Here is a 115,343-nt window from a genome sequence, read left to right on the forward strand (position 1 = left end):
GAACCCACGTAACGAAGTTATCAAAGTTAGCGGAGGCAGAGTTGAAAAAATCATTCACCGGTTGGAACGTAGCTTCGTACCCCGCGGGCAGGTGAGTGAAAAATAGCACTATTTCCTCTTTCTATTTCCTGAACTCATTAGCGGCGAAGCCACCAATTGCATTGACACCCTGGTCTGTTAAGTGCAATGACAAGTTGAAATCACCGGTCGTGTTATCAAGCAACACACCTCCGACCCAGCGATCCTGAGGCGATGCACATTCCCCATGTCCCTTCGAGAAGGTACGAGTGTCAATGTAGCCAACACCGTGACGTTGCGCAGCTTCCTGCATCCACTTATTGGAGTTAATTTCTCCTTGGGTATCCCAGTAGACCGGGAAGGCGTAACTGATATCCCACTTGTTATCTTGGCCTCGCCCATCACCGATGTGATAGAGGCACTGCCAACCACCAGGGCGATCTTCGGTTATTTCGTGATATCCGACGAACTTGATATTCGCATTCGGCGCATGCTCTTTAACCTTCGCTACGATCGGGTCGATAGCACGCTCAAAATCAGTTTTCTGCGTGGTTGTCCCAAGACGTTCAGCAATTGCCTGGTCCGGGAGATTCTCACCGCTCAGTTTCTGATAATTGTTGTAGACATCGTTATACCCGCCCTGGATGGCTACGTACTTTGTACCTGGATTGAGAGCACCATCAGCAATGGCATGATCAACTTGATCCATCAACTGATTTCCAGGCCGAGGGGTATAGACAGTAGCCGCGGCACACGAGTAGTCGTTAAGGGGTACTCCGAGTTGGGCAGCCATCTCTTTCGGCAGACTTGGCGTTCCCTGCGCACATCCCCGCGGATTAATGTTCGGGTCTGTACTTACCAACCGCTGCAAGAACTGGTTGTCCGGGTTTGAGGAGGCCGCCGAATTCAAAGCCGCGTCCCCTACCTTCGGGTTCGCAAAGATGGAGTCACCAATCGCAACCAAGTTTCCAGGCTGAACATTTTCAGGAGCTTTGCCCGGAATTGCCTGGTCGACATTCAAAGCTGCTTGAAGATCAACCGTCGGCAACTCGCGGCCGTCGCTACTAAAAGGGCCTGCTGAAACTAAACTTCCTGCACCAACCAAAACTGCACATCCCACAACTGGGGCAGCAATCTTAGCAAGAGTACGAGCTTTTTTGCTCATCTATACCGTCCTCGTTACTAACTTCCTAGGCGGGTTCCTGCCGGTGACCAAACCTGACGGTCGCCTGTGAATTCGCTTCGTTTTGAATGATTGTTACACAGCAACAAGAACAAAGCCAACGCTACCCCGCGATAGCACAAAGGCTTCCCACGGGAGCCCCCCACATAAGTATTGACCCTCACCACAAGATGTGCACCAGCAAATTCGCCGGGGGCTGCAGATAAACTACACATCTCCCAAAGGTCTAGAAGCTTTTAGCAGCAAACACGGGGGTGATTCTTATCACACAAGTCAGTTAAGCTTCAACGGCTCAAATCCACTCGAGCGGAAGCCAAACCTACTTATAAAAGTATTATCTTGCCCCCGAGGTCGTCCCAACTGGTCAACGCACTTCTCACACAGTTACCGAAAACTTGAGAGCCACACAGCGAATATTAAAACCCCCAGAGGAGGGCACTGCCAGAGAGCGGATTTGGTGGGCGGTTACACACACTTGTCACCTAGTATGTAACAGTTTTCGCTTTACTACCTATTAACCTTCTGGTTGGATTTCGAACACACATAGCTTTTCCAAAACTTAGCGATTACATCGGAGCAAAGACTCCACCGGAAGGATACAGATGAGCATTTATCAGTCCACGTACCCCACGGATCAGTTTGGCAACCGTTTCGTCCAAAATGACATGGGCAAGTACATCGAAACGCGGCCTGAAGTGTCTAGCGACATCAAAGACCGCAAGGCCTACTTCGTCGGCAGTGGAATCGGTAACCTGATTGCTGCCGGTTACCTGCTTCGCGATGGGCAAATGCCAGGGGAGAACATCACTTTCCTGGAACAGCTCGATGTTGCTGGTGGCTCCTTCGACGGTGCGGGCAATAACCAGGAGGGTTTCATTGCTCGCGGTGGTCGTGAAATGGGCCAGCACTTCGAGTGTTTCTGGGACATCATGAAAGACGTGCCGGCTATTGAGATGCCTGCTCCTCACACCGTGTTGGATGAGTTCAATAAGGTCAACGAAGAAGATCCAAACATTTCCAACTGTCGGATCATTAGCAACCAGGCGCAAACCCGGCTGAAAAACCCCAAGCTGGAGCTGAGCAAGAAAGCTCAATTGCAGATCGTCAAGCTGCTGCTCGCTAAAGAAGAAGACACCTACTACAAGACAATCGAAGACTGGTTCGGGAAAGATTTCCTCGAGTCCAACTTCTACACCTTGTGGCGGTCCATGTTCGCCTTCCAGGACTACCAGTCACTGACAGAAATGAAGCGATACTTCCACCGCTTCTTGCAGTACCTGCCAGGCTTCAGCGACTTCAGCTGCCTCCGGTTCTCGAAGTACAACCAGTTCACCAGCTTCATTGAGCCCCTTCGCAACTTCCTGAAGGAAAAAGGCGTGAAGTTCCAATACGGAACCTGTGTCAAGGACCTCGATATCGACGTCAAAGGAAGCAGTTTCACCGTCACCGGTATTGTCACGAATAAGGAGACAATCCCGACGCGGTCTCAAGACATCGTGATCGTCACCAATGGTTCGCTAACAGAGTCCACTGGCTACGGCGACATGAACACGGTGCCCGAGTTTAAGAAGACCCCGGGGCCGGCATGGAGTCTGTGGAAGAACATTGCCGAGAAGGCGCCAAACTGTGGCCGCCCGGAACGGTTCTGCTCGGACCCAGAATCTACTGTGTGGGAATCGATCAGCTTCAACTTCTACGACGGCTACGACAACCCGTTTACTCAGAAGCTTAAGGAACTTACTCACCGCGATGTCTTTAATGGGCGAGCAGTGACGGCTGGGATCATCACGGCACAGGATTCACCCTGGTTGTGCTCTCTTACCGTTCACCGTCAGCCCCAATTCCCCGGCCAACAGGACGGACTGTGTGTCGCATGGGCATATGGCCTCCATTGGTGGAAGAAGGGCACCGTAACCGGCAAGCCCATGCTGGAATGCACGGGTGAGGAAATTCTCCGCGAGTTCTGCTACCACTTTGGCGTTGTCGACGTGGAGAAAACCATCAAACACACCAAGGTTCGTCTGGCCGTGATGCCGTACATCACGTCTGAGTTTGTCCCGCGTGGTGCGGGAGACCGGCCTGATCCTGTGCCGGCTGGGTCCACCAACCTGGGCTTCACTGGTCAGTTTGTTGAGACGCCGGATGACTGCGTGTTCACCACCGAGGGCTCAGCACGCACAGGCCAAATGGCAGTCTACGGATTGTTGAACCTCAAGCGCGATATCCCGCCGATCTACCCGGTGCAATACGATATCCGCGCCCTGCTCCATTCAGCTTCCGCGATGAACGACGGGAAACTGCCAGGCGAAAAGCTCTTGCGAAAGTTCTTAAAGAACACCTACTACGAGAACATCATTCCGAAAGGCTCCAGCCACTAGTTCAATTAATTCGAAACCCAGTCCGAGTAACACTGCCCGGTCTGGGTTTCAACGTGCTTACTTTTGAACACTTATTTCCCGTAAAATAAACGATTTGATACACATGAGTTAATTTTCTTGATGTATCAGCCATTTTCGGAAGGCATTCTCGGATGAAAATCAGTTCCCTTGCAAAGTCGATCCCAACTTGGATAGCTGGGCTCAGCCTCGTCACCGGCGTTGGAGTGACAACCGCTATGAGCATCACAAGTGCTCGGGCTGATGATCCGGGAAACTATGTCAGTTTCGGCGATTCGTTGGCTGCCAATCCGAACATGATCCAAATTATGGCCGGACATAATCCTGCATTAGCGGGGGTCTTCAAGACCCCGCCAGTTCCTGACGGCTACTGCGCGACTGGGGAAGATAACTTTGCCAACCGGGTAGCACATGACACCGGTTCTTCAGTACATAATTACGCCTGCTCGGGCGCTCCGGGAGCTCTTCCACACCCGTTTAATTTCCAGTCACAGGTAGATCATGCTGAACGAGATCACTCACTAACTAGTGACACACGGCTCGTCACCATTATTTTCGGTATGAACGACACCTATCAGGACCCCGACGTGGCGAAAACACCTGAGCAGCGGGAAGCTACATTTTTGCAGGGAATGTCGTCCCAAATCGCAAGAGTACATTCGCTAGCACCAAACGCGAAGGTCGTAGTAGTCGGTTACCCGGATCTGACGGATGGGCAGAGCAACCTTTGTCCCATTAATTTCGCGGGCAATGTTTCTCGTGTTCACGTCGATGGGCTTGATCAAACCCAAGCCAACGTAAGAGAATCTCAGAGAAAATTAGCTCAGGACAATGAAGCTATATTCTTGGATATGTCTGCCAGCATCAATGCACAAAACAATAACAACAGCTGTGGTACTGGTGAACGGTTAGCAGCTGCAGACATAGATGAACAAGCACATAACTTATGGGGTCATCTCACTGCGGCGGGGAACCAGTACTATGCGGATAGGATAAAAGAGATTCTCTAGCTTTCTCTCGACCGCATATACGAAATTGTCGGGTTACTCTCGTTTCTCGGAGAGTAACCCGACAATTTGTTTGTAAGAACCCACATCTTGTAAGTAGCTTAAGCAGGCCTGTATAGACACCTTTTCCTAGAAAATTCCCTCTCGTTTCTCCGCGCAATCGACATAGACAGAAGCTTCTAGTTCGGCTACCGTCCAGCAAAATTCAGGACCTATCGGTGTGGCCGAAGATAACTGATCAGCCCCACCACGTATCTACAGAACCTATCCGCTTCTAGGGATCCTCACTCACGACTTACCCCAGGCAAGATCACTAGCCCTGGATATCCACTACCACCTTGCCGCGGATGCCATTGCCCGACATGTTCTCGAGCTCATGCGGGATATCGACGTAATTAATTATGCGGCCCACCAATGGTTTCAGCACGCCGTCCTCGCAGAGCTTCGCGAGGTGCGCCAACTGGCCACCGGACGGGTGCATCAGCAGGAACTCGTACCGCACGCCGGCCTTCTCCGCCGCGCGTCGCGTCGATAAGCTAATAGCACCAAAGAGCAGGCGGAGCGCAGGATTCAACTCCTGCTCCCGAGCCAACTGCGGCGTCGGATCCGTTGAGATCCCCACAACGATGCCACCCGGCTTCGTGACCGAGATTGAGCGCTTGAGCTGGGGCCCACCAATCGGATCAAACACCACATCGAGGTCGCTCACGTGTTCCTCGAAACGCTGCGTCCGGTAATCAATGACCTCGTCCGCGCCCAAAGAGCGAACGAAATCCGCATTCTTGCCCGACACCGTCGCAATGACATAGGCGCCCAAATGGTGCGCCATCTGGACAGCCAAGCTGCCCACCCCGCCCGAACCAGCGTGGATGAGAACGCGATCCCCTGGCTTGAGCTCGGCTTTCTCCGTCAGCGCCTGCCACGCCGTCAAGCCGACCAACGGCAGGCTCGCGGCATCGGTGAACGACATCCCCTGAGGCGCCAACGCCACCGTGTCCTCGTGGGTAGCGAAGAACGGCGCGAACGCACCCAACCGATCCGACTGAGCGCGGAAGAACACAAGATCCCCCGGCTTAAAGCGCGTGACCTCGGAGCCGACCTGGCTCACGATGCCAGCACCATCGCTCCCGGGGATCAACGGAAACTCGAAGGACATCAAGGCACGCATCTGCCCATCCAAGATCTTCTGATCAACCGGGTTGAGTGATGCTGCCCGAACGTTAATCACCACGTCATGCGGATCCGGCTGCGGAACCGGCATATTTTTCTGCGTCAGCTGCTTGCCGTAACCAGTGGCGACCCAGACGTCGTGCATGACGTCGGAGTCGGGGGTATTGGGGGCGGGGGTATTAGAGTCGGGAATCTTCGAATTATTAACAGAATCGTTCATTCCTCCACCATAGACACAGAAGCGGCGAGCGCGGTGTGGTAGAGCTGGCGGCAGCAACGCGATAGAACGGGTGACACGTGACTATCCCCACAACACAGATGGCGGGAAACACGATGCCCTGCTACGACGTGTTCCTGGACATCAATGTAAGCAAGTACTCTCGCTTGGCCTACGCGATGGACACTTGGTGGACACCTGATGCCCTCCTTTGTTCAGTGGGGAGGAAGGTAACAGAAAAGAGAAACACCACGAACTGTCCATAAAGTTAACACCAGATCAAGACTGAACACTGCACACTAACACTACACATAACACTCATCATGTGTAGTGTTCATGTGGTATGTATGTGTAGTGTTACGCCAAAATCAGTAGTGGTGGAGCGTGTTAGCGGGGGATGCCTGCGAATTCTTGGAGGGCCTGTTTGCGACACCGCCACGTGACTATTCCCACAACACGAACACACAACATGCACCACCAAAAGTGAGCCAAAACAGATAATCTGAAACCATGTTCTCTGGTTTTTACGGCTCCCCCGTTTCACGCAGGCGATTCCTCACCACAACAGCTGCCGCAGTCCTCGCGGCCGGGACACTCGCCGGCACCACGCTCGTCACCGGAAGCGGCACAGCAGCCGCCGGAGACGCACCGCACCCCAAGACATTCCTCCGCACCGGGCAGCCCGGTGAACAGGGCCTCTTCCACTGGGGCGTCGCCACCTCTGGTTTCCAGGTCGAAGGCGACAATCGCGACAGCAACTGGAGCCGCTACGCCACCGATCCGAAGGATCCCGACGTGGACCCCGTCGGCAATGCTGCAGACTTCCGCCACCGCTACAAGGAAGACATCGCCAACGCAGCGTCGCTCGGTGTTAACACGTTCCGGTTCGGCGTCGAGTGGGCGCGCATCGAGCCGCACCCCGGGCAGTTCGACCAAAAAGAAATCGCGTACTACGACGACGTCGTCAAGGAAATCCGGTCCCATGGCATGGTGCCCATGATCACCATGATGCACTACGTCTACCCCGGGTGGGTCGAAGATAACGGCGGCATTACCAGCGACTATGCCGCGGAGCACTTCCAGGAATACGCCAACTTCATCACGGACCGGTGGGGTGGCAATGACACCATGTGGATCACGCTCAACGAGCCGTTCGTGTTCTTCGGGCACGACGTCGAGATCGGCATTGCGCAGGCCACTGACCTGCCGAAATACCTTGACACCATCGTCCGGCTAAACAAGATCGGGCACGACGCGGCACACAAGGCCGATCCGAAGGCCCAGACAGGCACGAACTACGCATTCCTGCCGACTATCGCCCCCGTGCAGCGCGAAATCCTGCAGAAACGCGTCGAGCCCGACGTCGACTTTGTCGGGATCGACTTCTACTACAGCGTGTCCGCCTCGAACCTCAGCGCGATTAACGCCGCATTCGGGGACTTCGCCAAGGTCACCCCGGAACCCGAGGGCATTTACTACGCGCTCCACCAGTACCACGAACTGTTCCCGACGAAACCGCTGTACATCGTGGAAAACGGTATGCCCACCGACAACGGCGCACCACGGCCCGACGGGTACGAACGCGGGGACTACCTGCACGACACCGTGTACTGGCTCCAGCGCGCCAAGGCCGACGGCATCCCGCTCATCGGATACAACCACTGGTCGCTCGTCGACAATTACGAGTGGGGCGATTACAGCTCGCGGTTCGGGCTGTGGACCATCAACATCAAGGACGATCCCACGCTGAAGCGCACGCCGACGCCGGCCATCGATACGTACCGGGACATCATCGCCAACGACGGAGTTCGGCCCGACGCGAAGCTCAACCACGGGCCGTCCGTGTGCTCCTTCGACGCGCTCCCCTCGTCATGCACCAAGCCTGCCGACCCGAATGGGCCGCGGGAACCGCTACTAGCTAAATAACCGCCGGCCAGGTGTTGACCCTGGCTGCGTCGGCTTGTGCCGCGCTGCCTGGCCATCTCGAACTGAGTCGCACCGGCCGAGCCTCCCATCCTCCCTGTTTCCTGAAAGCGACAAACTCCCATGTCACTCACGCATGCCCTTGCGACCAGTGTCGCAGGCGTATTCGCCGCAGCGGTGATCGCTGCATCGCCAGCACCAGCGTTCGCTGGTGACGCGCAGACCACAACGCCAGAACCGTCCCACTACCTGGGCAGCGCGCCCACCGTCGAAAAGTTCGACTGGGGGAACGACCCCACCTGTGTACCTGCGCCCGAGAACCCCAACCCCGTCGTCCTCGTCCCGGGAACGTGGGCCGGAGCGCACGATATGGCCCCGCTGGGAACGTACCTGCACGACCGCGGTTACTGCGTCTACTCCCTCACCTACGGCATAGATAACAGCTCGATCAGCGGAAAAGCCATGAAAATTAAGGGCGCGATCACTTCGCACCCCGCCGGTGGGCTGGGAGACATGTACGCCTCCACCGACCAGCTACACGACTTCGTGCACAATGTCGCGACCAATACCGACGCGGGAGCGGCCGCCGGGAAAGTCGATGTTGTCGCCCACTCACAAGGTGGGGCTATAACCCGCATGATGCTTAACGAATACGGGGCCGAGGAGGTCTCGCACGTCGTCACCCTGTCCGGGACCAACCACGGAACGACGGAACTCGGTGTTTCTGCTCTCCAGCCGAACCGCGACCCGCTGCTGAGCACCGCGGGCAACAACATTCTGGGTACAGCTCCGTTGCAGCAAGTGACCGACTCTGATGTCGTTGCGCACCTGAACAGCATTCCGGACACCGAGCCCGGGGTCGATTACACAGTTATTGCCACCGAAACGGACATCGCGTCCACCCCGCCAAAAGCCGGGTATCTCACCGCCGGACCCGGGGCGACCGTGCAGAACGTCATGATCCAAGACGTCTGCCACGTCGGCCTCTACTACAGCCACGACGACATGCGGGACAAAGCCCCAAGCCACGAACTTGTCGATCACGCGCTCTCTGGGCGCGCCGTGCAGTGCACGTCATAGAGACTTCACCATGTCGTTAGCGTTGGTTAGCGTCAGCCGCGGGTAACGCTCCCGCAGGGCTTTCACCGCTGCGACATGGTCTTTTTCATCCCGTACCTTGGTGATATGCGCGATATCGTCGGCGGTGAGGTCAGGTTTGAAGTCTGGGTCGGTGCCCCCAGCTGGCGCCAGAAAATCCGCTAATGCGTAGCAGACAAGGCACGCCGAGCTCAGATACACGCACCACGCGGTAACGGACGTCCAGCTATCAGCGTCCGACAAAATTACGCAATTCATGAGGAAAATAAAAAAGATGAAAAAGAAATCCGACGTGCGGTGCCTCATGAAAATATCCTCTCTGGCCGGCAGCACAGGTGCAACACCACACTAAACATGGGTGTCCCACCCAAATTAGCTATCAATAGCTAGAAAAGATCGCGTCACCGGAAAGATCGGCATCTGAAAAGGACGAACCTACGACTTCACCGTTTTCTTCGCAGGCGATTTCTTCGACGTCTTCTTAGAAGCCTTAGAGGTGGACTTCCGGCCCGACTTCTTCGTCGACTTCCTCGTGCCTTTCTTCGAGGACTTCTTCTTCGCACCGCCATTAGCCGCTTCCTTGGCGCGACGCTCCGACAATAACTCACATGCCCGAGCATCCGTCATGGCCTCCGGAGTATCACCACGGCGCAAGCTCGCGTTGGTCTCACCATCCGTCACATAGGGGCCAAAACGCCCCTCCTTGACGGTCATTGGCTTGCCCGACACGTCATTGTCGCCCAGCTGCTTCAGCGGAGGCTTCGCCGCAGCACGCCCACGGCGCTTCGGCTCGGCGTAAATGCGACGCGCCTCGTCGAGAGTAATAGTGAAAATCTGCTCCTCATTAGCCAATGAACGCGAATCCGTCCCCTTCTTCAGGTACGGACCATACCGGCCATTCTGAGCCGTAATAACCTCACCGTCCGACGGATCCACACCGACTTCGCGGGGCAAACTCATCAGCTTCAAAGCCTCATCCAACGTCACCGTCGAGGGCTCCATGCCGCTAAACAACGACGCCGTCTTCGGCTTCAGCATCTCCGTGACCAGCTCGTTGACGCGCTTCTCGCGTTTCTTCGCCGCCGTTTTCGTCTCACGGTTCAGCGGCTTCTTGCCCTCCGCCTTGCGGGCCTCATCATCGGCATCCCACTCGGCGTCGACGGTCTCCAAGGCTTTTGCCTCAGCCTTCTCGCGCTCATCGTCACGAACAAGCTCCGTGACGTACGGGCCATAACGCCCCTCTTTCGCCACAACCATCCGGCCGTTGGCGGGGTTCTCTCCCAGCTCACGGCCCGTCGGTGGCGTCGCCAAGAGTTTCTCCGCCAAGGCAAGGTCCAGCTCATCCGGGGTCACCGTGTCGGGCAAGTTCGCGCGTTGAGGCTCGTCGCTGCCCGCGGGCGTGCGCTCCAGGTACGGCCCGTAGCGGCCGACGCGCACGACAATCGGGTTGCCGTCCTCGTCGTCGAACATGTGAAGCGAGTTCACCGCGCGGGCATCGATGGTCTCCAGGTTGCCGCCGACAAGGTGCTTCAAGCCACCCAGGCGGGCGATCGTCTCCGCCTTCGCGCTCGACGCACCGTCGTCACCATAATAAAAGCCCTCTAACCAGTGCGAACGATCCTCGGAACCGTTCGCGATGGAGTCCAGCACATCCTCCATCGACGAGGTGAAATCGTAATCAATCAGCGAACCGAAGTTCTGCTCAAGGAGCCCGACGACAGCGAACGCCACCCACGACGGCACCAACGCATTGCCGCGCGAATACACATAGCCGCGATCCTGGATTGTCTTAATAATCGACGCATACGTCGACGGGCGGCCAATGCCCAAGTCCTCCATCTTCTTCACCAAGCTCGCCTCAGTGTAGCGAGCCGGCGGAGTGGTCGAGTGGCCATCAGCCTCAATATCGGTCGCGGTCAGGCCCTGGCCCTCGGTCAGAACCGGCAACCGCTTCTCCGCGTCGTCGGCAACATTGCGGCCATCGGCAGTGCGGGAGACCTCCACGTAGGCCTTCAAAAAGCCGGGGAAGGTAATGGTGCGGCCCGTCGCCGTGAAGACACAATCGCGGCCATCCGTAGACTCGCCCGCCACGAACACCTTCATCGACGTGCCTTTCGCGTCGGCCATTTGCGACGCGACCGTCCGCTGCCAAATCAGCTCATAGAGCTTGAATTCCTCCGCGTCCAGCTGGCCACCCAACTGGCCCGGAGTGGCAAACGACTCGCCGGCAGGGCGGATAGCCTCGTGCGCCTCCTGCGAGTTCTTGACCTTACGGGAATACTGACGCGGGGCACTTGCCACGTACTTCGCGCCGTACAGCTCCCTAGCCTGCGCACGAGCAGCATTAATGCCCGACTCCGACAATGTCGTCGAGTCCGTACGCATATACGTAATGTGGCCGTTCTCATACAACCGCTGCGCGATGCGCATTGTCCGCTCAGAGGTGTAATGCAGCTTGCGGCCGGCCTCCTGCTGGAGCGTCGACGTCATAAACGGAGGATACGGGCGACGCGTGTATGGCTTCTCCTCGACGGACCGCACCGACATCGCCGCACCGGACAGCTGGTCAGCCAGGTCCTTGGCGGCTTTTTCGTCGAGAGCGACGGCCTTCGACTTCAGCTGGCCGTCGTCGTTAAAGTCCCGGCCCTGGGCGACGCGCTGACCATCGATTTCCGCCAGCCGAGCGGGGAAGGAGCGCGGCTCACCCGACGCGGTGTCGGCGCCCGCAGTGGAGGAACCCGGCGTACTAGCGTCGGCACCCGAACGAAGAGCAAACGTACCCGTCAAATCCCAATAATCGGCGGAGGTAAACGCGATACGATCCCGCTCACGCTCCACAATGACGCGCGTAGCCACCGACTGCACGCGGCCGGCGGACAGGCGCGGCATGACCTTCTTCCACAACACCGGCGAGATCTCGTACCCATACAACCGGTCCAGCACACGGCGAGTTTCCTGAGCATTGACCAGATTCTGATCCAGCTCACGGGTATGCTTTGCCGCTTCCAGAATCGCCGGCTTCGTGATCTCATGGAACACCATGCGGCGCACCGGCACCTTGGGCTTCAACACCTGCAGAAGGTGCCACGCAATAGCCTCGCCCTCGCGGTCGGGGTCTGTGGCCAGGTACAGCTCATCAACCTGCTTCAGCTTGGCTTTGAGGTCCGCGACTTTTTTCTTTTTGTCCTGGTTAACCACATAAAGGGGAGCGAAATCGTTCTCGACGTCGACACCCAACCGCGCCCACGGTTTCTTCTTATACTTCGCGGGCACATCGGCTGCACCCCTCGGCAGGTCGCGGATATGGCCCACGGAGGCCTCCACGATGTAATCCGAACCAAGGTACGGCTGTATCTTTCGAGCCTTCGTCGCCGACTCCACAATGACCAGCCGTTTCACACCGTCTCCTTCGGCGCTACCAGATGCTGCCACGTTGGGTTCTCGCCTTCCCTTCACACAAGCCCATCACAATGCTCCGAACCAAAGCTAGGCCACATACTCACCATGAGCTGACCACGATCGCAACTGGGCGTTTCCGTGCCACCTTAGACCATGCACTATAGACAAACGCAAAATTACATATGCAAACCACGTAAAGGGGGTAAAAAAGCCCTTCCACCGATGACAACCAGTGGAAGGGCTGATTTTTATAGTCGACATCGCACGCCATCAGTCATGGCAGTGATCCGGTGAGGACTTACTAGTGAGTTCTTAGAGAGCGCGAACGTGCTGAGCCTGAGGGCCCTTAGCACCTTCACCAATCTCGAACTCGACCTTCTGATTTTCCTCCAAGGTGCGGAAGCCGCTTCCCTGGATCTCCGTGTAGTGGACGAAGACGTCCTGCGAGCCGTCTTCCGGAGCGATGAAGCCGAAGCCCTTCTCCGCGTTGAACCACTTCACAGTTCCCTGTGCCATACCTTGTACCCAATTTCTATCGTGCAGCAAAACGACAACCAAACTCAACGATTATCGTCGAAGACCAAGCGTACTCGATCTATTTCAATGCAGCCACGTGTGGCTAGCCGGGGTCATACTTGCCGACGAAATAGGCAGGTCAGTGGGTAAGCGTTCTGTTCATTGGTGACGCATCTGCCCGCAACCCCTCCCCATTGACCATTATTTTTACTATGCTCATAGGCGCTTAATGTAGCCATACTGAGTAATTGGCGCTGAGTACGTTGGCCTGGCGCTGTTTGGCTCGATTTCAAATGGCTTGGCTCTCTCCCCATCCACCCGAAAGCTCCCCTATGACAACACACCGCAGCCCGTACGCACGCTTTAACCAGCGACGGTCCACGCACCGGAAACCTGGTTTTCCTGGTTTTTCCGGCTTTTCCGGCAGCGTCCCTTCCAAAACAATCGCCGCCACTGTCATGGCCGCGACGCTCATTCTTTCCGCACCTGGCCTTGCGCACGCTGGCCCGTACCCGCACCCCACGCCGCAGGATTCTGCAACCGCGCCGACTGTGCCGTCGGATGGAGCGTCGGATACGGCGAAGCCCGAGGACAATCCCGCAGCTCAAAAGCTGAAGTGGGGGCCGTGCCCGCCCGGCAGCATGACAGTTGAGCGAGCACAATGCGCCACCATTACCGTCCCCAAGGACTACGCCTATCCCGACGTCGGAAATATTGAGCTCACCATGAGCAAGATCCCGGCCAAGGGGACCAAGAAGGGCACGATCGCGGGGAATATCGGCGGGCCTGGGCTTGACGCGCTCGCGATGTTCACTGACAAGGCACCGCAAAACAAGAGTGCCGAGCATATTCAGATGCCTACCGACGTGCTCGAGCATTACGACCTGGTTGCCGTCGAACCACGAGGGCTGACTTTTGGTACGCCACTCGAATGTGACGAAGGGCTACTGGAATCACTCGTTCCCGGCGGGAGCAATCTGTACCGGGCATGTCAGCGTACGCAGCCCGGGTATGTCGATACCATCACCACTGAAAGCACGGCGCGTGACCTGGAGGAAGCGCGGAAAGCCCTGGGCGAAGACAAGCTCAATCTTTACGGGGTGTCCTACGGGGGCCTTCTCATGGCGACCTACGCCACACTGTTCCCCGAGCACACCAACAAAATGGTGCTCGATTCCAGCATGTCGCCTAATGACGCGTGGTTCGGGCTCGGTGGGAGCCGCATCAAAATCCGAAAAGAAGCGATGAACGCTTTCTTCGATTGGATTGCTCAGAATGACGATAAATATCACTTAGGAAAGACGCCTCGCGAAGTGTACAAATCTTTCACTCGGGTGATTAAAGCGACATATAACGTGACTCCTCCGCTGACGCCGCCGCCAGCTAACCGCGACGACGTCAGCGCCGTGCCCGACGACTACGCCGACAGTGCCGTCAAACTGTTGAGTGCCGTCGACTATGTCTACTGGAGATCACACACATTCACTGAGTCTTTTGACCTTCTGAAGCGCTTCGGCGCTCAGCAAGCACTTTCTCCGCTGGGTGAAGCTCTCTATTCCCAGCAATCGTGGCCCGATACCGCGGCTGCAATTGCAGAAAGCGCTTCCTCAGACCCCATCAGGCCGCTCGATGAAATCTTGGTGGAGAAGGAAAAGGAGCGAACACCTGAGCTGGCCAAGTTAGAGGAAATGGCCAAGAAGAAGGCAGAAGAGGCAGATAACTCGGATTCAGATGAAAGTGATGCTGAGGATGAGATGCTAAAGAACATCTTTATGCAGCAAATCCAAATGGGGTTGGTGAACCAAACCATTATGTGCAATGAAAATGCCAACCCTCCGGCTCGGAGCGAATATATTCCTTCGCTGATTAACCAGTACACGGGTGGAGATCAATTCGTTGCCGTCGACCAAATGATCGCCAGCGGACAAGAATGCGACGGGTGGCCCCATAACAAACCGATCATGAAGGTCAATGGGGATAAATTGGCCGTCAAGCCGCTCAACCTGGGCTACGACAAGGACACGGCGGTGACACCTCACGGCGCTCCCGAGATGCGTGACGCCATGGGCGGCACTTTGCACACCTTCAAGGGCTACAGCCACGGTGTTCTTGGCGGCAACGCGGCCGACGCGGCGGACATCGTATCCGAGTATTTCAAAGACTAGAATTCAGCCTTTAGCCCTAGGCATTGTCTTTGGATTAGTTGGTCGACAAATTACTCTGCGGGTGGTTTCTTCTCGGTGACACAATTGGCACACTCTAACAGTTTCGGCGATGAACTCCTGGAGAGTATCCGGGCGACGTTCCCTCGCTCCGAGATCCTGCACACCGAGACGCTTCCAGCGCGTAAGGGGCGGCACGGGGAGTGGCCGTCGTGGCTACCCCTGGATTTCCACGATCACCTTGTTGACCAGGGCATTGCGCGGCCGTGGGTCCACCAGGTGCGTGTCGCTAATGCTCTGTGGGAGGGGCATGACACGGTGGTGGCCACGGGGACCTCGTCGGGAAAGTCTCTGGGCTACCAGATGCCGATTCTGACCACTCTTGCTGAGGAAAAGAACGCGACTGCCCTGTATTTGACGCCCACGAAGGCGCTTGCGAATGATCAGCTGGCTCATGTGGCGGGGATGACGCGCGAGGTTGGTTCGCTCCGCGGTGTCAGTATCGGTGGGTATGACGGCGATACTCCGCCAGAGGCCCGGCGCGCTATTCGCGATAGTGTGCAGTGGGTTTTCACTAATCCGGATATGATGCAACTGTCGGTGCTGGGTGCTCACGCTCGATGGGGGCGTTTGTTGCGCAACCTGCGGTACATCGTTGTGGATGAGTGCCATGCGTATCGCGGGATGTTTGGTGCCCATGTTTCTCTTTTTTTGCGACGTCTTGACCGCCTGGCCAGGGCGTATGGCGCTTCTCCGGTGTTTGTGATGGCTAGCGCGACGGCGTCGCGGCCGGCGGTTCATGCGTCTCGGCTGTGTGGTCATGATGCTGATGATTTCGTGGAGGTCACTGACGACGCTTCTCCCGCCGGAGAGCGGACGGTGGTGTTGTGGGAGCCGAGTTTCCTCCCCGACATGGAGGGCGAACATGGAGCACCCGTGCGCAAACCCGCGACCCAAGAGGCTGCGGATGTGATGGCGAATCTTGTTGCGCAAGGTGCTCGGACCTTGACGTTTGTGCGGTCGCGTCGGTCGGCTGAGACAGTCGCTGCCCGCGCGTCGGAGGCCCTTGGGCGGTTGGGACGCCCTGAGGATGCCGCGAGGATTGCGGCTTATCGTGCTGGTTATCTTGCGGAGGACCGCCGGAAGCTGGAGCACGATTTGGACAATGGAAAGCTGCTGGGGGTTGCGACCACCAATGCGTTGGAGCTCGGGGTGGACATTGGTGGCTTGGATTCTGTTGTGGCCTGCGGTTATCCGGGGACGATTGCGTCGTTTTGGCAACAGGCGGGCCGCGCTGGGCGTCGCGGGCAAGGGTCGCTGGTCACACTAATTGCTCGCGATGAGCCGATGGATACGTATCTTGTTCATCATCCGGAGGTTTTGTTGGGGTCGCCGGTGGAGCAAACGGTGTTTAACCCGCACAACCCGTATGTGATGGTGCCTCATTTGTATTGCGCTGCGGTGGAACGCCCGCTGACCGATGAGGAAATTGACCAGTGGGGTGCCTGGTCGAGTGCCGAGTATTTACGCGACGCTGGCCTGTTGCGCCGGCGACAACGCGGTTGGTTTGCGGTAGAGAGGCCAATTGAGGCAATGGGCGCACCGGATGATGCTGAGAACCGTGGAGTTGAGGCAGCTGGGTTGGGTGCGCTTCTTCCTCCCGATATTTCCCCGGTTAACGCGCATTCGGTGGTGAGTATTCGCGGCGACGATGGCGGTGACGTCGCCATTGTGGAGGGCGACACCGGCCGGCTGGTGGGCATGATCGATCAGGGCCGTGCCATGAGCCAGACGCACACCGGCGCTGTGTACCTACACCAGGGCGATAGTTATGTCGTCGATGATCTCAGTGTGGACGATGGCCTGGCTCTGGTTCACCGCGAGGCTCCCGCGTGGACAACCTGGGCTCGGGAGAACACCGACATTAGCGTCCTTTCTACTCTTTCTTCCCACGAGTTGGGCGATGGCGTGTGGTTGGCCTTTGTGGAGGTTGAGGTCACTCACCAGGTTGTCGACTACATGCGACGGATGCCCAGTGGTGAGGTCCTCGACGTCGTATCCCTTGATCTGCCGGAACAAACACTGACGACGACGGCCGTCGCGTACACGGTGGAGCCCTCCACCCTTCGCCGGTGGGGTGTGGAGGAACGGGACTGGCCGGGCTCGCTGCATGCGGCTGAGCACGCCGCCATCGGAATGTTGCCTTTGATCGCGACGTGCGACCGGTGGGACATCGGCGGCGTGTCCACTGCGCTGCACCAAGACACAGGCTTGCCGACGGTGTTCGTGTACGACGGCTACCCGGGCGGAGCGGGTTTCGCCGAGTGCGGGTACCGACGCTTCCACGAGTGGATTACAGCAACAGCGGAGGCTGTCGCCCATTGCGAATGTGAAAATGGGTGTCCTTCCTGCGTTCAGTCGCCCAAATGTGGGAATGGGAATGAGCCGTTGGATAAGGCCGGCGCTGTGCGGGTGCTCCGAGGATTGGAGTCGCTGGGGCGTGAGGCTCTGGAGGCCTGAGCCCCTGTAGCCATGAGCGTGCGAGCGCCAGCCTGCGAGCGTCCTATTTATGCAGGCCCGGCGCGTGCGCTCGCGGTGGCCGTGAATGGTGAGTGTGGTCCCGATACCTCGACGGACACGATAACGTCTTCGTCCTCAAACGTGCATGAGCGCAGCGAGGCGCTATTTTCCGTGGCAACCTGCTGGGCCAACGCACACGCCGTGGACGACTCTGGCGGTGTGCTCGTCACAGTTGAGAACTCCCGTGTTGTACTCGCCGATGAGAACTCTGGCGACGCGTTCACCGTGGACGACATTGGTGCCGCATTTTCCAGGCCAGGATCCGGCACCGCGTTTCCCGGATCCGCGTTTATAGGCGCCGTGGTGGCAATGACGTGGTCACCATCGGCAATAGTTTCTTGTAGTGCGTACGCCGCCGCGAGTGCGGACAAATCCGCTGCCCTATCCGCTTTTCGGGAGTCAACTACTTTAGACCCAACGGCGACCAGCGTCCCGAAAACACCGATGATTACTGTGCACACCACCGCTCCCACCACGGTCATCGACCCCCGGCACCAGAATTCACTTCCGCCCACGTTACGTTCCCCCTCCATTTTGTGCCTGTCGTTAAGGCGCTAGCTATTCGCACCCACGTATCCCGTGCGCCCACTGATCGTGATCAGTCGGACTTAACCGGATTAGCCGGCGTCACCAGAGCTTCCGATGTTCTCTTCGTTCACGGCCACCGACGTCGACTCCGCATCTTTCAGTGGGTTCTTCACTGTGACCGTTACTTTCACGAAGCCGGGCTGACCTCCCGCGCCTGGTGTCGTCGCCACCGTCATGGTCGAGTTTTTCACTGCGCTAGCCAGGTGTTGTTCGACTTCAGAGCGGTTTTCTCCTCGTGCGATGGCTCGCGCCGCATTTGCCGACGCCTCCGTTGCCGCCACCTGATTCGCCACGGCCATGACCCCCACGATGACCATTCCCACGACGACGAGCACCATGGAGATCGCGAACGCAGCTTCGATAGTGACGCTTCCCCTCGCCCACCACGACGCCGTGGCGTCGGGTTGAGGAGCGTCGGAATCAGCGTCGTTGTTCTCCACGGGGCACGGGCCAGGAGAGACCGGCATGGTGTCGTCGGTTAACCGTGAACTTATCGATGCCCGGTTCACTTCTTTTTGCTGTTCAGAGCATCTTCGATAATTCCCTTGAGTGCATTTTCTACCTCGCCACCTGAGACGATGACGTAGAGCAGCCCGGCAAAGGCGGCCGCAGCCACGCACACCAAGGCGTATTCCAAGGTGGCCATGCCACGCTCGTTAAACAGCGCCGCGCGGGCTCGATCCCACCACCTCATGGGCGAGGGCTCGGACGTGTTCTTGTTATCCGAGATAGAAATGTCATCCGAAGGAGAATCGACGGATCGTGAGGAGAGCTGAACGTCAGTGGCCTCTGATGTGTGCTGCTCAGCAATCTGGTTGGTGGATACTGCGTGGGTAGGTACTGCACAAGTCATGATGAGTCCTTTCGAAAAGATGGCGGATGACAGGCCACACACCAACAGTGAGGCCTAAAACGCCAGGTCAATGGATATGGAGAAATAAAACTTGATTGAGAAATAACCTCGAAAAATAAAAAAGAGGCACATAGACCGAATGGAATGCTGCGGTGGACCGCGGCCACCCATCGGCCTCTGGATCGTGATGGTTACCGTCGTCATGACAACCCCGATAACAGTCCGATAGCAATAGGAACTAACCCCACCGCTATAAAGGCCGGAAGGAAACAGAAGCTCAACGGCAGCGCCACATACACGCTGGCTTTCTCGGCCTCCGCTACCGCCTGGTCCGTCGCCCGATGCCGCATATGCATCGACAACGCCCCGATATCGGCCGCTAACTGGGCACCCGAGCGTGCACTCCGACGCGCACGTCGAGCAAAATCTCCTAACACCTCGTTCTCGGCGCACAATGCCCACGCGATGTCGGAATCCACCCCCATCGCCAACCGGTTCGCCGTGCCCTTCCAGACGTCAACAAATTGGGACCCACCACTATCGGCAACCGCTCCCACCGCTGCGCCTACCGGAAGGCCACACGACAAACACGCTTTCACCAGATCCAAATCGGCGGCCGCGTTCAACATGGCCCCCGCACGCCCCACGCTCCCGACGTTCTTCTTCGCCGTAGTCACACCGCCACCGCCTTCGCCATCAGCGCGCGGGACCACTCCAGCCCCACGACCTCTAGAACAACCCCGACCAGGAGCAACAGCCCACCGAGCTGCGTCGTCAATAAAAAATGAATGGAGCCCGCACCCATGGACTGGCCCATTGCCACTCCGACGAGGGGCAGAAACATCAGCACGCGGGTCGACGCTCGTGGGCCCGCCAGCGATGCCTCGGTGCGCTCCTGGTGATGGAGCTTCGCCTGGAGATCTGCCGCCGTGGCCTGCATGACCTCCGCTAAAGGCACGCCAGTGCGGTGCGACACCAACCATGCTCGGGCGATCGCCTGCCGCCCGACTTGCTCGGGCTCGCTGGACCACGTGCTCAGAGGAGCGCAAGGAGCGCCCAACCAGGCACAATGGTTCACCATCGTTCGAAGCTCGCGCGCGACCTGGCCTTCCATGTCGTCAGCCCCGTCCATTTCGTCGGCAACGTGACGAACCGCCACCAAGGGGCTTGCACCGGCCAGTAGTTCACTCGCGATCATGCTGCTGGCCTGCGCCCACTGAGCTATTACTTGGCGTTGATTAATGCGAACCTGCTTATCGCTGCGGGCTCGTTGAGCCTCCACCACCGCGATCACACACGACAGCGGCACACCGACCGGGATCATCGCGCACCACCTCGCACGACGCGCTCCCACAATGGCCATGCATCGGTGCGGCCACCATCCGCCGTCCACACCATCACCACTCCGGACGATGAAATGCCTGGATACAGCGGTTGTTCGTCGTTCCCCTTCCCGTCGGTTAAGGACGAATTCATCCCGACCGACGGCACTACTCCCACACTCGCGAGGCGACGCGACGAGGCCCGCTCAACGTGGACAACGACCCGAATCGCAGCACGGAATTGAGTCCTCACCGACTCCGGAGACATCCCCGCCATTGCGCCCAGGGCCTCGCAGCGCGCCGGGATTTCCTCCGGTCCGTTCGCGTGAATAGTTCCGCAGCCGCCGTCGTGACCAGTGTTTAAGGCCGCAAAAAGCTCCTGGATCTCGGCGCCACGGATCTCGCCCACCACGATCCGATCCGGCCTCATCCGCAACGTCTGCTTGACCACATTGCGTAACGTGATCTCCCCCTGGCCTTCCACATTGGGCGATGTCGTCGTCAACGCGACAACATGCGGATGCCGGGGATGCAGCTCACGAGTGTCCTCCACGCACACGATCCGCTCGTCCGGCGACACCTCCGCAAGCAGGGCGGACAGCAGCGTCGTCTTGCCCGCGCCCGTCCCACCAGAGACCACAAACGCCTGACGGCTGCGCACCAACGAGCGCAACTCGTCAGCCATTTCGGGCGGCACGCTGCCACTGCGAACAAGATCATCAAGGCTGGTCGACGCCGTCCCCAGCACGCGCAACGACAAACACGGGTACTCGACGACAGGCGGTAGCACAGCGTGAACACGAACACTCCCGCCGGCAGAGTCGCGTCGATAAAAACCGTCCGCATATGGCGACGCGTCATCCAAGCGATGCCCACATGCAGCAGCTAACCGAACGGCTGTCGCCCGCACGTGGTCGTCGTCGCGGAAGGGAGAATCCACCCGACACAAACCGGCTGGGCCATCAACCCACACTTCCGAAGCCCCATTGACCAGCACGTCAGTCACATCCGGCAGATCCAGCAGCGGCTCCACGGGTCCGGCACCGTGGATCTCTTCACGAATCCGACGAACTTCTTGCACGACGCCCGACATCCCGATGCCGGGATATTCCGCCCGTACCGCTGCGGCAATTGCCGACGTGGACGTATCGCCATTGCCCTGCGCAAGCCTCATGCGGATTCGGTCGCTCACTGCCCCCGCTTGCGCCGGGCCCCCTGCCTGCGCCTGGGTTACTGCCGGCGCCGAAGCGTCGTCGGTATGGGCGGTCGAATTATCAGTGCCCGAATGACACGCCTGCACAAAACTCCGAACCCTGCTCATGCTGCTAGCTCCCCCCATGCTCGCGGCACGGCTCTGAGCACTGCTCATGGCGCACTCGTCGACCGGCAACGATGGCATGCTGTTCTTTATGTAGCCGTCCGCGATCTCACGTAACCCGGACACCATGCGCGCGAAACTCGACCGCCCACACAGCCGAAGGCCCGATTCCTCGATTTCCTTCGCGATCTTTTTCTCGGACGTGAACTCAGCCACCACCGGCATCGACGTCACGGATTCAACGTCTTTGGCCCCAACCGACGAGACCGCCTCATGCTTCACCACAGCCACCGGGTCCGCACCGCCCTGGCGCGCCGCCCTCGACCACCGCACCGCACCGCCTAAACCACGCAATGTCGCAGGAACGACTACAAAAACGCAATCGCAGCCAGTGAAGCCCGATGCCTCCCACCACATCGCCCCCGACACATCAACCACCACCGATAAGCCCTCACGAGCGAGCGAACCGGCCACCCGCTGCACCAATGCCCCTCGCTGATTCCACTCCACGGCCGTCGGAGTACCGCGCCCCACCGACAACACACCCACGCCCTCTGGGGTCGCGGGGATATTCGCCGCCACCGCACGCCCGTCAACCCCACCGTTTTCCCACCCTCGCACGCTCACGTCACCCCACCTCATGCCCGGCTCACTTTCCACGCCGAGGAGGACATCGTCCGCGCCGGACACACAATTCGCGTCCACCACCACAGACCCACGCCCTGATCGAGCCCATGACAACGCCAGACCGGCCGCAACAGTGCTCCCACCTGCGCCACCGACAGCAGAAACGACCGCTATGCAACCGCCCGATACAGCACCTCGGGAGCATCGCGTCGACAATGCTTCCACCAAGTCGCCCGACCGTGCAGGCAACACCATGACGTCCTCGGCACCCACCTGGACCCCGCGCTCCCAAGGCGGAGTGCCCGCGCACACCACGAACATGCCGCGCCGGGGAGGGAGCGATAATAACGACACCTCGTCCAGGCCCCCGCAATCGGCCACCACGGCGTCGGCACTGCGCCACCGGGACGCCAACGCTGCATCCATCAGACCGTCGATAAGCGAAAATCCCAGAACAGCCGCACATTGTTCGACTTCTGATAACAAGTGGGGGTCCGCCACCAGGGACACAATTTCTTTCGAGGACATGGCGCCATCGTGGCAAAAACCGGCGGCAGATCGTGCCGAAAAAGTGGCGGCACATCGGCCTCATTGTGGATAAAAAAAGTTATCCACAGGTTTCAGGCGCACACAACAGAGCACCGGTTCAACTTGGAACAGTGGCCTTTAGGGATGCCGAGCAACCGCCTACAGATATAGAGCGACGGCCCGCATCAGGGGGGATCGATGCGGGCCGTCTTACCCGGCTCGGGGGGATGGCCGGGGCGGGCCACGCTCCTCACCCTTCAAGGGAGGGGGCCCTGCGCCAACAATTTTGGCACATCAAAGGCGCAGAATGCAACACCCTTTCTAAATACCCCCGCTCTGATGCGGAAAATCGCGCTCACCACTGACAATGCCCCCGTTTACCCTCCACCCGGACATGAAGAAAACAATGGCCACCCCTGTCTGGAAATTCGTCCCCACAGCCGTCGAATTAAACAATGCCCGTTTCCTCAGTCACTATTGCCGTAATCCACCCCCGTTAGAGCTATTAAATCTCTTAACAAGCCCAACAATGTACAAACTTTTCTGTCCAGGATTTCTTAATACGGCCTCAATCGCTATTTTCCCTAGCGCATGGCACAATTAGGTGAGAAAGTTTTGATTTCCCCATGTTTTAATGCGCAGGAGGATGCCCGTGAGCTCCACGAACAAAAATGGCTTGTACACCGATAGCTCAAACTCGGTTTTCCCCGAGGTAGGTAGCATCCCTCTCCGCGATGCGGATACTCACGCAGCAGGTCAAGGCAGCATTAATCGCCTGGTCAAGGACGCGTCCGGCCAGATCACTACCCTCGTTCGCACCGAGATTGAGCTCGCCAAAGCGGAGCTCACCCAGTCGGTGAAGAAGGGCGCCATTGGTGGAGCGATGTTCGCCGTGGCCGGCATTATCGCTTTCTTCAGCGCGTTCTTCCTCTTCTTCACCCTGGCAGAAGTGCTTGACATCTGGCTCTACCGCTGGGCAGCATTCGCCATCGTCTTCGCCGGAATGCTCCTACTCGCAGGCATTTTCGCGCTCATCGGGCTCAAGCAGGTCAAGCAGGTGAAGAAGCCAGAAGCGACCATCGATTCCTTCGGCAAAATCCCCGAGGTCGTCCCTAGCGGTTCATCCAAGACCGCGAGCTCGAAGAACGTCGAAACTGCTGAAGGTCTCTACAGCTAAACGCTAGAAACACTCAGCACCGACGTGGGTTCAGCCACGTCGACACCACACCACCGACGATGCCCCGCTGCATCGTCGGTTTTTTGGTTCCGTCTACCGTCGAACCTCATGATTTGGTAAACCTGGTGTGTGCCTCAACGCCCGACGAACCCCTCCGCCATTGAACTCGATGGCCCGTGGACCCATCACCTGTACCACAGCCGGGGAGTTCGCATTCACTGCGCGGACAGCGGGAGCCCCGACGCCCCCTTAGTGCTGCTGGTTCACGGTTTCGCCGGCGGATGGTTCGACTGGCAATCCGTCCTCCCCTTGCTCGCGGAGGATCACCACGCCGTCGCCATAGATCTCCGCGGCTACGGCCTCTCCGACAAACCCCCTCACGGCTACGACCTGGGCACAACGGCGCTAGACATCGCCGGACTCGTGCTCGCGCTGGGGCATACGTCGGCAACTGTGGTGGCCCACGGAGAGAGCGTGCCCGCAGCAGTGATCGCTGGCCTGACCGAGCCGCAGCGCATTAAGCGCGTCGTGGCCCTCAATCCCTCGCATCCGCGCCAAAACGTCGACGTCGTTACCCGCCACCCGATCCGGCACCGCGACCGGATCAAGGTCGGCATGGCCACTCGTTTCCCGCGGCTGGGTGAACGCTGGCTGAAAGCCGATCACAGCTTGTTCCTTGAGCAGATCGTCGCCCATCTAGCTGGCTCCGCGTTCCGGTACTCCGACAGTTTCGACGAATATCTTGCGATTCGACGCTTCGCCATGGGCGTTGAGCGCGTCGCCTATTACGCGTGCCTGCGCCACCGAAAGGCCGCGGTGGCGACAATGCCCCGCGGAACAGCGCAAACCGTGCTGGCCGATTGGTCCGGCTGGAATGAACTTGAGTGCTCGACACCCCCGGCTGTGCGCGTCCTCCACGGTGCCGAGGACCCTTTGATCACGGCGTCGAAGACGGCTCGCGAGACTATTGCCGACGCCGACCACGTCACCGTCGTTCCCAGCGCGGGGCATTATGTCCACATGGAGGCGCCCCACGCGGTACGCGATGCTGTGGCGGCCGTGGAGGAAGCGTAGCCTACTTAGCCACGCACGACTTCGTGTCCACCGCGGACCGCAAGTTCTGGACGTTCTCCACCGATCCCAGCGATTCCATGATCTCGTGGTTGGTCAGCGCGTATCCGGTGTCTTGGTCGTCCACCCCGGCACCGAAGATAAGCCCGAGGACTTCACCGTCGCCATCGACAACGGGCCCACCGGAGTTACCCTCGCGGACCAATCCGCGCAGCGTATAGGCCTCGCGCTGGACGCGGTCGGTAGAATAAATATTCGGCCCGTCAATGGTCAAGCGGTCACGGACGCGCGCGTTTTCCACATCGAACGGCCCGCCCAAGGGGTACCCGAGCACTGCCGCATCGGACCCCGTCGTCGCGGGCACATCATCCAACTCCAGCGGGCTTAAGCCCAGGTCCACGGCGTGCAGCACCGCGATGTCCTTGTCGGGGTTGAAATACGTGACAGTGGCAACATCCTCACCGTTAACTGTCCGCAGCTTGACCTCATTGGATCCGGCAACGACGTGGGCGTTGGTCACCACAGTGTCGGGGGCGATCACAAAACCGCTGCCTTCCAGCATCTTTCGGCACTGCTGTGCCGTCGATAAGACCTGAACAACCGAGGGCCGAATCTCGTTCAAACGCTGAGTGGACAAAACGGAATCCGCCGGCGCGGGAACATCCTTATTCGGCAGTTCACCGAACGGATCGGTCAGCGTCGGCATGCCGTTCTGGTTGAGGAACATGCCAACCCGGCTGCCCCAGTTGTTCACCTGCTGCGGGGCCAGGGAGTCCACCGCCCCCAACACCTTCGAGTTGCGGAGGGCTTTGGAGAAGTCGCCCGTGGACACTGAGACCACGGGCACGGCGATCATCCACACGACGACGATCGCAGTAAAGACTTGAACAACAGCACCAACGGCTGCATCGGCCTTATACACCGCACGGGTGCGGATCATGTTGCGCAGGGCGATGCCGATGGAGGACCCTATGGCGTACCCAATGATGACGGCGAGAACCGCGATGCCTAGGGCGAAGAGGAATCGGGTGTTGTTGTCGTCGGTCTGGGCCATCGCGTACGGGGCAGCCCACATGCCGACCATGCCGCCGATGAGAACGCCTATGACGGCGGCGATGGAGGATACGCCGCCTTGTCTCCATCCGGAATGCATAGCCGATAGTGCGATGAGCACAATGACGATGTCCACAATGGTGGATCCGCTCATTCAGTGTCTCTCAGTTCTTGTGGTTGGGGTTATCAGGTTGGTGGAGGGTGTTTCTCCGCCACCGAGTCACCGGTTCATTGTTCGCCGACCGAGCAAGCGTCTCTGCAAGATCGTACACAGGTGAAGCGTTCCATGGTTTCTCCCAACCCGCTTCGCGGAGAAGCCCATCCACTAACCCGCCGGTAAAACCCCAAAGTAGAAGGTCTCCTATCCAGAAGGCGGGTCCGGTCCACCCTTGCCTGCCGACGGTTATTCGTGTCGACGGGTCCGCCAGGTGTTCCAGAGGTATGGCGACGACGTCGGCCACTTCGGCGGGGCTGGCGGGGTAGACGTGGGTGGGGTTGTTCCAGTACGCCAACACCGGCGAGACGACGTTTCCCGTGCGGGGGATGAGGATCGGGTGAAGGACCGCCAGCGGCGACATCGTGTCGGGGCGGACAGCTGTCTCCTCCTGCGCTTCTCGTACGGCGGTGTCGATGGGCGTGGCGTCCTCGGGGTCTTTCCGCCCACCAGGGAACGCCATTTGGCCCGAGTGCGACCGCAACGTGGGCGCGCGGTGGGTCAGGAGCAGCCGGGCGTCCTCGGGGTAGGGCGTGCCGGGTGTGGGCTCGTATGCGGGGTCGCCGGCCAGGAGCATAAGCACTGCGGACGGGCGGGTTGCGTCGTTAAGCTGTGGCCTCCGCCGGGATAAGTCAGAGAGTTGACGACGAATACCACCATCGCGGGCGCGCTGCGTGATCGCGCGAAGCCACGGCGGAACCGCGTCGGGCAGCGACGGCTGAGTGGGCTCTGAGAACGACATGGGGAACCCTGTTTTCACGTGTGACCTCCTACACTTCGCAACGCCTCTGATCAGGATACGGCCTGGCGGTCGCGCTCGGTGGGAGTTTCCGGGCTATCCGATCGGCCGCGAGCCCGCTAGCTGAGCGCTGCGGTGACCGCCGACTCTAATTCGCTGGTGCTGGTAAATGTTTGTGGGTACACCTTGGCCACTTCCCCATTCGGTGTGAGAACCGCCGTGATAGGGATAACCGACGGCAACTTCAACGCCCGGGCAACGTCGCCACCCGAGTCCTGGAAGCTGGCCAAGTGGTCCACGTGTAAGTCGGAGAGCACGCCGACGCCAGCGTCACCATTTTTATCGGCGTGCACGCCGACGACGTTCCACTCCGGATGGGACTGGGCCACTTTGTCAACGATCGGAAGTTCCTTCTTACACGGCTGACACCAGAAGGCCCACAGGTTGATGACGGTGGGCTTGCCCGCAAGGTTGCGGCTTAATGGTTGGGCACCGGCCTCGCTTGCGGAGTTACCCAAGCAGGGCAGTGTCACCGACCCCAGAGGCGAATTGGCGTCGTCCGAGCCCTCCGAACTCCCCGAGTCTTCCGAGTTCCCCGAGCCTTCCGCGCTGGTCGCCGCGGTGTCGGAGCCCTCAGTGGGGCATGCCGGTCGGCCGGTGGTGGGGTTGGAGGCGGGGGAATCTGCCCCTTCCGAACTATCGTTGCTACCAGAGCCCTGACCAGCGGGATTATCCGATATCGCCGCACCCGAATGTGCATCATTGTGGCTGGATGTCGAGCGCAGCATGAGAGGAACCGCGCAGATCACCAAACCCGTGAGCACAGCGATGATCAGGATGGTCCAGCGTTGTTGTCGTCCCATCAGTGGCCCCCTAGCGCGAGATCGAGGATACGGTCACGCTCTGGGCCTTTGACCAGCTTCTCAGCCTCGTCGGGATTCGTCGGCCCCCACACACCAAAACCGCGGCAGTCCTTCGCCAAGAAGCACGCACCGCACGCGGCCTTCCGAGAGTGGCACACACGTCGGCCATGAATAATGACTTCGTGGGAGAACGGTGTCCACCGTTTCTTCTCAATTAACTGGGCGACGTCCTGCTCGACTTTTTTCGGGTCCTTCGCGTCCGTCAATCCGAACCGACGCATCAGGCGGCCCATATGAGTGTCCACCGTGATCCCCGGCTTTCCGAACGCATTCCCCAGGACAGTGTTCGCCGTCTTGCGCCCCACCCCCGGCAGCGAAACCAAGTCCGCCATCGTGTCCGGGACGGCACCGTCGAAACGAGCGACGAGTTCATGTCCCAGCGAAACCAAATTCCGCGCTTTGTTGTGGTAAAACCCCGTCGAGCGGATGTATTCTTCGACTTCCTCGACGCTGGCGTTGTCCAGATCCTCCGGGCCGGGGAACCGCTGAAACAACGCCGGCGTCACCGTATTCACCCGACGATCCGTGCACTGAGCAGACAAAATCGTGGCGACGACCATCTGATATGGATTATCAAAGTTGAGTTCCGCTTTAGCGTCCGGATACGCGCGGTGCAGCGCGCGGGAGATCCTCCGCGCACGACGGACCTTGGCAAGCGGAGTCTCGGTAGTGGCCATGCCAACACCATAGCGGGCGCCCCGGACATAACGTCGGTATGGTAGACCACATGGCCGGTTTATTTGCCCTCCTCGCACCATTCATTCTTATGGGATTCGCCATTGGCATGGAACGCTACGAACTCTTCGCGAAGAACGCCGGGAGGAAGAAGGCGTCGAGTCCCGGCGTCGAGGCGCACTAGGTACTAGAGAAGCACCCGCCCCGGCAGCCCGAGCCCGCGTCACGTCGTCAAGCGGAGAGTTCTTACCGCAATTCGCTGGTTCCGTCGACAAAAAATAGTGTGTTCTTCGCCACTATGGAAGCTACGATAACGTAGGATACGTTATCAACGGGAGTTTACTTCTGAAAACGTGACCAACCGCACAAGCAGCGGTTTTGTCAATTCATCCCTGAAATTGGGCATTTTTTACGAACTTTCCGCCTTTTTATTGATTATTCCTCTCTATAAAACTCCCGCGTGAGGCTATTCCTAAATCGGACAAAGCTCTCACTTTTGGCGTGCCACGTAGTAATGTGAGGTGCGATACAGCGACGGGTGCGGTATTTAGTATCTAACACAGACGGCCGCGCACCGTGGCACTCGACCCTACTGCGAGAAGTGGAGACTACGTTGAGCGACGTCACCGAGATCCTCTCCCGTGCCGGCATTTTCCAAGGCGTTGACCCAGTTGCCGTCCGGAACCTCATCCATGATCTTGAGACGGTGCGATTCCCGCGAGGCACCACCATTTTCGACGAGGGTGAGCCCGGCGACCGCCTCTATATCATTACCGAGGGCAAAGTGAAGCTGGCCCGCCACGCAGCCGATGGTCGTGAAAACCTTCTGACCATCATGGGCCCCTCGGACATGTTCGGCGAGCTGTCCATCTTCGACCCGAACCCGCGCACATCGTCGGCTATCTGTGTCACTGAAGTGTCCGCCGCCACGATGAACTCGGAGAAACTCCACCAGTGGATTAATGACCACCCGGCCATCTCTGAGCAGCTGCTTCGGGTGCTCGCGCGTCGCCTGCGTCGTACCAATAATTCTCTGGCGGACCTTATTTTTACTGACGTTCCCGGGCGCGTCGCGAAGGCGCTCCTCCAGTTAGCCAACCGCTTCGGCGTCCAGGACAACGGGAACTGGCGTGTTCACCACGACCTCACTCAAGAGGAAATCGCGCAGCTTGTTGGTGCATCGCGCGAGACTGTCAACAAAGCGCTCGCCGAATTTGCTCACCGTGGCTGGATCCGGCTCGAGGGCAAGACCGTCGTTATTTGCGACAGTGAACGCCTGGCACGTCGCGCGCGGTAATTAGGAAGCCACACCGACGCACGGACGTTCGGCGGGTGATAGCCACGACGTCGGCGACGAAGCCGGTAGACGGAAAACTGCGGGGAAGCTACACCTGGAGCTCGCGTGGAACCCGAAAAGTGTGGGGGAATATGCGCCCAAAAATAAAAGTGCGGGGGCATATGGCCAATTTTCGGCCATTTTTCGCCCATATTCCCCCGCAGTTTTCCGGCATGCGGACACACTTTTGTCATAAAACCCACAAACGCGCAGAACTTAAACAAACGCAAAGCAGCCCGAGACTCCCCGGGCTGCTTATTTCTATTGAGCGTGGCTTTTCTCGAGCGCTACCGCACCCGAGCGCTACTCCTCTTCAGCGCTTAAGTACCGCAGCGCCACCCGCGTCGACTGCTCAGCAGCCCCACGCAACACCGGGTCCACGTCTGTGTAAATCTCATCGACCAACTGATCCACCGAAGCATCATCCCCCAGCTTCTTGCGGGCCTCACGGATCTGGTCCAGGCGGTGGTGGCGTCGATCAAGATATTTCTTGGCAAACGGCTCCAAATCCGGGTGATCCGGCCCATGCGCCGGCAACAAAGGAACACCAGCGCCCCGCTTCTTCAGCATCTCCAACGTCGTCAAGTATTGACCCAAATCACCATCGGTTTCGGAGATCATGGTCGTGTGCTTGCCGGCGATGGTATCGCCCGTCAAAATCGCCTCAGGCTTCGTATCGCCCGAACCATCGTCGGCCCGAGCAGCGTCGGCACTCGGGTAAAGGAAGAAACACACCGAGTCCGCAGTGTGGCCAGGAGTGGCGACGACCTTCACGGCCGGAGTGACGCCCTCGACGGTGATCACTTCCCCGTCCTCAAGCGGATCCCCCATCTTGCAGAAACGCTTATCGACAGAGCGGACGGGCGCCCCCGTAATCTGCGATAAGCGGTTAGCCCCATCAGCATGATCTGGATGCCGGTGAGTCAAAAGAATCATCGCGATTTCCGACGCATGATGGTTAAGAACATTCAGGTGGCCTTCATCCTGAGGGCCCGGATCCACAACGATCGACCGCGGATCACCATCAGCTCTAATGACCCAACTATTGGTGCCCTCTAGCGAGCCATAGCTGGGATTGGGACATAAAACAACGCCCGCGTTGGGGGTAACGGGACGCAACTGGCTATACGCAGGATGCTCCATGCATGTCAGTGTACGTCCTCGCGCGGTCTGTCAAAATCTCATCGGGTTAGAGACGACCGAAAAAATGCCGAAACGGGGGCAATTCCGGGCATGACTTAGCACACGTTCGGCAGACCCCCGGGGTACGACGGGCTTTTGTCCCGGAATTACCCGCCTGTGCTACTCGGCGCTTGTGTTAGGCCGCGTCTGTGTTACGTCGCGCGATGACCTCAACCTCGACGGGCGCATCCAGGGGCAAGTCCGAAACCCCCACCGCCGAGCGCGCGTGGGCCGTACCGAAAACGTCGCCGAAAAGATCCGACGCACCATTGATTACCCCGGGTTGGCCACCGAATCCGGGTGCCGACGCCACAAACCCCGTGACTTTCACAATCGACACTGAGTCAATGTCAACGAGGGAATTAATCGCGGCCAATGCGTTGAGTGCTGCCTGGCGGGCGTAGCTGGTCGCGTCCTCCGCGGAGACGCCTGCGCCAACTTTGCCCGTCGCCGGGAGTTCGCCGTTCTTGAAGGGGAGTTGACCCGATACGTAAATCATGTCCCCTGAGATCACGGCCGGTGCGTAGGAGGCGACCGGTGCTGCCACCTCCGGGAGCTCGATCCCGAGGTCAGCGAGATTCTTCCGGGGGCTCGGAGTGGACTGTCCGCTGGTCGTCATAAAACTAGTCTTCCTTCGGGCGCTTCATGTAGGCAATGTGCTGCTCGCCTGTGGGGCCGGGCATGACTGCCACAAGCTCCCAACCGTCGGCCCCCCATGTGTCCAAAATCTGCTTCGTCGCGTGCGTCAACAGCGGAACTGTTGAATATTCCCAGGTTGTCATGAACCTAGCCTAACAAGAACAGCTACACCCGGCTCATTCAGCTGCGCTGGGCTTAATCACCATCGCCGGCTCAATCACCCGTGCAGATGGGGTGGCCTGTTATGACCGGCCGGCATACCCCGCATAAAAGTCCGCCCAGCTTTCCACTTCGGGGTGCTCCCGCAACAATGCCCGACGCTGCCGCTCGGTCATGCCACCCCACACGCCGAACTCCACGCGGTTATCCAAGGCGTCGGCACGGCACTGCAAAACGACGGGGCAATGTCTGCAAATCGCTGCGGCTTGTCGCTGCTTCGACCCCTTGACAAACAACTCCTCAGGATCAATGTCACGGCACTTGGCGTGAGTGATCCACTGGCCACGCTCCGTGAACGACGACGGATCCGTAAGCGAATCCACCTTCTGCTGGATTCGTCCGTCCTTGGTTGTGGCCAACGATGTATCAGCCGGTCGGGTCAGCGATGCAGTCATTGTGCACTCCTCTCCGTGGTCACGTTTGCATGGTCGCGAAGCCGTGAGCGTCACCCTGGTATTCCGAGATACCGTGTTTTCGTGGATATTCACCCTGCTTAGCTGACTGTAAGTCTATTCACACGCCAAACAAACTGTCGACTACATCACATTTCGGGGGTAGTCGCACTAACTACTTAACGGAAGAGTAGGTTTTTATCCATCTGTGTTTTCCCAGAGCAGGTGCCCATAATCGGTGAGACTCACTTCACAAGGCCAATCACTGGGTAGGGTGTAAGCGTGAACCGACGATCTGATGCTCCGGCACCTAGCCTGATCCTTTGCGGCGCCATACTCCTCGCCACCGTGCTGGTGGCGCTCAGCGCGCTGCCCGTCGCCCTGGCAGCCGGAGCCACGATCAACCGTGGCCACAACGCCATGGACTCCAATTACCACGACATCGCCAGCGCCAAGTTTCCGCAGGTCTCCTCCATGACCGACCGGGACGGCAACCCCCTGGCCACGTTCTACACACAGCGCAGAGAAGAAGTTGCGTCGGATCAGATCTCGGAACCGATGAAGAAAGCGATCGTCGCCATCGAGGACCGACGGTTCTACGAGCACCACGGCGTTGACCTGCGCGGAACTGCCCGAGCGGTCGTCGCCAACATCACACACGGGGGCGTCGCCCAGGGCGCGTCCACCCTGGACCAGCAGTACGTCAAGAACTACCTCATGCTGGTCAAGGCCAAGACCGACGACGAACGAGCTGCTGCCAACGAGGACACCGTCGCGCGCAAGCTTCGCGAGATGAAACTCGCGTCCGACCTGGATAAAAACCTCTCCAAGGACGAGATTCTGACCAGGTATTTGAACCTCGTGGAGTTCGGCAACGGGGCTTACGGCGTGCAGACCGCGGCGCAGACGTATTTCCACGTCGACGCCAAAGACCTCACGGTGCCGCAGGCCGCGCTGCTGGCCGGGATGGTTCAATCCACGTCGGCCTATAACCCGTTCACCCACCCCGACGCCGCGCTGCAGCGCCGCAACACGGTCATTAACGCCATGACCAGCACGGGGGCGCTTCCCACTGCCGACGCCGACGCCGCGAAGAACTCGCCGTTGGGTGTCGTCGATAAGCCCGAAGCCCCCACCAACGGATGTATCGGGGCCGACGACGCCGGGTTCTTCTGCGATTACGCGCTGCACTACCTGGACTCGCACGGGATCTCGAAGGACGACTTCATTTCGGGCGGCTACACGCTGACCACCACGCTCGATCCGAACGCGTTGAATTCCGTCAATGCCTCGCTTGAACAATATGCCCCTGCCACAACCCCCGGGGTTGCCGGAGCGATGAACCTCATCAAACCCGACGGCCACGAAGTGCTCGCCATGGGTGCTTCACGGCACTATGGGCTCGACGCCAGCAATTCACAATCCGTCTTGCCATTAGCATCGCACCCCGTCGGCAATGGGGCTGGCTCCATTTTCAAAGTGTTCGCTGCAGCCGCGGGGCTGGAAAAGGGGATGGGGATCGACACGGTGATGGACGTGCCGTCGCGAATCGAGGTATCCGACATGGGCCACGGTGGCGCGCCGGGGTGCCCCGCCGACAAATACTGCGTGGAAAACGTCGGCGCGTACCCGTCGAAAATGGCGCTCAAGCAGGCGCTTGCCGAGTCGCCGAACACGCCATTTATCGACCTCGAAAAGCGACTTGGTGTGGGCACCGTTGTTGATACCGCCGTCAAAATGGGGCTACGCAGCTTGGCTGACAAACCCAGTTCCGACAACGGTGATAACGGCGACAACAAGGACGAGAAATCCCAAGCCGACACGATTAAAGAGACCAACCAAGGCTCGTTCGTGCTCGGCCCGGTCGCCGTCGATCCCCTCGAACTGAGCAATGTGGCGGCAACCATCGCCAACGGCGGAACGTGGTGCGAGCCCAACCCCGTCCTGAAGGTGACCGATCACGACGGCAAAGATGTCCCCGTCACGCCGCCGAAGTGCGAACAAGCCATCCCCACCGACGTTGCAAACGCACTGGCCAACGGCCTATCTGACGACGTCAGCACCGGCACGGCCCGCGAAGCCGCCGAGCTGACCGGGTGGGATGGCACCCTGGCCTCAAAGACCGGTACCACGGAAACCAACCAATCCGCCGCATTCATGGGGCTCACCAGCGGACTTGCCGGAGCCGTATACATCTTCAACGACGGCAGCACCAGCTCACCGCTCTGCACCGGCCCCCTGCGCCAATGCCCCGATGGCAACCTCTTCGGTGGTAAGGAACCCGCTGATATCTACCTCAGCGCGGCCAAACCTCTTATCGACGCCTACGGCGGGCACACACTTCCGCCCATGAACCCCTCCTACCAGGCAGGAACCAACCCCGAGGCGATCGGATACTCACGCGCGGTGCTCCCCCAACCCACTAATTCCGGTTCGACGGGAGGCACCGGCGGAGGTGCCACCGGTGGTGGTGACAGTACCGGCGGCGGGGGCGGAGTACCCGCTCCAGCGCCCGCACCCGCACTGCCCGACATCCCCGGCATGATTAACGACTTCCTGCACACCTATGTCCCACCCCAGCTGCAGGGATTCCTCCCGTAGCGACGGAGCCGGCACGTGGAGAAGTGGCCGGCGCGTGGAGCCACCGGCCGTAGCGAGCTACCCCTGAAGCCGCGCGCGAACAGCCGTCGATAAGCGTTTACCGTCGGCAGTGCCCTTGGCCTCTGCGGTGGCAGCCTTCATTATCTGACCCATCGCCTTCATGGAAACCTCGCCGCCGTCGACTTCATGTTGCTTGATTACCCGGTCTACCAGCGCATTCAGTTCCTCATCCGAGAGCTGCTTCGGCTGGTAGCGCTCCAGAACAGAAATCTCAGCGCGCTCAGAGTCCGCGAGTTCATCGCGACCCGCCTTCGCATACACATCAGCGGATTCGTGCCGCTTCTTAATTTCACGAGCAATCACGCGGAGAATGTCCTGGTCCGACGCCTCATGCGCCTTCCCCGACGTTTCTTCCTCCTGGATCGCGGCCAACAACATACGCAATGTGCTGGTCGTTTCCTTGTCGCGGTTCTTCATCGACTGCTTGAGATCCTCGCGGATCATTGCTTTCATACCCATGCCCTTGAGGATAGCGCCCCTCCGGACACTGACCAGCCGAATCGGAAAAGCGTCCCGCCACCTTTACCATGGGCGTGTGAGTATTTTTCCCCGGTCCATTGGCAAGAAAATTGCGGCCACCGCGGGTGCTGCAGGTGCTGCAGGGGCCGCTGCTGCGCTGCTCGGCGCTAGCCGGTTCCGCCTCGCCGTCACAACCATCCCCATGCTGGAGAAAGGCACTTTTCGGGGGCGTCGTAACGAATTCCGCATTCTGCACATCTCGGACCTCCACATGCTGCCCCACCAGCAGCTCAAGCAGCTGTGGGTCAGTGAGCTCGCCGAGCTGGAGCCGGACCTGGTTGTCAATACCGGGGATAACCTGGGCGATCCTAAAGCCGTGCCTGCCGTCGTTCAGACACTTTCCCCTCTCTTGACGACGCCGGGCCTGTTCTGTTTTGGCACCAACGATTATTGGGCACCGACGGCTCCCAACCCGCTGCGCTACCTCACGGGCAAAAAGCAGAAGCACAGTGACCAGGGCATGCCGTGGAAGAATCTGCGTGCGGTGTTCAAGGAGCACGGGTGGGAAGATTGCACACACCAGCGGCATGATTTCGCCGTCGACGGGTTCCGACTGGCGGTTGCTGGGGTCGACGATCCGCACGGGGATTTGGATGACTACTCGCTGATCGCTGGGGAGCCGAATAAGGACGCAGACCTGTCCATCGGGTTGACGCATTCGCCCGAGCCGCGGGTGCTGGATGCCTTCGCCAAGGATGGGTATCAGCTGATCCTGGCTGGCCACACGCATGGTGGGCAGTTGTGCCTGCCGGGTGGGAAGCCCATCGTGACGAACTCTGGGATCGACCGCGAGCATGCCTCCGGCGTTTCCGAGTGGAAGGACTCCATTCTCAACGTTTCGCCCGGCCTGGGAACGTCCAAGTTTGCACCGGTGCGAACATTCTGCCCACCGACCGCACAGCTGCTGTGCATCGTCGAAAAGGGTGGCGGTGGAGCCGACGACCTCCCCGAGCCCACTGTCGACGAGATCGAAGTGGGAGACGGCTTCATCGAGCGAGAAATTGTGGTTAAGGGACTGTAGGCAGCGCGCCTGCGTAGTGATTTGGCAGTACGAAAGAGCGTGCGCTAGCCTTAGTCGAGTTGCATCGGGGTATGGCGCAGCTTGGTAGCGCGCTTCGTTCGGGACGAAGAGGCCGTGGGTTCAAATCCCGCTACCCCGACAAATAAATGACCTCCGCCACTTTCATTAAGAAAGCAGCGGAGGTTTTGCTGTATGCGGTGGGGGTTCTGGCCGGGCTTGCCGCGTGCGAGGGTTACCGCGTCAACTATTCAGCAGCGTCCTTAGTCAGCATGACGTCATAGTTCCGGACAACCGAGTTCATCGAACCGTGCGGTGGCCTCTTCGCCTCTTCTTCCTTGCTGGATTCGCGCTCACGCCAGCCGTGGTCTTCACGGAACTTGCGGGAATTGCGCCATCCCAGGAAAGCTTCCTGATCGCGCCACCGAGTGATCACGATCCAGCGGTCGTCGGCAGGTTCCGTCGGCTTGCACAGCTCGAAGCCTTCGAATCCATCGAACGTGTCCAAGGACTGCATGTTCTGGGAAAAGCGGGAAACAACTTCGTCCGCGCGATCTGACGTAATGGTCAGCTGGTTGGTAACTACGATGCTCATGAACTCATATTAAGCATTGGCTGGCTCATAAATAAAGCGACAGAGCGTCGCAAGCCAATATATCCAGCCTAACTTACCCCTTAAATAACAGGTGAGACTGTCGCAAAAACGAAACGGGTAGAGAAAGCGCTGGTCAGAGGGGTAAAACTCGCGTGTGCTTAGCCCATCAATAAACCACGACGCCCCCACGTCCGTCGTCGGCGACGAGGTAGAGATAGGCCACCGAGCACAACAAGGTCACATGCCAGAAAAAGACATCCCAGCAACGGAAGAAGAACCGAAGCTACGAATAAAACTCCATCAGTACGTCGATGGGTGACGTTTTGCACCTACGGTTTAGCTAGTCAGATTTCTTTTTCCATAGGTAATACCCTTGAACACACACCACGAATACAAGCGAGAAAACCGCAATAATTTCTCCCATCGTTTCGTGCCCTGTTCTCATCGAGATGATGATAGCTAGGAAAAGCAGGCCCGTGACGTATCCAATTTTGTTCATTGCAACCCTAGAGAACGATAGGAAATAGGAAGATGAAAACGATTGTAAACGTTAAATAACTCCGTTTACGTTAACTAGATGTGAATAATCAGAAAGCCACATAAACAGCGAGCAATATAACTATCACGAGAGCACGAGCAAATAAGCGAATTGCGACCGGAGGCCTTCGTCGGGAATTCTCGACGCCCGTCTACACGCCAATCCACGTTTTCTCCACAAACCTCCCCGCCGTCGCCAAGTTTGAGTAATTTAGATCACATGAATACTCGCACTGCAGCCCTCCTCGTCAAACGTGTCCTCCGCTCACCGCGCCTCTTCGCCGCCGCCATGAGCGCGTATCCACCTCTTTTTGCTGCAGGAGTGAGGATCCGGGACATCCCCGACGATTGGTCGTCGGCACACCTCGTACTCAAGGTCAACCGGCTCAACAGCAATGCGCACGGGGCAGCATTCGGCGGATCGCTGTTCTCCATGACCGACGCCATGTTCGGCATGCTCGTGATGCAGCGCCTCGGGCGGGAGAATGAAGCCTGGACACGCACCGGCACGTTCCAATACATTAACCCCGGCCGCAATAACGCCCACGCCACCATCCAGGTCACGGACGCCATGGTCGAGCAAATCAAACACGAAATCACCTCCGACGGCTTCTGCAACATCCCGTACACCACGGTTATTACTAACGACGACGGCTCTACCGTCGGTATTGGCCAGCAAGAACTCCACTGCCGGCTGCGCAAGAGTAAAGAAGCACAACGCTCACACCGCGAGCAGGAACGTGGAGGTTCGTCCCCTCGTGTGGTCAACCGGCGCATTGAGCCTCACGAAGCCCGCGGAATCACACTTCTTTCATTAGCGACGGCGGTCGCGTGGCGTGCTTTCGGCCCGGCGTCCTCCTCCGCCAAGGATCACGACGCCGACGCATCACACAACGCCGGCACGTTAACCACTCTCCTCAGCGCTGCCCGACGAATCCCCGACCCGGAAGACCGCGCGCGGTTCGTCGTCAAGAAAGTACTAGAGGAAAACGCACTCACGCCCCAGGACATACAAGAGATGGGAATTCCATCACGCCTCATTCCCAAGGAATAGAACCGCGACCACTGGTGTATCCGGGCCCGACCACCGCGACCACTATGGCCACCGCAAACCTATGCGTGGCCACGCCCCAACACCGTTAACCGCTCTGCACCTGCGTCGTTACACTGGAAACTATGAGTAGCGCACATTATCCGAACGTGTACCGAGCTGCAGATGACCGCTACGAACCCGAGGCGCACTCCCCCATGCCCTACAACCGCTGCGGGGATAGCGGCCTGAAACTTCCCGCGATCACACTGGGATTGTGGCACAACTTTGGTGGGGATCGCCCGCTGGAAACGCAACGCGCAATCCTCCGCCGTGCGTTCGATCGTGGCGTCACCCACTTCGACCTGGCCAACAACTACGGGCCACCACCCGGATCCGCGGAATCCAACTTCGGCCGCATTTTCGCCCAGGATTTCCGCCCATACCGCGAAGAAATGGTGATTAGCTCCAAGGCCGGCTGGTATATGAATAGCAGCCCATACGGCTTTGGCGGCAGCAGAAAGTACCTGGTAGGAAGCCTGGATGCGTCGTTGAAGCGGATGGGTTTGGACTATGTCGACATCTTCTACCACCACCGCCCAGACCCCGACACGCCTCTGGAAGAGACAATGAGCGCGCTCGACCACATCGCACGATCAGGGCGCGCGCTCTACGTAGGCATCAGCTCATACTCGCCCGAACTCACGCGGCAAGCACAGAGCATCGCCCGCGACCTGGGAACACCGCTCACCATCATGCAGCCCAGCTATTCCATGTTTAACCGGTGGATCGAAGGCCCCGACGGCCCCACCGACCCATCCGTATCCCCCGCCGCGAAGACATCGCTGCTGAAAACATGCGCAGAGAACGGCATGGGAGTTATCGCGTTCTCTGTCCTTGCCCAAGGCCTGCTGACCAGCAAATACCTCAACGGTATCCCGGAAAACTCATGCCTGGGCAACCACAAGATGAACTCCACATTCCTCAACGACGACACCCTCGAGGGCATCCGTGCCCTCAACGCCATCGCCGAAGAACGTGGCCAATCGCTGGCACAAATGGCGATCGCCTGGGCACTTCGACGGCCAGAGGTGACATCGGCACTGATCGGGGCAAGCTCGGTCGAGCAACTCGACGACAGCCTCGGCGCGCTAGACAACCTGTCATTTACCGACGAGGAGCTGCGCACGATTGACCGCTACGCAGTGGACCGCAATATCAACCAGTGGCAAGTAGCGACGGACTCCCGTGACTAACTCCGAGCACGACACGAACGGCCGCAATGAGAGCGGCCACCCCCTCACCCGGCGCGAACGCATCATCAGGTGGGCGACCGGGTACCACAGTCTCGAATGGTGGAACGAAGCTAAAGAACGACCCTCTATGTCGATGGTTCCGCTAACCATCACGGCTGTGATGGTGGGATTGGGCACGGGGATCATTGCTTCCCTCTTCCGCGTATGCCTCGAACACGCGGAAGCGTGGAGGACCACAGTGTTCGAGTGGTCACAAGATCATGGGGTTATCGGCGTGATCGTTGCCATTGTTGCACCGGCAGTATTGGCCATGGTGGGAGCAGCGATGGTTCGCCACCTGGAACCGGTGGCGGAGGGATCCGGTATTCCCCGCGTTGAAGCCATCGTGAAGGGCAACGCTAATCCCACCCACATGCGCCTGTTGCCCATCAAGTTCATCGGGGGGCTGATGTCCATCGGAGGAGGCCTGGCACTCGGGCGCGAAGGCCCATCAGTGCACCTTGGTGCGTCGGTGGCTACGATCCTGGGCCGGACCTATCGCAACAACCGTGCCGACCTGCGCTTACTGATCGCCGCCGGAGCGGCCTCCGGACTCACCACGGCGTTTTCCGCACCCCTGGCCGGTGCCGTGTTTGTGCTTGAAGAATTGGTCAAGCGCTTCGAGGCGAGAATGACGGTAGCGGTTCTCTCGGCCTCCGGGGCGGCGTATTCCATGGCACATATTATCGTCGGGGATGACCACGTGTTCCCGCTACCCGAGCCAGCCCCGCCGACGCTGGATAACGGACCTTTTTTCCTGATCGTGGGACTAGTCGCTGGATTCGCTGGGCTGCTGTATAACCGCACACTCATGCGGACTCTGGCAGTGGTCGATGCATCAACATTCCCTGTGGAACTTCGCGCGGGCATGATCGGAGCGGCCATCGGTATCGTCGGTTATCTCGGCCCCAATCTGGTGGGTGGCGGAGATTCATTGACAATGGATGCTCTGATGGGGCGAGGCACTGTCATGGTCCTCCTCGGTCTCCTGGTTTTGCGTTTCATCATGGCGATCGGTTCTTATGTCGCACTCACACCGGGCGGTTTGTTTGCCCCCATGCTTGTGTTGGGCGCTGAGCTCGGGCTGATCGTTGGACTCGTGTGCCACGCACTGTTCCCGCAGGTTGCGCCGGATCCGTCGGCCATGGCGATTGTCGGCATGGCGGCATTATTTGCCGCGAGTGTGGGGGCGCCGGTGACCGGGCTTGTTCTGACTACCGAGATGACAGGTGCCGTTGTGCTCCTTCCGCCACTTTTAGGAGCGTGCGCAGTTGCGATGTTCATCGCCGTGATCTTTAAATGCCGTCCTATTTACGACGCTTTGGGTCTGCGGTCGGCACGGAACGTCGCAAAGAATGCCGCAGCCATTGAGAAACGGACGAATCAAGCAATGCAGGCAGAACGACGTCGGCCATAGTGCTTGAGCTGTACATAGCGGAACAGCCGACGCACCCCAATGGCCCGACGCACTACTTAAGCCGCGCCGTGATGTAAGCGCTCGTGCCCACTGTGATCCTTCGCTTCCAACTGGAATGTCGTGTGTTTAATGGCCACCGGAAAATGCTGAGCCGTGCAATCTTCCAGGGTATGAAGGATCCGATGATGCTCGGCCACGGAAAGACCACTATCCACTGCCACATGGGCAGTGAGAGCTACCACACCCGTGCTGATCGTGTTGATGTGGAGGTCATGGCAATCCTTAACGCCATTGACGCCGCAAATATGTTCGCGAACATCATCGAGGTCGATTTCGTCGGGGGTGGCCTCCATCAGAATTCGGATCGCTGTGCGGAGGAGCGTGAATGCGCGCGGAACCATCAGCGCAACGATAAACAGGGACGCGATCGAGTCAGCGCGCACCCACCCCGTCGCTAAACCGATAATCGCGGCAAGAATGACAGCCAGCGAGCCCAAAGCGTCGTTAACCACCTCAAGAAATGCGGCGCGCATATTGAGCGAGCTCTCGCGCCCACCTGCCAGAATGATAATCGACGCAGCGTTAGCCACCAGGCCAATAGCTCCGATGATAAGCATGGGCACGGGTTCGACATCGGGTTGGTTAATGAGGTGAGATATTCCCTCCACCGCGACAATTCCGCAGATAATAATCAGCATGCCTGCTTGCAGTGCGGCTGCAAGTACCTCCGCTCGCGACCATCCCCACGTGAAACGGTTATTGCGTGGCCGCTGCGACAGATGCACGGCGATCAGGGCGATAACCAGGCCCGACGAATCAACCAACATATGGCCAGCGTCGGCTGCGAGGGCCAGCGAACCGGAGATCCACGCACCGATGAGCTCTGCGATCAGGATTGTTGCCGTGACCGCGAGGGCAGCAATTAATCGACCTCGTGATGAAGCTCCATGATCGTGAGAGTGGCCGTGGCTATGTCCGTACCCATCTCCGTGCCCGTGATCGTGATGGTGTGCCTCCCCGTGGTCGTGTCCGAGGGACATGTTGTGAGCCATGATCGTCTCCAAAGAAGTATTCGGGCACCAGAAGGAGTTTTCAAGCAATAGTGAGCGTCATGACATGACAGCCGTCATCGGCCATAGTGCTCGCCACCGTCACGCTCTCCGCCACGGGTGTTTCGCCACGCAACTTTGTTTTCAATAGTGCCGTCGTCGTTTTCAATAATTCTGACCCTAACACCCGTCCACCCGATACGACAAGGCTTTTTCCTAAAATAATCTCAGCTCACACCCCCACATCATCACCATAACGACATCGCAGAATTTTCATTAAGCAACCGCAGTCACCCATTCACACATCAGCCCACCCCGACATTCCCCACTACAAGACCAATCGTCGCAGCGTGGAATTCTGGACTGCAACTGATACCCTGGAAAACTGTTTATTATATGTTTATGTCCACTTAAACCGCAGGTGTTGATGCTTCGTGGAGCTTATCGCGATCCCCTTATTCGTGGTGCTCGCCCTCATCCTGGTTCCCCTGTTTGTTCGATTACTCGACCGCAACGCAGGGTGGCCCCTAGCCCTTATTTTCATCGCGTCCGCTATCCCGCTCCTCCGGAAGTTGCCTGACATCATCGACGGCAATCCCTGGACTTGGAAGGTCACGTGGATTGAGGACTTCCTCCCCAATGGCGCTGATGTGATCTTCTCACTCCGCGCTGACGCCTTATCCACATTCTTTGCGCTGCTTGCCTTAGGTATTGGCGCAGCCGTGTTCATTTATTCAACACGGTATTTACACGGTGGCCGCGGATCCATGAGCTTCTACCTGCTCATGACAGCCTTCATGGCAGCCGTCGTCACTCTTGTTCTTGCCGACGACGTTATCCTGATGTTCATCTCGTGGGAGCTCGTGTCACTGGCGTCGTTCTTCCTGATCGCGAGGTCAGGCCCCGGCGGCGAGCTGGGATCAATGCGCACGATCATTCTGACGTTCTTCGGTGGGCTTACGCTTCTAACCAGTTTGGGCATTAGCGCTGGTGTGACGGGCACGACCAGCCTGTCGGGGATTATTCATTCGCCAGAATGGGCGCATCACCCCACGTTGCTATCTGTCATTGCCGTGTTGATTGCGACGTCGGCATGCACGAAGTCGGCGCAGTTCCCCTTCCACTTCTGGCTCCCCGAAGCGATGGCGGCAGATACTCCGGTGTCCGCATTCCTCCACGCAGCAGCCGTCGTAAAAGCGGGTATTTACCTGCTCTTACGTTTCTCCGCTCTCTTCCATGACGACGCATGGTGGCGCGGTCTGCTCATTATCGTTGGTATGTTCACCGCGATTATGGCGGCACTGTTTGCCCTCCAGAAGAATGATCTGAAGAAACTGACCGCGTACTCAACGGTGTCTCAGCTGGGCTGGATTGTGTGCACCATTGGTATTGGCACACCGCTCGCCATGGCGGCGGCGGTGGTGCACACGCTGGCGCACGCCCTGTTCAAGTCCAGCTTGTTCATGCTGATCGGCGTAGTGGACCACCAAACCGGGACGCGCGATATTCGTCGCCTCGGACCCATCTGGCGGAAAATGCCCTGGACATTCAGCATGGCTGTAATTGCAGCAACCTCAATGGCCGCAGTGCCGCCACTATTCGGCTTCATCTCTAAAGAAGGAATGTTGGACGCCATGGCAGAGGGCGAACTGGCCACGCCCGCTACCGCACTACTGCTCATCTGCGCGACGGTGGGCGCAATTTTGACGTTCGCATACTCCTACCGTTACGTCTTCGGCGGTTTCGTCGACGGCACACGTGATGTCAGCGACGTCCACGAAGCACCACTGTCCCTGTGGTTACCCGCAGCAATCCCCGGTTTCCTATCTTTACCACTGGGTTTTGTTCCCGGTTTCATGAATTCCTTCGTGGACGCCGCAGCAGATTCTGCGTTGAGCACGCACCACGCGACGCATACTCATCTCGCGCTGTTCCACGGCATCAACGTGCCACTTATGATCAGCCTCATTGTCATCGTCGTCGGTGTCACATGTGTTGTCTTCCGTAAGGCCATTGCGCGGGTGCTCGTCGGTAAGGAACTATCCCCCTTCACGGGAGCACACGTGCTCCAAGGTGTCATCACCGGTGGTTCTCGCTGGGGCAAGCTGGCCGGTTCCATGGCGGATTCCGTCTCACCGACGCGCCACCTGGCCCTCCCGTTCTTAGCGGTTATCACCCTCGCGGGTTCCGTGGGCGTCGGGGCGCTATTTAATGGTGGCGCCATCGATGGCGTCGATATGGGTTCCCGGGTGGGCGGAATTGACCGTCCGCTGGATTACGTTGCCCTGGTCACGGTCATTATTGGTGTGGCCACTGCGGTTCTGTCGCGACGTCGCTTGTCGGCAGTCATTGCGGTCAGCGCTGCCGGTGTCGGCGTTACCCTGCAGATTCTTACCCTAGGCAGCCCGGATGTGGCGCTCACCCAGATTTTGGTTGAGCTTCTCACCACCGTGGTCCTCATGCTGGTTATCCGGCTGCAACCGCGTGATTTCGAGGCCCGATCCGCACGTCGCGATCGCTGGGCCGGAACGATCGCGGTTCTCATGGGATTGACGACGACGGTCGGCGTGATCGCGCTGGTCGGCTACCACGGAAAGCCGTTGATTTCGCAGTGGTACCTCACCAATGGGCCCACGATTTCGCACGGTAATAACGTCGTGAACACAATCCTGGTGGAGTTCCGTGCTTTCGATACCATGGGCGAGCTTTCTGTGCTCGGTATGTGTGGTGTGGCGATCGCCGCGGTGGTGCTCTCCGTGCCGCGTGTGCGCGACGACATCCGTGGATCCTTGGCCGCTATCCCGCGCCCGGAGCTGAACTCGTTACCGATGAGGTGGATGGCGAAACTTCTCATCCCCGTCCTCATTCTGATCAGCGCGGCCGTGTTCTGGCGCGGACACAACCACCCCGGCGGCGGGTTCATCGCGGCCCTGATCGGTGGTGGCGCGCTGATGTTCTACTACCTGTCCCGTCCGGCAGATAAGGCGCCGACCAACAACCGGCTCCCCTACATCCTTGTGGGGTCAGGTATTTCGTTAGCAGTCCTTGCAGGTCTCGCCGGTTACCTCGGGCATGCCTCTGGTGAAGAAGGCGGGCACGGCTCCCGCGGTTCCTTCCTCCAACCGCTCAATGCCCATGTTGGTGGCGAACTTTTGACGACGGCCCAAATCTTCGACGCCGGCGTCTACCTAGCCGTCCTTGGTTTAGTGGCCATCGCACTCTTGCAATTGGGTGGGCCAATCCGCCCCGGCGCGGAAGCGCCGCTAGGGCCTGTGCGCTCGCACGGTGGGTTCTCTCCCCTCGGCTCTAATGAGCCAGATTATGCACCGTCTACTCAGGGCACTGATCGCGATACCGTGTCTGAATCGGCGTCCGATAGTGGTGGCGATACGTCCGGCCGGAAACCCGTCGACACCGTGGAGGTGGAAGAATGATTATCGCAATAACGATTGGTGTGCTGACCGCCGGCGGTGTGTTCCTGGTTCTACAACGGGGAATGGTCCGGTTGATACTCGGAATGACGCTCATTGGCCACGCCACCAACTTGACGCTCCTGGCTGCCGGCATTGGAGCGTGGCGGGCGGAGCCCATTATGAGTGGCACGAACCCGCACGATGCAGCCGATCCGTTGCCGCAGGCTTTCGTGCTGACGGCAATTGTTATTTCGATGGCCACCACCGCATTCATGCTGGCCTTGGCCGCATTAGGTCGCTCCGATGACACGTTGAGCGACCCGGTCAAGGAGTTCCCCGATTTGTTTGCAGCATTTAAGGACTCGGTGTGGAGCACGGAGGAAAAGTCCGTGCCCGCTAAGGAGAAGGTGGCACAGGACCAGGCAAAGGATTCGCAGGAGGAGCACCATACTCCTACCGACGACGCCTACGTTTTGCCCGATCACCTCACCAACGAGGTGACAGCGCTACAGACGATGGGCCGCAGTGCGCGTCGAATTTCGACCGACTCGAACCAGTATCGACGCCGCCAAGAGCGCGAGGAGGGCATCGAATAAATGGGAACATCCACCATTGCGGCGCTGCTGCCGCTCTTCCTTGCCGGGCCGTTGGCGGCCGCGGCTCTTGCCGCCATGTCGCCGTGGAAAGTACTGCGCATTGCTTTGGCTTTCGTCGTGCCCATCGTTGGTTTCGCTGCAGGCCTAAGCCTCATGATCTACCACTGGAACCACCCCGCCATCGCCGAAAACGTCGGCGGTTACGCTGCTGGTATCGCGATTCCGTTCGCATCAGATTCGTTCTCGTCGTTAATGATCACGATGACCTCGATCGTGTGTCTGGTCTCTGTGTGGTTTGCGACGGCTGTCGGAGAAATGAATGCGCGGTTCTATCCTGCTCTGGTGTGCATGCTGATGGGGGGCGTGTACGGGGCGATGAGCACCGCGGATTTGTTCAACCTGTTCGTGTGCATTGAGGTCATGCTTCTGCCATCGTACGCGTTGCTTGCGATGACGGGTACGTTGCAGCGTCTCCGTTCTGGCCGTTTGTTTGTGCTGGTGAACTTGATTACGTCGGCGGTGCTGGTTGTTGGTGTCACGCTCACCTACGCGACAGCGGGGACGTCGAACCTGCCCGCACTGGCCAGTGCGGCCCGGGGCAATGGGCCAGTGGTGGTGACCGGTGGTCTGATTCTTCTGGCGCTGGCTATTAAAGCTGGTCTGTTCCCTGTTCACACGTGGTTGCCGCGCACCTATCCGAACACGTCGCCGGCCGTCATGGCTTTGTTCTCTGGCCTGCACACCAAGGTGGCGTTCTACGCGATTTTCCGTATTTATGCTGTCATGTTTGGCCTGGATGACCGCTGGTCGTGGCTCATTCTGGTGATTTGTGTGGCAGCCATGCTTGTTGGGTCATGGGCAGGCTTGGGTGAACGTACAATGCGTTCAGTTTTGGCCTACCAGATGGTCAACGGTATGCCATTTATGCTGGTGGGACTTGCCTTTGTGGACCATGATCCCCGTCGGATGCTGGCAGCGGGAGTGTTTTACGCGGTTCACCATATGACGGTGATTGCGTCGCTGACGCTATCCATCGGCTCGATTGAGGAAACGTACGGAACTGGCCGTTTGCAGCGCCTGTCCGGCTTGATGCGTCGTGACCCGTTGGTCGCGGCCGTGTTCGTCGCCGGGGCTTTGTCAATCGTCGGTTTGCCCCCATTTTCCGGTGTGATCGGTAAATTAGGTGTTGTTATGGCTGTGGCCAGTGACTATTCGGTGAAGTCGTGGATCGTGTTGGCGGCCATCGTCATCGCCGGTATGGGTGCGCTGCTCTCTATGCTCCGGCTGTGGCGCGAAGTGTTCTGGGGCAAACCCATGAACCCGCAGTATGTTGACCGCCAACTGGCTGTTCCGGTGCGGTTCATTTTGCCGTCCGCGGTGATGGCCCTGATGTCGGCTGGGTTACTGCTAGGCGCTGGCCCGGCGATTTCAGCGACAAACCACGCAGCGGATTCGCTGCTCAACGTGAAGGCCTACCAGAGTGCCGTTCTTGGCGACGACGCCGTAGGCGTTGCGAACACCGGTGGTGCTGGTTTGACCGGTGATTCTCATGATCCGGCCGACGTCCCCGATGACATGATTGTTCATCACGATGATGGGGACGCTCACGCAGCCGATGAGGGCACCAACCACGCTGCTCAGGCTGACCATCACACCGATTCACATAACCGTCAGGCGTCGGCAAGCGTCGCGGGTCCCACAGGAGGACAAGAATGAAAGTACTTCGTCTCACTCTGCATGTCCTACGGTACGGTACCTGGCTCGTTGAACAAGTGTTACTAGCAACGTGGTCCATCATTGTGGATGCCAACAAGCGTCGTTCAGAGATTGATCCGATCATTGTGGCATACCCGTTGCGTGTACAAACTGACCGCGAGGTCGGCCTGTTTACGACGTCGATCACCATGACACCGGGAACATTATCGTTGGGGCTTCTTGAAGTGGGGGATGCCCTGCCCCAGGATGTTTCCGATTATCCGGGCCCTCATGAACCGATGCCGGCAGAAGATGCTCCAGATGGGCGAATTCTTCTGGTGCACGCTGCGTTTGGTAGCGACCCGGAGGCCATTATGCAGGAGCTAGCAGAAATGGAACAGCGGCTTGCCCCACAAGTCTGTCGGCGTACACACCCCCGGTGTGCTAATGGCTACACCAGTAAGTTGTATTACTCAGATGACGCCCCAAATGGCGGCCCTGGACCGCAGTCCTTCACTAAACCCGGAGGGCCGAGCATTCCCCCTGGTTATGCCGGAGGAGATACGGATGCCACCGGATTCTCTGTTGAGTCCATTGTTCGGGAATCGGCCAGGTCTTCACGCAGGGATGCTCCGCAGAAGGAGAGGTAACTATGACATTCGTCTTAATTCTTGTGAGCGCGATAATCACTGCTGCTTTGTTAGCGGCGTTATTCCTGATGGCACGATGTGATGATCTGTCACGCACGGTGTTATCTGATGTTATTTTCTTCGGAGCTGTCGGACTATTCCTGGTGTATTCGCTGGGAAACCGAACAACTATCACGTATGAGGTTGCGGTCTTCGCCGGGGTCCTGAGCGTTCTGAGTTCAGTTGCCAACTCACGCATGATGGTGGGGGGCCAGCGATGATTATCAATATCATTATTTCTGTATTGATCTTGATTGCCGCCATAGCATTTCTTGACGAAGTCATCGAAATGTGGCGAGCTCCCGATGCTCTCACGCGCGTCAACCTCACAGGTCCAGCCACAGGCGTGGGAGTTCCCCTCTTAATTATTGCGAACATGATTCGTTCTATTGCCGACGGCGACGAATGGTACGTCGTGCTAGTGAAATCCGTCATTGCAATCGTCGCGTGCCTGATGGTGGCCTCAGTGGGATCCTTCGTGATGGGACGTTCCGTCCACGCCGAGCAAATCAGGCGTGGACAAAGCGCCACCATGGGCAAAGGAGCAGGCTACACGGGCAAAGCCAAAACAACGACGGGAACTCCTCTGGACGGCCAAGCCGGCGCAGACACAGACTAAGCCGGGGGTTACGCACTAGGCGGAAGGCTAAGCTCGGAACCTAGGGCGTCGAAGGTGGTCTTGTTTCTTTTTGATAACATCCCCCAACAAAAGGGGGATATTTCTCCACTAAAAGTTTCGATTATATTTCGGTTACTGAAGTATCTAAGAACCATTGCTACCGTTGGCCTCGACACGGAAACCACTTTCGACCCAGGTGGTCAGCCCCTCAAGGGCACCATCACCAACCCCAGAGAAAGGACTATCCATGCCAGCCAACGTCACGTCCGATTCCATCGATCGCGACAACACAATCCGCAGCACCCGACCACACGTCGGGCGTATTGCCGCCGGAGCCGCCGCCATTGTGACCGGTGCCAGCCTCATGGGTGCAACTGCTGCCCAGGCGGAAGAAGCACCCGCACCAGCTCCAGCTCCCGCTCCGGAAGATGCAGCCCAGGCTGTTCACCACGTCGTATTCAATACCCCCGAAGTCGACTGCCAGGTCACTGAGAATCCAGATTCCATCGCATGCGGAAGCAACACACCTGCCGCGCAAAGCCAGAACTCACAGCAAGCTGGTGATGGAGCTGTCTGTGGACCTGACCTCAACGCTGATCGCCCCGCCTTCGAGACCAAACAGGGCGACCCTAACTCCGTGAAGCTATCGTGCACCCACCAAGGGTTCGCGGGAGACACCACCGTACTCGACGGAAGCAGTCCGCAAACTGTCGGTCACTACACTTTCTCCTTCGAGACGGATGGCACCATCCACATCACTGCTGACGGCGGTAACAAGGTTGTCGACATAACCCCGGCAGGAACTTTCGACGCTGCCTAAATAAAGCGCCAACTCTGTGCATAAGGCGGCACTGTGATTGGTGCGCGTCTGACGCAACAATAACAGTGGGCCAACAGTGGGCCGATTCCGCCGAGGCCATGTCCCTAGGCCGAGACGGCCGGGTTCAATCAGCAAACGAAGACAAGGAGGACCAAATCCCCGCCACCACGGCGGGGATTTGGTGTTATATGGATACCAAACGGGTTTTAGGGAATTGATGAAGCGTCGCCACAGTGGGGCGGGTTGGTGTTCGTCGGTCGCTTTCTCCAGGGGTGTTAGACCAGCAGAAATGTAGGACTGTCGCGGTGGTGTTTCTCCGAGGCTCTCAGATTGTGCTATGGCCTTACGGTGGGTATCAGTCCAATCAATCATTGTCTTCACCATCCTCTCCGTTCATACGATCGCTTTCAGTGCAATCATGGTGCGACTGATAAAACTTGTCTATCAGCTCTCGTTCGGTTTGACCCGCTAAGGAACTGTCGTAGAGATCGCCCAGCTCGATATCAGCTGCTTTCCTCGTTTCATGTGTTGATTTTCATTGTTCGCGTTTTCTACTGCCCAGGTGAATCGTTTCCACCACTCAGCTCGGTTATCGCTAAGCCATTTTTGCCATAGTGTGAGGAATACGGCCACAAGGCCGCCGGCGGCGATGAACAGTTGCACGAGCCGAAACCACGCTCCTGCATCCATGCTGTTTACCACCCGCCTACTCGTTGATTGTCATTGACAAAAGGTAGTGACGAGATTTTACGGCGATGGTCCCCAATGCGGCGGTAGTCACTGTGCGACCACAGACGTTTGACGATGTGAGACGAGGGTGCGCCGATACCGCGGTAGCGTGCACCTCACCGTTTTCCTGGTGAATAATTATCGACTCTCGGTTGATCTAAAGTTCTCTCGGACATATTCGGAAGATATGACTGCAACTACCCACTGCATTGAGGAGAATAATGAAGTCACAAATTATTACTCTCGTGTTAATTATCGTATATGCGTCTACTGCTACACTTTCTCTGCCCTCGTCCCTTCGGAATTTAGGAGACCAAGCGTCAATAAAATAATTTATGTTTTGCTGCTCTTCTCAGCTTCAATGGCTAGCGGTATTATCGCTAATAAAGTAGCTCATGATTCACGGTAAAATTTATTTATGTGACCGGTGTAGTAGTTGTCCGCGGACATAGCTCTCGGCATATGTGAAGCGCTGATGCTTGTCTTTGGTTAAGGAGATTCTTTCAATGGGAGAAGATTCAGAGAAGATTGCCGAGTTGGAGCAGAGGATCGAGCATCTATCTATCCAAGTCGAACGCCTCATTGACCTGCACAACCCTTTCCCATCGCCGTTGACACCGTTTCGAAAAAGAGCCATGTTAAATGCCCTCACTTTCGAACAAGAGACATTAGCTATCAAACTCTTAGGAGCGGTAAGCGCTTTCAACAAAGGTGAAAAGGTTGACATCAATCAGGGTTTACTGCCATTTCCTCACGAAACCGTTGCGCTTTTTAACGACTATGCAGACGGGGGAACAATCGACGCCAATCAAGTAAAGAACATGATAAAAACGTTCATTCCAGGTGGCGATGCTTCCGTCCACGACCTGCTCGAGGCGTGGGAGGCAGGTCAGAATAGAATTCGACCCAACAACGACGAACACCACTGATCGACTAGATAACCATCACATTAATCATGCCTACAATGGGCACCGTTCCGACGTGCCGTGGGCTGTGATCCTAGGCGTTTACTCTATCTTCTACTCTTTCCAAGGCCCTGTCTTGAACCAACACTGTCGACGTAGAGAGACGTTTAGGCCGATGCGAGCTTGATACTAATCAGCGCATTCAGCGAAACACCTTGTGTTTGATTTGCAATAGCGAATTAATGATGCTTGTTCGCTGAGCGTGGGCTCCCTGGCGTGAAGCTCGGAAAGTAGAGCTATTTTTCCTCGGTCTTTTCTTTGCCGCTTTGGAAAAAGGCTTTAAAGCCTTTTTCTTGAAGCTCAGGATTCTCACGCATTCTTATCCTGAGACCGAGAATCCTCCCGATAACGGCTCCTGATAAAACAATTATGGAAATGGCATATAAAGGCATGGCCTGCTCCTTAACTATCGTGAATTTTTATCAATACAGGCTTACTGCTCATTCCCGCGAGACCGTTTCTCCAAGGGTACACAGAAAGGTCGCAGTACCCACATCTGTCAAACATAAGTGAAAACACCACTAACCAGCACAGAAGCTATTAAGTAATAACAAACGGTTGACGGGGAAAAGTTTTAGTCATTAATCCAAGACCCTGGCCACAAGAAAGACCCCACACCGCCCCGGCATCTTAACCCTTTGCTCCGCGTGGAACTCTCTGTAAATAAGCTCGGATCATAGGACTATTGGCGCTCGGCCTGACCCTTGTCCTTCTGGAACAATATTTTTAGACCTTTTCCTTGAAGCTCGGGGTTGTCTCTCATTCGTTTGATGAGACCAAGGGCGTACCCGATACTTCCTCCTGCTAAGACCACGATGAAGACGACGAATAGTGGCATATCCCGCTCCTTAATCTCTCGTGAGGGCTTCAATGGCAGGGCTTGCTACCCACGTCCAAAAGAAGGTTTCTCCGACGGCAGCTAATTCCGCTATGACCAAGTGAACGGCAGCGATAGATAAAACGTCCGCCCAAAACAGCTCATGTACGGTGCCAACCGTGGGGATTACATAGGAACACACGTTTTCTTTCGATGCACTACGGAACAGAAGCATGAGGCAGTCTTCGCCCATAATGCCCTTCCCACTCATGGGAGACGCCGGACTGAACGTCAGCTTCGAGCCAATGCGCAATCTATCGAAGTCGTAAGCACTCGGACACTACCCAGTTTAAGGATAGGTTTACTTAGCTGGCATTAGTTAGAAGGGATTCTTCACTTATACAGGGGGTAATTTGGGGCGCTAATTTGTCTGATATCGGACTATTTCCGCAGAGTAATGCTTTTAGAGTGGCATCCCCTCGAGTTCTTCGACTCTAGAAAATGGCTAAAATACTTATCACGGCCAAGAGAGTGAGCCATACGAAGGGTAGCTGCACGCCGACCGAACACAGCCTCTGTCGGCGCTCATTTTTAAGGGCAACAACTGAGGCCTGAGGGGCCCCAACGTTCTCCCTACCCGGTGTAGCGGAGGACAATCTTCGTCTGAAAGCCCCTGTAGGTCCGGAGTAACCAAATATTCTTTGGGTGCGAAAGCCGGATATCAGGGATCCGGGAGTGCTGCGGGATCAATCCAGTTAGATACGTTCTTGATAGCAGTCTCATCGCAGTCAAGATCCGCCAATTCCTCTTGTTAGTCTTACTTTACGAGGGGTTCATGGTGCGCACACCGATTTCGCAGGCGATAGACCTCATCAAACTCCGTCTTAAAATCTTCCAGCGGCGGGCTGACTGCGGTATCAACCCCGTTACGCAGAAGCACCTTCACGTGGATGGTATCCGCTTAAAAGGTTGTGGTGGGCTGAGTGTTCCAGACATAGAACGCTTCGGGATCACGATGGTGAGCATATGTGCGGGTACTTGGGTGGGAAGACCACTGCTCAAGATCGTTGAAGGTCACGCATTTCATCGGGCTACAGTTTTTGACGAAAGCCCCGGAGCGATCCCTGAACCTGAAAACGGTCACATCGCCGGGGTTACCTTTTTGCTGTATAAACCATGCGGGTATGTGCGAAAATATCTCCGGGTTAAGAGTCAAAATCCGGCGCGGATTTTTACACGGAACAGTTCGAAAATGATGTACATTGAAGGCATTGTGATACCCCGTCGAGGTAAAATAATTCTGGAGCTTTCACGGTAGGCGGTGATCCGATTTATGTTGGGCGAAACACTTCTTTTCACAACTCATTTCCTCGCCCGAGAGTCTGATCTAGAACGATTTCATAAACAGTATTTAAAAAGGATCGATAAGGCTCGAGAGATTACAGAGATACTCTATGTAACTGACGAAATCACACACGGAGGTGATGAAGTAATTCGGGAAGTCATGATGCAAGATTTCCGTAGGGATATGCGAGACTTCGGCACTTACCCATTTGACGAATCTGAATGGGGTTTGTATAGCCTTTCATGTGTAGCTAAAGACGTTGACGAGCCCGCCAGTGAAGGGTCTAACATGTCTAGGCTATGGTATGACCTAGCTTTGGGCGAAGAGACGGTCCCTAGGGAATTTACCAGTTACGTAAGCGGCGTTAATGTGTCGAGCGATGGCCGGGGGTTCCCTCTAGGATCGGTTTCTCCCGAGTAACGATCCGGAAACTCGGCGAAGAACACCAAAGAAAAATGCTGAAATGGTGACTGCATACACAACCGCAACTGCCTGATAATCCACTCACCATGGCCAGGCAGTGCAATTTTGGTTGGGTGAGTTGTTGGATGAGTCGGCCTTTCTTCTTTGCTCAATTGCACGATCTTACTGGTGAATTCATATTTTGCTCTCTGGGGTTAAACCGACATAAGAGTGCGATGCCCCCAATAATTTGCTTCAGTCGCCTATTTCTTCTCAGAAGGCTTTATCGAGAAAGCAGATGTAGCGCCTATCAAGGCTCCAGTCGCTGCCCATAGGAGGCAACTCTTAAGAGTGAAGTCGATATCCTCTGTATCACTCTGTGTCGCTCTATAGGTCAGCGTGATGTTGAATTCAGCGCGCAGCCAACAAAGGATTACACCAATGAGGGCGAATGCCACAATAATTAGAACTCTTTTCCCTGCTGTGGTCAGTGTCTGTTTAATGGTGTACTCCTAGTGTCAAGATTTTATAACTGACAGGAGCACTTTTGCCGAAGACGCCAATAAGCCCGCTACTAAAGCATTGCCGTCTTTGCCTGCTTCGGATTATGAGAGTTTTTACGTCTCTTTCGATCCACCGCGAGATTGAAGGGAACCGCGACGATGGCCCCGACTGTAACTCCTAAGAGGAGGACTCGGCTCCTATAGCTTTCCTCTATGTCAGCGGCGATGACAATAATATAGACGACCAGCAAGCTTCCGAGGATCAGGCGGGCTTGAATTGCGTACTGAACCTTGGGAGACAGTATTTCGTGACTCCTGTCGCTGTCTGAGTTACTAGGACTCTTCTGCAGTTTACTATCCAGACTGTTTTATCCCACTAACCAAGCTCGACATGCGTCTTACGTTTTTCTTCCTAAAAGGATGCAAGTAGCCGGTCAGACGATAGTAACCGATCCGGCGAATCCCCTCTCTAGCTCGGAATATGTCACTGATAACGAGGCCCCGGTGGAATAATTCCTGAATTTAGCCTTCAATACTGAAACGGGGTTTGCAATAACGCGGCATCACGATTCTCCCCATAACAAAAATCAGCCCGAGCCACCAACGTGGCGAGCTGGCTGATCATAATGAAGTCAGAATAACCCAAAATATCCCCAGCGTAGAGGCTAATAACCGGCCCGCACGCTGGGGATCATTGCGGAGGTAGAGGGATTTGAACCCCCGGTCCGTGTTAGGGACGCTCGCTTTCAAGGCGAGTGCATTCGGCCGCTCTGCCATACCTCCAAGGGTTTACATATGTGCTGTACGTCAACTCCCCCACCATCGAAAACGTCGAGGAACGACATGACATGGGGGTGCTCTCAGCACAACGTGACTATGTTAGCCCATCCATACCGGCAACACCAAGCTCGGGAGAAGCTCCTTCCCAGTGTGGTACATGACGGGATAACTTGCTCAGATTGAGCAGGCGCGAACTCTCTGTTGCACCTACTTGCCACACTGAGCAGGCGCGAACTCTTTCTGATGCGCTTTCACCACAGCAGCGAGGTCATTCAGAGCAGATTGTCCTGTCTCATACGTTCCGTCCGACGGGTGAGCTGCTAAAGCAACAGCTATCCGTCCCGTCGGACCGTCGAAAAACCCAATCTGCCTGACCAAATAGGCACCATCTTCATCTGGCCCCCATCCACCTTTAAAGTGAGCGCCAGGAATAGTGCCCAGCCCCCAACGCTGGTCGGGGTTAATCTGCCCCATTTGTTCGATGACAAATTCCGCGCCCGACACGCAGGGAAGGTTCGCTGCAAACAAAGCAGAGTCCTCCACGGCCCATTGTGTCTGCCCAAACCCTGAATAGTGCGGACGGATCGCGTCGATCTGCACCTTTGTGTTGGGGTTACCACCGTCAGCTAAAACTTGGTGGACGGCTTGTCCGGAAGCCTCTCCGCCACCCAAGGATCGCCATAAAGCGTCGGCGGCGTCGTTATCGGAAGCACGAATGGCATCCTGAACGTTCGCCTGGATGTCGTCGGAATTGTTATTGCGGAGGGCAGCGATAGCCAGCGGGACCTTGATGGATGACCACGCGGGGTAGGGATCGACGTGCCCGAAACGTCGGACCTGCTTGCCATCGGAGACGGCCAACTCCGCCATTCCCCCGTATTTCTTAATGACCTGGTCAACGGCTTCTTGCATGGGTGCGTCGGCTTTACCGGATAACTCCGGGGTGCCTGCCTCCGTATTTTCGATGGATGGGTGCGGGCCGGGCACACTGGGCGGCAACGTATCGGCATTCTCTGGCACCGATGATGGTGTGGAATCGGCTCGGTCCGGGTTACCGATTGTGCAGGATGAGAGCATCACTCCCGACGCGACCAGCCCGGCGACACACATGCGAAACCGGCGACGACGGTGCGAGCGTGACGCAGCCCTTCCAGGTAAGTTGCCCATCATTGAATGTAAACCCTTTCGTCGTCCGGACCCTCACAGGTGACAAAACCACCATTATCGCGGCAGTTCATGGCGATATTCCGCCCACTAACTGGGCTTTTCACGTCCACCGTCATGTTTGTGTTCAGCGTTTTGACGTATTGCTGGGCGAAAACCCTCCGCGTTGCCACCGCAAACGCTGCGGGCGTGCTGTCGGACCCGGTGTACGCCAGGTTAAACTGCCCGGCCTCGTCATCCTGGATGGCGGCCGCGTTGGCGGGGATAGCATCGTCGGGGAGCGGAGCTGTTGTCGGCCGGTTCTTGATGGTGGACAGCCGCACCTCCTGATCGCCTTTCGGTTCGCCATCGCCCTGTTGGTGTGTGGAACCGCCTTGTTTGTTCCCATCGCCGCCGCCGGTTTCATCGCCGTTCTGGTCATCCGCGGTATTCGACGCCGTGTGGTGGCTATTCGAGGCCCCGGGGGTCCCTAAAACGCCTGATTGCCATGCGGCGAACGTTCCGCCGAATAGCGCGCAGGCAACAACACCCACACCGATGGAGGCTGCAGCAACTGAGTGCCGACGCCGTTTCGACGGGCCCACCGGGACGGACGATTTGGCTGGTCTCGAGCCAGAAGGCCGACGAGAGACGTGGGAATCGGAGGTGTCGGGTTTCTTCGATGCCGCGGGTTTTGTCGGGCTGGGTTTTGCCGGTGTCACCGGTTTTGTCGGGCTGGGTGGGGTTGGTGTCCGTTTATCCGGTTCAGTTGTGGAGGCCGGGGTCGTCGGAGGTTTCTTCGACGAAGTCGGGCTTGTTGTCGATTTCTTCGACGACGCCGAGCGGGCCCGCTCCGGGATGTAGCGCTGCGGTGCCCCTGATTCCTCAGGAGACAGTGTGCGGGGAGTGTGCGGAGCGGACTTGTCCTGCGCCTTGTGTCTGCCACGAGCGTCCGAGTCCTTTTTGCCACGCGTCGTCGTGGTGGACGACGTGCCGGGAGACGTACTGGGAGCCTCGGCGCCCTGCTTGCCGCGGGCCAGAAGTTCCGCGACGGTGACCTGTCTACCACCGCGTGACGTGCTCTGATGCGAGGAATACCGTCGGCTATTTTTCTTCGATTCGCCCTGGTCAGCGTCGTTCTGTGACGCGAAATCCGCCTGCTCGATGTGGTTGGTGAACCACCGTTGGTTAGATTCGTCACGAGCAGAACGTGCGTGCTTATTCGCATGTCTGCCCATGAGTCACCTGTGCCCTACGCGGTCGTCACCTTTCCGGAAAGCTTTATTATGCGCAATCTATAGCAATTTATACAATGCAGACGCGCATTAGCATTCCAAACAAGCCTATACCCAGGCGAATCGAGCATCCCAATACAGGCGCTCCAAGCGCGTGCTCTTAGCGCGAGCTTTAAACGCGTCCAGCCCTCGGCATCGCCACCATCGATAATGGCGAGGTTTTAGGAGATAATGACGATCGCATTATTGCCACCGTCACACCGCACCAACTGGCCATTATCAACGCAATCCATGTCATACATGCGGTGAGTTGTTGGGCTATACACATCCTTTAGCGAGGCATTCAATTCGCCCGTCGAAAGATAATTCCGTACGAATGCATCCCGAACATTCTTTGCAAAAGGCGCCGTTGTTCGCCCACCCATCACATACACATTGTTTAAATTCCCGGCTGGTTCATCGTTTTCCGCCGAATTATTTGCGGGAGAGACTCCCGACGGCAAATCGGGGTATTGAGGGCGTCCCGACGAACCGTCCATTCCATTACTCGTATCTCCGCCCGACGTTTGGCCGCCGTTACTATTGCTGTCGTTCTGACCCGCGGTGGTGTTTTGTCCTTGGTTGCCGGGAGGTTGAGCATTGCCATTATTCCGTCCCGCGTCGCGCGATTGGGCAGAGCTGGCCTCATTATTCGACGTATTGAACCAACCCTGTTCACGCCCGAAGAAGAACAGACCCACCACGGCCACGAGCGCGACCACCGCGGTGATAAGCGTTAAAACTTTTCCGAGCGGAAATCCCGATGTCCCCGAACCCGCTCCGACCGGCGCGGAACCGGCGCGAGATCCATACGCAGCATTACCGGCGTACTGTTGTTGGTCGTACTGTTGGCCTTGCCCGTATTGCGTCGAATATTGATTCGGCTGCTGGAACTGACCCTGTTGCGACGTGCCATACCCCTGCGCGTAGCCCTGCCCATATCCTTGGGCGCCATTCTGGGCCTGACCATAGCTCTGCCCATATTGCCCTTGCTGAGCAGCAGACGCCCCCGGAGGGGATGGCTGAAACTCCGTCGTTTCGGTCAGGTCGTAGTTCGCATCCTTGGCTGCTGCATTGCCACTACCCGACTGTTGGGAGTTGCCATTTGGTTCGTAACCGTATTTCGGCGGGACGCCTCCGTTGGAGCTCTCCCCCGCATCACCCCACGCGTCGCCACTCCCATCTGACGAGTGCGAATACCCGAAACCGTCCGAATCAGACGTCGAATTATCGTTATTCCAGTTATCCGAGGAGCGAGGCATGGGCTTTCCTTCTGTTCATCGCTGTACCGGTTGCCGGAAGCAACACAGCTAGCTCTTAGCACGACTTACCTATAGCGTATCGAAATATACGCCTGCGCACGACGAACCCACGCCTCTACACTCGACGTCATGAAGGCAATTATTCAACAAGACACCACGGACCCCACCTCGTTGGCGTGGACCGACACCGACGACCCCACGCCTAGACCGGGCGAAGCGCTCGTCCGAATCCACGCCGCCGGTGTCAACCGCGGCGATGTTCTCCAAGCCGCCGGGCATTACCCACCGCCGCCCGGCACGTCGGACATCATTGGGCTGGAAGCTGCGGGAACGATCGAAGCGTTCGGGCCTCCCGTGGAGTCGTCACATGAATCAGGCTCGACGTCGGCAGGCGAAAAATCCGGCACGCAACCTGTCAAACAGTGGAGCGTCGGCGATCAATGTGGAATGCTCCTGGCTGGCGGCGGATATGCGGAGCGTGTCGCGGTGCCTGTGACCCAACTCTTTCCCGTGCCGCGCGGATGGTCACTCACCGACACGGCGGGGGTGATTGAGGTTGCCGCAACGGTGTGGTCGAACCTGGGCATGGTCGCTGACATGCAGAAAGACCAGACCGTGCTGATCCACGGCGGGTCGGGCGGCATCGGCACGTTCGCCATTCAGCTGGCTCACGCGATGGGGCTGACCGTCGCCACCACCGCAGGCAACGCCGACAACCTGGAGCTTTGCCGTTCGCTGGGCGCGGATATCCTCATCAATTACAGAGACGACGACTTCGTCGTGGTGATGAAAGAGCACGGTGGCGCCGACATCATCCTGGATATCATGGGCGCGAAATACCTGGACAGCAACGTGAAAGCGTTGGGTGAGAAAGGCCACCTTGTCATCATCGGTATGCAGGGCGGCGTCAAGGGCGAGCTGAACATCGGCCGGCTGCTATCCAAGAGAGGGTCGATCACAGCGACGAATGTGCGTGGCCGCTCCCTCGACGACAAAGCCGCCGTCGTGGCGGACACGATCAAACACGTCTGGCCTCTTTTGGAGGATGGAACCATATCCGCGCAGGTCACGAAAACACTTCCTATTGCCGACGCGGCCGAGGCTCACCGGCTACTGAAATCCCGTGAGGTCACCGGGAAAATCGTGTTGACCGTGGAATAGGGCCCGACGGTTGGGTGTGGGACCCGGCCAGCCCTGATCAGCGGAGAACCGAGACCGATCTCAACAGATGGTCGACGTCGTGGGCGGTGTTGTACGGCGCCAGCCCAACCGTCAAGGCCCCACCGGACTCCGTGACACCCATAGCGTCGAAGAGCGAATCACTGTCCGCCACGCCCACGATCACTCCGTTATCGGCCAGGCGCGCCTGGGCTGCCTCCGCCGACATCCCGGGGATGATGAAACTGATGCGCGGCACGCGTTCAACATGCGAGGACTCGTCGTCAAAACCGATGACGTAGACGCCCAAATCCTTCAACCCGTAGACCAAATGCGCTGCTAGAGCCGCGAGATAGGTGTCGATCTTCGGCATGGTGGACTGCAACCGTCGGCGCCGCGTGCCCGTCGCGGAATCGTCGAGACCCGCCCAGTGATCAACCAGCGCCGCCAAGGACCCGCACAGTGCCGCCTGCGGAGGATCCCACTCCACCAGGCCGGCACCGGCATGACGGCCATGCCCCTGAACAGCAGAAACACCCAGCGAAGACGAGGAGACAGACAAGGAAGAACTCCATCCCCGACGCCGCGGCGGACGCAGACGATCAAACATTGCCTCATCGCGGAACACCAGTGCGCCGAGCTCAGGCCCGCCCAGCGGAGCCAAATCCAGGGCCACCACGTCGGCACCCCACGACTGAATCTCCACATGCCGATAGGGCAGCACATCGGTGGCGTCGACAATGGTCCACGCTCGCGGCGAAATGCGGTGCACCGAGCTAGAAATAGCCTCCACATCAGTGACCGCACCCACCAACGCATGGGCGGCGGGCAGGGCCACAATCGCCGTCGACGGCGATACCAGCGACGTAAACTGCCAGGCAGGAAGCGCACCCGATGCGAGATCGGCCTCCGCCCACTTCACCGTCGCCCCATACAAATGAGCGGACCGCACCCACGGATCGATGGCCGAATCCGCGTTGCTGCGGGCCAGTACAACCTCGGTACCGATGCCGACGCGGTGGCTCAGGCAGTCCGCCAAGTTACGGAGCAGCGCCGCGCGGGAGGGGCCCAGGACCACCTGGTTGGCCCGGGCACCGACCAGGTCGGCAACAGCCCGGCGCGCCGAGGCCACATAGGAATCGCCAATCGGCGCACCCGACTTCTGACTTTGAGAATGGCTACCCGACGTTGCCTCAACGGCCGTGCGCAAGTGGGCGTTCCTGAACGAATACGTCGCCGCTGTGTTTACTCGCTCCGGAATCTGCGCCTGTTCCTGCGCGTTTAAGTACACCCAGCCCTCGCCTAACCAAACATAGAGTCCACGCGCGTGGGCGACGTCGAACATGGCACACCTTTCCTTAGACGAACTGGGGACACGGTTCATGCAGGCCTCTACCGCTATTCGCTTGTCATTGCGACGCGTCATGATCACTGACCCACCGCACACAATAACGGTTTAGTAGCTCCAGGGTAATCTACCCGTCGCTGCTGACACGATGAACATCAGCAAGGCACGCCACTGGGATTAATAACTGCTTGTCCCATCACACAGGTAGGGTACGGATTATGGCTGACATAGAACCAACTGAGGGCACGGCCGCGAACAACGCCGGCGCGGGTTCCGATGAAGCCGGGGGAATTGCGCTTCACCGAGCCCCTCAGGCCGACATCGATCGGATGATTAAAGAGCCCACCAGCTCTATACCGCCGTCGCAATCGCAGACCCTCCGAGCAGCATGGATGGACCTTGTTCGGGGCTTCCAGTCGTACGAGCTGTGGTTGTCGCTGGGGATGCAAGACATCAAACAGCGCTACCGTCGCTCAGTCCTTGGCCCACTGTGGATCACGATCGCGACTGGTGTCATGGCCTTAGCGCTCGGATTGCTCTATTCATTGCTGTTCAACATTCCGCTGCATGATTTCCTCCCGCACGTGACCGTCGGGCTCATCATCTGGGGTTTTATCTCCGGATGCGTGATCGAGGGGGCGCAAACATTCATCGCGAATGAGGGGTTAATTAAGCAGCTACCAGCGTCGTTATCGGTTCACGTCTACCGGTTAGTGTGGCGACAGTTCCTCTTTTTGCTGCACAACCTCGTGATCTATGTTCTGCTGATGATCATTTTCCCGCGTCCGCTGGGGTGGGATTGGTTCCTCTCCATCCCCGCGCTGGCGCTGATCGTCATTAATGGTGTGTGGGTTGGCATGTTCTTCGGGATTATCTCGACCCGCTTCCGTGATATTGCGCCACTTCTCGAATCGCTCATTCAGCTGGCGTTTTATGTCACGCCGATCGTGTGGACGATGCAAACATTGCGCGATCGTGGCGGTGCCGCCGGTGAGCGCGCCCGCATTGCCGAGCTCAACCCCCTCATGCACTACCTCGAAATCGTCCGCGGCCCGCTCACCGGTGTTCCGGTCATGTGGTACAGCTGGGTGATCGTCGGTCTGTGTACCGTCGTTGGCCTGCTCATCACGACGATTGCGATGCGGCAATGGCGTGGCCGCGTGAGCTACTGGGTGTAAACGCGATGTCCGATACACACATAGCCGCCTCCGCGGTACAGGCGGTTGGTCCCGCCACGGTTACCTCCGCGGTACACACAACGGATCATGGGGACAGGAGAAGCCACAATCATGGTCAGTATTGATACCTACAATGCGTGCGTCGATTTCCCCATTTTCGACGCCAAATCACGCTCGCTGAAGAAAGCGTTCCTCGGAGCTGCCGGCGGAGCCATCGGCCGGAACGCCGACAACGTCGTCGTTGTGGAAGCGCTAAAAAACGTCAACCTCCACCTTCAGGACGGCGACCGCGTGGGGCTCGTCGGCCATAATGGTGCTGGTAAGTCCACACTGCTGCGCTTGCTGTCGGGGATCTACGAACCCACCCGCGGGTCTGCGGAGGTTCGCGGGCGCGTGGCCCCGGTGTTTGACCTGGGCGTCGGCATGGACCCCGAGATCTCCGGCTACGAAAACATCATTATTCGCGGCCTTTTCCTGGGGCAGACGCGCAAGAAAATGCAGGCCAAGATGGATGAGATCGCCGAGTTCACCGAGCTAGGCGACTACCTCGACATGCCGCTGCGCACCTATTCCACCGGTATGCGCGTGCGCCTCGCACTCGGGGTCGTGACGTCCATCGAACCAGAAATTCTTCTTCTCGACGAGGGCATCGGCGCTGTTGACGCCGCGTTCATGGCGAAAGCACGTGACCGGCTCCGCGACATGGTGGAACGCTCCGGGATTTTGGTGTTCGCCTCCCACTCGGACGAATTCCTGGCGCAATTGTGTACATCCGCGTTGTGGGTGGACCATGGGGAAATACGCCAGGCTGGGCAGGTGGACGATATCGTCGAACAATACGAAGGGCCCGAAGCCGCTGAACAGGTGCGTCACGTGATGCGCGATATGGCCATTGAACACGCGCAGAAGAACGGTAGCGTGCCGGTGTCTAACGTGAAGACCTCCGAGCAGAGCCCGTCGTCGGAAACTGCCCTATAACGCGTTCCTTATAACCCGTTATCCGGCGCCCAATTCCGCAGGCTTTTAGCGGGTTATTTCGCAGGTTATTGTGCAGCCTGTCCTTGCCCACGCGGGCATGTGCGATACTAACCGCATGCCTCTTTCTTCGTCGGACCGCATTGCCGCTGTCATCGTGACGCATAAACGCCGTGACCTGCTGGCTAACTCGCTGCACATTGTCGCAAGCCAAACCCTGGCACCGGAGTGGGTTGTCGTGGTGGATAACGGCAATGAGCCCGAAGTCAAAGACCTCGTAGAGAGCGTCTGCGCCGACAGCCCGACCTCGCCGACGCCCGTCTACCTCCCCTCGCGGCACAACCTCGGCGGAGCCGGTGGTTTCGCCTACGGATTCTTGACTGCACTCGCCCTCGGTGCCGACGCTATCTTCTGCGCCGACGACGACGGCCGGCCGGAAAACACCGAGGTTCTGGCCACATTAATGCGTGTTGCGGAACAGCACGGGCTTGAGGAAGTCAGCCCCGTGGTTGCCGGGATTGAGAACCCCGACCAGCTGGCGTTTCCAGTTCGCCTACCCGGCACCGTCGAATGGAAACGGAAGCGGAGCGAGCTGGAAGGTACCGAGAACGGCACATTCATCCCCGGCATCGCATCGCTGTTTAACGGAGCGTTGTTCAGCGCGAATGCCGTCGACCAGCTGGGAGTACCCGACCTTCGCCTGTTTATCCGTGGCGACGAGGTTGAATACAACCGTCGGCTCAACCGGTCCGGCCTCCCTTATGGGACGACCCTGGAGGCCGCCTACCTGCACCCAACAGGGGCGGACGAGTTCAAACCCATTTTCTTCGGGAAAATGCACACGCAGTATCCCGATAACGAGAACAAGCGGTATTTCACGTACCGCAACCGTGGTTATCTGATGAACCAGCCCGGCATGAGGAAACTTATACCCCAGGAATATGCGCGTTTCGCCTGGTTCTTCCTTATCCAGCGGAAAGATCCCAAAGGTTTTGCCTCCTGGTTGAAGCTTCACCGCCAGGGGCGTCATGAGCGCTTCACTCGCCCTTAGCGCAGAGGGCGGGGGTGCATAGCCCCCTCTTCATTCTTTAAGCATTGTCTGACCTATCTTGTCCGAGTACATTAACCATGCACGGACAGAAAAGGAACGTCATGCTTATTGCGAATCTCCTGCTTGCTCTCCGAGAAGGCTTTGAGGCAACCCTTATAGTGGGAATCCTTTTCGCCTAACTTAAAAAAGCTGGCCGGCAAGATGTCTACCCCAAACTATGGCTAGGTATCGGTCTTGCAGCCCTGGTACCCCTATCATTCGGCGCCATCCTGACGTGGGGACCGAAAACACTCACCTTCCAGGCACAAGAGATCATCGGCGGAGGCCTCTCCCTTGTCGCGGTAGCTCTGGTCACCTGGATGATTTTTTGGATGGGGAAGAACTCCCGCCAGATGAAAGGTGAACTCGAGGGCTCCATGGCGAGAACCCTCGGCGAACACGAATCCGGCTGGGGCGTCGTATGGATCGCCGTCCTCGCCGTCGGCCGCGAAGGCATGGAAACCGCGCTGTTCATCTGGGCCACCGTGAGGTCGTCGATCGAAAACAACGTGGCGGCCACCACGACGGGCGTCGTGCTCGGGCTGATTATCGCCATCATTCTCGGGTGGGCAGTGTACAAAGGTGCAGCTCGCATCAACATGCGTATGTTCTTCGCAGTCACCGGCATTTTCCTCATTTTCGTCGCCGCTGGTATTTGCTCCTACGGCATCGGAGACCTCCAAGAAGCCGGGGTCATTCCGGGCGTCATGAACCACGCATGGAATATTTCCCACCTCCTGCCCGAAAACACGTCCCCGCTGTACTGGATTTATGTGGTGGGGCAAGCGATGTTCCAAATCAACGTGCAGCCCACCGTCGCGCAAGTTATTGCCTGGTGGGTGTACCTGGTGCCTGTCCTCGTGCTGTTCATCCTGCAGATCAGGGGCAAGGTTTTCGCTCCTTCAGCGCCTTCAACCTCTTCAGCCTCAGCGCGGTCTGCAGCACCTGCCACCGACAAATAGCCCTGTTCCCTCACCGTTCACTGTTCCCCCGTTCCCCGAGAGAAAGCCATCATGACATCTCACTCGCGCTCCCCACGCATCATCGCCGCGACCATCGCATCCGTCGCCACCGCTCTCACGCTCGGCGCGTGCACGGATAATCCCCAGAACTCGTCCAGCGATGACAACACCAAAGCCGACCAGACCATCCAGGTCACCATCACCGACGATTCGTGCGAACTGTCCACGTCGGAAGTCCCGTCGGGCGTCGTCAAGTTTGAAATCACTAATAACGGCACAAAGCCCAACGAGCTCGAGATTCTGGCCGAAAACAAACTCCAGATTGAATCAGAGCAAGAAAACATTGGCCCCGGAACCACAGCAAACCTGACGACCGCGTTGAAGCAGGGGTCGTACCACACGGCGTGCAAGCCGAACATGGTTGGCGATTTTGTCGGGCTCAAGGATTTCACGGTCACCAAGGGCAAAGAAGTCACACTCACTGACGACGAAAAAGAGGCTGAGGACCGGGCGATCACGAACTACACCGCGTATGTGAAGGACCAGGTCGGGCAGCTGCTCACCGGGACGCAGGCGTTTACCGAGGCCTACACCAGCGGGGATACCGAGAAGGCCAAGCAACTGTTCCCGCTCGCCCGCGCGAATTATGAGCGCATCGAGCCCACCGCGGAGTCCTTCGGTATCAAGGAAGCGGGCGACCTCGACACCGCGCTCGATGCCCGCATCCAGGACCTCGCCGCGGACGCTGGCAAAGATGTCACCGATAAAGACGTACTCAAGAAGTGGACCGGCTGGCACCGCATCGAGGCTGACCTGTGGGGCGGGGATGACTTCCACTTCGCCAATGACGAGGACCGGAAGAAGGCCGCTGACCAGCTCAATGAGGACACGAAGAAGCTGTATGACCTTGTCTACGGCAACCTTGAGGGAACCGACGGCAAGTTCAAACTGGACCTTTCCGACGTCGTTGACGGCGCATCCAGCTTGATGGAGGAAGTGGCCACCTCGAAGATCGTCGGGGAAGAGGACACGTTCTCGCACACCGACCTCTACGACTTCAAAGCGAATGTTGAGGGTGCCACGGTTGCCTACGGCAACGTCGCTGACCTGGTGAAGAAGAAGGACGCGGACCTGGACAAGAAGATCACCCGCGCGTTCGACAAGGTCAATAAGCTTATCGACGACCAGAAGACCGGCGAGGTTACTGGCCTGGGCGACGAATTCGATGGCGACCCGACATACAAGCCGTATGACGAGATCGCCACCGTTCAAAAGGACGCGGGCGAGGCGCCTAAGGAGTCGGATTACACTGACACACAGCGCGACTTCTCTGACGCGATCAAAGGTTTGTCTGAGCCATTGTCGCAGGTTGCGGGCACGATTCTGCACTAGCAGACGAGCGGGCGCGCCTGAGCGGGTGCCGCTCAGCGGGCGCATGTGAACGGGCGCGCATACCCCTGACAAGGGTTATAGGCACGTGATGAGGAGGAAATGGTGTCACCCCACAAGGACAACCCTGAGCGTGGTTCGAAACCGAACCGTGGTGGTCGCGAGGAATCGGGCCGCGATGTCGCCGGACAAGGCCGCGGTGACGTCGGGCCTGATAGTCCAGCGCATGAGCCGGCAGGTTCGACGGACGCATCAAGCGGCACGTCGAGCACGTCTGGCACCGAGGAACAGGGCCGTACGCGGGGTATTTCACGACGCCAACTCTTCACTACCGCCGGGTTTGCTGGCCTCGCCGGAATCGCCGGCGCGGGCATCGGCGGGTTAGCCGTCCATGCTGCGGAAAACAAGGACAAATCCGACCCAACCTCGCTCGTCTACCCGTTCCGCGGCGAGCACCAGCAGGGAATAACAACTCCTGCGCAAGACAACATGTACACCGCCGCGTTCGACATCACGACGGACGACGTCGACGACCTCAAGGACATGCTGACCTCGTGGACGTCGGCGTCGGAGCAAATGTGCGCAGGGGAGCTGATTGGTGGCGAGCCGAACGCCAACCCTAAGGCCGTCCCGAGGGACACTGGCGAGGCGTGGAATTACCCCGTCGGCGGTTTGACCATTACTTTTGGCTTCGGGAAGGGGCTTTTTGTCGACGACGACGGTAAGGATCGCTTTGGTCTGAAGGCGAAGATGCCGGATGTCATCAAGGAGGGGATGCCCAAGTTTGCCAATGAGGCGCTGCGTTCTGAGCAGAGCGATGGCGATCTTTTGGTGCAGGTGTGCTCCAATGATGCGCAGGTGTGCGTGCATGCGATCCGGAATCTGACGCGGATCGGTTTCGGCACTGTGCGGCTGCGGTGGGGGCAAATCGGGTACGGGCGGACGTCGTCGACCAGTACTGATCAGGACACTCCCCGGAACTTGTTTGGGTTTAAAGACGGCACTCAGAACATCAAGAGCGACGAAACCGATGCGCTGGATAAAGACGTGTGGGTGACGGATGGGTGGATGGCCGGCGGCAGTTACTTCGTCGCCCGGAAGATCCATATGTATCTCGAGGTGTGGGATCGCGTGATTTTGGAGGAGCAGGAGGATGTGATCGGGCGTGATAAGCGCTACGGTGCTCCCCTGTCTGTTGAGGACCCCTCCGATGATCACGAGTTTGACGACGTTGATTACACTGCCCGGCGCGGCGGGAAGCTGGCTGTACCAGCGGATTCTCATGTGGCTGTCGTTGCCCCGGAACACAACAAAGGCCATCGGATGCTTCGGCGTGGATACAACTACACCGATGGGAATGATTCCTTGGGCAGGTTGAACGCCGGATTGTTCTTTATTGCGTATTCGAAGGATCCGCGCAAGGGGTTCTATCCGATCTTGAAGAAAATGACGGAAAAGGACGCCATGACTGAGTACCTTCAGCACCAGGCGTCTGCTTTATTCGCTGTCCCTGGTGGGATTAGGGAGGGCGATTCGATGGTTGGCCAGCGACTATTTGAATAGACCGCGCCCGAGGAAACCCCAGGGGAACAACGCCAGGGGTTATGACTTCACTAACCGGGCGATGGCTTGTGATGCCTCGTGGAGTTTCTGTTCAGCTTCATCGCCACCGGCTTGGGCGGCATTGAGTACACAGTGATTGAGGTGGTCGTCGAGTAACCCCAGGCCAACCGCTTGCAGTGCCTTCGTGAGCGCGCTGATCTGCGTCAGGATGTCCACACAGTATTTCTCATCCTCGATCATTTTTGTGATCCCGCGCGCTTGCCCCTCAATTCGCTTCATCCGGTGAAGGTACCGCTCTTTTTCCGAGATATAGCCGTGGGGGGCGTGGGCCTCGTGGCACGCGTGGCATAGTTGCTGCTCAGCCGCGCTATCCATGGTTGATGAGGTTGTCATTTCGCCCGCTCCTCCTCGACAGTGTGTGCAGTGGCATTCCTATCAGTCTTATCAGCGTGAGTGCCGACGTTCCTATTAACGCTGGTGAACCTGCGCAACCGGAGGCTATTGCCCACGACAAACACGCTCGAGAACGCCATGGCCGCTCCCGCAATCATGGGGTTGAGAAGCCCCAGCGCTGCCACCGGAATAGCGGCGACGTTGTAGGCGAAGGCCCAGAACAAGTTGGTCTTAATGGTCGCGAGCGTCGCCCGGGAGAGGCGCACCGCATCAACGGCGCTGGTGAGGTCTCCGCGAACGAGTGTGATGTCGGCGGCTTCGATAGCGACGTCCGTACCGGTGCCCATAGCCAGACCAAGGTCTGCTTGAGCTAACGCCGGTGCATCGTTGACGCCATCGCCCACCATGGCCACGGTTTTCCCTTGGTCCTGAAGACCGCGGATGACCTGCACTTTGTCGGCGGGAAAAACGTCGGCTTTGACGTCGTCTATTCCTACTTCTTTGGCGATACGCTGGGCAACGACCTTGTTGTCGCCAGTCAGCAAGACGGGGTTGAGGCCGAGTCCTTTCAGCTGGCTTATTGCCGTGGCACTGGTGGGTTTCACAGTGTCTGCGACAACCAGAATCCCGCGTGCTTCACCGTCCCACGCAATGGCGACGGCGGTTTTCCCAGCGTGTTCAGCATCGTTCTTCGCGCGTCGGAGTTCATCGTCCAAAGGGACTCCGGCTTCATTGAGCAGGGATTCTTTACCGACGAGCACGTCGCGGCCGTCCACGACTGCCCGCACGCCACGGCCTTCCTTGTTCTGGAAGTCGGTGACCTCGTGGGCCTCGAGTCCCTTCGACTTCGCCGCCTGTGCGATAGCTTGTGCGATGGGGTGCTCGGATGAGTCTTCCACTGCGCCGGCGATGGCCAGGACTTCATCGTCGGATGAGGTGCTACCAGCATGAACACTGGTCAGCGCCATTGTTCCTGTGGTGACTGTGCCTGTTTTATCCAGCACAACAGTGTCAATGTTCCGGGTGGATTCCAGGACCTCCGGCCCCTTGATCAGTACACCCATCTGCGCACCGCGACCGGTACCAACCAGCAACGCTGTCGGCGTCGCCAGTCCCAAGGCGCAGGGGCACGCCACAACGAGGATCGCGACTGCGGCTGTCATGGAGGCAGCGAATCCGTGCCCCAATACGAGCCAGACGATGAGTGTGAGCAGGGCGATGCTAATCACAGTGGGGACGAAAACACCGGAGATACGGTCCGCTAAGCGCTGGACCTGGGCTTTCCCGGTTTGCGCGTCCTCGACCATGCGCGCCATCTGCGCCAACTGGGTATCGGACCCAACTCGGGTTGCACGAACTACGAGCCGCCCGCTGGTGTTCACCGTCGCACCAGTGACGTGGTCGCCAGAGCCAACTTCCGCGGGGACGGACTCTCCGGTGAGCATGGACTCGTCGATAGCCGAGGAGCCACTTACGATGTCGCCATCCGTCGCGATCTTTTCACCGGGCCGGACCACGAACATGTCTCCAACCTGGAGCTGTTCGACGGGAATCCGTTTTTCTTGGCCGTCGTCAAGAAGCGTGACTTCCTTGGCGCCCATATTAAGTAGCGCCCGAAGGGCAGCCCCGGACTCTCGCTTCGACTTCTTCTCGAAATAGCGTCCTGCCAGTATAAATAGCGTGACACCGGAGGCGACCTCTAAGTAGATATTGGCCGACGCGTCGGTATGCGAGGCCATCATGGTGAAGGTGTGCTTCAGTCCTGGTTCGCCGGCTTTGCCGAAGAACAGGGCGTACAACGACCACGCGAATGCCACCAGCGTGCCCATCGAAATGAGCGTATCCATGGTGGTCGCGCCGTGTTTAAGGTTCGTCCAGGCCGCTTTGTGGAAGGGAAGTGCTCCCCACACGATGACAGGCGCTGCCAACGTTAGGGACAGCCACTGCCAGTTTCGGAACTGCAGGGCAGGGATCATGGCCATAGCGATAACAGGGATCGCCAGCCATGCGGACACAATCAGGCGCTGCCGGAAGTTCGCCGTCTCTCGTTCAATCGGGCTTTCGCTCTGTGCAGATCCAGCGGCCCCGCTGCGTGGCGCGCGATCATCGTCGGCAGTGGAATCGTCGATGCTCTCATGAGCAGGCGTGGCGGGTTGGTCGAGCGCCGCTGTGTAGCCAGCTTTTTCCACTGTCTGGATAAGGTCATCAGCGGTCACGGTCGGTGGTGCTGTGACCTTGGCTTTTTCGGTCGCCAAGTTAACAGTGGCCTGCACTCCGTCGAGCTTGTTGAGCTTGCGTTCCACGCGGTTTGCGCACGATGCACAGGTCATTCCACCGATATCGAGTTCGATGACCGAACCCTCGGGTATGGTCACACCGTCGATGGCACCTTGTGATGTGGTGTCAGGACTTGTCGTCACTGATTGTGGCACTTCTCTCGCTTCCCTTTAGTGTGGCGGGTCAGTTTTTACAGGCGCGTGCCCGAGTAACCCGCTTCCTCCACTGCTTCAAGAACTTTCATGTCTTTAATGTCGTCATCCGAGCTGACGGTCAACATGCCAGTCTCAGCACTGACCTCATCGACGTGGACGCCAGGAATTTCGCTGACTTCGTCACGAACAGCGCGTTCGCAGTGGCTGCAGGACATGCCCGAAATCTTGTACTTACGTGTGGTCATCACGATCTCCTCGATATTGCTGTTATTGACCGACGTCCACGCGGGCACGTGGGCGATCACATACCCTCCTGGGGTATCCGATAGGTTCAACGCTATACCCCCCATGGGTATTCCGCAACGGCCGAGCTTTTACCGATTAACTCGCGACGGCCCTCGTCGTCGCGCGGGCCCCTCCCTCGTCGTACCGGCAACGCGTGTCCTGGGTTTCTGCAACAATGGGCCACACACCGTCCATAACCCAATCACCGAGGAGGACGAGCAGAATTATGACTATCGAATATTCACACACCGCACGCATCCCCTTCCCCCGTCGCGACGTCGTTAAGTATTACGAATCAGCTGGTGGCGCAGCACGTTTGTGCCCTGACTTTTCGACGACGCTCACGTCGGGCCCAAGCAAGGGGCTCGCGGAGGGCTCTGAAACTGAATTAGAAATGGGTTTGCCCTGGTTAGATGGCTTAGCGCCGGTCTCGACGACGGTGAAGTGGAAAGCGCGCCACACCGCGTACACGCCAGGCGAGTCGTTTACGGACACGATGGTGCAGGGGCCTCTGGATTCGTGGGAGCACACCCACACGTTTTCGGACGACACGTTTTCCGATTCCGGTGGTGGGTCCTCGCTTGTTCAGGATCAGGTGACCGCGGAGCTTCCGGGTAAGACGTCGGTTCTGGGTAAGAATTGGCTGGTCAAGCGGAAGATCGATAAGGAACTGGAGCGGACATTTGAATTCCGCACGCGCCAGATTGTGGCTGATCTGACTTTCCAGCAGCAGTTGCGTGACGCGGCCGAGAAGGGTGGGGGCGCTAACAAAGATGGGGCCATCGACCCGACTACCGCCCAGACATTTGTCATCGCGGGCGAAACAGGCCTGGTAGGGCAGGCAATTTCGGCGCTCCTCCGCTCGCTTGGTCACAATGTTGTCGCGTTGACGCGCAGTTCGCGCACCTCGCGGGTCCCCGGCGTGACATATAAGCGGTGGGATCCCAGCAAGGGTTCGCTTGATCCCTCCCTCCTGAAGGGTGCGTCGGCTGTGATCAATCTGGCCGGGACGTCGATCATGGGGCGCTTTACTGACGACCACAAGAAGTCGATCCTTGATTCGCGTATCGACGCCACTACAACTCTTGTCGACGCGATGAAAGAGGCCGCATCGGATGGCGGCCCAACAACGCTTATTAACGCGTCTGCCAGCGGATATTATGGTGCCGACGCGGGTACGGTCACGGAGGATTCGCCCGCCGGGGATGACTTCCTCGCCGACGTCTGCCAGCGCTGGGAAAGCGCCGCACTGAAGGCCGAAGAGGCTGGTATTCGTGTGGTTCTCGTCCGCACTGGCCTGGTGCTATCCGCCCGCGGAGGACTTCTGGGCGCGCAACTCCCGCTGTACCTCATGGGTGGAGGCGGTCCGCTGAACGGTGGTGAGATGTGGCAACCGTGGATTGGTATTGATGACCTTGCGCAGATCTACATTTGGTCCGCCTTTAACCCCGAGGTGTCGGGACCGATTAATGCGGCTGCTCCCAATGCTGTGAAGCAAAAGGAATTCGCATCCACGCTGGCGAAAGTTCTTCACCGCCCGTCCGTTATTCCGACTCCGCGTGTGGGGCCAGATGCGCTGATGGGTAAGGAGGGCGCAGATCAGCTCGCTCTCTCGTCGGTCAAGATGGAGCCCGAGGCGTTGGAGAAGAACGGGTACACGTTCCGCTTCACTGATTTAGAGGAGGCATTGCGCCACACGCTGGGGAAATGAGGTAAAGCCCGCTAGCCAGCCCCTTGAGCGGCCCCCTAGTTGGTTTTGAAAATGACCCACCGCTGGACAACGAAGTTCACGGCGGTGGCCACTCCCTGACCAATGACATACCCGACGGTACCGGCGATAAACGCGCTGGCCCCGGCGTTAAGCAAGAGGTGGTTCACCGACACCGCTAGCCCCCACTGCACGGCGAACATCAGTGCGTAAAGAGACATCGTTTGTAGGAACTTCTTTGCCGACGGTTCCGCCTCGAAAGTCCAGCGTCGGTTGATGATGTAGGCCGTGATGGTGCCGAAGATGAAGCCAATGGCCTTTGCCAGCGGGTATGACTGCCCAAACGCATGCTGAATGATCATGGTCAGGCCGTAGTCCACGACAGCGGAGATTCCGCCTGCGATCACGAATTTATAGAGGTGAGTGAGGACGCTCGCTCCCTGCGGAGCCGGTGCGTCGACGCCTGCGGTTCCGGGGGTGGCGGTGCCGGCTGATGCTGGGGCATCTGTGGCTGTGGCACCGCTCTCCGTCGCCGCATCAACGTCGTCCATCGCGGCACTCTCGGCAGCTAATGCCCCCGATAGGTTAGGTGTCAGCAGTTCCGGCTCGGCGTGATCATCGGTTGGGTGGTCAGGCTTGGTTTCACTCACGCCCTGGGAGCTTACTCTTCAACGCGCTTCGCGGTCCTCCCCCGGCTCGTGTCCGTTGCCCGCCGACTCGTCGCCGTCATAGTTAGGCCGGCCTGTTATACCTAATCCGCCTTCCGATACCTAGTCCGCGCGGATGATCGCGCGGCACAATTCAAGCCGTTCTAGCGAGGACAATCGCTTATCCCCCGTGAGCCCTATATGCTCAAAGGCCTGCAAAGTTTCGCTGGCCAGATGGTCAATTTCAGGAAGCTTCAGTTCCGACCCGTCGTCGGCTACCCAGCCGATCGCTTCCATCATCGTTTCAATAATGTCCGCTCGCAGAGGACCTTCAACCAGGGCAGCTTGGGCCATGATTTCAGCAACCGCCGCATCGCGGCCGGCCGGGTCTTTTTCTTTAGGGAGACATCGGCATAGCGCCAGCGTGTCCGCATCCACATTCGTTTCTCGGCCTAAGTCCAAGGCCTGGAGCAGCGGAATGAAGTCAAAGATGCCACTTCGTTCGATGGCCGAGCGGATGATGGGTTTCGTCGCGTGCAAAATGTGCTGCGTCGTCGCCGCACCCGTTAGCTCTGCATTGATGCTGTCTAAATCAGCGTGCTCGTCTCCACCGACACACAACGCGTCGGGAGTCCCGTGGTCGCGTAAATAGCACTCGGCAACGTCGATATGAAAGTGCAGGTCATCGGGGGCATCGGCGTTCTTATCGACGCTCCCCTCGCCGGCGTTAACATCCTCACTGCTCCCCTCGCCGGCGTTTGCGTCCCCGGTGCTCGCTTCGCCGGCGTTCGTGCCTCCAGTATTCGCATCCGTATCCGAGCGTTGGCGGCGGGTCACATCGAGCGTGTCGCCGGGGGCGTTGAGCAGCTCATACAGCGACTGGTCACCAACGACGGACTCGCGTTCTCCCTCTACCCCGTCGCCCCCATGAACTGTCCATTCTGCGTCACCATCACACCCGAAGCACGTGTCCAGCACGGTGAAGAAATCTGCGACGTGGAGAGCGTCGTTAATCCCGATAATTCGGTACTGAGGGCCATCGCCACCGCTTTGGTGAACGGAGAGCACCAGGCTGGCGGCTTCCCGCGCGACAGGTTCATTCCCATCGAGGACGGGTTCGCGTTGGCTCTGAGAAAAATGGCTACCGTCACCGCCGCGCGCGCGACTGGCATAGTCGCTCAGTTCGATGACGTTGTCATCGTCGCGGGCGGTGTTTGTGCTCATAAAACCCAGGGTAGACACAAATCCCGGGGCTGGTGCGCCAATTGTTCCCTACTTTGGGTTCGTCGGGCCGCCTGCTAGCCTTCAGTTGTGCGCGTGACCAGGGGAATCGGCTGTGGCTCCTTGCTGCCAAAGTGCTGCAAATAATCGGTGGCTTTGGCCCGGCGCTGGGCATCGATGCCGTTCCAGGTGTCCACTAACCTCCGAATTCCCTCCGCCCAGGCCCAGCACTCTTTGGCCAGCGGGTTGTCGACGCCGAGCGCGTCCGCGGCATCATAAGCAGGTTCCACGTCTGCGACGTCGGGGTACGTTTGCCCCTTCAAGGTGCTCTTGCCGTCCGCTTTCCGCCGCGCATTTTCGTCCTTCAACGCCTCTTTATACGAGGTCACTGCTTCCTTGATCGCGGCGACGGTGTCATCAACATTGACGACGCTCCACGTCGCACTCCCCTTATCGGAGATCGCGCTTCCTTCGTCATCGGCTTCAATGGCGGCGAGTGCTTTTTCCCCGCTATCGGTCGCCACAACAGGGTGCCCGTCGATAAGCATGGGAAGAACGGATTGATCGAGTTTAGCTCCCGCCCAGGACAAATTATTCGTTTGACCAGGCTGGATGCTTGTTTTCCCCGTGCCGACGATCCACGCACCGACGAACTGCCCTGTTTTGGCTAGCGGGTCGGTGTCGATATGCCACACTGCGGTGGGCCCTTCACCGGCAACCACTGCGATGACGGGGTAGTTGCCGTCGGATTCAGCAGACGTCATGTGGTCCTCTTTCTTGGCTCTGTGTGCGTTACATACCGCGAGCCGTTGTGTGTCGCGAGTTATCGTCCGTACCACTCTATGACGTTGGCCGCTCGAGCACGGATTTCAGAGAGCGAAAATACTGCAGGTCGTTTTCTGTCAAAGCCCCCTGCGACGGAGAAACCCTTTGCGACGACGAAACCCCAGTCATCGGCGCTCTCCGTATGGTGGAGGGTCAACGGCTGGGGTTGATGCTGTTGATAATACAGCTCCTCGGACAGGCACTGTCAACCCCTGGATACCACTCGGAATCGTCGATACCCTCGAGCACAAAGACGTTGCAAAGTCAGCGTTGTTATGTCACAACAAAGCAAGACAACAAAGGAGTTAGCATGACCAACGTTATCGTTCTAGGCGCCAGCGGCCAGATCGCCCGCCACGCCATCCCCATGATCGCGGACCAGGCCGACCACGGGGATAGCCTCACACTGTTTGCCCGCAACGCTTCCAAAGTCGATGCTCCCGACGGGGCCCGCGCCGTCGAAGGTGATGTGCTCGACGCGGACGCTCTTGGTGCAGCGCTCGAGGGCCAGGACATTGTTTATGCCAACCTTGCAGGAAACCTCGACGAGCAGGCACGCGCACTTGTCGATGCCATGAAAACGGCCGGGGTCGCGCGTCTGATTTTCGTCGACGCGCTCGGAATTTACGATGAGCTGCCCGAGAAATTCAACACCTGGAACCGGGACGCCATCGGCGACGAGGCCCTGACCATTTACCGCCGTGCAGCGGACATTATTGAGGCCTCGGACCTGGACTACACGATCGTTCGCCCAGCGTGGCTGACTAATAAGGAGGAGACCGATTACGAGCTCACCCAGCGTGATGAGCAGTTCAAGGGAACCGAGGTGTCGCGCAAGGCCGTCGCTGCGTTCATCGCGTCCGTCGTCGCTGACCCAACCCAACACTCGCGCGCCAACGTCGGAATCGACAAGCCGGGTACCGACGGCGACAAGCCTGCCTGGTACTGAGAACCCCTGGTTGCGGATTCCGCCCGTCCTTATCATGGGTGGCGTAAGTCACTACCGACTCATTTCAAGAAAAGAAATTTCAAGGAAGGAACCTGTAATGCAGACTGACGTTAAGTTTTCCAGCGGAAACCAAACCATCGCGGGCACATTGTTCATTCCCGACGAGGCGCAGGGTGCAAGCCCCGCGATTGTCATTAGCCACCCATTCGGCAGTGTCCGCCAACAATCGCCGATCAATTACGCAACACGGCTGACCAAGGAAGGCTTCGTCACATTAACGTTCGACGCCGCCTACCAGGGAGAAAGCACCGGCGAACCTCGCCAGCTCGAAGACCCCTTCATTCGGGTTGAAAACATCAAGGACGCAGTTAGTTATCTGGCGACGCGTGAGGAGGTCGACGCCGATCGGATCGGTGCTCTCGGCATTTGCGCCTCCGGCGGGTTCGTACCGTTCGCGGCGTCCAGTGATATCCGGATCAAGGCGGTCGCCACTGTCAGCGGTGCCGATCTAGGTGACGTGTACAGGTCCCAGACCGAGACGCTGCCGAAACTCCTCAAAGCCTCAGCACAGGCTCGCACCGATCGTGCAGCGGGTAAGGACGTCGAAGCACAGCCGATGATCCCGATGACACAGGATCAGGCAAACGAGTACCCCGATCGTTCGATGTACAAGGAAGCCTACGACTATTACCGCACGGACCGTGCCAAAGATGACCGAGCACCGAATACCGTCGATCCGACGAGCTTCGACCGCATCGCCGTATTCGACGCCTACGGTTTCATCGATCAGATCTCGCCACGTCCATTGCTCATGATTGCCGGAAGTGACGCGGACACGCTGCCGTATTCGCAGAACTCGATTGAGAAGGCGCAAGAACCAAAGGAATTGTTCATTATCGACGGCGCGTCACACGTCGACCTCTACGACAAGCCCGAATACGTCGATCCGGCTGTCGCCAAGATGAGCTCCTTCTTTCATGAGAACCTCGCGACAAACTGATTATTTAACGAACTGATTCCTCAAGGCGAACTGACCCGCGACCTGTAAAGGAGCAAGCACGAGCAAAGACATCAACATCAAGACTCCCAACGGTTATGGCACAACACTCTCTGCAGTTATCAATTTCCCTCCAGAGTTCGATGCCTCACAGACCTATCCCGCCATCGTCGTTTCCCACCCCGGTGGTGGCGTGAAGGAGCAAACCGCAGGACTCTACGCCAAAAAAGTCGCCGAATACGAATTTGTCACCGTCGTCTACGATGCGTCCTTCCAGGGCGCCAGTTCTGGTTAACCCCGTCAGCTGGAGAATCCACATATCAGGACCGAGGATGTTAGCGCTGTGGTCGACTATCTCACCACTCTGGACTACGTCGATAACGAACGAATAGGTGCCATGGGAATTTGCGCCGGGGTTGGTTATACCGCCAACGCCGCGATCAATGACCCTCGAATCAAGGCCGTGGGCACCGTGAGCCTGATTAATATCGGTCAGATGTTCCGCAACGGGTGGGACGGATCAGTTACCGATGCCGAGGCGGCACCGATTCTCGAGCAGGCAGCACAGGCGCGGACCACTGATGCCGCTGGTCAGGATAATGGGTTCCCCCTGGCACCGATGAACGAGGACGATGCCCCCAATGAGGAGCTACGCCAGGCGTGGGAGTACTACCACACCCCCGCTGCGAGCATCCCAACGCTCGAGGTTGGATGACTACCCGTAGTCTGTCGCAGATCATCACATACGACGCCTTCCACAAGGCCGAGACTTATCTCGCTCAACCGCTGTTGATCGTTGCCGGGAGCGAAGCTGGGTCGAAGTGGATGAGCGATGATCTCTACGAACGAGCTGCCAGTACAGACAAATCCTTTCACGTAGTTGAAGGTGCGAATCACATGGATCTTTACGATGGCGAGAAAGAGGTGGCTGAGGCCGTCGATAATCTCGGGTCCTTCTTCAGCGACAAGCTCTAAGCCCCCAGGCTATAAGACCCCGGAGGGAATAGCACCGCAACCAGCGGAAACTTAGGCTAGCGCCTTCAACCTGGCGTCGAGGTTGGCGGTGCGCTTATCCTCGTTGAAGCTCAACGCAAAGCAGACAATACCGACAAGGATTCCGTACACCGTCCACGGTCGCGACTCAGTGATGTGCGCGCGGATGAACGCCAGTGCTTTTCTCCTGATGAAGCGGGAGAAATAAAACGATCCCACGAAGTAGCCCACCACGGCGCTGATAGCGAGACCCAATCGTGCCCATCCCCACGGGCTTGGGGCTCTATTTTCATCAATTTTCGACGGTGTGGCCTGCGGTAACTCGCTTTCCGACGGCGAAGTTCCCGCCCCCTCGGCGGCTTCCAGCCCAGGGTCCTCAGACACGGCGGCCTCAGGAGAATTATTATCCGTGTCTGCCGAGTCTTCCGACGACTCTGTCGTCATCCATATCACCGCGAACGCGGATCCTAGTATCCCTACCTTCGTAGCCACCCGGCGCGGCTTCGATTCAATACCACCTGAGGCGTACCAACCTCCGATCAGGGAAGATACCAATACTCGTTGGGCAAAGCCGGGCGCACCCCGTTTGTCCGGAGGCAGTGAGTCGATACGGTCTTTCGCTTCGCTGAGACGTCGTGTGGCTCCGTGGGGAAACTGATCTCTCCTGCTTAGGTGCATGGCCCCCAGACTAACAAGGCTTTACTCACTGCCTCCTTGTTTTTCTGCAACGGAATAAAGCTGCACAGTCAACCGATCGCCGACTAGCGCTGAGACCTGCCGTGCCACCGCACTAGGGTTCGCCACCTCTAAGCACACTAAAGCGTCCGTAATAACGTCGTGCAGATCCCTCGCCATCTATGCAGCAGATGATGCAAAGACCGCTTGCGTCCGGGACGCACGAATAAATTCGAGCACCACGATAGCTTCTACCTTTCAGGGTTCATCAACAGGAAGAACCTGTTCCAGAAGATCCTGTAGAGCATTTAATGCTTTTTCGCCCGTGAGTCCCCTTAGTTGTTCGACTGGATGATGTTCGAGGCGTCGGCCCATACGGTCTCCGGCTTCTTGGGCTGCCGCGGCAAGTAAATCCTCGTGGCCGCCGAAAAAGTGCCGTACTGACCCAATATTTAGGTCTGCTTCTGCCGCCACTTTTCTTTCGTACCGAGCCAACACCCGGGATGCCTCTTCCCTCGGCAGACCCCGCCTGTGTCCGTTTCCACGATGCAGTTTGGAAAGAAGGGTGTGGGGGCAAATGAACAACAACCAAACTTCCGGCGAACCTTCCGCAAATTCTGCAGCAGCATAGCTAGCGACCACCGTCACTACGCATACCACCTGTTTTCATAGTGGGTATGAAAATACGTATTCGTTCCAATCACAACCGGAGGATCACCCCTCTGATTGCTCCCCCACTTATTGTCACCACCCTCATTACCGGGTCCGCAGTTGCCATCTCCGCAACCCCAACCACCGCAGGTTCGGCTGTCCCATCTTCTAGCGCTCCAAGCCCTGGCGCGACAAACCAAACCCGTTATAACGGCATGTTCGACCTCGGCAAGGCGACTCAAGATCCTAGCGTCGGCGGATTATCCGGACTGACCTCTCTTGCTGATGGTTCCTATCTAGCCATCTCAGATGACAAAGGCGATCATGGCCCCACCCGCGCATACCGATTGAACATCGATAACAGTGGCCGGGCACAAGTCATCGGCCGGGTGGTTTTCACCAACCCAGATGGAAGTGCGTACAACCCTAAGGAATTCGACGCCGAAGAGATCCGCCAATTGCCCAATGGGCACCTGTTGTGGACGACAGAGGGTGGGTCACAAGGTGCAGAGAATCGTTCCCCCCTTATCATCGAATCCGATAGAACCGGACGTGAGATTCGCCGTATTCATCCTCCGCAGTACCACGTCCCCAGCCCTGAAGATGCGCCGGACACTAAAGAAGCTAAAGGCATAAGCCCCAATAAGGGGCCAGAAGGGATGACCATTTCTCCTGATGGAGAAACCATTTACACGATCAACGAAAACTCTCTGGCGCAGGATGGACCAAGCAATACTCCCCAGTCGGGATCCAAAACGCGACTAACCGTCTACAACACTGCGACAGGGAAGCCCAGCGCGGAATATGTGGTTGACGTAGATCCCACGTATGCCCCCGAAGCCGACCGCGGATATGCTTCCCTAGCTACGTCCCCGGATGGAAACCTTTACGCCCTACAACGCGGATATATCCCCAAACAAGGAAACCGCGCAGAGATCTACCGATTAGATGTAAAAGGAGCTACCAACGTTCTCGGCCGGGAACGCCTCAACGGTACCGAAGTAGCAATCAAGCGCGAGAAGGTCTTCGATTTCGTTGATTCGAAACTCGGTAATAGTGCACATCCGGGTGCCAGAGGCGTTCCGGAGTCTCCCGAAAACGTGGAAGGCATGACCTTCGCAGCCCCGCCAGCCGGAGCCCCGGCTACCAATTCCCTGTCCACTGGCTCCCGTTCCAACGGCCGAGGCACTGGAGTATCTAAAACGCCAGTGGGGGACAATCGTGTTTACCTCATCTCGGACAATAACTTCAGCGATTCGCAACGCACGGTAGTCCATTCCCTGGACATCGCTCCTCGCTAGTGGCCCGCCACCAGCGGATACTCAAAGGCACCTCGCGGTAATACTTTTTGACGGGTTCGAGTTGCTTGATGCGTTCGGCCCTATAGAGCTCTTCAGCGCAATCCCCGATGTAAAAATTCAACTGGTAGCTCAGCGAACTGGCGCCGTCCGAAGCGCTCAAGGCGTTGAAGTGATTGCAGAATTAGAGTACGGCGAGCTTAACGATCCCGATATCATCTTGGTCCCCGGAGGTATGGGAACACGGACGTTGGCTCGCGACAAATCGTTCTTGTCTTGGCTAACAGATATCGGAACCCGATCAGAGATAGTGGCATCAGTTTGCACGGAATCAGCACTGTTGGCCGCGGCTAGTCTCCTCGAAAGCCATCGAGCGACGAGCAACAAACTAGCTTTTGAATGGGCGTCCTCATTTGGCAACGATGTTTCTTGGGAGTATCAAGCGCGGTGGATCCACGACGGTTGTCGATGGACATCCTCGGGCGTTGCAGCCGGCATGGACATGGCCGCCGCGCTGATTGGACACCTGTTTGGGCAAGAGATTCAAACGGAAGTAACCAAGCGCGTTGAATACCAACCACAGACCGATAGCACTATCGATCCTTTTGCACGCTTCCAGGGCCCACGCTAAGCAACCGCTACGCGATTCGACCAGAGCGATGACGACCGAAAAGACCCCAGCGCAGCGTCGATAATGAAATCCCGGTCACAGCAACGCTGAAATTTCAGCGTCACCCCGTACACTAGAGGGCATGTTCGGACGAAAATCAGCGGCTGACAAAGCTGCGGCCGCTACCTATGAAGCTGCGGAACGCACCACAGTCCCGCTGGACGTGCCCATGACGCGGATGATGGCCGAAGAGCTACCGATCCTGGATAGTTCGTCCCGGCAACGGGTCAATGACCTGCTCAGGGAATATGATGGGCCGCTCATTACCAGCGTGGACATGTTGCCCGAAGAGATACGCGACATCATGAACCTCTACTAAACCCGCCTTTACCCGTCTTTCCAGTGTCGGCTCCCATCAAGTCGATACTCGCCTATCACTGCGACAGGCGTAAAACTATGGCGTAGAACTATACGGGTGGTAGCGCGGGAAGCTTTGTGGCCGCTCACGGCTCCAGCCGAGATCGCCACAGAGGCTCCCACGCTCGTGTGATCGCGCACAACCAATCTGACGTACCAAGGAGAAAGAGTTAGAAGTGAGCTCAACCACGACAGATCAACTACCGCTAGAGCACCGTCGTCTCACAGGGTGGGGGCGCACTCAGCCGGCTTCGAGTGAAGTCCTGTCCACGCCCGACCTGGACCTGATTGCCCGCGCAGTGCGGGAGGTTGCCGAGCAAAACGAGGACAAGCCCGACTACCTCAAGCGTGGCGTGATCGCCCGTGGTCTGGGCCGTTCCTACGGCGACCCGGCCCAGAACAGCGGTGGTCTTGTCGTCGACATGGCTGCGCTCAATGAAATCCACTCCATTGACCCGGACACGGCTATTGCCGACGTCGACGGTGGCGTCACCCTCGACCAACTCATGAAAGCCGCACTCCCCTACGGGCTGTGGGTTCCGGTGCTTCCCGGCACCCGGCAGGTCACCATCGGTGGAGCTATCGGCCCCGATATTCACGGCAAGAACCACCACTCCGCCGGTTCCTTCGGTAACCACGTCGCTTCCATGGAGCTTCTGGTTGCCGACGGCCGCATCCTGCACCTCGAGCCAGAGGGCAGCGCCGATGACCCCGATGGCGAACTCTTCTGGGCAACCGTCGGCGGCATGGGCCTCACCGGCATCATTGTGCGCGCACGCATCGCGATGACTCGTACCGAAACGGCCTACTTCATTGCCGACGGCGACATGACCGCGTCGCTGGACGAAACCATCGAATTCCACTCCGACGGTTCGGAGAAGAACTACACCTACTCATCGGCATGGTTCGACGCTATTTCTCCCGAACCGAAACTGGGCCGTGCCGCCATCTCCCGCGGATCCCTGGCCACTCTGGACCAGTTGAAGGAATACGCCCCCAAGCTGGCGAAAAAGCCGTTAAAGTTCAACGCACCCCAGCTGATGACCGTCCCGGACATCTTCCCGAACTTCACCATGAACAAGCTGACCATGATGTCCATCGGTGAGCTGTGGTGGCTGAAGTCCGGAACGTACCGCAACAAGGTGCAGAACCTGACGCAGTTCTACCAGCCGCTCGACCTCATCGGCGAGTGGAACCGCGGGTACGGCTCCAAGGGCTTCCTGCAGTACCAGTTCGTGGTCCCGCGCGAAGCTGTCGAACCTTTCAAAGAGATTGTCCGCGACATTCAGCGCTCCGGGCACTACTCCGCCCTCAACGTCTTCAAACTGTTCGGTGAAGGCAACCGCGCACCTCTCTCCTACCCGATGCCCGGCTGGAACGTCTGCGTCGACTTCCCCATCAAGCCCGGCCTCGGCGACTTCCTGGATGACTTGGACAAACGAGTCATGGAATTCGGTGGGCGCCTCTACCTAGCGAAGGAATCTCGCACCTCGGCCGAAAACTTCCACAAGATGTACCCCAAGATGGACAGCTGGCTGAAGACCCGCAACACCATCGACCCCAGCGGCGTGTTCGCCTCGGACATGTCCCGCCGTCTGGAACTGCACTAATCCGATCTGGTCAGTCCACACTCACTGCACGAATTGCATTACTCCGCCGGGTCCGGTGACGGGCTCGGCACACAGAAAGGGTCCTTTCTTTATGCTTAACGCCGTTGGGCACGCACAATCCATCCTTCTCCTCGGGGGAACGTCGGACATGGGCCTCGCCATCGTCGAGGAATTCCTCTCCCGAGGCTCCGCCACCGTCACCCTCGCAGCCAGGAAAAACAGCAAAGATCTCCCCGCCGCGATTGACCGAATGAAGAAAGCAGGGGCGTCCGAGGTACGCACCATCGACTTCGATGCTCTCGACACCGAGTCACACAAGGCCGTCATCGACGAGGCCTTCAGCCACGGCGATATCGACCTCGCCATCGTCGCATTCGGCATTTTGGGCGACCAAGAAGAATTGTGGCAGAACCAAGAAAAAGCGGTTCAAGCTGCAGAGATCAACTACACGGGCTCAGTGTCCGTCGGAGTTCTGCTCGGCCAAGCCATGAAGAAGCAGGGCCACGGGCAGATCGTGGCAATCTCCTCCGTCGCCGGTGAGGTCGTCCGACGCTCCAACTTCGTGTACGGCTCCACCAAGGCCGGGTTCGACGGCTTCTACCGCCAGCTGGGCGAGGCGCTGCGTGACAGTGGCGTCCGCGTCCTCGTTGTTCGCCCAGGCCAGGTGCGCACACAGATGACCGAAGGCCTTGACGACGCACCGCTGACCGTCAATAAAGAAGACGTTGCGGCCGCCGTCGCGAAAGCTGTCGACGACAACAAGTCCGTGATCTGGGTCCACCCGCTGTTCCGCTACGTCATGATGGCCCTGGCTCACATTCCTGCCGGTATCCTGCGGAAACTGCCTATCTAAGGGAAACTGGCGACGCAGGTCCCGGCGCGAACAACCGCGATCGGGCGTCAGAGCGATCACTTTGAGTTGGCGTCGTTAATGGCCTTCCCGATTTTCTTCAGCAACTTCGGGTAGTCCTTCGGCGCAGTGCAGACCTCGATAAGCACCAGCCGATCCTGGTTGTCCTGCGCCTTCTCAAAGGCGTCATTGAGCTCTGTGCGCGTGGTGGCCTTCAGCGTCACGACCTTGTCGTCGGTGCCGCCGAGAGCCTGGGGAATCACCCGCCAATCCCACGCCGTGATGTCGTTGTACTCGGCGTCCTCGCCGTGAATCGAGCGCTCCACCGCGTAGCCGTCGTTATTCACCACAATGACGACGCCGTTAACGCCTTCCCGCATCCAGGTGCCGAGCTCCTGGACTGTCAGCTGCGCGGAGCCGTCGCCAATAACAAGCACCGGACGACGCCCCGGGCAGGCGAGACCAGCGCCCATCGCGGCGGGAAGCGTGTATCCGATGGACCCCCATAGCGGCTGGCCAATGAAGGTCGTGTCCGCTGGGAAACGCATCTTCGCCAGGCCGAAGAAACTGGTGCCCTGATCAGCCACAACGATGTTTCCCTCGGTGAGCACCCCGGCCAAAGTCGGCCACACATCGTCCTGGACCAAGGGCCCATCAGCATCCGCCACCCAGTGGTGCGGCTCCGGTTCCGGGACCGCCCCCGGCGCGCGATCTGCAAATGACGGGGCGAGCTCGGCGAGTGCGTCCAGCGCATCAGCGATGTTCAGCGGCGCGAAGGTTTTATCGCCCACCTTCGCGTAATTAGTGGCGATATCCACACAGCGTGCCGGGTCGATCTTCTGGCTGAAGCTGGCCGTCGTCGTATCGGTAAAACGAACACCGGCCATGACCAGGCGATCCGCCCCCTCCACAGCTTTGCGAACGTCGGGCTCGGAAGCCGCGCCCGCATACACGCCCAAGAAGAACGGGTCTTCCTCGTTAACGAGCGTTTTGCCCCACATCAAGGTGGCATGAGGAATACCGCCGCTGAGCAGCCGGTTCAGGTTTTCTGTCGCACCCATCCGGTGAACCAGGAGATCCGCCAACACCGTCACATCGCGGCCCTCCAAGAATTCAGAGGCAGCCGCACGGAACTCCGCTAGAGCGCGGTCGGAGGTGTAGGAGCGGGCGCCACCCAGAGGAGACGAGGGCGGCTCAACCTCGACGCGGGCGACGTCGGTAGGCACCACAATGTATCCGGGCCGCCGATGCGTCTGCACCGCGCGGAGTACACGATCCACTTCGTCCACCGCATCCGCGGGAGTTAGATCGGCAACGGCGCAGGTTACCTCACTAGCCATGCGTCGGAAATGAGAAAAGTCACCATCACCGAGGCTGTGGTGCAGCAGACGTCGGGACGCCTGCGCATCCTTCGACGGGGCGCCGACAATGTGGACCACCGGCACGTTCTCCGAGAACGAACCGGCGATCGCGTTGATAGCCGAGAGCTCACCCACCCCGAATGTTGTGACGACGGCACCGATGCCGTTCATGCGCGCGTACCCGTCGGCCGCGTAGCCCGCGTTCAGCTCATTGGCGTTGCCGACCCAGTGCAACGCATCATGCCCCGTAATGTGATCCAGGAACTCCAGGTTGAAATCACCCGGGACCCCAAAAACATCCTTAATGTGCAGTTCAGCTAGGCGATCTGCAATGTAATCAGCAACCGTGTACATAGTTCTCCTTCGCATGGCTCGGTGGAGCCAGCATCGTATGGCGAGGGATTCATCACGTGTGCTCGGCATGGCGGGTTGGCCACGTGGACACGTGACGACATCGATGCCGCTGGGTTCGCGGCACCCCACCCATACTGTCAGGAAAACGTATTAAGTAGGTTGCGGGGAGGTAAAAAATGTCGGTGAATTACTTATGCTCACCGGAATCGAGCTCACCCTGTGGCGCATCCCCCGCATCCAAGGAACGGTCGCCAGCCTGCCCACCATGCATCTGGGCCCGAATCTCCTCCAACCGAGCCGACGCCTTGATATCACGACCAGCGGTTTCGATCTCCGCCATGCGGGTATCCACCGAACTCTCCGTGAGCTCCTGCTTGCCGAGTGCATCCGCATAACGCCGCTCAATCTTGTCACGCACCGAATCGAGGCTCGGAACAGAGTCATCCTTCGCGCTCAGCGCATTCATCGACTCTGCAGCCTTTGCCGATTCTTCCTGCATCTTCGTCTGATTGACCTGCGCCCTAAGCTGATCAATCTGCCCCAACTGCTCCTTGAGGTGGGCCTCGGACTTCTTCACCTGGGCCTTCGCCTGCTCCGCGGCCTGAGCATTACTCTGATGAAGCTGCTTCGTCTCCTCAATTTGCTGTTCGACGCTGACCAGCTGCGACGCGACCACCTCAGCCGTGCTATTCCACTCGCTCGCCTGCTGGGCATCCCCCTCCTGCGACGCTTTGTCCGCAAGTTGCACTGCTTTCTGCGCCTGAGACTGGAGGCTCTCCTGATCCTTAATCAGCCGGTTGAGTTTCATCTCAATCTGCCGCTGATTCCCCAGAACAGACGACGCTTGCTCCACAACAGTCCGGTGCTGTTTCTTCGCCGCCTCCGTGGCCTGCTGGATCTGCACCATCGGGTCTGCTTTCTCATCAATGGTGCTATCAAACTTAGCCATCGCGTATTTCCACCCTTTTGAAAAGGGATTAGCCATCACAATCTCCTTAGCATCTGTCAGCATCCGTCGAACCTACTGTGCGGTTCACGCGCGCTCTGCGGTTCAGGCGTACAGTGCACTGTGAACACCATTGATCGCAATCGTAAGCAATCCTGAAGCACGTGTCCGTGTCAGATGGCGAGTCCACCACACAATCCATACCGACATTACCCATCCCGGCTGAACCTCAATAGGTTTCAGACGATGCGACGTCGGTAGGACCGGCATCTCCCCCGCGGCCGTGCCACAGAAAGAATGGAGAACTCATGGACGTTCTGAACAGCATCCTCGCACTTGCCGAGCATCTTCTGGCTATTTCCGGCAACCCTGGGCCCGTCATTCCCGACGGCACCACGGTCAAGTAAGTAACGACGTTTCACGTGGCTCCTCCATTGCGAGTCTGCCGTCGCAAGTCTGCTGTGGCGGGTTAGTCTGCGACGGGAGTAGCACCGTGACGTGCGAAAACGCGCCCCAACGATACATCAACGGTTGGGGCGCGTCGTGCTATGTGCATGTTATGTGGCTAGCCGTACGTTTACGTCGCTACTCCCCCGATAGCGGTGATGAGGCTACTCCTCCGACTCTTTAGCCTCTTGCTCCGCAATCTGCTTCCGCACCTCATCCATGTCCAGGTTCTTCGTCTGCTCAATGACGTCTTTAACCTGACCAGCAGAATGCACGCCAGCATGACGGTAGACCAGAACGTTGTCCCTAAACACCATGAGCGTCGGGATGGACTGGATGCCCAGCGAGCCCGCGATCTCCTGGTTGGATTCCGTGTCGACCTTGCCAAACGTCACATCGGGGAACTGCTCGGAAACTTCCTCGAAAATCGGGCCAAACATGCGGCACGGGCCACACCATTCAGCCCAAAAGTCCAGCGCAACAACGCCATTAGAGACGGTGTCGGTGAAATTGTCCTTCGTCACAGTAACTGTAGCCATAAATTCCTTTCACTTAGTTTTAAAAAGACGACGCGCCTGGCCACTTTAACTAGGCCACTTTAAGGGACCGACGACCACGGTCATCACGCCGTCTACCTGCACAATATGAGACAGGGGCCTTTAGGCGGCCCATCATAGACCAGACAGTCTACAACTGCAGCGGGGATGTGTGACCTCACATGCGGATGTGGATATAGCGGATACAGAAATGACGAAACCGAGGACGGCTATTCATTCAGTTCTAAGTAGATGCTCTCCAATGACTTACTTTCCTTAGTGAGGGCTTCAATTTTGACCCCATTGCGGACCGCGACTTCCGCGATCGTCGCTGTATCGAGACCACTAATAGAAAGGGTATGTCCGGAGACACCATCAATATGCCCACCATTGTTGAGCATGGCTCGCTGGGCGGACTCGATATCCCCTCGGACTGTTAAAAGAACACTATTCGTCATCCGTAACTGGTCAAGTGGCTTTTGAACTATCGTTCGCCCATTTTTAATCATGACCACATAGTCCGAAAACTGCTGAACCTCATTCAGCAAGTGCGACGAAATCAAAGCCGTTCCGCCGGAACTAATATATTCCTTCAGCTTGTTCTGAAATGCGATCGAGCCATCTGCGTCCACCCCATTGTGCGGCTCGTCCAAAATCACGATCTCAGGATCGTTAAGAAATGCCACCGCAAGGCAGACACGTTGCCTCATACCCAGGGACACTTTCACAAGCTTACGGTTACGAGCATGAGCGAGACCGTATTCGTCGAGAATGTCGATGGCTTTGTTCTTAGTATCTGAAATGCCCTTCAACTGCATTTGACTGCGAAGGAAAGTAAGTATCGATACCCGTGTATCTATCCATTCGGGATCAAGAAGATAGCCAATCGATGCCCGGCAATGATCGACCCCGACTGCACTCTTATAGGAGTCGGCACGTTCCAGGTCGATCGTGACCTCACCGGAATCGGCATGCGTGAGCCCCGCAATAATCTTCATTATTGTCGACTTACCCGACCCATTTGGCCCCAACAACCCCGTAACCTTGCCCCTAGGCACGTCGAACGTCATATTCTCCAAAATCGGGACCCGTTTACCGAACGACTTATTAATCTGGTCAACGGAAATTGCCGACGAACTCATGCCTCATACCTCCACAAACGTGCTGCACCACACGCAACGGCCACGACACACCACAACCCGACTTCAAGCAGGCCTTCCAACGACGTCGCATTAGCTTGCGTTAGTTTGTCCACAGCGAACGGAAAGCTGTGATGGAGCAGGAGATCACCCTGGTTATGACCCATCGCCATCAAAATGGCCCCCGCCATCGGGAGAATGAGCATGATAATAATGATCAACGTGAATGACAGGGTTACGTTTCGAGCTAGATGAGAGATCCCACCAGCGACCAGTCCAATAGCCACCATGCATACTGCCCATGAGATGCCGAGAATCAATTCCCTCGCGACAGAATCAGTGGTGACACTAAAACTGGTTAGGGCAGATAAAACAAGTAAAAGGACAACAAAGATTAAGGCGAACACTAGCCAAAAGGCCAGAGAAATAATAACGCAGGTGACGAGGCTAGCGAGATAAGCGTTGAAACGGGAAGGAATGGAAAGGAGGGTGTAGTTCACCGATCCCTTTGTATAGCTACCAGCAATATAGAGGGATAACGCGAACGCAATGAAGAAAAACGTTACCACCGAGATATTAGCTAAGCCACCTGAGAAACCGATTGCCCCGTTATTGCGACGCGACATACCTACGGCTAATCCGACTGTGGGGATGACCATCACAACCAGCGAGACCTTCAGCAAAGAGGTGTGTATGAACGTCGTCAATTCGGACTTAATACCGTTGACTACAAAACCGGTTTTACTATGTGGCTCACTCGGTCCCATGTGCCCCCTCTTTCTCTACATGTTTTTTCTTTTCTATTCCCCGACCCCAGATACACATTAACGCAAAAAATCCAACGAGCGGCATGAGAAAGTCCCGAAAACCATGCAAGCCGACCGTAAACACAACGAAGATGACTGCAGCTACATAGGGAATCAGGATGAAAAGCCCAGTCCAGTCGGGAAGATACCTGGGTAGTAAATACTGAAGTGCGATGCACGTTACCCCTATGACGGCGAATATAAGACCGCCCACTCACTTCTCCCCTCTGCCCTCTGCGTGTCTCGTCGAGGTGCGCTATGCGATGTATTTAGTATGGCTCAATAGGTGATCTTTACCTTAACATTAGGGAGATTCGATGGTCGCGTCGGTTTTATGAACAGAAGCGATCATGATGGGTATACCTTCCCCACCGAACCGTCGGACCAGCTAAAAAGCCTCCCCCACAACCGCTACGGGGCCACAGGTGACGAACGAGCACCCCCTGAAGTACCCCTAAACATGTGCAATATAGAAATTGTCACTAGTGCAAATTAACAACAATAACTAAAGTCTCGTTCCACACGGGGCTATTGTGCGCCCCGCGCGATAGCCCCTGGAGCACACACTCGCCTGTGAGGCACCAGCTAGCATCGACCAACCATCGTGGCCATCGACACGACAGTACCCCACAAGGAGATACCCCCATGATGAAGAATTACACCATCACCGGCATGAGCTCCAACGAAGGAGCCGCCACCATCAAAAACGCGGTATCTCAGGCACGCGGAGTACAAAACGTCACTATTTTCGACGACGGACACATGACCGTCGAAGGTGAAGACTTCGGCGATGCCGACATCAACGATGCCGTCACGGAAGCTGGATACGCGCTCGAACCCAAGTAGGCCTCGACATTTCGGCGCGACGCCGCCGATAGCGAAGGGGTCGTATAAAGGGCCCGGCACGACTTACGCGATGCGGCTTACCCGGCGATGACCAACCCGAGCCATGCCGCGAAAACCGCCACCACCAGCGTTGATAATGCATATATAGCGCCACGGCGAGCGCTACCTTGAGTGACAGCCTCGACAGACGCCGTGGAGAACGTGGTGTATCCGCCCATCATCCCGGTGCCTAGGAAGCCCAACAGCGCTCCCCCGGACAGGCCGGCCACACAGAGGCCGAGGACAAACGAACCGGTCACGTTGATCACAAACGTGGCCCAGGGAAATTCCGCTGGCCACCGCGCGCGGATCCACGCGTCCACCGCATACCGCAGGCACGCACCAAGACCACCGCCGAGGGCCACAAGCACTATCATCGTTGCGCCACCTCACTACGGCCGACGCGTTCCCACCACGCCCCGGCAAACGCCGCGATCGCGCCGCAGATAACGCTGAATAACGCGTAGTACACCGCGAAACTCATGCCCATCAGGGACCCTGTCCCCTGCACGCCGCCAGCTCCGACACCCGGGAACCATCGGGCAACGTCCACGGCGAGCGTCGAATATGTGGTTAAACCGCCACAGAAACCGGTCCCCAGCAGAAGTTTCGCGTTTACACGGCCCAGGCGAGCAAACCGGGCGCCCAAGAAGCCGAGCACCGCCGACCCCACCACGTTCACCGCGAACACCCACCACATCGTGGGCACCACGGGGCTCGACGTCGACACATCACGCACTAACGTTCCCACGGCACCACCAACAAACACCAGCGCGGCCGAACCGGCAAAGCGCTTCGGCACTACAGGCCTTCTCACACGAGACACGACACGCCTACCTTTCCCGAAGCCCCATCACAGAATTTTCGCCACTCGCCAGCGTCATGCGGTCCAACTGCGCCAGCACTTCGTCGATAATGAACGGATCCGCACCCGGCTCGAAACGCGCGGACATAACCTCGACCTGGGCGGCCTCAATCGCCTCTAGACGAACAGCCGTCACCTTCCGACGCACCTCGCGCAGACGACGCACCGCATCCTCATAATTCTCCGGCTCATCGTCCTTCGGAACGCCCGTCATGTCGCGGAAACGGCGCGCGATAGCCTGGATAGCCTCCGGCGGGAGATCCTCGCCCTTCGACTGCAGCACATCCATCGCCGCATTATGCGCACGGCGCAACAGACGATCCATCGTGGCGTCGGCAATCGCATCATTGCCCTCATTGACATTCAGCTTCTGCATGATCCACGGCAACGTCAACCCGGGGACAACCATCGTGCAGAAGAGCACGGTGATCGCGATCAGCGGCATTTCGTTATACACATTGATATAGCCCGCGGGGACCGACAACACCAGGGCCAGCGTAACCAAACCGCGCATCCCCGACCACGTCAACACCAGCACTTCCTGCAGCCGCAGCGGGGACACGTTCTTCTTCTTACCGTGCTTGTTCAGCAAATACTGGTCGTACATCCAGACGAAACGCACCGCGAAGAGGACACCGGAAATGACCAAACCCCAGACAATACCTTCGCCGATACGCGTCGAGGTCTGCTCCACCGCGTTACGCACCGACAAACCGATCAGGCCGAATGCTAGGCCCGTTACCAGCAGCTCTGCGGTCTCCCAGAAGGCCGACCCCGTCAGGCGGTCCTCCGCCGCCGTCGCCGACACACGCGACGTCATCTCCACGGCGGCAACGACCACCGCGATCACTCCCGACGCGTGAATTTCCTCCGCGGCGATATACACTGCGAACGGAACGACCCAGCTCAGGGCGTTGACCGTGTTGGATCCTGCGGTGTACTCCAAAGCCCGGCCGGCAACGTGGCCGATCAGCCAGCCCAGGACAATCGACGCCAACGCGGTGTAGACAAACCGCAACAGCGCCGGGCCGACGTGGATCGAGTCGTCGTTATACAGCGAATTGATCGCCAACTGGAAGGCCACCAGCGCGACGGCGTCGTTAAACAGGCCTTCGGTCTGCAGTGTGCCGATCACGCGCCGCGGAATTCCCGCTGGCTCCGCCACGGCCTCCACGGCCACCGGGTCCGACGGGGCTACCGCCGCGCCCAAAGCGATCGCGCCCGCCACGGACAAACCGGGAATGAGCACCATCGACGTACCTGCCACCGCCAGGATCGTCACCACGACCAACAGCACGGATAACGACAAGAGCGTCCGCCACTGGGAGCGAATCAGCGGCCACGACAAACGCCGTGCCATTGCCCAAATCAACGGCGGGAGGAATAACGGGAGAATGAGATCGGGCGGTAATGAAATATCGGGAATCGCCGGGAACACCATCGTGGCCGTCGTTAACAGAGTTAACAACACGGGCCACGGGAGGTTGGTTCGCTCGCCGATGGACACGACGATGACCGTCGCAAACATCAGACCCACAATCACAATGAGGGTCTCCATGCCCGCCACCTTTCATTACTGCCTACATGCTGCCCCGGCCGATCCCGCGTGTACGGGTGCTTAACCTCTACGTGTACCGCGTACTGCAGGGTCCGGGGCCAGCTCACCAATTGCCGAATGAGCACCAGGGGCACCTCACACGCGGGTATGAAACAGATGAGCATCCGCGTGGGCGCATCATTCAGCGATCGGGAACTACTACTCGCTATCCAAAATAGAGGAAAATGTCGGCCCGGCGCGATTTCGCGACACTGCAGGTCCCGCACTGGCCCGTGTGCGAGCACCGAAAGCGGCCCGGAAAACCGCCTGTGAGCGGTATTCTCCTGACCTTACGAGAAGTTGTCGGTGGCCAGGTTAGCGAACCTCGAGTACTTCAATTGCTCAGCAATCGGGATGGTGCCCACTGGTCCCCCGCGGTGTTTAGCCAAAATAATGTCTGCTTCTCCCTCGCGGGCGTTATCCAACGCACCCGGCTGAGAGTCCGGCCGGTACAGCAACATCACCATGTCCGCATCCTGCTCGAGGGACCCCGATTCACGCAGGTCCGCCAGCTGCGGCTTCTTGTCGGTGCGGGACTCTGGACCACGGTTGAGCTGCGAAATAGCGATCAGCGGAACTTCCACTTCCTTCGCCAACAACTTCAGCTGACGGGAAAACTCCGAGACTTCCTGCTGGCGCGACTCTACCTTGCGGCCCGACGTCATCAGCTGCAGATAGTCCACAACGATCAGCCCGAGGCCGTGCTTCTGTTTGATCTGGCGGGCTTTGGTCCGGATTTCCATCATCGTCAGGTTGGGAGAATCGTCGATAAAAATAGGCGCTTTCTCCAGCTTCCCCATCGTTTGAGCCAGCCGGGTCCACTCGGACTCGTCCATTTTACCGCTGCGCATGTTGGTGAGTTTCACCTCGGCCTCGGCCGATAGCAGCCTCAGAACGATCTCCATTTTGGACATCTCGAGGCTAAAAAGTGCCGACGGTGTGTCATTTTCTACCGACGCCGACCGCATGAAATCCATCGCCAAGGTGGACTTCCCCACGCCCGGACGAGCGGCAATGATAACCATCTGGCCGGGGTGAAGGCCGTTAATCGTTTTGTCGAGGTCAAGGAAGCCCGTTGGCACACCACTCGCTGCCCCACCGTGCATTTCGTACTCGTTGAGAAGATCATTGACCTCCTCAAACGTGTCGGCCAACTCGACATAATCCGTGCTAGCGTCACGACGTCCGACCCCGAACACCTGGGACTGGGCGTAATCGACCACCTTGTCCACGTCCTGGCCATCGATGCCGTTGTATCCCAACTTGGCGATCTCCGTCCCCACCGAGACAAGCCCACGGAGCACCGCTTTTTCGGCAACAATCCGCGCATAGTAACTCGCGTTGGCCGCCGTCGGCACTTTAGTCATAAGGGTGTGGATATATGGTGCACCACCCACACGCTCCAGGTCGCCGTCCCTGTTAAGGCGGTTGCTCACCAGCACCGGGTCGATCTGCAACTGGGCATCTGCGGACTCGCTATACAGATCGAGGATGCCGTTAAAAATGGTCTGATGGCGCGGGTCATAGAAGTCATCCGCGCGGAGAATCTCTACAACATCCGTAATGGCGTCCTGGGACTGCAGCATACCGCCCAAAACAGCCTGCTCAGCCTCAATATCTTGGGGGGACTTCCGGCCGAATTCCTCATAATCCCGTGGATCGGGGCCGCCGGAAGGCCCAAACGACTCATCCTCATAGTCCCCGCCCGAACCGAAACCAGACTCATACGAGTCGTACGAATTATCAAAAGAAGACGCTGATACCGCTGAACGTGATGCCATGGGAATACCCTATCGTCTGCCGCCGACATAAACACTGAACACAATCTGCTGGTGCCCGCCAGATCTCACCGGATCTCACCGGAAGGGGTTGCTCAGAGTGACTCTTTACTGCTTTTCATAAAGCCCCGACGGCTAGGATGCAAATCTCAATACCTGCTTTCCGACGAAGTTATCCACAGGTTTCGCGGACCGCCTGTGGATAAAATGTGGAGAATTCATCGTTTCCCACGTCGGCCTGTGGAATTTACTGTGGACAAGTTTTTATCGCGACCTGCAGAAATGAGCGTTTGTGCAGGTCAGCCCTGTGAAATTTTGATTTGACGAATCTCACAGTACCGGTGGAAAACCGCTTCTACGCTGGGCCTTTTTATCGTGAACTGGGGAAATATCCGAGCAAATTGGGGTAAAAAGCCGGTTGTCAAGCACCTAACCTGTGCGTGTTATCCCCAGCCCCATCCACGACATCCGACAACATCTCTATCACCATTAACAGAAGGTAAACGACGAAGCTCTTGCGTGAATGATGTTCTTCGCCCGGCCGGTCCCCGCATACGAAAAACGGGCCCGGCATATCTGCCAGACCCGTCGTTATTTCACGCAGGGCGTGGTGTCGAAACACACCCAGCGTGGAGTGAAGAACACGGCACGGTGTCGAGTCGCGCCTTATGTATCACAGAACGGCCACAAAAGCGTGGCACATCCCTTATCAAGCCCCAACAACCACTGAGTTACCCGTCTTATACGGCAGCAGCCCGCGGCTGGGGCTTACACGCTGTTGTCGACCGGGGGTGTCGAGTCCCCGGAAGGAATTCAAAAAGTGTAAAACCAGAAACTACTGGGATACGACCTCGAAGTTAATGGTGCCGTGGATATCCTCGTGGAGCTTAACGTCCACCGAGTACTTACCCGTCGACTTCACAAAACCCTTGGTCATGTCAATGCTGTGCTTATCCAGCTCCGGACCACCAGCAGCTACGACGGCTTGAGCAACGTCGTTAGGCTTAACAGACCCGAACAGCTTGCCATTGTTGGCAGTGCGGACGGCGACAGAAACGCCTTCCAGGTTTGCCAACTGCTCTTTGACCTCGCGAGCGCGATCGGCGTCGCGAATAGCGCGCGCTTCCTGCGCACGCTTCAAATCCTGAACCTGCTTCTCGGCGCCACGAGTAGCGGGGACCGCGTACCCGCGCGGGAGCAGGTAGTTTCTTCCATAGCCGGCCTTGACCTCGACGATGTCACCAGGAACACCGAGATTGTCAATGGCGGCGGTGAGGATCAGCTTCATGATCCCTAGCCTTTCTTACGTTGATTAGTTAGAAGGGTGGCTCATCATCTGCCCCACCAAACCCTTGGCTGGAGCCCTGGCTGGGAGCGGAATTCCACGGATCCTGATCCGCGCCCGAGTTCCCTCCGGAACCGCCGAAGCCCTGGTTGCCTTGAGACTGCTGGCCGCGATTGGAGTTAAAGCCTCCGCCTCGGTTTCCACCGAAGCCACCGCCGCCTTGGTTGAATCCGTTGCCTCCGCCACTCGTCTTTTCGACGTTTGCCGTGGCGTACTTCAACGACGGGCCGACCTCGTCGACCTCGATTTCAAACACGCGACGCTGTTCGCCGTCCCGAGTCTCAAAACTCCGTTGGCGCAAGCGGCCATTGACGATCACGCGCATGCCTTTTTTTAACGATTCGGCAGCGTTCTCGGCGGCCTGGCGCCACACATTGCAGGTGAGGAACATCGCATCCCCATCAACCCACTGGTTGGTTTGGGAATCGTATCGGCGTGGCGTCGATGCCACACGGAAATTAGCCACAGGAGCACCCGACGGGGTGTAACGAAGCTCTGGGTCAGCAACAAGATTGCCGACAACCGTGATAGGTGTCTCTCCTTGTGCCATCATGAATCCTCTCTCTGCAGGACAACCGGTTTGATGGTCAGATAAAACCTGACACTGGCGTTTCTACCAGTGTGCCTTTTTAGGCGTCGGTCCGCAGAACTTTCGTACGCAACACCGAATCATTCAGGTTGAGCAGACGGTCGACTTCCAGCACAGTTGCGGACTCACAGGTGAAGTCCACGACAACGTAGATGCCTTCCTCTTTCTTCTGAATGGGATAGGCCAAACGGCGCTTGCCCCAAATATCAACCTTGTCAACGTTGCCCTTCTCTTTGCGGACAACATCGAGATACTTATCCAGGGACGGGGCTACAGTGCGCTCATCCTGCGCGGGATCGAGAATGATCATGATTTCGTAGTGACGCACGGACCTCATCACCTCCTATGGTCTAGTCGTATTTCGGCCGCGCCATCGTTAGCGCGACAGGAGGGTTCGTTGCGTCAAGCAACCCCACGAGACTACCAAACCGCTGGCCAGAGGCAAAATCCGGAACCTCACGAAAACCCCACATGACAACACGCCAGTTGGCTCGGTGGTGAGCAACCCGGTTAATTGATGAGCGTCGCCCAAAAGACAGCGACGGTCACCGGCACAACAGTGATGAAGAAAACGGCGATGCCAAACAGCGTCCACGTCACCTTGGCCGGCTTCTTGTACATGAAACTGGCAAACGAGGCCGTGAATAAGAAGAACCCGATAAAAACGCTGATAATCGTTAACGTTACTTGCGGAGTCATGCTGTAATTCCTACGTTCGATCGCGTGCCGACGACACCCGCCCGGCTAGTTACTACGTCGCTAGTCACCGCCCGGCTACTCATTTCCGACGCCGGACCGCGCCGCGACGCTACCGTCCCCGGATCCTTTTCCTGCTGCCCAGGGACCTCTGCCTGGAGCATCGTGCGTGGAGCGTCGGGACGTGTCCCGCGCATCTGCTGGATCACCAGCACAAGAATGGCCACAACCAGCGCATCCCGCGCGATCACGAAGGAGTTAAACAGCCAGTCTGGAGCGCCCTTGTTATCCGCCCCCGTGAACCACCACATGCGCACGAACCAGTAAATAGCTTCCACCCACATCCAGGCGAACACCAGGCGCCAGCGGGGGAGAGACAACGCGACGAGGGGCACCAGCCATAGCGAGTATTGCGGGCTCCACACCTTGCTGGTCAGAACGAATGCGGCGACGATCAGCAACGAGAGTTCCCACACTGCAGGCTCACGTCTGACCTTCAGCCCGAGAATCAAGATTCCGACACAACACAGTCCGAACAGCACAAACGAAATGATTGACTGCGCCTTCACCGGAACAGTGGTGGAGTAACTAAAGCCAGTCAGCCATGAAAGCACGCTGTAGATCGTCGAATCTTCAGCTGCTCGCTTCCCATTCCGGGTGAAGAATTCCGCCCATCCAGCAGGGGAGGCGATCATGATCGGGATATTCACCACGAGCCAGGTGACCACAGCCGAAACCACCGTGTTGATGAATTCCGTGCGCTCCCGCCAACGGTGGCGGATGACCAGCACGAGGAAAGCACCTAAGATATACGCGGGCCAGAGCTTTGCGGCCGCTCCCAGGCCGATGAGAATCCCAGCTCCTGCGTACTTCTTCCTGGTCCAGAGGAAAATGGCACCCATCGCGCACACTGTCGCTAGAGAGTCGAAATTGGTGAAGATGTGCACACCCACGATGGGGCTGGCCGCAACCAGAATGATGTCCCACACGCGGTGACCGGCCAACTGATAGGTGAACCACAGTGTCCCGATCCATGCAATCGCAAGGAACACCGCGTTCACGCCGAAATAGAAACCGACGCGGGGCACCGACCATCCAATGAGGTCCGCAAACCAGTGCAAGGGGGCCGCTAACTGGGCGCATAACCACTGGTAGAGCCCGGTGAGAACCGGGTACTCCATATGGCGGGTGCCACCATCACCGGCCCAGGAGTAGACATACGGAAAGTGCCCATCCTTCAGGCCTTCAATGCTGTACAGCGGAATGGAATCCGCGTAACACCCGGAGATGTACTGACGGTTCGCGGTCCAATTCACCCCGTCACCGTCGCCACGAAGACAATTCGCCTTCGAGAGCCAACCCAGGGACATCATGCCCAGGGCCAGGCCGATCAGGACGCGGAGGGGAGTGGCCCACACTGCTCGCCCGACGAGACCGTGGCTTGCAATGGGTCCCCCAAGGAAATGAGTCCACCGTTGCGCTGCGGGCTCCGTCAGGCTCGGCTGAACCCTCAACACGTCGGTGTCCTGCTGTTCTTTTCCTTTAACTGCACCCAACGCCACTATGTCCTTCTTCACTCAGTACGGCGGACTCGTCGATTAACTACGGAGCCGGCTCATCGTTGTTACCCAAATCCGGAACGGGAACTTCCACACCGGGGAGAATTTCCTGGGTCCGCGTCGGGATGTTCAGGCCGCCATTGTCGGGCGCTTGTGGCATCGGGGCGGGAGTCTCCTGCGTCTCCGGCGCATACTGCTGCTGTGGCTGCGGCGCCTGTGTCTGGGGTGCACGAGTACGCTGCGGCTGCTGCTGTTGAACCGTCGTCGTTTGGGTATAGGTCTTCTTCGACCCGCCCGAGTTAGTATTCGACTGCTTGGAACCCGACGAGTTCGAATCACCAAAGGCCATGTAATCATCGCCCTGCAAGGCGCTATCCATGGTTTGCTTCCAAATATCGGCTGGGAGTCCGGAACCATACATCGGGCGGCCAGAGTAGAAGATGGGCTGGCCGTCGTTCGTACCTACCCAGACCACCGTCGCTAATTGCGGGGTTGCACCAACAAACCAGGCGTCCTTGTTATTGCCGGTATCGCCCAACTGAGCCGTACCGGACTTCGCCGCTGAGGTCCGGCCACCAGCCAGACCGTGGTTGCGCGAATACGACGCAATCGGCTCCATCGCCGAAATGACGTTATTAGCGACATCTTTATCAATGCGCTGGTCACCCTCGACATTCGACCGATCCAGCAGCACCTTGCCTGACGACGTTTCCACCTTCTGAACAAAGTGCGTCTGGTGGTACATGCCGTTGTCTGCCAGCGTAGACAGGCCCGTCGCCATATCAATCGGGCGGGTTAAGTACTGGCCCAAGATGACGCCGTCGTACACCTGCCCATCCTTTTCCTGCAAGGTCTTTTCACCATTGACCTCGGTGGGGATACCCAGGCGGTGTGCCATATCGGCCGTGTCCTTCGCGCCATGCTTCAAATCATGCTGCATACGCACGAAGCTCGTGTTCAGCGACATCTTCAGCGCCGTCGCCAAGCTACAGGAACCACAGGATTCGCCTTCAGAGTTCTGAATAGTCAGGTTGTTGATGGTCACTGGGGCAGAGGAGTATACGCGGGAGAGCGACATTCCCTGCTCCAGGCCCGCGGCCAAACCGAAGATCTTGAACGTCGATCCGGTCTGGAGGCCGGTATTCGCGAAATCCCAACCATTCGGATCATCGCCACCGTAATAACCCTTCACCGCACCATTGCGGGGATCAACCGAGACCACGGCAGTGCGGTAATCATCCGGGTAGCCCTGCATACGGTTCTTCACCGTGTCCGTCACGGACTTCTGAACCTTGGGGTCAATCGTCGTCGTGATCTTGAGACCCTGAGTGTTGACGTCCTGCTCACTAATGCCGGATGCCTCAAGCTCAGACATGACCTGCGATTTAATCAGACCATTCGTACCCTCAACTTCAGAGCCCGTATCGATCGTGTTCGGATCAATGACTTCCGGGTATGCGGCATGGGCGCGCTCCTCCCCGTTAATAGCACCCATGTCGGCCATACCGTCCATAACGTAGTTCCATCGCTCTTCAGCGGCCTGGCGGTTAGTCCAGGGATCCAACTCCGACGGACGCTGGATGGATGCAGCCAACACAGCGCCTTCCTCCGGCGTGAGGTCCTTGACGTCCTTGTTGAAATACGCCTTCGACGCCGCAGCAATGCCATACGCGTTACGTCCAAAATAAATAGTGTTCAGATACGCGCCGAGGATTTCATCCTTGGACCACTCGCGGGCCATCTTCGCGGAAATAACGAGCTCCTTAGCCTTACGTGTGTAGGAGTGCTCGTTACCTACCAGGGCGTTCTTCACATACTGCTGGGTGATGGTGGAACCACCACCAGAGGATTCCTTACCCGTCACAAGACCAAGCGCAGCGCGTCCGAAACCTTTAACAGAGAAGCCAGGGTTGGAATAGAAGGAGCGGTCCTCCGCAGCTAACACGGCTTGTCGCACAGGTTGAGGGATCTCCGAGAGATCAACGTCCGTGCGGTTACCGTCGGGCGGCACGATGCGCGCCAACTGGGTAGAAGAATCCGACGCGTAAATGGTCGCAATCTGATTAGTCTGAAGCTCTTGAGGCTCCGGGACCTTCGTCACCGCGTAGGCGGAAAAGAATGCCACAACAGGCGCAAGAATGAGAACAAGGAGGATTACACCTGTCCATAGCAGCACCTTTTTCCAGGTAGACATCTTGGCCTGCCTTTGTGGTTGTTTGTTACTCACTATTCCTATTTCTCCTCTACGCGAGGTTTGGACGTACCACTTCCTACACGGACAAGCATCTCACGAAGCAGTACGTTCCACCGGCAATGCACGCATACCTCCACGATGTGGGCGGTAATGTCGCCATAGGTTTCCGCCAGGGCCTCAACTTCTCGACGACTACGCGCGGTCCCTGCTATTTTCCCCAAGTTGTCGCCGAATATCCAGATGACATTTTTTAACGTCCTTTTTCCACACAGCGGACACGGACGATCTTGTGGTTCACCATGAAAATCAGCGGCATCAATCAGCCGACGTGACGACTGCCGCAATTCCTCCGAAGAGATGTCTCCCCGGCGGTATTCAGCCAGCAACCGTTGACGATCAAGCTGATGATTCCTCGTCTCTGTCCAGCTCACCCCGGTCACTATAGGCACAATAGCCTCACGTGTATAGCCCAGCACACCGTCGGCACGCATAACCTTTCGCTGCACTCAAGCAGCTTTAGCGCGGGTGAGAATCACCATATAATAGGAGGAGTCCATTTCTGACTAACGCACCTGGTGACAATGACCTCAACTGACAAGTCCATCAATAAAAATTCAGGCGACGCCTCTCCCGTCCCCGCCACTTCTGACCACGCCACCACACAGCCCTCGAAACAGTTTTCTCAAGACACTCCTATCGAAGACATTGCAGCACGGCTCCGGCCACTCCTCAATAGGCTCGTCTTAATTTATTACCGTCAGTCGGTTCATACCGCCCTTACCGCTAGCCAAATTTCCATACTGTCCGTGCTGGAACAGCACGGTTCTATGCGGATTAGCGACATCGCCAAATTCGAGTCCATCCGCATGCCCACCGCATCGAACGCGATTCACCGCCTCGAGTTCGACGGCCTTGTTGTTCGGGAGCGAGATAAACACGACCGCCGCGGAGTGACCGTCGCCCTGACGGACCACGGTAGGGAAGAGCTCGAACGAGTCAATGCACAACGAAACCTTGAGTTCGCGCGGTTCATTGCTCAATACACTGAAGATGGCAAAGAGCTCGCACTCGAACTGACCGACGTCCTCGAGCGCATCCTTAATGATCACGAGGGTGGCCCCGACGACGAACACCCAGCACACGACTAACCCCTTCCGACAAACGGAGCACCACCGTGACTAACGAATCCCCGGTTCGCATCCTCATTTCCCGACGCCCACATCCCACCGAATCCAGTGCCGAGGAATTCGCCGCATGGTTTGCCCGTACCTCGCCGGCCGTCATTCGGACAATCACCGTCCTGCCATCCATATGGCCATCGGGCGCACCCGACGAGCTAGGGGAGGACTACCAACGCTGGATTCGCAAGGAAACGAAGAAGTGCGAACGCGCTGCTCTTGAGGCGCTCAAAGAGGCACGGGTTCCCGACGATTCCCTGGATGCCACCCCCTTCGAGTTCGTCACCGCTGCCTCCGAAACCGACGCTCTCAGCGCGGCTGCCACCGGTTTCAATGCGACGATTGTTCTGCTTGGATCCCACGCTTCTGCGGCCGAGGGCCGATTTGTTGCCGGGTCCACCGCGGATGCCCTGCTTCACTGCGCACCCGTATCCCTGGGTCTCGCCCCGCGTGGCCTGCGGACATCCAAAAAAGGCGTCACTCGCGTCAACTGTGCTTACGCCGATACTGAACAATCACAGGAAGCGTTGCGGAAAGCGTGCGACTATGCACACCGATGGGATGTTCCCCTCCGCCTTGTGGCATTCACGCCGCACGGTCCGTCGATGTATCCCACCGAAACCCCGTACAAGCACGCCAAAGAGGTCACCCGGCAGTGGCGGGACCAGGCCCAGAGCATCCTTGAGCGTGGACAGGAACGCGCCCTCGCGCGCTTTGACGATCTTCGCGTCGATCTCGCCATCGGATCCGGCGAGGACTGGGAAAATTCCATCGCCGACCTAGATTGGAAGAAAGGGGACCTCCTCGTCGTGGGCAGTTCCACGCTGGGCGTCTTCGGGCATACGTTCCTTGGTTCGTCGACAAACCAGATTGTGCGGAATTCGCCCGTCCCCACTGTTATTGTTCCCGTCTAAATCAACATTTTCGCTGTAGAGGAGGTTCGAGTGGATAGCCACGGGAAATCTCATTCTCACCGCTCCGATGACCCCGACCAGCACGTCACCGTCGATAAAGCAGACTCCACGCCATCCAAACCATCCCAGCTGGATTACGAACTCGACCCATTACTGCGCCTAGAGCAACACACGCGGTCCACCCACCAGGCCATCGTGTATGTCATCGTGGTGCCGCTGATTACGCTGCTCGCGGCCGGAATCATCCTGTTCATTTCGCACAACCAAGGTGGCCCGGATTGCGACGCGGGGGAGTCGGCATGGATATGTTCGCGTACCTACGAAATCCTCTTCCCCGTGGTACCGGGGGCGATCGCCCTCATCGGCGCACTCGGGGGAGTGTGGACCACCTATATCAAGTGGGCCCGGTATGACCGCTGGCGCCCATGGCTCGCCATTTGTTGGGTGCTTATCCCCTTCGCACTCGGGTGGATCACCAGCACCGGGTGGATGGCAATTGCCGGGCTTGATTACCGGTAGGCGCGCCGGGCGCAACTCGCGCTGGTTAGTCCTTCTGAATATCCGGGTGACCCACAGTACCGATCCGACTGAACGGCAGAATACGGGCATCCACCCGGCCAATAATGTTCTTCTCAGGCACTGTGCCCTGGTACTGATCCTCCATATGGTAGCGAGAATCTGCAGAATTCGTGCGGTTATCGCCCATCAACCACACATTCCCATCGGGCACAGTGATCGGGCCAAAGTACCCGCCACCGCACGCTTCTGAGCCATGCTCAGTATCGACCTCCCGCTGCGGGGGCTGCAGAGTGTACGACGAATCGATCGTCTTCCCATTCACCTTGATGCCGTCGTCTCCGGGTTTGCACTCAACAGTTTGCCCACCCGTCGCGATGACCCGCTTCACGACGTCATTCTCCGGGGGAGTAGCCAGCCCAATATACGACGCACCAGTACGCAACACCTTGCTGAAGCCGCTGCTCTCATCCGACGTGCTCTCACCGAATTCCCCTTCGTCCCAAGACTCGGGGCCTCGGAACACGACGACGTCGCCCGGCTTGGGAGAACTGAAATCGTAGGCGAGTTTATTGACGAAAACGCGGTCGTTATTGCAGCCCGTACACCCATTGAGCGTCGGCTCCATGGACTCCGAGGGAATAACGTAGACGCGCCCGATAAAAACCTGGAACAGCACCGCCACGAGGAGCGCGCAGAGGATAATGATCGGGATTTCGATATACCAGGGGCGTTCCTTCTTCACTGTGGCCGCGGCAGGGGCTGACCCCGACGACCCCGAGGCGGATTTTTTTGATTTTCCAAACATGCTGTTTTCCGTTCCGGGTCGGGCCTAGATCACCACGTTGACCATACGGCCAGGGACAACGATCACTTTCTTAATCTCATGATCGCCCACGTGCTCTTTCACCTTGGCATCATCAAGTGCCGCAGCTTCAATATCTTCGCGCGAGGCATCCGTCGCTACATTAATACGGCTGCGGACTTTCCCCTGCACCTGAACAGGAATCTCGACGGTGTCGTCGACAAGCCACTTCTCCTCGAACGTCGGGAAGGGGCCGTGAGCCAAGGACTCAGTGTGACCCAGCCGCGACCACAGCTCTTCCGCGATATGCGGGGCAAGCGGGGCAACGAGCAGCACAGCTGGTTCGACGATCTCGCGGGGAGCGCCGCCCGCATACGTTTTCGTCACATAGTTGACGTACTCAATGAGTTTCGCCACCGCAGTGTTATCCATCAGCTGGGCGTAATCCTCGCGGACTGCGACAATCGTGCGGTGCAGGGCGCGGCGATCGTCATCGGTGGGGGTCGCATCCGTGACGACGAGGTCACCGGTGGATTCATCGACCACCAGTCGCCACAGACGCTGCAAGAAGCGCTGCGAACCAACGACGTCCTTCGTCGCCCAGGGGCGAGACGTATCCAGCGGACCCATCGACATTTCGTAAATGCGCAGCGTATCGGCACCATAGTTGTCGCAAATGTCCTCAGGGGAGACGGCATTCTTCAGGGATTTGCCCATCTTTCCGTACTCCTGGTGAACCTGGATTTCGCCGTGCTCATTGGTCTGAACACCATCCATGTTCCGCCCGTCGCTGGGAACCCACCAGAAGGAACCGTCGCGCTCCACAACCTCCGCGGCGGGGATGTACACGCCGCGGTCGTCGGTGTACGCGAAAGCCTGGATGTAGCCCTGGTTGAAGAGGCGATGGTACGGCTCGCAGGAGGACACGTAGCCGAGGTCGAACAGCACCTTGTGCCAGAACCGGGAGTAGAGCAGGTGCAGCACCGCGTGCTCGACACCGCCGACATACAGGTCCACGCCGCCGGATTTCTTCTGATCCGTGGGGCCCATCCAGTACTTTTCATTCTCGGGGTCGCAGAGCGCGTCCTGATTCGTGGGATCCACATAGCGGAGCTCGTACCAGGAACTTCCCGCCCATTGCGGCATCACGTTCGTATCGCGTCGGTACTTCTTGGGGCCATCGCCCAAATCCAGCTCCACATTGACCCAGTCCTTGGCCTTGGCCAGCGGCGGGTGTGGTTCCGATTCCGCGTCATCGGGATCGAAGGATACCGGCCGGTAGTCGTCCACATCCGGGAGCACAACGGGCAACATGGACTCCGGGAGCGGGTGAGCGACGTCGTTCTCGTCGTACACAACGGGGAAGGGCTCGCCCCAGTACCGCTGGCGAGCGAAGAGCCAATCACGCAGCTTGTACTGGATTTTTTCCTTGCCGACGCCACGCTGGGCGAGCCAATCGATGGTGCGTGCTTTCGCGTCCTCCAAGTGGAGGCCGTTGATGTCTAGGCCGTCGTCGTTGGCTGAGTTCACTGCGGTGCCGGCGCCCGTGAAAGCCTCGACGGTGACGTCGCCGCCGGAAATGACCTCGGTGATGGGCAATTCGAAGACGCGCGCGAAGTCGTAGTCGCGCTCATCGTGCGCGGGAACAGCCATGATCGCACCCGTGCCGTAGCCGGACAGGACATAGTCGGCGATGAACACGGGGATGCGGCGGCCATTCACCGGGTTCGTGGCGTACACGCCCAGGAAGACACCGGTTTTTTCCTTGTTCTCTTGGCGTTCCAAATCGGACTTCGCGACGATGGACGCGCGGTACTCCTTCACCGCCTCGGCAGGGGTGGCCGCGCCGCTGGTCCAGCGGTCGATGGCGTCGTCGGAGAGCGAGCGCTCGGCGCGGAGATCCGGCCACTGATCTGCGACGATCTCGTCGACAAGCTCATGTTCTGGCGCCAAGACGAGGTATTCCGCGCCGAAGAGGGTGTCGGGGCGGGTGGTGAACACGGGGCACTGTGCGGCGTCGTGGCTGGAGGTGTTCGTCGGGATGGCGAAGGTGACTTCCGCACCCCGGGACCGGCCGATCCAGTTGCGCTGCATGGACTTCACCTTGTCGGGCCAGTCCAGCAGGTCGAGATCGTCGAGCAGACGATCCGAGTACTGCGTGATCCGCATCATCCACTGGGTCAGTTTCTTGCGGAAAACGGGGAAATTGCCACGTTCCGAGCGGCCGTCGGCCGTGACTTCTTCATTGGCCAAGACCGTGCCGAGCCCGGGGGCCCAATTCACCGTTGACCTGGACCGATAGACCAAACGGAAGGTTTCAACGACGTGCTCACGCTGAGCATCATCCAGCGATTCCCATATTTCCGCGGAGCTCTTGCCGGCTTGTTCAGCGGCTTCGACTGCTGCACCCGTGTCGGGATCAACGCTCTGGTAGCCGGGGCCGGAGGTCACATTGACCGCGCCCGATGCCAGCTTTTCCCGCAATTCCGCGACCGGCCGGGCTGCGTTGGCCTGGGGGTCAAACCACGAGTTGAAAATCTGGAGGAAAATCCACTGGGTCCAGCGGTAGAAATCTTGGTCAGTCGTAGCAAATGACCGACGAGGGTCATGCCCCAGACCCAGGCGCCCCAGCTGGCGCTTCATGTTTGCGATATTCGCCTCGGTGGTGGTCCGCGGGTGCGTTCCTGTCTGGACCGCGTACTGTTCCGCAGGGAGGCCGTAGGCGTCATATCCCAGTGTGTGCAGCACGTTCTTGCCCAACATGCGGTGGAAACGTGCGTAGACGTCCGTCGCAATGTAGCCCAAGGGGTGGCCAACGTGCAGGCCGACGCCCGATGGATAGGGGAACATATCTTGGACAAAGATCCGATCGTCGGGAAGATCCGAACCTCCATCGCGGGGGGCTAAATCCCCGGTGGGGTTGGGCGCGTTGAACGTCCCCTCGTCGGACCAACGCTCGTGCCAGGCGTTTTCGATCTCCGCAGCCAGCCCGGCGGTGTAGCGGAAACGTGGTTCGTCGTGATGCGCCGACGACGCACTCGACCGCGAAGAAAGAGAGCCTGACGAAGTATTGTGGGAGGAGGACACTGACGTAGTGGGATGACCAGTTGACTGGCCCCCATTCGGGCTCTTTTCTCTCGGATTTGTCATGGTCACATAGTCTAGTTGGGCCCATGATGAGGGCAACTACACCGGTCACCGCTGACAAACCCGGTCATCAACCGCTCGTCTCGAACACACGAATCCTGACGAAAACAAGGAGCATGTATGCCGAACACCACTGTTTTTTCTGACTTCGTCGATTTCTACCGCGAGATGTATTCGCCGGAGACATTGTCCGCATCCGACATCTTCGCTAAAAAGACTGAATCCTTTTCTATCGACGACGTTGTTCACCCTGCTGACCAAAAGTGGTTTTCCGAGCACAACAAAGAAGCAACGATTAAGAAAGGTTCCGTCGTTTACCTGGGTGATGAGCCCTTTTACGGCCTTCTGTCTGAGGTCGACGACGGGATTATTAACCGCACGTTCCCGCACATCGTGGACCGCCCTGCCTCGAACCGCATCAAACTCATGGTTCTTGGCGATAACGCAATCTTTAAGAACAAGGTTTCTGGATACTTAGCTGACGGGTTAATCCAAGTTAAAAATACGGAAGGCCATCAAGGCTCCGCCGAAGAACCTATTAAGTACTTCGATGCTCTTCTTCAAAAGATTGACCACTCCTTGCCGTTGGTTCGACGTCAACGCGGGGAGCAGCTTGGCCATTCACTGACCCGCACAGCGCAAGCGCTGGCAGAAATTCTGGACCTCAATGACCAGCAGAATGCGATGATGACTGGCCGCGATGATCTCTCCGTGGGGGACAATGAATTCCCCCTTATTCCAGCGTGGGAGCTTCGCCACGCCCTCATGGATAAGTGGCCAGGAAACCGGATGACCACAGATGGCGTACTACATATTTCCGGGGATGACCTGCCTCAATCCAGCGAGATCGGCCGACTAGAGCTCTATCCGTGGCGTAGCCTACAGCGGGGTGTCATTCCGGAATGGATTAAAGAGGCGATCGCTTCGGGCGACGTACCACCATCGGTAAGCAAAGCTGCATCCGTGATTATTAGCATTCTTGATCGCCTGGACGATGACGCGAATGATCTTCTTTTCGTCGTGGCTAATCCTGACGAATGGGCAGATGCCATTCGCGGGACCGCAACGGCCGCGGGCCACGACAATGTTGACCAGCTGATTGATCGCTTCACGAAGAAGCAATTGCTGTATTCCGACACCCGTGATCTCTCCATCGACAACCTTCTTGACGCCTGCATCGGCGACGGAGCTAAGTCTCAGCGCTCCGCGGACAAACGTCTCCACGGGCTGAGCGGCGTCGATATCACCACTAGCTAAAACGCAGATCACCCAGATCAGCGGCCTATTTTGGCCGCACGCCCGGCCACGCACACCACTGAGGAGCCACACCACATGACCACACCGCCCACCACATCCTCCGAACGCCCCGTCGCCCTCATCACAGGAGCGACCCGCGGTATCGGGCTAGCCATCGCCCACGATCTCGCCACCACACACACCGTCTACATCGGCGGGACCAGCGAAGAAAGCGTCAAGAAGGCCCAAGAGACCGTTCCCGATGCGCGGCCATTCGTCGCGGATCTCACAGACCCGTCATCCGTCGGCAAGGCTCTTGAAGCTTTCCCCGAACCGGCACTGGATGTGCTTGTTCTCAGCGCCGGGATATCGGTCGGCGGCGCGATTGCCGATGTCTCCCGCGAGGACTGGGTTCGGGTGCTTGACCTTAACGTTATTGCGCAGGTGGACCTCATTCGGCAGCTCTTGCCGAAGCTACGGGCCACCCACGGCGATATTGTGGCCATCAATTCCGGCTCCGGACACAGGTCCCGCCCCGGGAGCGCCCCGTACTGCGCCTCTAAGTTCGCTCTGCGGGCTATTACCGACGCACTACGCGAAGAAGAACGCGGTGTAGTGCGCGTGACCTCGGTCCACCCAGGTCGCGTCGATACTGATATGCAACGAGAAATCCAGGCGGAGAAAGGCATGGCGCCCGAGGATTACGACGGAGCCATTTATGTGCAGCCGGAATCCATCGCGGCCGCGGTACGCACAGCCATCGATGCCACACCCGAATGCACCGTGGAGGAGATCCGCGTCCGGCCTGTGATCGCGTAACGCGGCAGGCTTACACTAGAACCATGATTGTCGGCATCATTCTGGTTATTCTCGCTGTTGCAGTGGGTGGCGTGGGCCTGGCCGCTTGGGGAGGAAAACTTCCCGGTAACAGCTGGGTAGGCATTCGTGTCCCCGAGGTTCGACGCGATCCCGCCATGTGGGAACTCGCCCACAAGGTGGCCGCGCCGAGCTGGACAGTCGGTGCGTTGGCCCTGCTGCTCGGGGGAGTTGTCGCTTTTGGGGCTTCCGGATGGGCGTGGCTGTGGGTTGCCGTGGCTGTTATTGCATCGGTGGCTCTGATTGGCGTGGGTGCTGCCATGGGCGCGCACACTGTCGCGCTGCTTGATGCTCAACAACAGGCCGAAGAGAGCAATACGTCCTGCTCCTGCGGTGGTGGCGGGGCTTCACAACAACCCAGCACGCCCGTGGCCGTCGATATCGGTGCCGCTCGACGTGCCGCACAGGCTGCGGATTCCTAAGCCGATGGCTACTCCGCCCTTCATCATTAATCTTCGCTCCAAAATTGGCCACGACCCGCTGTGGCTGCCTGGGGTTACCGTCGTCATTCTTCGCGACGGTTCCGCTCCCGGCGCGCGTGAAGTTCTGTTGGTCCGTCGCGTCGATAATGGGCAATGGACACCCGTGACGGGCATCGTTGACCCAGGTGAGCATCCCCATGTCGCGGCTATTCGGGAAGCTCAGGAAGAAACGCGGGCACTCATCACGATCGAATCTCTGTTGAATGTTCAAGCGGTGGGCCCAGTGACGTACCCCGATGGCGATGTGACGTCATATGTGGACACCGCGTTTCGCGCTTCGCTTCGGGACGACTCGCCGGAGGTCGGTATTGGCGACGACGAATCCCAAGCCGTTGCCTGGTGCGATGTGAACGAATTGCCCGATATGAAACCGCGGTTCCGGGCCATTATTGCTCGGGCGTGCGAGGACGCGGATCACGGTGGGCCTGCGTCGTGGGGGCCACTGCCCGGGACAGAGTAAGTCCGACGTGGTGCCGTCGAGACCTAGTTAACCGGGCATGAACATAGAAAATCCTCCCAACCCGTACAGGACTGGGAGGATTACAGCGCTGGGGTGAGAGTTAGTCCCTCGCCCCGCTACCCCTTACACCACGGCCGGATGCAGGGTAGACATCGTGTACACCCGCTTGCGGGATACTCCCCAGACCAGGAACACCATGGTCAGCACCGCAACGAAGGCCAGCACGAGCGCGGAGTTCCAGAATTGAGCATTCAATTCACCGACCCCAGCTTGTCTCATCCCTTCGATGAGCCAACTAAATGGCATGAATGGGTGGAGTATCTGGAAGAACTTGGGCGAGGTTTCGATGGGGTACAGCCCGCCCGCGGACGCGAGCTGCACCACCAAAGCAACGATGCCCAACAACTGCCCCTTTCCTTCACCGAACCAGATAATCAGAGCTTGCTGGAAGATCAAGAATCCGAAGCCGCCCAGTAACATGAGAGCAGTCCAGGCGAGGAGGTTTTGAGGGCGAATATCCAGCGTGAACCAGCTGATACCAACCAGCAGCGCGACCTGCAGAACGCTGATCAACAGTGCTGGAGTGGTGGTTCGAATAGCCAACCGCAGCGAGGAGACCGACGCAGCCAGGTTCCGTCTGGGGAGCGGACGAACAACCTGCCACACGAACAATCCACCCAAGAAAATTCCGAAACCAGCCAGGAACGGGGCAAGGCCTTCGCCCATCGACGACACCTTGTGTACCCAGCTTTCATTCAGTTCCGACGGACCAGCCAAGGTGTCCGCGTTGTGCGCGACCATCTGCGTCGTAAATGCTGGTACGCGGTCCTGCGAGGACGCCAGGCTATCGTGCAGCGTGCCCGCACCCTCTGACAGCTTCCCGGTTCCTCCGGCTAGCTGCGTCGTTCCGTTCTTCAGGTCTTTCTGGCCATTATTCAGCGTGGTTGCACCATCCTGGAGCCGGCTCGCACCACTTTGCAACTGGCTCAGGCCGCTGCTGAGCTGTCCTGCACCAGCGTGCGCTTCACCCAACTTCGACGCGATGGTCTGGCTACCATCCTGGAATTGCTGGAGGGCGCCGCTGATCTGGGTGCTGCCGTCGGCCACACGTCGGGAACCATCGGAGGCCTTCTGAGCACCGTCGGCGAGCTGGTGAGCTGCCGAATTTGCCTGATTAACGCCGTCGAGAAGTTGTCGCACCTGAGGCAGCTGGCTGATTCCGGGGATTCCCTCTATCGCGGCCAACTTCCCTTTCATCTCATCGAGCCCGGCGGCTAGTTGAGCATTGCCCTGCGCCAGCTTTGCGTTACCGTCGGCGACCTGTTGAGCACCGCTCACAAGTTCCGTCGATTTCTCGTGGGCAAGACCTAACTTGTCGGTGAGCTGTTGCGCACCCGCTTGGAGTTGCGCCGATCCATCATCCAACTTCTTTGCACCAGCGTGAGCTTCACCCAGTTTCGACGTGAGCGTCCCAGCACCGTCCTTCAACTGCGACGATCCGTTGAGAAGCTTACTGGCGCCGTTATCCAGCTGAGTCGCACCGTTATTGGCGGTCTTCGCACCATTAGCCAACTGGCCGGAACCGTCGGCAGCCTTACCCATTCCCTCATGGATTTCGTTAAGCGACGAAAACACCTTGGCGCTGGCCGTGTTGGTGATCGACTCATTAATCGTCGAGTGCAGACGCTCAGCTGCGGCTTTCAACAGGACGGACGCCGATTTACCATTCGCGTCGTTATAGTCGAAGTTCAGCACAGCCTGGTGCGGATTCTGCGTACCAATGGACGCCACGGACGAGGAAAAATCCTGAGGAATAGCGACGGTAGCGAAGTACTTACCGTCCTCCAGCCCCTTCCTGGCCTCCGATTCTGAGGGGAATTGCCAATCGAAGGTGGGGTTGGCCTTAACATTCTGAATGATTTCCGGGCCAACATTGACCGGCTGACCGTCCTTTTCTGCCGGACGGTCATTATTAACGACGGCGACCTTCATGTCGCTGAGGTTTTCCGTCGGATTCTGGTTGGCCCAAAGGAAGAACGCGCCGACGAGCAGCGGGATGGTTGCCAGAATGGCGAGCGCGACGGGGAAAATGCGCAGGCGGTGGATTTCCGAGTTCCGCCCGATCAACATGCGCGGCATGATGCGTTCGCGGTAGGCGGACGCGCCTTTCCCTCGCGCGGTGAGGCCCCGCCGTTTCGGCCGAGCAGGCGAGGAACCCGCGTCTTTACTGTGGTTGGGCTTGTTATTCGCCATGGTTGGCCTCCTCGGCGGCGAGAGCATGGGTGTGCTGATAAGCAGGTGTGCTGCCCGCTCGGTGGCGGGTCGTGGTTATAGGGTCCGTGGGGGAGCGGGGGATATCAACGCGCGTTTCCTCATTCGCGAATTGATCGGCGGATCGATCGGCAGATTCATCGGCGGACTCGTCGACAACACGGTTTTCATCCCGATTGTCGGGGCGCTCGGCGAAGATCTGTCGGACGCCGTCAGGGATGGCGCCGACGTTCGCGGTATTCGCGACGATCGTGATTCCTAGAGCGGAGGCACGTTGCAACGATTCCCAGAGCGCAGCCTGGTCGTTCGGATTGCGGAGGGAATCGACATCGTTATAGCTGATCACGGAGGGCCGACACACGAGCGCGACGAAAAGCCTCGCCTGCGCCTGACCCAACACCGTGAGGTCTTCGATGGGAACGTCGGACCCGGGGGGCTC

Annotated in this window: 105 protein-coding genes, 2 tRNA genes and 2 pseudogenes (1 of these 109 running past the window's edge); 51 read left to right on the top strand and 58 right to left on the bottom strand. The window is 58.1% G+C overall.

Features of this window, described 5'->3' with window-relative positions; all coding sequences use genetic code 11:
- Positions 1-121: 121 nt before the first annotated feature.
- Entirely contained in the window at positions 122-1,183 is a 1,062-nt protein-coding gene (locus CKROP_RS09740; protein ID WP_012732576.1) for a GDSL-type esterase/lipase family protein, read from the bottom strand.
- A 620-nt stretch (positions 1,184-1,803) separates the two neighbouring features.
- Between CKROP_RS09740 and CKROP_RS09745 the strand changes: the two genes are divergently transcribed.
- Together CKROP_RS09745 and CKROP_RS10925 are read left to right on the top strand one after the other, a co-directional pair.
- Positions 1,804-3,579 carry an oleate hydratase gene (locus CKROP_RS09745; RefSeq protein ID WP_012732577.1) on the top strand — a complete coding sequence of 592 codons (1,776 nt, stop codon included), beginning with the start codon at positions 1,804-1,806 and terminating at the stop codon, positions 3,577-3,579.
- 152 nt (positions 3,580-3,731) lie between these two features.
- Positions 3,732-4,607, top strand: coding sequence for a GDSL-type esterase/lipase family protein (locus CKROP_RS10925; protein WP_052292423.1), 876 nt, complete (start codon positions 3,732-3,734; stop codon positions 4,605-4,607).
- Between the two features lie 310 nt (positions 4,608-4,917).
- On the opposite strand, the gene CKROP_RS09755 is transcribed toward CKROP_RS10925, so the two are convergent.
- Positions 4,918-5,994, bottom strand: a complete 1,077-nt coding sequence (locus CKROP_RS09755) for an NADP-dependent oxidoreductase (RefSeq protein ID WP_012732579.1) — start codon at positions 5,992-5,994, stop codon at positions 4,918-4,920.
- Positions 5,995-6,501: 507 nt separating this feature from the next.
- On the opposite strand from CKROP_RS09755, the gene CKROP_RS09760 reads away from it, so the two are divergent.
- Positions 6,502-7,917, top strand: a complete 1,416-nt coding sequence (locus tag CKROP_RS09760) for a family 1 glycosylhydrolase (protein ID WP_012732580.1) — start codon at positions 6,502-6,504, stop codon at positions 7,915-7,917.
- Between the two features lie 120 nt (positions 7,918-8,037).
- Positions 8,038-8,994 carry an esterase/lipase family protein gene (locus tag CKROP_RS09765; RefSeq protein WP_012732581.1) on the top strand — a complete coding sequence of 319 codons (957 nt, stop codon included), beginning with the start codon at positions 8,038-8,040 and terminating at the stop codon, positions 8,992-8,994.
- Here the strand turns inward: CKROP_RS09765 and CKROP_RS09770 are convergent.
- The 3 genes from CKROP_RS09770 to CKROP_RS09780 form a co-directional block, all read right to left on the bottom strand.
- Positions 8,989-9,270, bottom strand: a complete 282-nt coding sequence (locus CKROP_RS09770) for a hypothetical protein (RefSeq protein ID WP_148209690.1) — start codon at positions 9,268-9,270, stop codon at positions 8,989-8,991. The two genes, CKROP_RS09765 and CKROP_RS09770, sit on opposite strands and share 6 nt — an antisense overlap.
- A gap of 177 nt (positions 9,271-9,447) precedes the next feature.
- Entirely contained in the window at positions 9,448-12,444 is a 2,997-nt protein-coding gene (gene topA / locus CKROP_RS09775; RefSeq protein WP_041628935.1) for a type I DNA topoisomerase, read from the bottom strand.
- A 279-nt stretch (positions 12,445-12,723) separates the two neighbouring features.
- Positions 12,724-12,927 (bottom strand): cold-shock protein, encoded by a 204-nt coding sequence (locus CKROP_RS09780; protein WP_012732584.1) that lies wholly within the window; start codon positions 12,925-12,927, stop codon positions 12,724-12,726.
- Positions 12,928-13,259: 332 nt separating this feature from the next.
- Here CKROP_RS09780 and CKROP_RS10930 point away from each other — a divergent pair, with 332 nt between their 5' ends.
- Together CKROP_RS10930 and CKROP_RS09790 are read left to right on the top strand one after the other, a co-directional pair.
- Positions 13,260-15,092, top strand: coding sequence for an alpha/beta fold hydrolase (locus tag CKROP_RS10930; RefSeq protein WP_052292424.1), 1,833 nt, complete (start codon positions 13,260-13,262; stop codon positions 15,090-15,092).
- Positions 15,093-15,167: 75 nt separating this feature from the next.
- Positions 15,168-17,609 carry a DEAD/DEAH box helicase gene (locus tag CKROP_RS09790; RefSeq protein WP_012732586.1) on the top strand — a complete coding sequence of 814 codons (2,442 nt, stop codon included), beginning with the start codon at positions 15,168-15,170 and terminating at the stop codon, positions 17,607-17,609.
- Between the two features lie 47 nt (positions 17,610-17,656).
- On the opposite strand, the gene CKROP_RS09795 is transcribed toward CKROP_RS09790, so the two are convergent.
- The 7 genes and pseudogenes from CKROP_RS09795 to ssd all read right to left on the bottom strand — a co-directional run.
- Positions 17,657-18,184, bottom strand: a complete 528-nt coding sequence (locus tag CKROP_RS09795) for an Rv3654c family TadE-like protein (protein WP_041628936.1) — start codon at positions 18,182-18,184, stop codon at positions 17,657-17,659.
- Positions 18,185-18,286: 102 nt separating this feature from the next.
- Positions 18,287-18,766 (bottom strand): TadE family type IV pilus minor pilin, encoded by a 480-nt coding sequence (locus tag CKROP_RS10935; protein WP_052292425.1) that lies wholly within the window; start codon positions 18,764-18,766, stop codon positions 18,287-18,289.
- Positions 18,763-19,110, bottom strand: a complete 348-nt coding sequence (locus tag CKROP_RS11780) for a DUF4244 domain-containing protein (RefSeq protein ID WP_012732589.1) — start codon at positions 19,108-19,110, stop codon at positions 18,763-18,765. The genes CKROP_RS10935 and CKROP_RS11780 overlap by 4 nt, the downstream gene beginning before the upstream one ends.
- A gap of 200 nt (positions 19,111-19,310) precedes the next feature.
- Complete coding sequence (locus CKROP_RS09810) at positions 19,311-19,787, bottom strand: type II secretion system F family protein (RefSeq protein ID WP_012732590.1); 477 nt, start codon at positions 19,785-19,787, stop codon at positions 19,311-19,313.
- On the bottom strand, positions 19,784-20,434 hold the full coding sequence (locus tag CKROP_RS10940; RefSeq protein ID WP_012732591.1) for a type II secretion system F family protein: 651 nt from the start codon (positions 20,432-20,434) through the stop codon (positions 19,784-19,786). The genes CKROP_RS09810 and CKROP_RS10940 overlap by 4 nt, the downstream gene beginning before the upstream one ends.
- The gene (locus CKROP_RS11935) at positions 20,431-21,606 is read right to left on the bottom strand and encodes a TadA family conjugal transfer-associated ATPase (RefSeq protein WP_041629654.1); all 1,176 of its coding nucleotides are present in this window, start codon (positions 21,604-21,606) and stop codon (positions 20,431-20,433) included. The genes CKROP_RS10940 and CKROP_RS11935 overlap by 4 nt, the downstream gene beginning before the upstream one ends.
- 282 nt (positions 21,607-21,888) lie before the next feature.
- Positions 21,889-22,905 (bottom strand): annotated as a pseudogene (gene ssd / locus CKROP_RS11940) (septum site-determining protein Ssd); the annotation flags it as partial.
- A gap of 652 nt (positions 22,906-23,557) precedes the next feature.
- On the opposite strand from ssd, the gene CKROP_RS09825 reads away from it, so the two are divergent.
- Both CKROP_RS09825 and CKROP_RS09830 read left to right on the top strand, forming a co-directional pair.
- The gene (locus tag CKROP_RS09825; protein WP_012732594.1) at positions 23,558-24,082 is read left to right on the top strand and encodes a phage holin family protein; all 525 of its coding nucleotides are present in this window, start codon (positions 23,558-23,560) and stop codon (positions 24,080-24,082) included.
- A gap of 129 nt (positions 24,083-24,211) precedes the next feature.
- A complete protein-coding gene (locus CKROP_RS09830) occupies positions 24,212-25,156 on the top strand; it encodes an alpha/beta fold hydrolase (RefSeq protein ID WP_012732595.1) in 945 nt (314 codons plus the stop codon).
- Position 25,157: 1 nt separating this feature from the next.
- Here the strand turns inward: CKROP_RS09830 and CKROP_RS09835 are convergent, their stop codons facing one another.
- The 4 genes from CKROP_RS09835 to nth form a co-directional block, all read right to left on the bottom strand.
- Entirely contained in the window at positions 25,158-26,360 is a 1,203-nt protein-coding gene (locus CKROP_RS09835; protein ID WP_012732596.1) for a MarP family serine protease, read from the bottom strand.
- Between the two features lie 10 nt (positions 26,361-26,370).
- A complete protein-coding gene (locus tag CKROP_RS09840; protein WP_052292427.1) occupies positions 26,371-27,180 on the bottom strand; it encodes an NUDIX hydrolase in 810 nt (269 codons plus the stop codon).
- A gap of 98 nt (positions 27,181-27,278) precedes the next feature.
- A complete protein-coding gene (locus tag CKROP_RS10950; protein ID WP_012732598.1) occupies positions 27,279-28,022 on the bottom strand; it encodes a TlpA family protein disulfide reductase in 744 nt (247 codons plus the stop codon).
- Entirely contained in the window at positions 28,022-28,759 is a 738-nt protein-coding gene (gene nth, locus CKROP_RS09850; protein ID WP_041628938.1) for an endonuclease III, read from the bottom strand. Before nth ends, CKROP_RS10950 begins: the two co-directional genes overlap by 1 nt.
- Positions 28,760-28,809: 50 nt before the next feature.
- On the opposite strand from nth, the gene CKROP_RS11840 reads away from it, so the two are divergent.
- Positions 28,810-28,941: a hypothetical protein gene (locus CKROP_RS11840; protein ID WP_260623998.1), complete on the top strand. Its 132-nt coding sequence runs from the start codon at positions 28,810-28,812 to the stop codon at positions 28,939-28,941.
- 429 nt (positions 28,942-29,370) lie between these two features.
- Entirely contained in the window at positions 29,371-30,054 is a 684-nt protein-coding gene (gene glxR, locus CKROP_RS09855; protein WP_012732600.1) for a CRP-like cAMP-activated global transcriptional regulator GlxR, read from the top strand.
- A 342-nt stretch (positions 30,055-30,396) separates the two neighbouring features.
- On the opposite strand, the gene CKROP_RS09860 is transcribed toward glxR, so the two are convergent.
- From CKROP_RS09860 to CKROP_RS09870, 4 genes are all read right to left on the bottom strand, one after another.
- Positions 30,397-31,236, bottom strand: a complete 840-nt coding sequence (locus tag CKROP_RS09860) for an MBL fold metallo-hydrolase (protein WP_012732601.1) — start codon at positions 31,234-31,236, stop codon at positions 30,397-30,399.
- Between the two features lie 175 nt (positions 31,237-31,411).
- Positions 31,412-31,894 carry a RidA family protein gene (locus tag CKROP_RS09865; protein WP_012732602.1) on the bottom strand — a complete coding sequence of 161 codons (483 nt, stop codon included), beginning with the start codon at positions 31,892-31,894 and terminating at the stop codon, positions 31,412-31,414.
- 4 nt (positions 31,895-31,898) lie between these two features.
- The gene (gene sp36, locus CKROP_RS11380) at positions 31,899-32,057 is read right to left on the bottom strand and encodes a Sp36 family protein (RefSeq protein ID WP_012732603.1); all 159 of its coding nucleotides are present in this window, start codon (positions 32,055-32,057) and stop codon (positions 31,899-31,901) included.
- A 99-nt stretch (positions 32,058-32,156) separates the two neighbouring features.
- A complete protein-coding gene (locus CKROP_RS09870; protein ID WP_012732604.1) occupies positions 32,157-32,528 on the bottom strand; it encodes a WhiB family transcriptional regulator in 372 nt (123 codons plus the stop codon).
- A 279-nt stretch (positions 32,529-32,807) separates the two neighbouring features.
- Here CKROP_RS09870 and CKROP_RS09875 point away from each other — a divergent pair, with 279 nt between their 5' ends.
- Positions 32,808-35,126 (top strand): transglycosylase domain-containing protein, encoded by a 2,319-nt coding sequence (locus tag CKROP_RS09875; RefSeq protein ID WP_012732605.1) that lies wholly within the window; start codon positions 32,808-32,810, stop codon positions 35,124-35,126.
- 57 nt (positions 35,127-35,183) lie between these two features.
- Here the strand turns inward: CKROP_RS09875 and CKROP_RS09880 are convergent, their stop codons facing one another.
- Positions 35,184-35,645 carry a GatB/YqeY domain-containing protein gene (locus CKROP_RS09880; protein ID WP_041628939.1) on the bottom strand — a complete coding sequence of 154 codons (462 nt, stop codon included), beginning with the start codon at positions 35,643-35,645 and terminating at the stop codon, positions 35,184-35,186.
- A 76-nt stretch (positions 35,646-35,721) separates the two neighbouring features.
- Between CKROP_RS09880 and CKROP_RS09885 the strand changes: the two genes are divergently transcribed.
- Positions 35,722-36,726 carry a metallophosphoesterase gene (locus CKROP_RS09885; RefSeq protein ID WP_237698423.1) on the top strand — a complete coding sequence of 335 codons (1,005 nt, stop codon included), beginning with the start codon at positions 35,722-35,724 and terminating at the stop codon, positions 36,724-36,726.
- 65 nt (positions 36,727-36,791) lie between these two features.
- Positions 36,792-36,865 (top strand) — tRNA-Pro (locus CKROP_RS09890).
- A gap of 105 nt (positions 36,866-36,970) precedes the next feature.
- Here the strand turns inward: CKROP_RS09890 and CKROP_RS09895 are convergent.
- Positions 36,971-37,318 (bottom strand): antibiotic biosynthesis monooxygenase family protein, encoded by a 348-nt coding sequence (locus CKROP_RS09895; RefSeq protein ID WP_012732608.1) that lies wholly within the window; start codon positions 37,316-37,318, stop codon positions 36,971-36,973.
- 154 nt (positions 37,319-37,472) lie between these two features.
- On the opposite strand from CKROP_RS09895, the gene CKROP_RS11530 reads away from it, so the two are divergent.
- The 4 genes from CKROP_RS11530 (at position 37,473) to clcA (ending at position 41,597) form a co-directional block, all read left to right on the top strand.
- On the top strand, positions 37,473-37,637 hold the full coding sequence (locus CKROP_RS11530; RefSeq protein ID WP_169302973.1) for a hypothetical protein: 165 nt from the start codon (positions 37,473-37,475) through the stop codon (positions 37,635-37,637).
- A 438-nt stretch (positions 37,638-38,075) separates the two neighbouring features.
- Positions 38,076-38,909 carry a DUF4442 domain-containing protein gene (locus CKROP_RS09900; RefSeq protein WP_012732611.1) on the top strand — a complete coding sequence of 278 codons (834 nt, stop codon included), beginning with the start codon at positions 38,076-38,078 and terminating at the stop codon, positions 38,907-38,909.
- A 122-nt stretch (positions 38,910-39,031) separates the two neighbouring features.
- Complete coding sequence (locus CKROP_RS09905; protein WP_012732612.1) at positions 39,032-40,141, top strand: aldo/keto reductase; 1,110 nt, start codon at positions 39,032-39,034, stop codon at positions 40,139-40,141.
- Positions 40,134-41,597: a H(+)/Cl(-) exchange transporter ClcA gene (gene clcA / locus CKROP_RS09910; RefSeq protein WP_237698424.1), complete on the top strand. Its 1,464-nt coding sequence runs from the start codon at positions 40,134-40,136 to the stop codon at positions 41,595-41,597. The genes CKROP_RS09905 and clcA overlap by 8 nt, the downstream gene beginning before the upstream one ends.
- Positions 41,598-41,653: 56 nt before the next feature.
- Here the strand turns inward: clcA and CKROP_RS09915 are convergent, their stop codons facing one another.
- Entirely contained in the window at positions 41,654-42,649 is a 996-nt protein-coding gene (locus CKROP_RS09915; RefSeq protein WP_012732614.1) for a cation diffusion facilitator family transporter, read from the bottom strand.
- Positions 42,650-43,080: 431 nt separating this feature from the next.
- Between CKROP_RS09915 and CKROP_RS09920 the strand changes: the two genes are divergently transcribed.
- From CKROP_RS09920 to CKROP_RS09960, 8 genes are all read left to right on the top strand, one after another.
- Positions 43,081-46,080 (top strand): DUF4040 family protein, encoded by a 3,000-nt coding sequence (locus CKROP_RS09920; RefSeq protein ID WP_012732616.1) that lies wholly within the window; start codon positions 43,081-43,083, stop codon positions 46,078-46,080.
- Complete coding sequence (locus CKROP_RS11225; RefSeq protein ID WP_012732617.1) at positions 46,077-46,655, top strand: cation:proton antiporter subunit C; 579 nt, start codon at positions 46,077-46,079, stop codon at positions 46,653-46,655. The genes CKROP_RS09920 and CKROP_RS11225 overlap by 4 nt, the downstream gene beginning before the upstream one ends.
- Positions 46,656-48,371, top strand: coding sequence for a monovalent cation/H+ antiporter subunit D family protein (locus CKROP_RS09930; protein ID WP_012732618.1), 1,716 nt, complete (start codon positions 46,656-46,658; stop codon positions 48,369-48,371).
- Positions 48,368-49,000 (top strand): Na+/H+ antiporter subunit E, encoded by a 633-nt coding sequence (locus CKROP_RS10960; RefSeq protein WP_012732619.1) that lies wholly within the window; start codon positions 48,368-48,370, stop codon positions 48,998-49,000. The genes CKROP_RS09930 and CKROP_RS10960 overlap by 4 nt, the downstream gene beginning before the upstream one ends.
- 2 nt (positions 49,001-49,002) lie before the next feature.
- Positions 49,003-49,260 carry a monovalent cation/H+ antiporter subunit F gene (locus CKROP_RS09940; RefSeq protein WP_012732620.1) on the top strand — a complete coding sequence of 86 codons (258 nt, stop codon included), beginning with the start codon at positions 49,003-49,005 and terminating at the stop codon, positions 49,258-49,260.
- Complete coding sequence (locus tag CKROP_RS09945; protein WP_012732621.1) at positions 49,257-49,658, top strand: Na+/H+ antiporter subunit G; 402 nt, start codon at positions 49,257-49,259, stop codon at positions 49,656-49,658. Before CKROP_RS09940 ends, CKROP_RS09945 begins: the two co-directional genes overlap by 4 nt.
- Before the next feature lie 247 nt (positions 49,659-49,905).
- Positions 49,906-50,478, top strand: a complete 573-nt coding sequence (locus CKROP_RS09950) for a hypothetical protein (RefSeq protein ID WP_012732622.1) — start codon at positions 49,906-49,908, stop codon at positions 50,476-50,478.
- Between the two features lie 1,235 nt (positions 50,479-51,713).
- Complete coding sequence (locus CKROP_RS09960) at positions 51,714-52,136, top strand: hypothetical protein (RefSeq protein WP_012732623.1); 423 nt, start codon at positions 51,714-51,716, stop codon at positions 52,134-52,136.
- A gap of 272 nt (positions 52,137-52,408) precedes the next feature.
- On the opposite strand, the gene CKROP_RS11535 is transcribed toward CKROP_RS09960, so the two are convergent.
- Both CKROP_RS11535 and CKROP_RS11540 read right to left on the bottom strand, forming a co-directional pair.
- Positions 52,409-52,564 (bottom strand): hypothetical protein, encoded by a 156-nt coding sequence (locus CKROP_RS11535; RefSeq protein WP_012732624.1) that lies wholly within the window; start codon positions 52,562-52,564, stop codon positions 52,409-52,411.
- A 290-nt stretch (positions 52,565-52,854) separates the two neighbouring features.
- The gene (locus CKROP_RS11540; RefSeq protein WP_012732625.1) at positions 52,855-53,010 is read right to left on the bottom strand and encodes a hypothetical protein; all 156 of its coding nucleotides are present in this window, start codon (positions 53,008-53,010) and stop codon (positions 52,855-52,857) included.
- An 814-nt stretch (positions 53,011-53,824) separates the two neighbouring features.
- Between CKROP_RS11540 and CKROP_RS11545 the strand changes: the two genes are divergently transcribed.
- The gene (locus CKROP_RS11545) at positions 53,825-54,307 is read left to right on the top strand and encodes a hypothetical protein (protein ID WP_041628942.1); all 483 of its coding nucleotides are present in this window, start codon (positions 53,825-53,827) and stop codon (positions 54,305-54,307) included.
- A gap of 1,629 nt (positions 54,308-55,936) precedes the next feature.
- Here CKROP_RS11545 and CKROP_RS09985 read toward each other — a convergent pair.
- The 4 genes from CKROP_RS09985 to CKROP_RS10970 all read right to left on the bottom strand — a co-directional run bounded on the left by CKROP_RS09985 (position 55,937) and on the right by CKROP_RS10970 (position 59,698).
- Positions 55,937-56,022 (bottom strand) — tRNA-Ser (locus CKROP_RS09985).
- Positions 56,023-56,226: 204 nt separating this feature from the next.
- On the bottom strand, positions 56,227-57,189 hold the full coding sequence (locus CKROP_RS09990; RefSeq protein ID WP_148209692.1) for a serine hydrolase: 963 nt from the start codon (positions 57,187-57,189) through the stop codon (positions 56,227-56,229).
- Positions 57,186-58,400, bottom strand: a complete 1,215-nt coding sequence (locus tag CKROP_RS10965; RefSeq protein WP_012732628.1) for a hypothetical protein — start codon at positions 58,398-58,400, stop codon at positions 57,186-57,188. Before CKROP_RS10965 ends, CKROP_RS09990 begins: the two co-directional genes overlap by 4 nt.
- A gap of 218 nt (positions 58,401-58,618) precedes the next feature.
- The gene (locus CKROP_RS10970) at positions 58,619-59,698 is read right to left on the bottom strand and encodes a hypothetical protein (protein ID WP_012732629.1); all 1,080 of its coding nucleotides are present in this window, start codon (positions 59,696-59,698) and stop codon (positions 58,619-58,621) included.
- Between the two features lie 129 nt (positions 59,699-59,827).
- On the opposite strand from CKROP_RS10970, the gene CKROP_RS10015 reads away from it, so the two are divergent.
- The gene (locus tag CKROP_RS10015; RefSeq protein ID WP_012732630.1) at positions 59,828-60,859 is read left to right on the top strand and encodes an NAD(P)H-quinone oxidoreductase; all 1,032 of its coding nucleotides are present in this window, start codon (positions 59,828-59,830) and stop codon (positions 60,857-60,859) included.
- A gap of 37 nt (positions 60,860-60,896) precedes the next feature.
- Here the strand turns inward: CKROP_RS10015 and CKROP_RS10020 are convergent, their stop codons facing one another.
- Positions 60,897-62,282: an aminotransferase class V-fold PLP-dependent enzyme gene (locus tag CKROP_RS10020; RefSeq protein WP_012732631.1), complete on the bottom strand. Its 1,386-nt coding sequence runs from the start codon at positions 62,280-62,282 to the stop codon at positions 60,897-60,899.
- 251 nt (positions 62,283-62,533) lie between these two features.
- On the opposite strand from CKROP_RS10020, the gene wzm reads away from it, so the two are divergent.
- The 6 genes and pseudogenes from wzm (at position 62,534) to efeB (ending at position 69,361) form a co-directional block, all read left to right on the top strand.
- Positions 62,534-63,382, top strand: a complete 849-nt coding sequence (gene wzm / locus CKROP_RS10025; RefSeq protein WP_148209768.1) for a galactan export ABC transporter permease subunit Wzm/RfbD — start codon at positions 62,534-62,536, stop codon at positions 63,380-63,382.
- Positions 63,383-63,493: 111 nt separating this feature from the next.
- A complete protein-coding gene (wzt, locus tag CKROP_RS10030) occupies positions 63,494-64,360 on the top strand; it encodes a galactan export ABC transporter ATP-binding subunit Wzt/RfbE (RefSeq protein WP_012732633.1) in 867 nt (288 codons plus the stop codon).
- Between the two features lie 115 nt (positions 64,361-64,475).
- On the top strand, positions 64,476-65,408 hold the full coding sequence (gene glfT1, locus CKROP_RS10035) for a galactofuranosyltransferase GlfT1 (protein WP_041628948.1): 933 nt from the start codon (positions 64,476-64,478) through the stop codon (positions 65,406-65,408).
- A gap of 191 nt (positions 65,409-65,599) precedes the next feature.
- A pseudogene (gene efeU / locus CKROP_RS10040) lies at positions 65,600-66,409 on the top strand (iron uptake transporter permease EfeU); the annotation flags it as partial.
- 51 nt (positions 66,410-66,460) lie between these two features.
- Positions 66,461-67,801: an iron uptake system protein EfeO gene (gene efeO, locus CKROP_RS10045; protein WP_012732636.1), complete on the top strand. Its 1,341-nt coding sequence runs from the start codon at positions 66,461-66,463 to the stop codon at positions 67,799-67,801.
- Between the two features lie 99 nt (positions 67,802-67,900).
- Positions 67,901-69,361 (top strand): iron uptake transporter deferrochelatase/peroxidase subunit, encoded by a 1,461-nt coding sequence (gene efeB, locus CKROP_RS10050; protein ID WP_012732637.1) that lies wholly within the window; start codon positions 67,901-67,903, stop codon positions 69,359-69,361.
- A 39-nt stretch (positions 69,362-69,400) separates the two neighbouring features.
- On the opposite strand, the gene CKROP_RS10055 is transcribed toward efeB, so the two are convergent.
- From CKROP_RS10055 to CKROP_RS10065, 3 genes are all read right to left on the bottom strand, one after another.
- The gene (locus CKROP_RS10055) at positions 69,401-69,754 is read right to left on the bottom strand and encodes a metal-sensitive transcriptional regulator (RefSeq protein ID WP_012732638.1); all 354 of its coding nucleotides are present in this window, start codon (positions 69,752-69,754) and stop codon (positions 69,401-69,403) included.
- Positions 69,751-72,084 carry a heavy metal translocating P-type ATPase gene (locus CKROP_RS10060; protein WP_148209769.1) on the bottom strand — a complete coding sequence of 778 codons (2,334 nt, stop codon included), beginning with the start codon at positions 72,082-72,084 and terminating at the stop codon, positions 69,751-69,753. The genes CKROP_RS10055 and CKROP_RS10060 overlap by 4 nt, the downstream gene beginning before the upstream one ends.
- A gap of 137 nt (positions 72,085-72,221) precedes the next feature.
- Entirely contained in the window at positions 72,222-72,491 is a 270-nt protein-coding gene (locus CKROP_RS10065; RefSeq protein ID WP_012732640.1) for a heavy-metal-associated domain-containing protein, read from the bottom strand.
- 206 nt (positions 72,492-72,697) lie between these two features.
- Between CKROP_RS10065 and CKROP_RS10070 the strand changes: the two genes are divergently transcribed.
- Positions 72,698-74,182: a TIGR01777 family oxidoreductase gene (locus CKROP_RS10070; protein WP_041628949.1), complete on the top strand. Its 1,485-nt coding sequence runs from the start codon at positions 72,698-72,700 to the stop codon at positions 74,180-74,182.
- Between the two features lie 35 nt (positions 74,183-74,217).
- Here CKROP_RS10070 and CKROP_RS10075 read toward each other — a convergent pair whose 3' ends face one another.
- From CKROP_RS10075 to CKROP_RS10085, 3 genes are all read right to left on the bottom strand, one after another.
- Positions 74,218-74,829 (bottom strand): GtrA family protein, encoded by a 612-nt coding sequence (locus tag CKROP_RS10075; RefSeq protein ID WP_012732642.1) that lies wholly within the window; start codon positions 74,827-74,829, stop codon positions 74,218-74,220.
- A gap of 120 nt (positions 74,830-74,949) precedes the next feature.
- Complete coding sequence (locus CKROP_RS10975) at positions 74,950-76,050, bottom strand: pentapeptide repeat-containing protein (protein ID WP_012732643.1); 1,101 nt, start codon at positions 76,048-76,050, stop codon at positions 74,950-74,952.
- Positions 76,051-76,124: 74 nt separating this feature from the next.
- Complete coding sequence (locus CKROP_RS10085; RefSeq protein WP_012732644.1) at positions 76,125-76,811, bottom strand: hypothetical protein; 687 nt, start codon at positions 76,809-76,811, stop codon at positions 76,125-76,127.
- Between the two features lie 371 nt (positions 76,812-77,182).
- Here CKROP_RS10085 and CKROP_RS10090 point away from each other — a divergent pair, with 371 nt between their 5' ends.
- The 4 genes from CKROP_RS10090 (at position 77,183) to CKROP_RS11605 (ending at position 79,793) form a co-directional block, all read left to right on the top strand.
- A complete protein-coding gene (locus tag CKROP_RS10090; protein WP_012732645.1) occupies positions 77,183-77,821 on the top strand; it encodes an SDR family oxidoreductase in 639 nt (212 codons plus the stop codon).
- A gap of 97 nt (positions 77,822-77,918) precedes the next feature.
- Positions 77,919-78,821, top strand: a complete 903-nt coding sequence (locus CKROP_RS10095) for an alpha/beta hydrolase (RefSeq protein ID WP_012732646.1) — start codon at positions 77,919-77,921, stop codon at positions 78,819-78,821.
- Positions 78,822-79,161: 340 nt separating this feature from the next.
- Complete coding sequence (locus tag CKROP_RS11600; protein WP_202795509.1) at positions 79,162-79,533, top strand: alpha/beta hydrolase; 372 nt, start codon at positions 79,162-79,164, stop codon at positions 79,531-79,533.
- A complete protein-coding gene (locus CKROP_RS11605; protein WP_202795510.1) occupies positions 79,530-79,793 on the top strand; it encodes an alpha/beta hydrolase in 264 nt (87 codons plus the stop codon). The genes CKROP_RS11600 and CKROP_RS11605 overlap by 4 nt, the downstream gene beginning before the upstream one ends.
- A 51-nt stretch (positions 79,794-79,844) precedes the next feature.
- Here CKROP_RS11605 and CKROP_RS11385 read toward each other — a convergent pair whose 3' ends face one another.
- Together CKROP_RS11385 and CKROP_RS11785 are read right to left on the bottom strand one after the other, a co-directional pair.
- Positions 79,845-80,489: a hypothetical protein gene (locus CKROP_RS11385; RefSeq protein WP_148209694.1), complete on the bottom strand. Its 645-nt coding sequence runs from the start codon at positions 80,487-80,489 to the stop codon at positions 79,845-79,847.
- A gap of 255 nt (positions 80,490-80,744) precedes the next feature.
- On the bottom strand, positions 80,745-81,134 hold the full coding sequence (locus CKROP_RS11785) for a TetR/AcrR family transcriptional regulator (RefSeq protein ID WP_052292429.1): 390 nt from the start codon (positions 81,132-81,134) through the stop codon (positions 80,745-80,747).
- A gap of 29 nt (positions 81,135-81,163) precedes the next feature.
- On the opposite strand from CKROP_RS11785, the gene CKROP_RS10115 reads away from it, so the two are divergent.
- The 5 genes from CKROP_RS10115 (at position 81,164) to dprE2 (ending at position 85,925) form a co-directional block, all read left to right on the top strand.
- The gene (locus CKROP_RS10115; protein ID WP_012732649.1) at positions 81,164-82,438 is read left to right on the top strand and encodes an esterase-like activity of phytase family protein; all 1,275 of its coding nucleotides are present in this window, start codon (positions 81,164-81,166) and stop codon (positions 82,436-82,438) included.
- A 40-nt stretch (positions 82,439-82,478) separates the two neighbouring features.
- Positions 82,479-83,066 (top strand): DJ-1/PfpI family protein, encoded by a 588-nt coding sequence (locus CKROP_RS10120; protein ID WP_041628950.1) that lies wholly within the window; start codon positions 82,479-82,481, stop codon positions 83,064-83,066.
- 121 nt (positions 83,067-83,187) lie between these two features.
- A complete protein-coding gene (locus tag CKROP_RS10125) occupies positions 83,188-83,424 on the top strand; it encodes a hypothetical protein (protein ID WP_012732651.1) in 237 nt (78 codons plus the stop codon).
- Between the two features lie 214 nt (positions 83,425-83,638).
- Positions 83,639-85,072 carry a decaprenylphosphoryl-beta-D-ribose oxidase gene (gene dprE1, locus CKROP_RS10130; protein WP_012732652.1) on the top strand — a complete coding sequence of 478 codons (1,434 nt, stop codon included), beginning with the start codon at positions 83,639-83,641 and terminating at the stop codon, positions 85,070-85,072.
- A gap of 91 nt (positions 85,073-85,163) precedes the next feature.
- Positions 85,164-85,925, top strand: a complete 762-nt coding sequence (gene dprE2, locus CKROP_RS10135; RefSeq protein ID WP_012732653.1) for a decaprenylphospho-beta-D-erythro-pentofuranosid-2-ulose 2-reductase — start codon at positions 85,164-85,166, stop codon at positions 85,923-85,925.
- A gap of 56 nt (positions 85,926-85,981) precedes the next feature.
- Here the strand turns inward: dprE2 and CKROP_RS10140 are convergent, their stop codons facing one another.
- The 5 genes from CKROP_RS10140 to CKROP_RS10160 form a co-directional block, all read right to left on the bottom strand.
- Entirely contained in the window at positions 85,982-87,637 is a 1,656-nt protein-coding gene (locus CKROP_RS10140) for an alpha-keto acid decarboxylase family protein (protein ID WP_012732654.1), read from the bottom strand.
- A 187-nt stretch (positions 87,638-87,824) separates the two neighbouring features.
- On the bottom strand, positions 87,825-88,622 hold the full coding sequence (locus tag CKROP_RS10145) for a PspA/IM30 family protein (protein WP_041628952.1): 798 nt from the start codon (positions 88,620-88,622) through the stop codon (positions 87,825-87,827).
- 572 nt (positions 88,623-89,194) lie between these two features.
- Entirely contained in the window at positions 89,195-89,569 is a 375-nt protein-coding gene (gene trxA / locus CKROP_RS10150; protein ID WP_012732657.1) for a thioredoxin, read from the bottom strand.
- Between the two features lie 227 nt (positions 89,570-89,796).
- Positions 89,797-90,708 carry an ABC transporter ATP-binding protein gene (locus CKROP_RS10155; RefSeq protein WP_012732658.1) on the bottom strand — a complete coding sequence of 304 codons (912 nt, stop codon included), beginning with the start codon at positions 90,706-90,708 and terminating at the stop codon, positions 89,797-89,799.
- Positions 90,705-91,472, bottom strand: coding sequence for an ABC transporter permease (locus CKROP_RS10160; protein WP_012732659.1), 768 nt, complete (start codon positions 91,470-91,472; stop codon positions 90,705-90,707). Before CKROP_RS10160 ends, CKROP_RS10155 begins: the two co-directional genes overlap by 4 nt.
- 684 nt (positions 91,473-92,156) lie before the next feature.
- On the opposite strand from CKROP_RS10160, the gene CKROP_RS10170 reads away from it, so the two are divergent.
- Positions 92,157-92,357, top strand: a complete 201-nt coding sequence (locus CKROP_RS10170) for a heavy-metal-associated domain-containing protein (protein WP_041628954.1) — start codon at positions 92,157-92,159, stop codon at positions 92,355-92,357.
- Positions 92,358-92,434: 77 nt separating this feature from the next.
- Here CKROP_RS10170 and CKROP_RS10175 read toward each other — a convergent pair whose 3' ends face one another.
- The 11 genes from CKROP_RS10175 to CKROP_RS10225 form a co-directional block, all read right to left on the bottom strand.
- On the bottom strand, positions 92,435-92,773 hold the full coding sequence (locus CKROP_RS10175; protein ID WP_012732661.1) for a fluoride efflux transporter FluC: 339 nt from the start codon (positions 92,771-92,773) through the stop codon (positions 92,435-92,437).
- Positions 92,770-93,222 carry a fluoride efflux transporter FluC gene (locus tag CKROP_RS10985; protein WP_012732662.1) on the bottom strand — a complete coding sequence of 151 codons (453 nt, stop codon included), beginning with the start codon at positions 93,220-93,222 and terminating at the stop codon, positions 92,770-92,772. The genes CKROP_RS10175 and CKROP_RS10985 overlap by 4 nt, the downstream gene beginning before the upstream one ends.
- A gap of 7 nt (positions 93,223-93,229) precedes the next feature.
- A complete protein-coding gene (locus tag CKROP_RS10185) occupies positions 93,230-94,819 on the bottom strand; it encodes a cation:proton antiporter (protein ID WP_012732663.1) in 1,590 nt (529 codons plus the stop codon).
- A gap of 329 nt (positions 94,820-95,148) precedes the next feature.
- A complete protein-coding gene (gene dnaB, locus CKROP_RS10190) occupies positions 95,149-96,639 on the bottom strand; it encodes a replicative DNA helicase (protein WP_012732664.1) in 1,491 nt (496 codons plus the stop codon).
- An 832-nt stretch (positions 96,640-97,471) separates the two neighbouring features.
- Entirely contained in the window at positions 97,472-97,924 is a 453-nt protein-coding gene (rplI, locus tag CKROP_RS10195; RefSeq protein ID WP_012732665.1) for a 50S ribosomal protein L9, read from the bottom strand.
- Positions 97,925-97,952: 28 nt separating this feature from the next.
- Complete coding sequence (locus CKROP_RS10200) at positions 97,953-98,531, bottom strand: single-stranded DNA-binding protein (RefSeq protein WP_012732666.1); 579 nt, start codon at positions 98,529-98,531, stop codon at positions 97,953-97,955.
- A gap of 79 nt (positions 98,532-98,610) precedes the next feature.
- On the bottom strand, positions 98,611-98,898 hold the full coding sequence (gene rpsF, locus CKROP_RS10205; RefSeq protein ID WP_012732667.1) for a 30S ribosomal protein S6: 288 nt from the start codon (positions 98,896-98,898) through the stop codon (positions 98,611-98,613).
- A 182-nt stretch (positions 98,899-99,080) separates the two neighbouring features.
- Positions 99,081-99,269, bottom strand: coding sequence for a hypothetical protein (locus CKROP_RS10210; protein ID WP_012732668.1), 189 nt, complete (start codon positions 99,267-99,269; stop codon positions 99,081-99,083).
- Positions 99,266-100,843 (bottom strand): glycosyltransferase family 87 protein, encoded by a 1,578-nt coding sequence (locus CKROP_RS10215; RefSeq protein ID WP_148209695.1) that lies wholly within the window; start codon positions 100,841-100,843, stop codon positions 99,266-99,268. The genes CKROP_RS10210 and CKROP_RS10215 overlap by 4 nt, the downstream gene beginning before the upstream one ends.
- A gap of 25 nt (positions 100,844-100,868) precedes the next feature.
- The gene (locus CKROP_RS10220) at positions 100,869-103,019 is read right to left on the bottom strand and encodes a transglycosylase domain-containing protein (RefSeq protein WP_081429456.1); all 2,151 of its coding nucleotides are present in this window, start codon (positions 103,017-103,019) and stop codon (positions 100,869-100,871) included.
- Between the two features lie 38 nt (positions 103,020-103,057).
- The gene (locus tag CKROP_RS10225; protein WP_012732671.1) at positions 103,058-103,525 is read right to left on the bottom strand and encodes a DUF5318 family protein; all 468 of its coding nucleotides are present in this window, start codon (positions 103,523-103,525) and stop codon (positions 103,058-103,060) included.
- 75 nt (positions 103,526-103,600) lie between these two features.
- Between CKROP_RS10225 and CKROP_RS10230 the strand changes: the two genes are divergently transcribed.
- Genes CKROP_RS10230 through CKROP_RS10240 form a run of 3 tightly spaced genes read left to right on the top strand, consistent with a single transcriptional unit; the run spans position 103,601 to position 105,630 of the window.
- Entirely contained in the window at positions 103,601-104,167 is a 567-nt protein-coding gene (locus CKROP_RS10230) for a MarR family winged helix-turn-helix transcriptional regulator (RefSeq protein WP_012732672.1), read from the top strand.
- A 26-nt stretch (positions 104,168-104,193) separates the two neighbouring features.
- Positions 104,194-105,111, top strand: a complete 918-nt coding sequence (locus CKROP_RS10235) for a universal stress protein (RefSeq protein WP_012732673.1) — start codon at positions 104,194-104,196, stop codon at positions 105,109-105,111.
- 30 nt (positions 105,112-105,141) lie between these two features.
- Positions 105,142-105,630 carry a hypothetical protein gene (locus CKROP_RS10240; RefSeq protein WP_012732674.1) on the top strand — a complete coding sequence of 163 codons (489 nt, stop codon included), beginning with the start codon at positions 105,142-105,144 and terminating at the stop codon, positions 105,628-105,630.
- 25 nt (positions 105,631-105,655) lie between these two features.
- On the opposite strand, the gene lepB is transcribed toward CKROP_RS10240, so the two are convergent.
- Positions 105,656-106,435 carry a signal peptidase I gene (lepB, locus tag CKROP_RS10245; protein ID WP_012732675.1) on the bottom strand — a complete coding sequence of 260 codons (780 nt, stop codon included), beginning with the start codon at positions 106,433-106,435 and terminating at the stop codon, positions 105,656-105,658.
- Between the two features lie 24 nt (positions 106,436-106,459).
- The gene (locus CKROP_RS10250) at positions 106,460-109,582 is read right to left on the bottom strand and encodes a leucine--tRNA ligase (RefSeq protein WP_012732676.1); all 3,123 of its coding nucleotides are present in this window, start codon (positions 109,580-109,582) and stop codon (positions 106,460-106,462) included.
- A gap of 117 nt (positions 109,583-109,699) precedes the next feature.
- Between CKROP_RS10250 and CKROP_RS10255 the strand changes: the two genes are divergently transcribed.
- The 4 genes from CKROP_RS10255 to CKROP_RS10270 all read left to right on the top strand — a co-directional run bounded on the left by CKROP_RS10255 (position 109,700) and on the right by CKROP_RS10270 (position 112,633).
- On the top strand, positions 109,700-110,836 hold the full coding sequence (locus CKROP_RS10255; RefSeq protein WP_012732677.1) for a hypothetical protein: 1,137 nt from the start codon (positions 109,700-109,702) through the stop codon (positions 110,834-110,836).
- Positions 110,837-110,911: 75 nt separating this feature from the next.
- Positions 110,912-111,634 carry an SDR family oxidoreductase gene (locus tag CKROP_RS10260; RefSeq protein WP_012732678.1) on the top strand — a complete coding sequence of 241 codons (723 nt, stop codon included), beginning with the start codon at positions 110,912-110,914 and terminating at the stop codon, positions 111,632-111,634.
- A 23-nt stretch (positions 111,635-111,657) separates the two neighbouring features.
- Positions 111,658-112,113, top strand: a complete 456-nt coding sequence (locus tag CKROP_RS10265) for an SdpI family protein (protein WP_012732679.1) — start codon at positions 111,658-111,660, stop codon at positions 112,111-112,113.
- A gap of 4 nt (positions 112,114-112,117) precedes the next feature.
- A complete protein-coding gene (locus CKROP_RS10270) occupies positions 112,118-112,633 on the top strand; it encodes an NUDIX hydrolase (RefSeq protein ID WP_012732680.1) in 516 nt (171 codons plus the stop codon).
- 123 nt (positions 112,634-112,756) lie between these two features.
- Here the strand turns inward: CKROP_RS10270 and CKROP_RS10275 are convergent, their stop codons facing one another.
- The gene (locus CKROP_RS10275) at positions 112,757-114,886 is read right to left on the bottom strand and encodes a YhgE/Pip domain-containing protein (RefSeq protein ID WP_012732681.1); all 2,130 of its coding nucleotides are present in this window, start codon (positions 114,884-114,886) and stop codon (positions 112,757-112,759) included.
- Positions 114,876-115,343: the 3' portion of an ATP-binding cassette domain-containing protein gene (locus CKROP_RS10990; protein WP_012732682.1), read on the bottom strand. 414 nt of this gene lie beyond the right edge of the window; 468 of the gene's 882 nt are visible here — the last part of the coding sequence; its start codon lies beyond the right edge, outside the window; the stop codon is at positions 114,876-114,878. The genes CKROP_RS10275 and CKROP_RS10990 overlap by 11 nt, the downstream gene beginning before the upstream one ends.

The sequence above is a fragment of the Corynebacterium kroppenstedtii DSM 44385 genome (assembly GCF_000023145.1).
In the GTDB taxonomy this organism is placed as follows: domain Bacteria; phylum Actinomycetota; class Actinomycetes; order Mycobacteriales; family Mycobacteriaceae; genus Corynebacterium; species Corynebacterium kroppenstedtii.

Excerpts from the sequence above, each read along its gene's own strand:
- CKROP_RS09740 (WP_012732576.1), bottom strand. The coding sequence starts at position 1,183 with ATGAGCAAAAAAGCTCGTACTCTTGCTAAGATTGCTGCCCCAGTTGTG.
- CKROP_RS09745 (WP_012732577.1), top strand. The coding sequence starts at position 1,804 with ATGAGCATTTATCAGTCCACGTACCCCACGGATCAGTTTGGCAACCGT.
- CKROP_RS10925 (WP_052292423.1), top strand. The coding sequence starts at position 3,732 with ATGAAAATCAGTTCCCTTGCAAAGTCGATCCCAACTTGGATAGCTGGG.
- CKROP_RS09755 (WP_012732579.1), bottom strand. The coding sequence starts at position 5,994 with ATGAACGATTCTGTTAATAATTCGAAGATTCCCGACTCTAATACCCCC.
- CKROP_RS09760 (WP_012732580.1), top strand. The coding sequence starts at position 6,502 with ATGTTCTCTGGTTTTTACGGCTCCCCCGTTTCACGCAGGCGATTCCTC.
- CKROP_RS09765 (WP_012732581.1), top strand. The coding sequence starts at position 8,038 with ATGTCACTCACGCATGCCCTTGCGACCAGTGTCGCAGGCGTATTCGCC.
- CKROP_RS09770 (WP_148209690.1), bottom strand. The coding sequence starts at position 9,270 with ATGAATTGCGTAATTTTGTCGGACGCTGATAGCTGGACGTCCGTTACC.
- CKROP_RS09780 (WP_012732584.1), bottom strand. The coding sequence starts at position 12,927 with ATGGCACAGGGAACTGTGAAGTGGTTCAACGCGGAGAAGGGCTTCGGC.
- CKROP_RS10930 (WP_052292424.1), top strand. The coding sequence starts at position 13,260 with ATGACAACACACCGCAGCCCGTACGCACGCTTTAACCAGCGACGGTCC.
- CKROP_RS11780 (WP_012732589.1), bottom strand. The coding sequence starts at position 19,110 with ATGACTTGTGCAGTACCTACCCACGCAGTATCCACCAACCAGATTGCT.
- CKROP_RS10940 (WP_012732591.1), bottom strand. The coding sequence starts at position 20,434 with ATGATCCCGGTCGGTGTGCCGCTGTCGTGTGTGATCGCGGTGGTGGAG.
- CKROP_RS11935 (WP_041629654.1), bottom strand. The coding sequence starts at position 21,606 with ATGAGGCTTGCGCAGGGCAATGGCGATACGTCCACGTCGGCAATTGCC.
- CKROP_RS09835 (WP_012732596.1), bottom strand. The coding sequence starts at position 26,360 with ATGAGCGGATCCACCATTGTGGACATCGTCATTGTGCTCATCGCACTA.
- CKROP_RS10950 (WP_012732598.1), bottom strand. The coding sequence starts at position 28,022 with ATGGGACGACAACAACGCTGGACCATCCTGATCATCGCTGTGCTCACG.
- nth (WP_041628938.1), bottom strand. The coding sequence starts at position 28,759 with ATGGCCACTACCGAGACTCCGCTTGCCAAGGTCCGTCGTGCGCGGAGG.
- CKROP_RS11840 (WP_260623998.1), top strand. The coding sequence starts at position 28,810 with ATGGCCGGTTTATTTGCCCTCCTCGCACCATTCATTCTTATGGGATTC.
- CKROP_RS09860 (WP_012732601.1), bottom strand. The coding sequence starts at position 31,236 with ATGGAGCATCCTGCGTATAGCCAGTTGCGTCCCGTTACCCCCAACGCG.
- CKROP_RS09865 (WP_012732602.1), bottom strand. The coding sequence starts at position 31,894 with ATGACGACCAGCGGACAGTCCACTCCGAGCCCCCGGAAGAATCTCGCT.
- sp36 (WP_012732603.1), bottom strand. The coding sequence starts at position 32,057 with ATGACAACCTGGGAATATTCAACAGTTCCGCTGTTGACGCACGCGACG.
- CKROP_RS09870 (WP_012732604.1), bottom strand. The coding sequence starts at position 32,528 with ATGACTGCATCGCTGACCCGACCGGCTGATACATCGTTGGCCACAACC.
- CKROP_RS09880 (WP_041628939.1), bottom strand. The coding sequence starts at position 35,645 with ATGGGTATGAAAGCAATGATCCGCGAGGATCTCAAGCAGTCGATGAAG.
- CKROP_RS09895 (WP_012732608.1), bottom strand. The coding sequence starts at position 37,318 with ATGAGCATCGTAGTTACCAACCAGCTGACCATTACGTCAGATCGCGCG.
- CKROP_RS09900 (WP_012732611.1), top strand. The coding sequence starts at position 38,076 with ATGAATACTCGCACTGCAGCCCTCCTCGTCAAACGTGTCCTCCGCTCA.
- CKROP_RS09905 (WP_012732612.1), top strand. The coding sequence starts at position 39,032 with ATGAGTAGCGCACATTATCCGAACGTGTACCGAGCTGCAGATGACCGC.
- CKROP_RS09915 (WP_012732614.1), bottom strand. The coding sequence starts at position 42,649 with ATGGCTCACAACATGTCCCTCGGACACGACCACGGGGAGGCACACCAT.
- CKROP_RS11225 (WP_012732617.1), top strand. The coding sequence starts at position 46,077 with ATGATTATCGCAATAACGATTGGTGTGCTGACCGCCGGCGGTGTGTTC.
- CKROP_RS09930 (WP_012732618.1), top strand. The coding sequence starts at position 46,656 with ATGGGAACATCCACCATTGCGGCGCTGCTGCCGCTCTTCCTTGCCGGG.
- CKROP_RS10960 (WP_012732619.1), top strand. The coding sequence starts at position 48,368 with ATGAAAGTACTTCGTCTCACTCTGCATGTCCTACGGTACGGTACCTGG.
- CKROP_RS09940 (WP_012732620.1), top strand. The coding sequence starts at position 49,003 with ATGACATTCGTCTTAATTCTTGTGAGCGCGATAATCACTGCTGCTTTG.
- CKROP_RS09945 (WP_012732621.1), top strand. The coding sequence starts at position 49,257 with ATGATTATCAATATCATTATTTCTGTATTGATCTTGATTGCCGCCATA.
- CKROP_RS09950 (WP_012732622.1), top strand. The coding sequence starts at position 49,906 with ATGCCAGCCAACGTCACGTCCGATTCCATCGATCGCGACAACACAATC.
- CKROP_RS09960 (WP_012732623.1), top strand. The coding sequence starts at position 51,714 with ATGGGAGAAGATTCAGAGAAGATTGCCGAGTTGGAGCAGAGGATCGAG.
- CKROP_RS11535 (WP_012732624.1), bottom strand. The coding sequence starts at position 52,564 with ATGCCTTTATATGCCATTTCCATAATTGTTTTATCAGGAGCCGTTATC.
- CKROP_RS11540 (WP_012732625.1), bottom strand. The coding sequence starts at position 53,010 with ATGCCACTATTCGTCGTCTTCATCGTGGTCTTAGCAGGAGGAAGTATC.
- CKROP_RS11545 (WP_041628942.1), top strand. The coding sequence starts at position 53,825 with ATGGTGCGCACACCGATTTCGCAGGCGATAGACCTCATCAAACTCCGT.
- CKROP_RS09990 (WP_148209692.1), bottom strand. The coding sequence starts at position 57,189 with ATGATGGGCAACTTACCTGGAAGGGCTGCGTCACGCTCGCACCGTCGT.
- CKROP_RS10965 (WP_012732628.1), bottom strand. The coding sequence starts at position 58,400 with ATGGGCAGACATGCGAATAAGCACGCACGTTCTGCTCGTGACGAATCT.
- CKROP_RS10970 (WP_012732629.1), bottom strand. The coding sequence starts at position 59,698 with ATGCCTCGCTCCTCGGATAACTGGAATAACGATAATTCGACGTCTGAT.
- CKROP_RS10015 (WP_012732630.1), top strand. The coding sequence starts at position 59,828 with ATGAAGGCAATTATTCAACAAGACACCACGGACCCCACCTCGTTGGCG.
- CKROP_RS10020 (WP_012732631.1), bottom strand. The coding sequence starts at position 62,282 with ATGACGCGTCGCAATGACAAGCGAATAGCGGTAGAGGCCTGCATGAAC.
- wzm (WP_148209768.1), top strand. The coding sequence starts at position 62,534 with ATGATTAAAGAGCCCACCAGCTCTATACCGCCGTCGCAATCGCAGACC.
- wzt (WP_012732633.1), top strand. The coding sequence starts at position 63,494 with ATGGTCAGTATTGATACCTACAATGCGTGCGTCGATTTCCCCATTTTC.
- glfT1 (WP_041628948.1), top strand. The coding sequence starts at position 64,476 with ATGCCTCTTTCTTCGTCGGACCGCATTGCCGCTGTCATCGTGACGCAT.
- efeO (WP_012732636.1), top strand. The coding sequence starts at position 66,461 with ATGACATCTCACTCGCGCTCCCCACGCATCATCGCCGCGACCATCGCA.
- efeB (WP_012732637.1), top strand. The coding sequence starts at position 67,901 with ATGGTGTCACCCCACAAGGACAACCCTGAGCGTGGTTCGAAACCGAAC.
- CKROP_RS10055 (WP_012732638.1), bottom strand. The coding sequence starts at position 69,754 with ATGACAACCTCATCAACCATGGATAGCGCGGCTGAGCAGCAACTATGC.
- CKROP_RS10060 (WP_148209769.1), bottom strand. The coding sequence starts at position 72,084 with ATGACCTGTGCATCGTGCGCAAACCGCGTGGAACGCAAGCTCAACAAG.
- CKROP_RS10070 (WP_041628949.1), top strand. The coding sequence starts at position 72,698 with ATGACTATCGAATATTCACACACCGCACGCATCCCCTTCCCCCGTCGC.
- CKROP_RS10975 (WP_012732643.1), bottom strand. The coding sequence starts at position 76,050 with ATGAGCACAAACACCGCCCGCGACGATGACAACGTCATCGAACTGAGC.
- CKROP_RS10085 (WP_012732644.1), bottom strand. The coding sequence starts at position 76,811 with ATGACGTCTGCTGAATCCGACGGCAACTACCCCGTCATCGCAGTGGTT.
- CKROP_RS10090 (WP_012732645.1), top strand. The coding sequence starts at position 77,183 with ATGACCAACGTTATCGTTCTAGGCGCCAGCGGCCAGATCGCCCGCCAC.
- CKROP_RS10095 (WP_012732646.1), top strand. The coding sequence starts at position 77,919 with ATGCAGACTGACGTTAAGTTTTCCAGCGGAAACCAAACCATCGCGGGC.
- CKROP_RS11605 (WP_202795510.1), top strand. The coding sequence starts at position 79,530 with ATGACTACCCGTAGTCTGTCGCAGATCATCACATACGACGCCTTCCAC.
- CKROP_RS11385 (WP_148209694.1), bottom strand. The coding sequence starts at position 80,489 with ATGCACCTAAGCAGGAGAGATCAGTTTCCCCACGGAGCCACACGACGT.
- CKROP_RS10115 (WP_012732649.1), top strand. The coding sequence starts at position 81,164 with ATGAAAATACGTATTCGTTCCAATCACAACCGGAGGATCACCCCTCTG.
- CKROP_RS10125 (WP_012732651.1), top strand. The coding sequence starts at position 83,188 with ATGTTCGGACGAAAATCAGCGGCTGACAAAGCTGCGGCCGCTACCTAT.
- dprE2 (WP_012732653.1), top strand. The coding sequence starts at position 85,164 with ATGCTTAACGCCGTTGGGCACGCACAATCCATCCTTCTCCTCGGGGGA.
- CKROP_RS10140 (WP_012732654.1), bottom strand. The coding sequence starts at position 87,637 with ATGTACACGGTTGCTGATTACATTGCAGATCGCCTAGCTGAACTGCAC.
- CKROP_RS10145 (WP_041628952.1), bottom strand. The coding sequence starts at position 88,622 with ATGGCTAATCCCTTTTCAAAAGGGTGGAAATACGCGATGGCTAAGTTT.
- trxA (WP_012732657.1), bottom strand. The coding sequence starts at position 89,569 with ATGGCTACAGTTACTGTGACGAAGGACAATTTCACCGACACCGTCTCT.
- CKROP_RS10155 (WP_012732658.1), bottom strand. The coding sequence starts at position 90,708 with ATGAGTTCGTCGGCAATTTCCGTTGACCAGATTAATAAGTCGTTCGGT.
- CKROP_RS10160 (WP_012732659.1), bottom strand. The coding sequence starts at position 91,472 with ATGGGACCGAGTGAGCCACATAGTAAAACCGGTTTTGTAGTCAACGGT.
- CKROP_RS10170 (WP_041628954.1), top strand. The coding sequence starts at position 92,157 with ATGATGAAGAATTACACCATCACCGGCATGAGCTCCAACGAAGGAGCC.
- CKROP_RS10175 (WP_012732661.1), bottom strand. The coding sequence starts at position 92,773 with ATGATAGTGCTTGTGGCCCTCGGCGGTGGTCTTGGTGCGTGCCTGCGG.
- CKROP_RS10185 (WP_012732663.1), bottom strand. The coding sequence starts at position 94,819 with ATGGAGACCCTCATTGTGATTGTGGGTCTGATGTTTGCGACGGTCATC.
- dnaB (WP_012732664.1), bottom strand. The coding sequence starts at position 96,639 with ATGGCATCACGTTCAGCGGTATCAGCGTCTTCTTTTGATAATTCGTAC.
- rplI (WP_012732665.1), bottom strand. The coding sequence starts at position 97,924 with ATGAAGCTGATCCTCACCGCCGCCATTGACAATCTCGGTGTTCCTGGT.
- CKROP_RS10200 (WP_012732666.1), bottom strand. The coding sequence starts at position 98,531 with ATGGCACAAGGAGAGACACCTATCACGGTTGTCGGCAATCTTGTTGCT.
- CKROP_RS10210 (WP_012732668.1), bottom strand. The coding sequence starts at position 99,269 with ATGACTCCGCAAGTAACGTTAACGATTATCAGCGTTTTTATCGGGTTC.
- CKROP_RS10220 (WP_081429456.1), bottom strand. The coding sequence starts at position 103,019 with ATGTCTACCTGGAAAAAGGTGCTGCTATGGACAGGTGTAATCCTCCTT.
- CKROP_RS10230 (WP_012732672.1), top strand. The coding sequence starts at position 103,601 with ATGACCTCAACTGACAAGTCCATCAATAAAAATTCAGGCGACGCCTCT.
- lepB (WP_012732675.1), bottom strand. The coding sequence starts at position 106,435 with ATGTTTGGAAAATCAAAAAAATCCGCCTCGGGGTCGTCGGGGTCAGCC.
- CKROP_RS10250 (WP_012732676.1), bottom strand. The coding sequence starts at position 109,582 with ATGACAAATCCGAGAGAAAAGAGCCCGAATGGGGGCCAGTCAACTGGT.
- CKROP_RS10255 (WP_012732677.1), top strand. The coding sequence starts at position 109,700 with ATGCCGAACACCACTGTTTTTTCTGACTTCGTCGATTTCTACCGCGAG.
- CKROP_RS10260 (WP_012732678.1), top strand. The coding sequence starts at position 110,912 with ATGACCACACCGCCCACCACATCCTCCGAACGCCCCGTCGCCCTCATC.
- CKROP_RS10265 (WP_012732679.1), top strand. The coding sequence starts at position 111,658 with ATGATTGTCGGCATCATTCTGGTTATTCTCGCTGTTGCAGTGGGTGGC.
- CKROP_RS10270 (WP_012732680.1), top strand. The coding sequence starts at position 112,118 with ATGGCTACTCCGCCCTTCATCATTAATCTTCGCTCCAAAATTGGCCAC.
- CKROP_RS10275 (WP_012732681.1), bottom strand. The coding sequence starts at position 114,886 with ATGGCGAATAACAAGCCCAACCACAGTAAAGACGCGGGTTCCTCGCCT.